Annotated in this window: 92 protein-coding genes and 1 riboswitch (1 of these 93 running past the window's edge); of the genes, 40 read left to right on the top strand and 52 right to left on the bottom strand. The window is 53.6% G+C overall.

What is annotated here, in order from left to right:
- Window positions 1–429, bottom strand: partial view of a multicopper oxidase CueO gene (cueO, locus tag QLG08_RS08765; RefSeq protein ID WP_088900708.1) — the 5' portion only. 1,173 nt of this gene lie to the left of the window's left edge; only the first 429 of its 1,602 coding nucleotides appear in the window; its start codon is at window positions 427–429; its stop codon lies off the left edge, out of view.
- A gap of 158 nt (window positions 430–587) precedes the next feature.
- Here cueO and QLG08_RS08760 point away from each other — a divergent pair, with 158 nt between their 5' ends.
- The 5 genes from QLG08_RS08760 (at window position 588) to QLG08_RS08740 (ending at window position 5,418) form a co-directional block, all read left to right on the top strand.
- Window positions 588–935 (top strand): YacC family pilotin-like protein, encoded by a 348-nt coding sequence (locus QLG08_RS08760; protein ID WP_014606565.1) that lies wholly within the window; start codon window positions 588–590, stop codon window positions 933–935.
- A gap of 108 nt (window positions 936–1,043) precedes the next feature.
- The gene (gene speE, locus QLG08_RS08755; RefSeq protein ID WP_014606566.1) at window positions 1,044–1,907 is read left to right on the top strand and encodes a polyamine aminopropyltransferase; all 864 of its coding nucleotides are present in this window, start codon (window positions 1,044–1,046) and stop codon (window positions 1,905–1,907) included.
- A 28-nt stretch (window positions 1,908–1,935) separates the two neighbouring features.
- Window positions 1,936–2,745, top strand: coding sequence for an adenosylmethionine decarboxylase (gene speD, locus QLG08_RS08750; RefSeq protein WP_013024649.1), 810 nt, complete (start codon window positions 1,936–1,938; stop codon window positions 2,743–2,745).
- 731 nt (window positions 2,746–3,476) lie between these two features.
- The gene (locus tag QLG08_RS08745; RefSeq protein ID WP_227008665.1) at window positions 3,477–4,244 is read left to right on the top strand and encodes an alpha/beta hydrolase; all 768 of its coding nucleotides are present in this window, start codon (window positions 3,477–3,479) and stop codon (window positions 4,242–4,244) included.
- Window position 4,245: 1 nt separating this feature from the next.
- Window positions 4,246–5,418, top strand: a complete 1,173-nt coding sequence (locus QLG08_RS08740) for a nucleotide disphospho-sugar-binding domain-containing protein (protein WP_014592934.1) — start codon at window positions 4,246–4,248, stop codon at window positions 5,416–5,418.
- A gap of 52 nt (window positions 5,419–5,470) precedes the next feature.
- On the opposite strand, the gene QLG08_RS08735 is transcribed toward QLG08_RS08740, so the two are convergent.
- The 6 genes from QLG08_RS08735 to QLG08_RS08710 all read right to left on the bottom strand — a co-directional run bounded on the left by QLG08_RS08735 (window position 5,471) and on the right by QLG08_RS08710 (window position 14,366).
- Window positions 5,471–7,018, bottom strand: a complete 1,548-nt coding sequence (locus QLG08_RS08735) for a methyl-accepting chemotaxis protein (protein WP_013024646.1) — start codon at window positions 7,016–7,018, stop codon at window positions 5,471–5,473.
- Window positions 7,019–7,627: 609 nt separating this feature from the next.
- The gene (locus QLG08_RS08730; RefSeq protein WP_026021065.1) at window positions 7,628–8,896 is read right to left on the bottom strand and encodes a four-carbon acid sugar kinase family protein; all 1,269 of its coding nucleotides are present in this window, start codon (window positions 8,894–8,896) and stop codon (window positions 7,628–7,630) included.
- Window positions 8,896–9,852 (bottom strand): 2-keto-3-deoxygluconate permease, encoded by a 957-nt coding sequence (locus tag QLG08_RS08725; RefSeq protein ID WP_139366895.1) that lies wholly within the window; start codon window positions 9,850–9,852, stop codon window positions 8,896–8,898. Before QLG08_RS08725 ends, QLG08_RS08730 begins: the two co-directional genes overlap by 1 nt.
- Before the next feature lie 151 nt (window positions 9,853–10,003).
- Window positions 10,004–10,366 carry a protein YacL gene (yacL, locus tag QLG08_RS08720; RefSeq protein ID WP_013024643.1) on the bottom strand — a complete coding sequence of 121 codons (363 nt, stop codon included), beginning with the start codon at window positions 10,364–10,366 and terminating at the stop codon, window positions 10,004–10,006.
- 158 nt (window positions 10,367–10,524) lie between these two features.
- On the bottom strand, window positions 10,525–13,122 hold the full coding sequence (gene acnB, locus QLG08_RS08715) for a bifunctional aconitate hydratase 2/2-methylisocitrate dehydratase (protein ID WP_085980279.1): 2,598 nt from the start codon (window positions 13,120–13,122) through the stop codon (window positions 10,525–10,527).
- A 245-nt stretch (window positions 13,123–13,367) separates the two neighbouring features.
- Entirely contained in the window at window positions 13,368–14,366 is a 999-nt protein-coding gene (locus QLG08_RS08710) for an aldo/keto reductase (RefSeq protein WP_015700947.1), read from the bottom strand.
- Between the two features lie 97 nt (window positions 14,367–14,463).
- Here QLG08_RS08710 and QLG08_RS08705 point away from each other — a divergent pair, with 97 nt between their 5' ends.
- A complete protein-coding gene (locus QLG08_RS08705; protein WP_014592931.1) occupies window positions 14,464–15,408 on the top strand; it encodes a LysR family transcriptional regulator in 945 nt (314 codons plus the stop codon).
- Between the two features lie 598 nt (window positions 15,409–16,006).
- Here QLG08_RS08705 and lpdA read toward each other — a convergent pair.
- From lpdA to pdhR, 4 genes are all read right to left on the bottom strand, one after another.
- Window positions 16,007–17,431 carry a dihydrolipoyl dehydrogenase gene (gene lpdA / locus QLG08_RS08700; protein ID WP_014606575.1) on the bottom strand — a complete coding sequence of 475 codons (1,425 nt, stop codon included), beginning with the start codon at window positions 17,429–17,431 and terminating at the stop codon, window positions 16,007–16,009.
- A gap of 283 nt (window positions 17,432–17,714) precedes the next feature.
- Window positions 17,715–19,604 carry a pyruvate dehydrogenase complex dihydrolipoyllysine-residue acetyltransferase gene (gene aceF / locus QLG08_RS08695; protein WP_282472887.1) on the bottom strand — a complete coding sequence of 630 codons (1,890 nt, stop codon included), beginning with the start codon at window positions 19,602–19,604 and terminating at the stop codon, window positions 17,715–17,717.
- 14 nt (window positions 19,605–19,618) lie between these two features.
- On the bottom strand, window positions 19,619–22,285 hold the full coding sequence (gene aceE, locus QLG08_RS08690) for a pyruvate dehydrogenase (acetyl-transferring), homodimeric type (protein WP_014592928.1): 2,667 nt from the start codon (window positions 22,283–22,285) through the stop codon (window positions 19,619–19,621).
- 102 nt (window positions 22,286–22,387) lie between these two features.
- Complete coding sequence (gene pdhR / locus QLG08_RS08685; protein WP_013024636.1) at window positions 22,388–23,152, bottom strand: pyruvate dehydrogenase complex transcriptional repressor PdhR; 765 nt, start codon at window positions 23,150–23,152, stop codon at window positions 22,388–22,390.
- A 512-nt stretch (window positions 23,153–23,664) separates the two neighbouring features.
- Here pdhR and aroP point away from each other — a divergent pair.
- The 3 genes from aroP (at window position 23,665) to QLG08_RS08670 (ending at window position 27,556) form a co-directional block, all read left to right on the top strand.
- Window positions 23,665–25,020 carry an aromatic amino acid transporter AroP gene (gene aroP, locus QLG08_RS08680; protein WP_014592927.1) on the top strand — a complete coding sequence of 452 codons (1,356 nt, stop codon included), beginning with the start codon at window positions 23,665–23,667 and terminating at the stop codon, window positions 25,018–25,020.
- Between the two features lie 176 nt (window positions 25,021–25,196).
- On the top strand, window positions 25,197–26,600 hold the full coding sequence (locus tag QLG08_RS08675) for an MFS transporter (protein ID WP_014606577.1): 1,404 nt from the start codon (window positions 25,197–25,199) through the stop codon (window positions 26,598–26,600).
- Window positions 26,597–27,556, top strand: a complete 960-nt coding sequence (locus QLG08_RS08670) for a family 43 glycosylhydrolase (protein WP_015700951.1) — start codon at window positions 26,597–26,599, stop codon at window positions 27,554–27,556. Before QLG08_RS08675 ends, QLG08_RS08670 begins: the two co-directional genes overlap by 4 nt.
- On the opposite strand, the gene ampE is transcribed toward QLG08_RS08670, so the two are convergent.
- Together ampE and ampD are read right to left on the bottom strand one after the other, a co-directional pair.
- The gene (gene ampE / locus QLG08_RS08665) at window positions 27,538–28,392 is read right to left on the bottom strand and encodes a beta-lactamase regulator AmpE (protein ID WP_014592924.1); all 855 of its coding nucleotides are present in this window, start codon (window positions 28,390–28,392) and stop codon (window positions 27,538–27,540) included. The genes QLG08_RS08670 and ampE overlap by 19 nt on opposite strands.
- Before the next feature lie 16 nt (window positions 28,393–28,408).
- Entirely contained in the window at window positions 28,409–28,960 is a 552-nt protein-coding gene (ampD, locus tag QLG08_RS08660; protein WP_014592923.1) for a 1,6-anhydro-N-acetylmuramyl-L-alanine amidase AmpD, read from the bottom strand.
- A gap of 197 nt (window positions 28,961–29,157) precedes the next feature.
- Here ampD and nadC point away from each other — a divergent pair, with 197 nt between their 5' ends.
- The 4 genes from nadC (at window position 29,158) to hofC (ending at window position 33,250) form a co-directional block, all read left to right on the top strand.
- Window positions 29,158–30,054: a carboxylating nicotinate-nucleotide diphosphorylase gene (gene nadC, locus QLG08_RS08655; protein WP_041457474.1), complete on the top strand. Its 897-nt coding sequence runs from the start codon at window positions 29,158–29,160 to the stop codon at window positions 30,052–30,054.
- 176 nt (window positions 30,055–30,230) lie between these two features.
- Window positions 30,231–30,686, top strand: coding sequence for a prepilin peptidase-dependent pilin (gene ppdD / locus QLG08_RS08650; RefSeq protein WP_014606580.1), 456 nt, complete (start codon window positions 30,231–30,233; stop codon window positions 30,684–30,686).
- Complete coding sequence (gspE, locus tag QLG08_RS08645; RefSeq protein ID WP_029571013.1) at window positions 30,673–32,058, top strand: type II secretion system protein GspE; 1,386 nt, start codon at window positions 30,673–30,675, stop codon at window positions 32,056–32,058. Before ppdD ends, gspE begins: the two co-directional genes overlap by 14 nt.
- Window positions 32,051–33,250, top strand: coding sequence for a protein transport protein HofC (gene hofC / locus QLG08_RS08640; protein WP_014606581.1), 1,200 nt, complete (start codon window positions 32,051–32,053; stop codon window positions 33,248–33,250). The genes gspE and hofC overlap by 8 nt, the downstream gene beginning before the upstream one ends.
- A gap of 40 nt (window positions 33,251–33,290) precedes the next feature.
- Here hofC and QLG08_RS08635 read toward each other — a convergent pair whose 3' ends face one another.
- A complete protein-coding gene (locus tag QLG08_RS08635; protein ID WP_013024626.1) occupies window positions 33,291–34,331 on the bottom strand; it encodes a GMP reductase in 1,041 nt (346 codons plus the stop codon).
- 225 nt (window positions 34,332–34,556) lie between these two features.
- Here QLG08_RS08635 and coaE point away from each other — a divergent pair, with 225 nt between their 5' ends.
- Genes coaE through yacG form a run of 3 tightly spaced genes read left to right on the top strand, consistent with a single transcriptional unit; the run spans window position 34,557 to window position 36,127 of the window.
- Window positions 34,557–35,174 (top strand): dephospho-CoA kinase, encoded by a 618-nt coding sequence (gene coaE / locus QLG08_RS08630; RefSeq protein WP_014606583.1) that lies wholly within the window; start codon window positions 34,557–34,559, stop codon window positions 35,172–35,174.
- A gap of 3 nt (window positions 35,175–35,177) precedes the next feature.
- Window positions 35,178–35,921, top strand: coding sequence for a cell division protein ZapD (gene zapD / locus QLG08_RS08625; protein WP_013024624.1), 744 nt, complete (start codon window positions 35,178–35,180; stop codon window positions 35,919–35,921).
- Window positions 35,922–35,929: 8 nt separating this feature from the next.
- Window positions 35,930–36,127 (top strand): DNA gyrase inhibitor YacG, encoded by a 198-nt coding sequence (yacG, locus tag QLG08_RS08620; protein WP_014606584.1) that lies wholly within the window; start codon window positions 35,930–35,932, stop codon window positions 36,125–36,127.
- A gap of 31 nt (window positions 36,128–36,158) precedes the next feature.
- Here yacG and mutT read toward each other — a convergent pair whose 3' ends face one another.
- The 22 genes from mutT to ilvI form a co-directional block, all read right to left on the bottom strand.
- Window positions 36,159–36,554: an 8-oxo-dGTP diphosphatase MutT gene (gene mutT / locus QLG08_RS08615; RefSeq protein WP_013024622.1), complete on the bottom strand. Its 396-nt coding sequence runs from the start codon at window positions 36,552–36,554 to the stop codon at window positions 36,159–36,161.
- 137 nt (window positions 36,555–36,691) lie between these two features.
- The gene (gene secA / locus QLG08_RS08610; protein ID WP_028714819.1) at window positions 36,692–39,397 is read right to left on the bottom strand and encodes a preprotein translocase subunit SecA; all 2,706 of its coding nucleotides are present in this window, start codon (window positions 39,395–39,397) and stop codon (window positions 36,692–36,694) included.
- A gap of 71 nt (window positions 39,398–39,468) precedes the next feature.
- Window positions 39,469–39,975, bottom strand: coding sequence for a secA translation cis-regulator SecM (secM, locus tag QLG08_RS08605; RefSeq protein ID WP_014606586.1), 507 nt, complete (start codon window positions 39,973–39,975; stop codon window positions 39,469–39,471).
- A 290-nt stretch (window positions 39,976–40,265) separates the two neighbouring features.
- A complete protein-coding gene (gene lpxC / locus QLG08_RS08600; RefSeq protein ID WP_013024619.1) occupies window positions 40,266–41,183 on the bottom strand; it encodes a UDP-3-O-acyl-N-acetylglucosamine deacetylase in 918 nt (305 codons plus the stop codon).
- A 101-nt stretch (window positions 41,184–41,284) separates the two neighbouring features.
- Window positions 41,285–42,439, bottom strand: coding sequence for a cell division protein FtsZ (gene ftsZ, locus QLG08_RS08595; protein ID WP_013024618.1), 1,155 nt, complete (start codon window positions 42,437–42,439; stop codon window positions 41,285–41,287).
- Between the two features lie 71 nt (window positions 42,440–42,510).
- On the bottom strand, window positions 42,511–43,767 hold the full coding sequence (gene ftsA, locus QLG08_RS08590; protein WP_006117681.1) for a cell division protein FtsA: 1,257 nt from the start codon (window positions 43,765–43,767) through the stop codon (window positions 42,511–42,513).
- Window positions 43,764–44,603, bottom strand: coding sequence for a cell division protein FtsQ (ftsQ, locus tag QLG08_RS08585; RefSeq protein ID WP_013024616.1), 840 nt, complete (start codon window positions 44,601–44,603; stop codon window positions 43,764–43,766). Before ftsQ ends, ftsA begins: the two co-directional genes overlap by 4 nt.
- Window position 44,604: 1 nt before the next feature.
- The gene (locus tag QLG08_RS08580; protein ID WP_014592915.1) at window positions 44,605–45,522 is read right to left on the bottom strand and encodes a D-alanine--D-alanine ligase; all 918 of its coding nucleotides are present in this window, start codon (window positions 45,520–45,522) and stop codon (window positions 44,605–44,607) included.
- Window positions 45,515–46,990 carry a UDP-N-acetylmuramate--L-alanine ligase gene (gene murC, locus QLG08_RS08575; protein WP_013024614.1) on the bottom strand — a complete coding sequence of 492 codons (1,476 nt, stop codon included), beginning with the start codon at window positions 46,988–46,990 and terminating at the stop codon, window positions 45,515–45,517. Before murC ends, QLG08_RS08580 begins: the two co-directional genes overlap by 8 nt.
- 74 nt (window positions 46,991–47,064) lie before the next feature.
- Window positions 47,065–48,123 (bottom strand): undecaprenyldiphospho-muramoylpentapeptide beta-N-acetylglucosaminyltransferase, encoded by a 1,059-nt coding sequence (gene murG, locus QLG08_RS08570; protein ID WP_029571009.1) that lies wholly within the window; start codon window positions 48,121–48,123, stop codon window positions 47,065–47,067.
- Window positions 48,120–49,334, bottom strand: a complete 1,215-nt coding sequence (ftsW, locus tag QLG08_RS08565) for a cell division protein FtsW (protein WP_013024612.1) — start codon at window positions 49,332–49,334, stop codon at window positions 48,120–48,122. Before ftsW ends, murG begins: the two co-directional genes overlap by 4 nt.
- Window positions 49,334–50,650 carry a UDP-N-acetylmuramoyl-L-alanine--D-glutamate ligase gene (gene murD / locus QLG08_RS08560; RefSeq protein ID WP_014592914.1) on the bottom strand — a complete coding sequence of 439 codons (1,317 nt, stop codon included), beginning with the start codon at window positions 50,648–50,650 and terminating at the stop codon, window positions 49,334–49,336. Before murD ends, ftsW begins: the two co-directional genes overlap by 1 nt.
- 2 nt (window positions 50,651–50,652) lie before the next feature.
- Window positions 50,653–51,735, bottom strand: a complete 1,083-nt coding sequence (gene mraY / locus QLG08_RS08555; protein WP_013024610.1) for a phospho-N-acetylmuramoyl-pentapeptide-transferase — start codon at window positions 51,733–51,735, stop codon at window positions 50,653–50,655.
- A complete protein-coding gene (murF, locus tag QLG08_RS08550) occupies window positions 51,729–53,087 on the bottom strand; it encodes a UDP-N-acetylmuramoyl-tripeptide--D-alanyl-D-alanine ligase (RefSeq protein ID WP_014592913.1) in 1,359 nt (452 codons plus the stop codon). Before murF ends, mraY begins: the two co-directional genes overlap by 7 nt.
- Window positions 53,084–54,571, bottom strand: coding sequence for a UDP-N-acetylmuramoyl-L-alanyl-D-glutamate--2,6-diaminopimelate ligase (gene murE, locus QLG08_RS08545; protein ID WP_019106421.1), 1,488 nt, complete (start codon window positions 54,569–54,571; stop codon window positions 53,084–53,086). Before murE ends, murF begins: the two co-directional genes overlap by 4 nt.
- A complete protein-coding gene (locus QLG08_RS08540) occupies window positions 54,558–56,324 on the bottom strand; it encodes a peptidoglycan glycosyltransferase FtsI (RefSeq protein ID WP_013024607.1) in 1,767 nt (588 codons plus the stop codon). The genes murE and QLG08_RS08540 overlap by 14 nt, the downstream gene beginning before the upstream one ends.
- Before the next feature lie 16 nt (window positions 56,325–56,340).
- A complete protein-coding gene (ftsL, locus tag QLG08_RS08535; RefSeq protein WP_013024606.1) occupies window positions 56,341–56,661 on the bottom strand; it encodes a cell division protein FtsL in 321 nt (106 codons plus the stop codon).
- On the bottom strand, window positions 56,658–57,599 hold the full coding sequence (gene rsmH / locus QLG08_RS08530; RefSeq protein ID WP_013024605.1) for a 16S rRNA (cytosine(1402)-N(4))-methyltransferase RsmH: 942 nt from the start codon (window positions 57,597–57,599) through the stop codon (window positions 56,658–56,660). Before rsmH ends, ftsL begins: the two co-directional genes overlap by 4 nt.
- 2 nt (window positions 57,600–57,601) lie before the next feature.
- Window positions 57,602–58,060, bottom strand: coding sequence for a division/cell wall cluster transcriptional repressor MraZ (gene mraZ, locus QLG08_RS08525; RefSeq protein WP_014592911.1), 459 nt, complete (start codon window positions 58,058–58,060; stop codon window positions 57,602–57,604).
- Window positions 58,061–58,553: 493 nt separating this feature from the next.
- Window positions 58,554–59,564, bottom strand: coding sequence for a catabolite repressor/activator (cra, locus tag QLG08_RS08520; RefSeq protein ID WP_019106419.1), 1,011 nt, complete (start codon window positions 59,562–59,564; stop codon window positions 58,554–58,556).
- Window positions 59,565–59,760: 196 nt separating this feature from the next.
- The gene (gene ilvN, locus QLG08_RS08515; protein ID WP_014592909.1) at window positions 59,761–60,252 is read right to left on the bottom strand and encodes an acetolactate synthase small subunit; all 492 of its coding nucleotides are present in this window, start codon (window positions 60,250–60,252) and stop codon (window positions 59,761–59,763) included.
- 2 nt (window positions 60,253–60,254) lie between these two features.
- Window positions 60,255–61,979: an acetolactate synthase 3 large subunit gene (gene ilvI, locus QLG08_RS08510; RefSeq protein WP_014606592.1), complete on the bottom strand. Its 1,725-nt coding sequence runs from the start codon at window positions 61,977–61,979 to the stop codon at window positions 60,255–60,257.
- A gap of 905 nt (window positions 61,980–62,884) precedes the next feature.
- Between ilvI and leuA the strand changes: the two genes are divergently transcribed.
- The 8 genes from leuA (at window position 62,885) to aroD (ending at window position 72,864) form a co-directional block, all read left to right on the top strand.
- Window positions 62,885–64,447: a 2-isopropylmalate synthase gene (gene leuA / locus QLG08_RS08505; RefSeq protein ID WP_014606593.1), complete on the top strand. Its 1,563-nt coding sequence runs from the start codon at window positions 62,885–62,887 to the stop codon at window positions 64,445–64,447.
- 2 nt (window positions 64,448–64,449) lie between these two features.
- Window positions 64,450–65,541: a 3-isopropylmalate dehydrogenase gene (gene leuB / locus QLG08_RS08500; protein WP_022622256.1), complete on the top strand. Its 1,092-nt coding sequence runs from the start codon at window positions 64,450–64,452 to the stop codon at window positions 65,539–65,541.
- A 4-nt stretch (window positions 65,542–65,545) separates the two neighbouring features.
- A complete protein-coding gene (gene leuC, locus QLG08_RS08495; RefSeq protein ID WP_014606594.1) occupies window positions 65,546–66,943 on the top strand; it encodes a 3-isopropylmalate dehydratase large subunit in 1,398 nt (465 codons plus the stop codon).
- Window positions 66,944–66,953: 10 nt separating this feature from the next.
- The gene (gene leuD, locus QLG08_RS08490) at window positions 66,954–67,559 is read left to right on the top strand and encodes a 3-isopropylmalate dehydratase small subunit (RefSeq protein ID WP_105077124.1); all 606 of its coding nucleotides are present in this window, start codon (window positions 66,954–66,956) and stop codon (window positions 67,557–67,559) included.
- Window positions 67,560–67,953: 394 nt separating this feature from the next.
- The gene (locus QLG08_RS08485; protein ID WP_014606595.1) at window positions 67,954–69,987 is read left to right on the top strand and encodes an FAD-dependent oxidoreductase; all 2,034 of its coding nucleotides are present in this window, start codon (window positions 67,954–67,956) and stop codon (window positions 69,985–69,987) included.
- 10 nt (window positions 69,988–69,997) lie between these two features.
- A complete protein-coding gene (locus QLG08_RS08480) occupies window positions 69,998–70,861 on the top strand; it encodes a shikimate dehydrogenase (RefSeq protein ID WP_013024595.1) in 864 nt (287 codons plus the stop codon).
- 11 nt (window positions 70,862–70,872) lie between these two features.
- Entirely contained in the window at window positions 70,873–72,087 is a 1,215-nt protein-coding gene (locus QLG08_RS08475; RefSeq protein ID WP_022622257.1) for an MFS transporter, read from the top strand.
- Between the two features lie 21 nt (window positions 72,088–72,108).
- Window positions 72,109–72,864, top strand: a complete 756-nt coding sequence (aroD, locus tag QLG08_RS08470; RefSeq protein WP_238493226.1) for a type I 3-dehydroquinate dehydratase — start codon at window positions 72,109–72,111, stop codon at window positions 72,862–72,864.
- Here the strand turns inward: aroD and QLG08_RS08465 are convergent.
- Window positions 72,827–73,795, bottom strand: a complete 969-nt coding sequence (locus QLG08_RS08465) for a LysR family transcriptional regulator (protein ID WP_282472886.1) — start codon at window positions 73,793–73,795, stop codon at window positions 72,827–72,829. The two genes, aroD and QLG08_RS08465, sit on opposite strands and share 38 nt — an antisense overlap.
- Window positions 73,796–73,987: 192 nt before the next feature.
- Here QLG08_RS08465 and QLG08_RS08460 point away from each other — a divergent pair, with 192 nt between their 5' ends.
- Window positions 73,988–75,295, top strand: coding sequence for an MFS transporter (locus QLG08_RS08460; RefSeq protein ID WP_089517599.1), 1,308 nt, complete (start codon window positions 73,988–73,990; stop codon window positions 75,293–75,295).
- Between the two features lie 43 nt (window positions 75,296–75,338).
- Here QLG08_RS08460 and QLG08_RS08455 read toward each other — a convergent pair whose 3' ends face one another.
- Window positions 75,339–76,517 carry an MFS transporter gene (locus QLG08_RS08455; RefSeq protein WP_013024590.1) on the bottom strand — a complete coding sequence of 393 codons (1,179 nt, stop codon included), beginning with the start codon at window positions 76,515–76,517 and terminating at the stop codon, window positions 75,339–75,341.
- 255 nt (window positions 76,518–76,772) lie between these two features.
- Between QLG08_RS08455 and sgrR the strand changes: the two genes are divergently transcribed.
- From sgrR to thiQ, 4 genes are all read left to right on the top strand, one after another.
- A complete protein-coding gene (sgrR, locus tag QLG08_RS08450; protein WP_238493227.1) occupies window positions 76,773–78,434 on the top strand; it encodes an HTH-type transcriptional regulator SgrR in 1,662 nt (553 codons plus the stop codon).
- Between the two features lie 35 nt (window positions 78,435–78,469).
- Window positions 78,470–78,574, top strand: a riboswitch (TPP riboswitch).
- 43 nt (window positions 78,575–78,617) lie between these two features.
- Window positions 78,618–79,604: a thiamine ABC transporter substrate binding subunit gene (gene thiB / locus QLG08_RS08445; protein ID WP_013024588.1), complete on the top strand. Its 987-nt coding sequence runs from the start codon at window positions 78,618–78,620 to the stop codon at window positions 79,602–79,604.
- On the top strand, window positions 79,580–81,190 hold the full coding sequence (thiP, locus tag QLG08_RS08440; protein ID WP_014592897.1) for a thiamine/thiamine pyrophosphate ABC transporter permease ThiP: 1,611 nt from the start codon (window positions 79,580–79,582) through the stop codon (window positions 81,188–81,190). Before thiB ends, thiP begins: the two co-directional genes overlap by 25 nt.
- A complete protein-coding gene (gene thiQ, locus QLG08_RS08435; RefSeq protein WP_013024586.1) occupies window positions 81,174–81,875 on the top strand; it encodes a thiamine ABC transporter ATP-binding protein ThiQ in 702 nt (233 codons plus the stop codon). The genes thiP and thiQ overlap by 17 nt, the downstream gene beginning before the upstream one ends.
- Here the strand turns inward: thiQ and QLG08_RS08430 are convergent.
- Window positions 81,872–82,636, bottom strand: coding sequence for a DedA family protein (locus QLG08_RS08430; protein WP_013024585.1), 765 nt, complete (start codon window positions 82,634–82,636; stop codon window positions 81,872–81,874). The genes thiQ and QLG08_RS08430 overlap by 4 nt on opposite strands.
- Window positions 82,637–82,803: 167 nt before the next feature.
- Between QLG08_RS08430 and polB the strand changes: the two genes are divergently transcribed.
- From polB to rluA, 3 genes are all read left to right on the top strand, one after another.
- Window positions 82,804–85,164 carry a DNA polymerase II gene (gene polB, locus QLG08_RS08425; protein WP_282472885.1) on the top strand — a complete coding sequence of 787 codons (2,361 nt, stop codon included), beginning with the start codon at window positions 82,804–82,806 and terminating at the stop codon, window positions 85,162–85,164.
- Window positions 85,165–85,319: 155 nt separating this feature from the next.
- Window positions 85,320–88,226 carry an RNA polymerase-associated protein RapA gene (gene rapA / locus QLG08_RS08420; RefSeq protein ID WP_029568461.1) on the top strand — a complete coding sequence of 969 codons (2,907 nt, stop codon included), beginning with the start codon at window positions 85,320–85,322 and terminating at the stop codon, window positions 88,224–88,226.
- Between the two features lie 37 nt (window positions 88,227–88,263).
- Window positions 88,264–88,917 (top strand): bifunctional tRNA pseudouridine(32) synthase/23S rRNA pseudouridine(746) synthase RluA, encoded by a 654-nt coding sequence (gene rluA / locus QLG08_RS08415; RefSeq protein WP_015700973.1) that lies wholly within the window; start codon window positions 88,264–88,266, stop codon window positions 88,915–88,917.
- 57 nt (window positions 88,918–88,974) lie between these two features.
- On the opposite strand, the gene djlA is transcribed toward rluA, so the two are convergent.
- Window positions 88,975–89,790 carry a co-chaperone DjlA gene (djlA, locus tag QLG08_RS08410; protein ID WP_013024581.1) on the bottom strand — a complete coding sequence of 272 codons (816 nt, stop codon included), beginning with the start codon at window positions 89,788–89,790 and terminating at the stop codon, window positions 88,975–88,977.
- A gap of 182 nt (window positions 89,791–89,972) precedes the next feature.
- On the opposite strand from djlA, the gene lptD reads away from it, so the two are divergent.
- From lptD to apaH, 6 genes are read left to right on the top strand one after another with little or no spacing between them, the layout of a single operon-like run.
- Complete coding sequence (gene lptD / locus QLG08_RS08405; protein ID WP_022622261.1) at window positions 89,973–92,345, top strand: LPS assembly protein LptD; 2,373 nt, start codon at window positions 89,973–89,975, stop codon at window positions 92,343–92,345.
- Window positions 92,346–92,399: 54 nt separating this feature from the next.
- Window positions 92,400–93,695: a peptidylprolyl isomerase SurA gene (surA, locus tag QLG08_RS08400; protein ID WP_013024579.1), complete on the top strand. Its 1,296-nt coding sequence runs from the start codon at window positions 92,400–92,402 to the stop codon at window positions 93,693–93,695.
- Entirely contained in the window at window positions 93,685–94,677 is a 993-nt protein-coding gene (gene pdxA / locus QLG08_RS08395; RefSeq protein WP_013024578.1) for a 4-hydroxythreonine-4-phosphate dehydrogenase PdxA, read from the top strand. Before surA ends, pdxA begins: the two co-directional genes overlap by 11 nt.
- On the top strand, window positions 94,670–95,491 hold the full coding sequence (gene rsmA, locus QLG08_RS08390) for a 16S rRNA (adenine(1518)-N(6)/adenine(1519)-N(6))-dimethyltransferase RsmA (protein WP_022622263.1): 822 nt from the start codon (window positions 94,670–94,672) through the stop codon (window positions 95,489–95,491). The genes pdxA and rsmA overlap by 8 nt, the downstream gene beginning before the upstream one ends.
- A gap of 3 nt (window positions 95,492–95,494) precedes the next feature.
- A complete protein-coding gene (apaG, locus tag QLG08_RS08385) occupies window positions 95,495–95,872 on the top strand; it encodes a Co2+/Mg2+ efflux protein ApaG (protein WP_013024576.1) in 378 nt (125 codons plus the stop codon).
- Window positions 95,873–95,926: 54 nt separating this feature from the next.
- Complete coding sequence (apaH, locus tag QLG08_RS08380) at window positions 95,927–96,784, top strand: bis(5'-nucleosyl)-tetraphosphatase (symmetrical) ApaH (RefSeq protein WP_022622264.1); 858 nt, start codon at window positions 95,927–95,929, stop codon at window positions 96,782–96,784.
- Between the two features lie 56 nt (window positions 96,785–96,840).
- Here apaH and folA read toward each other — a convergent pair whose 3' ends face one another.
- The 3 genes from folA to QLG08_RS08365 all read right to left on the bottom strand — a co-directional run bounded on the left by folA (window position 96,841) and on the right by QLG08_RS08365 (window position 99,845).
- Window positions 96,841–97,323 (bottom strand): type 3 dihydrofolate reductase, encoded by a 483-nt coding sequence (gene folA, locus QLG08_RS08375; RefSeq protein WP_024472273.1) that lies wholly within the window; start codon window positions 97,321–97,323, stop codon window positions 96,841–96,843.
- Window positions 97,324–97,555: 232 nt separating this feature from the next.
- A complete protein-coding gene (locus QLG08_RS08370; protein WP_013024573.1) occupies window positions 97,556–98,695 on the bottom strand; it encodes a porin in 1,140 nt (379 codons plus the stop codon).
- A gap of 262 nt (window positions 98,696–98,957) precedes the next feature.
- A complete protein-coding gene (locus QLG08_RS08365; protein WP_013024572.1) occupies window positions 98,958–99,845 on the bottom strand; it encodes a LysR family transcriptional regulator in 888 nt (295 codons plus the stop codon).
- Between the two features lie 95 nt (window positions 99,846–99,940).
- Between QLG08_RS08365 and QLG08_RS08360 the strand changes: the two genes are divergently transcribed.
- A complete protein-coding gene (locus tag QLG08_RS08360) occupies window positions 99,941–100,999 on the top strand; it encodes an SDR family oxidoreductase (RefSeq protein WP_013024571.1) in 1,059 nt (352 codons plus the stop codon).
- Between the two features lie 181 nt (window positions 101,000–101,180).
- Here the strand turns inward: QLG08_RS08360 and QLG08_RS08355 are convergent, their stop codons facing one another.
- From QLG08_RS08355 to ribF, 9 genes are all read right to left on the bottom strand, one after another.
- A complete protein-coding gene (locus QLG08_RS08355; RefSeq protein ID WP_015700978.1) occupies window positions 101,181–101,912 on the bottom strand; it encodes a Mig-14 family protein in 732 nt (243 codons plus the stop codon).
- Window positions 101,913–102,759: 847 nt separating this feature from the next.
- Window positions 102,760–105,990: a carbamoyl-phosphate synthase large subunit gene (gene carB / locus QLG08_RS08350; protein ID WP_014592889.1), complete on the bottom strand. Its 3,231-nt coding sequence runs from the start codon at window positions 105,988–105,990 to the stop codon at window positions 102,760–102,762.
- A gap of 13 nt (window positions 105,991–106,003) precedes the next feature.
- A complete protein-coding gene (gene carA / locus QLG08_RS08345) occupies window positions 106,004–107,152 on the bottom strand; it encodes a glutamine-hydrolyzing carbamoyl-phosphate synthase small subunit (RefSeq protein WP_014606611.1) in 1,149 nt (382 codons plus the stop codon).
- Window positions 107,153–107,621: 469 nt separating this feature from the next.
- The gene (dapB, locus tag QLG08_RS08340; protein ID WP_019106403.1) at window positions 107,622–108,437 is read right to left on the bottom strand and encodes a 4-hydroxy-tetrahydrodipicolinate reductase; all 816 of its coding nucleotides are present in this window, start codon (window positions 108,435–108,437) and stop codon (window positions 107,622–107,624) included.
- Between the two features lie 210 nt (window positions 108,438–108,647).
- Window positions 108,648–109,598 carry a 4-hydroxy-3-methylbut-2-enyl diphosphate reductase gene (gene ispH / locus QLG08_RS08335; protein ID WP_014592886.1) on the bottom strand — a complete coding sequence of 317 codons (951 nt, stop codon included), beginning with the start codon at window positions 109,596–109,598 and terminating at the stop codon, window positions 108,648–108,650.
- Window positions 109,579–110,049, bottom strand: a complete 471-nt coding sequence (gene fkpB, locus QLG08_RS08330; RefSeq protein WP_014592885.1) for an FKBP-type peptidyl-prolyl cis-trans isomerase — start codon at window positions 110,047–110,049, stop codon at window positions 109,579–109,581. The genes ispH and fkpB overlap by 20 nt, the downstream gene beginning before the upstream one ends.
- Before the next feature lie 3 nt (window positions 110,050–110,052).
- Window positions 110,053–110,556, bottom strand: a complete 504-nt coding sequence (gene lspA / locus QLG08_RS08325; RefSeq protein ID WP_013024564.1) for a signal peptidase II — start codon at window positions 110,554–110,556, stop codon at window positions 110,053–110,055.
- Complete coding sequence (gene ileS / locus QLG08_RS08320) at window positions 110,556–113,375, bottom strand: isoleucine--tRNA ligase (RefSeq protein ID WP_013024563.1); 2,820 nt, start codon at window positions 113,373–113,375, stop codon at window positions 110,556–110,558. Before ileS ends, lspA begins: the two co-directional genes overlap by 1 nt.
- A gap of 29 nt (window positions 113,376–113,404) precedes the next feature.
- A complete protein-coding gene (gene ribF / locus QLG08_RS08315; RefSeq protein ID WP_282472884.1) occupies window positions 113,405–114,331 on the bottom strand; it encodes a bifunctional riboflavin kinase/FAD synthetase in 927 nt (308 codons plus the stop codon).
- A gap of 317 nt (window positions 114,332–114,648) precedes the next feature.
- Between ribF and rpsT the strand changes: the two genes are divergently transcribed.
- The gene (gene rpsT / locus QLG08_RS08310; RefSeq protein WP_006117633.1) at window positions 114,649–114,912 is read left to right on the top strand and encodes a 30S ribosomal protein S20; all 264 of its coding nucleotides are present in this window, start codon (window positions 114,649–114,651) and stop codon (window positions 114,910–114,912) included.
- Window positions 114,913–115,343: the final 431 nt, after the last annotated feature.

The raw sequence follows: 115,343 nt of genomic DNA, 5'->3' as shown, positions 1-115,343 counted from the left end.
ATGCGGATGGTACCAGCAGGTTGCCGCAGGCTGATCCGGGGTAAAGGTCACCTGACGCATCGCCCCCGGCGCAATGACGCCCTGTGGGCCGCCGTCTACCTCACCGGGAATGTCCAGCCCGTGCCAGTGAAGCGTAGTCGCTTCTTTAAGCCGGTTATGAATGTTGATGGTGGCTGTCGTACCGCGCTTCAGGCGAATGGCCGGGCCCAGCAGGCTGCCATTGTAGCCCCAGGTGGGTACGGCTTTCCCCTGCCACTGCGTCGTGCCCTCCATCGCCGTCAGGCTGTACAGGCCATTCGCATCCGCCTCCAGCAACGCGGGGATAAGAAGCGGCGGTCGGGTGGCGGCCATGAGCGAGCGGCTCCAGAGCGGCAGCGCACCCGCCGCGCCCAGTGCCGCGCTGAGTTTCAAAAAGTGGCGACGTTGCATAATCAGCATCCTTGTAACGAAATTACCTGAAGCCTAAACCCTGCCCTTATGGCAAGGTCAAGCATAGCCGGACAGAATGCCCCGAAAAGCGTAAATTGATCGAAAATCTTTACATAACTGTGCTAACGTCTTAAGACAATTATCTGATGAGAATAACTATGAAGAAAAGCATCAAGATCCTGCTGCTGGCGGGACTCTTCGGCTTCTCCTCCACCAGCTTTGCCCTGAGCGAATCCGAAGCAGAAGATCTTGCCGATCTCACTGCCGTATTCGTTTATTTAAAAAATGATTGTGGCTACCAGGATTTGCCCGATGCGCAGATTCGTAAGGCGTTGGTGTTTTTTGCTCAGCAGAACCGCTGGGACTTAAGCAATTACAACAACTACAACATGAAAGCCCTCGGCGAAGCCAGCTATCGTGATTTAAGCGGCATCGCCATTGCTAATGACCAAAAATGTAAGTCGTTGGCCCGGGATTCTCTCAGCCTGCTTGCTTATGTAAAGTAGCGCGCCAGCCCGCTCTCCCACCAGACATTTGCCCGTGCAAGGACTATCATAGTTAGCTATGATGTCCCGCCGATTTTCGGGGTGATGTCACGAAAGGAGAGCTTCATCATGGCCCAAAATGAGATGTGGTATGAAACACTTCATGCCGGCTTTGGCCAGTATTTTACCGTCGATAAACAGCTTTATCGGGATAAAACGGCCCACCAGGATTTAATCATCTTTGAAAACGCGGCCATGGGTCGCGTCATGGCGCTGGATGGCGTGGTGCAAACAACCGAACGTGATGAGTTTATCTATCACGAGATGATGACGCACGTGCCGTTGCTGGCTCACGGCTCGGCAAAAAGCGTGCTGATCATCGGCGGCGGCGACGGTGCCATGTTGCGCGAAGTGTCCCGCCACGCTGATATCCAAAAAATCACAATGGTCGAGATTGATGCTGGCGTGGTCACCTTTTGCCGTCAGTATTTGCCCAATCACAGTGCCGGCGCTTACGACGATCCGCGTCTCAATCTGGTTATCGATGACGGCGTGAATTTCGTCAATCACACCACTGAAAAGTTTGACGTTATTATCTCAGACTGTACCGATCCCATCGGTCCGGGCGAAAGCCTGTTTACCTCTGAATTCTATGCAGGCTGTAAAAAAGCCCTGAATGAGAACGGTATTTTCGTTGCACAAAACGGCGTCTGCTTCCTGCAGCAGGATGAGGCAGTGAACAGCCATCGTAAACTCAGCCACTACTTCCAGGATGTCAGCTTTTATCAGGCGGCTATCCCGACCTACTATGGCGGGATCATGACGTTTGCCTGGGCCAGCGACAATCCTGCTTTGCGCCAGCCCGACGCGGCCCTGTTACAGGCGCGTTTCGAAGCCTCTGGCTTGCGCTGCCGTTACTATACACCGGCGATTCATACTGGCAGCTTTGCCCTGCCACAATATCTGTTGAATGCACTGGAAGACCCGCGCTGACTGGGCATTTATAAGGGGGTGAATAAAATTGCAAAAGCTAAAACTACATGGCTTCAATAACCTGACCAAAAGCCTGAGTTTTTGTATCTACGATATTTGCTATGCAAATACTGAAGCTGAACGTGATGGGTATATTGCTTATATCGATGAGCAATATAATGCCAATCGCCTGACAGAAATTCTGACCGAAACCTGTTCCATCATTGGCGCAAATGTCCTGAATATTGCCCGTCAGGATTATGAGCCACAGGGTGCCAGCGTGACCATTCTGGTCAGTGAGGAACCCATCGATCCCAAAGATATTGATACGTCAGAACATCCGGGTCCGCTGCCCAACTCCGTCGTTGCGCACCTTGATAAGAGTCATATCTGTGTACATACCTATCCAGAGAGCCACCCAGAAGGCGGCCTTTGCACCTTCCGTGCCGACATCGAAGTATCGACCTGTGGCGTGATCTCCCCTCTTAAGGCGCTTAATTATCTGATTCATCAGTTGGAGTCAGACATCGTCACGGTGGATTATCGCGTGCGCGGCTTCACGCGTGACGTGAACGGCGTGAAACATTTTATCGACCATGAAATCAATTCTATTCAGAACTTTATGTCTGAAGACATGAAGGGCATGTACGACATGGTGGATGTTAACGTTTACCAGGAAAACATCTTTCACACCAAGATGTTATTAAAAGAGTTCGATTTAAAACACTATCTTTTCAATACCCGCCCTGAAGATCTGACGCCTCAGGAGCATAAACGTATTACCGACCTGCTGTGGAAGGAAATGCGTGAGATTTACTACGGCAGAAATATTCCGTCAGTGGGATTAAAAACGTACTAGTCACCCTACCGCTGCCCTGCCCCCTGCGTTGGGGGCCATTTTCTCCTTCGTCATTATCCATGCCTCTTCCCGTTTCAACCAGAACAGGACTTATTATGCGCTGCAAACCAGGATGGCCGCCGTCCGGTTAATTTGCCTCTTCTGGTGGCTTTATCGCCTGGTGGCCGCGAGCAGTTTTCTTGTAATACGCGCAGAACCCCGCGTCTCACTTTCTCCTGCTCAGCGCTGTCATCGCTGCCCTCCTCCGGCCGCTCTTGTCTCTTTTCCGCTACAACACAGGTATTAATTCAAATATTCAGTACTAAACACTAAAAAACCAATCCAGATCCGTCAAAATCATTAATTTAGTTAACATGAATTTCTGTAATGAAAATGATGTGACATAACAAACTGCATCGCTTTACGCCACGCTAACCAATGCTTTTTCCATGAGGAAGATCACATTATATCGCAAGAAAACATAAGCTTAATTTTTGATTAAAAGTAAGCCATTTAAGGTTAGTCATCTAAAACCTCATTAAAAACCTTAACTATCATAGGCATAAAAAGAATCCCATTAAAAAAACCAATAAAACATAAAAATAACTTAATGATCACATCACCCTGTGATATACATTAAAAAAATTTACTTTTCGCGGGTAATCGTTGGTAAGGAGAGTGATATGAGTCACGCATACTCTGTTATAAACATAAACAAACTTAACGTTTATGTGGAATTAGTGAAATGCAGCGTGCCCACACGTAACAGGACCATCCTGATAAATGGCGCGCTGGCGACCTCGTCTTCCTTTCGGAACTGGAAGCGGTTTCTGGCGGATAAATCAGATGTGATTACGTTCGATCTGCCTTTTTCCGGCAAATCGAAACCCTACAATGAGCAGGACTGTAATATCGTTACGCTGGATGATGAAGTGGCGATCATTCGGGAAATTATTTCAATCTATAAGCCTAACATTATTGCCTCTGCTTCGTGGGGCGGCGCATCGACGCTGAAGCTGTTAAATAACGGCGAAGATGGCCTGGAACACGCCATTATTGCGTCTTACTCTTTCGAATTTAACGATCGAATGCGCACCTACGTTAAACAGGCAAATCTGTACTCAAAAGAGAAAAAATTTGTCGATCTTGCGCATTTGATGAACGAAGAAGTCGGCGCCTATTTGCCGAACAAAATGAAATTCTGCAATTTCAGACACCTCACCACGCTGGATGAAATTGAGTACCGCCAGGGGCGCTTCCACCTTGAGCAAATCGCTAATATTCGCAATCATGACTACAAAAGTATTATCGATAATTCGGCATGTCAGTTTCACTTTATCAATGGCGATCTGGATATTCATACGCCGCAGAAAAACATTGAAGAGATTTGCGGCGAGTCGGACAAAACCTGCTTTTATCAGATCAGAGATGCGGGACACTTTTTAGATCTGGAAGGAAAAGTTAGCCGGGAGCGTACGGCTGCCGCCTTTAACACCATTTTTAACCAGATTGGTGTCTGAAATGAAAGTGATCATTGGCGCACTCGGCTCAGCTGGCGATGTCTTTCCCTGTATTGAAATTGGATCGCTTCTGAAAGAAAAAAATCACGATGTTTATTTGCTCGCTAACGATTACTTCAGGTCAGAAGCCGTTTCTCGCGGACTTTCCTTTGTTGCGGTGGGCGATAAAGAAACGTACGTCAACGCGGTACAGGACCGTTCGCTGTGGGAAAAAAAGCACTCTCTGAAACGTATCTCACACTATATGGCGGAACAGCAGGAAGCCATGTTCAATGCCATGAGCGCCCTTGTGGATGATGACTGCATTATCATTCATTCTTTATGGTGCTTCGCTGCAAAAGCGGTAAGTGACAAATACCAGATTAAGAAATATGCAATCAGCCTGACCAATTCAAATTTAAAATTGCAGCCCGGGCGCGTGATTAACGCGCTGGAAAAAGGCCTGAGAGTGAATCTGAACTGGAAACTGGCCTTATTTCAACGCGCACTGGTGTCACCCGCACTTCAGGATACGCTGGACAAATTACGCCGCGACAATCACCTGCCCGCCTGTCGAAATATTTATGCTGACTGGGTGAGCGGTGGACAGCGTTCGATCGTGTTATATGAACCCTGGTTCTATCAGAAAAAAGCGCGTAACGGGTTTTACGCTGGTTTTATGCTTAATAAAAGCCGTGCATCAACGGATGACGAACAGATTACCGCCTTTATTGACTCCCGGACGGTAGTGTTTTTTACCAGTTGGGCACTGGCTGAGAAAAAGTCCGTTAGCCAGATATTGCAGGACTTAAAAGCTGAGGGGTTAAAATGCGTACTTGTTACGCCAACAGCAACCGCCTTGTCGGTGAACGATGACGTGATGACCGTACCTCAACTGAATATTGCCCTTGTCGAAACGTGCTTATTTGCCATTCATCATGGCGGTATTGGCACCACCGCGCAGTTACTCAAGAATGGCGTTCCCCAACTGATCTATCCCCGCGCGTTCGATCAGTTTGAAAACGCCCGTGCACTTGAGCGGCTGGCCTGTGGGCTGAAAGGAAAAGGGATAAAGGAAATCCGGAAAATGGCGGCGCTTTCACGCCATAAGAAACATAATTGCGATTACTACGCGGCGCAATTTGATAAAGCGGGCAATAAAGGTCACGAACTGGAAAACTTTCTGACCCGTTAAGCCATCCGGCACAGCCAGCCAGGCATGATTTACCCTGGCTGGCCGATGGGCATCAGATCTGAAACGCGGCCGTTAATACTCTCAGGCTCCTTGCCTGTTCCGTTAACGACTGAGATGCAGAAGCGGACTGTTCGACCAACGCCGCGTTGCTCTGCGTTACGCTGTCCATTTGGGTCACAGCCACGCTGACCTGCGAAACGCCCTGCATTTGTTCTACCGATGCCAGAGCCAGCCCATCCATATATTGTGCCAGCGAGGCGACCTCGCTCGCGGCTTTAAGAATACTGTGTGCCGTATTATCTGCCGCTTTTACGCCTTTCTCGACGCCACTGACGGCTTCTTCAATCAGGGTGCCGATTTCTCGTGACGACGAGGCGCTGCGTTGAGCCAGCGTCCGGACTTCGCTCGCCACCACGGCAAAACCGCGACCATGTTCACCTGCTCTTGCTGCTTCAACGGCGGCATTCAGCGCCAGAATGTTCGTCTGAAACGCGATGCTCTGAATGACCGCCGTAATCTCTTTGACCTTGGCCGCACTCACCGAAATGCTGTGCATGGTCTGACTCATTTCATTGACGGCTTTTTCACTGGCGCGGGTCAGCGATTCCGTCTCGCGAGCCGAAGAGGCGGTGGATTCTGCGACGGAAGTGTTGTTGCGCACGGTAGCGGTAATCTGCTCCATACTGGCTGCCGTCTGCTGCAACGCGGCAGCCTGCTCCTCCGTGCGGGAAGAGAGCTCTGTATTTCCCTGTGCGATTTCGCTGGCTGCCAGTTCAACCGACGCAGCGGAGTCTTTGATCTGAGAAACCAGTGTCCGCAGATGATTTTGCATATTGGCCAGCGCCGCAAGCAGCTTGCCGGTCTCATCCTTTCGATCCACGGTAATCACGGAGGTCAGGTCGCCCCGGGCGATGGTATCAGCCGTATTCACCGCCAGCGTCAGAGGACGGGAAATGCTACGGGAAATAAGCAGTCCCAGCACCAATGAGATGGCTGTCGAAAGCACCAGCCCGCCTGTTAACGTCATTCTGGTCTTTGTACGCTCAGTGATTAACTCGTCTGCACGGGCCTGCAGCAACGATTTTTCAGTGGCAATCATTGACTCAATGACAGAGCGCATCGCATCCATTTGAACTTTCCCTTCACCCGAGGCAAAGAGCTCAAAAAAGCGCTGCTGATCCAGCGAGCCCTGATTCAGGCGTTCGCGCGCATCGATCACCTTTTGGGCATAGGTTTCCAGCCAGGCCTTTTGTCTGTTTTCCAAATCAACTAAACGTTTCTGCTGTTCCGGATTATCCTGGGTCAGCTGATGCGTACTCTCTATATATCGACTGAATGCCTGTTTTCCTTCATTAAACGGGACCAGCATCTGCGGTTTGCCGTTGAGCGCAAAACCACGCACGCCCGTCTCCATATTAAGCAGGTTTTCGGTGGCCTTGTTTAATCCTTCAACAACCTGATAAGTATGAATATTAAGCTGGCTGGCTTGTGTTACCCGGCCAAACCCGGCATAAAACATGCCACAAACGACAATCATGACCAGCGTAATCGCGCCAAATGCAATATAGAGTCGTGTTCTGATAGATGTGTTGCTGAGCATAATTTCTCCGCGAGTGGAAAAAAATAAATAAATTCCATTAATTAACTGAGACTAATGGCAAAAACATTAATAATCAGGCATGTAAATTTAATGAAAAGCCTGTTAACGCACCCAAAAATGAGTGACGCCAATATAAACGCATTAATGTCCAGTTGATTATTAACGCAGTTGCTGAAATTTCCACTGCGTTACCTTTTTAATTTTAAGCCACTTCAAAAAATCGCAGAGATGCTTATCTATCACTATGCAGCTTCAGCGGAGCGTGAATTAACCCACCGAAATAAAAAAGATTAAAATCAAAGACTTTTAAAAGAGATGAGAATGAAAATGCTTACAACATTGCGTTGAAGGAATAAAGTGCAACGTTAATTTGACTTAGCGCCATCGCATTATTAACCAATTAAATGTTATCACTCATGTCAAAACCGCCTGTCATCTCCTCATCTTTTTGGTGAAAGGTTATATTTTAATAAAACAGAACATCGCGCGCGGCGTTAAATATTGCCCTGTGCCCCGTGCTCTTAATACAAATCAGCCCTACCTTGTGCTCTCTGAAATCGATTTTAACCTGCACATCGACTGCAACGTCGCCGATGTACAGGCCCGGGCTTAGGGTTGGAGATACAACTCTTCTATGTAGTGCAGGGCTTCGCATAGCGTACTGTCTGTGCCAAATCCCCCCGCCTTGGTAATAACCGGCAGGTCATCAATTTCACTGTTCACGAAGGTGCCGCAGGGGATACAGGGAGCGACTTCGCTCTGAATACGATAACCTTCAGCGCCCAATGCGTTAGCAACCGCAATAGCGATGTCCCCACCGGTGAGAAACAGGCCGCCGGTACGAGCACGATCGAGAATCGCCAACGTGATTTCTCCCAGCCGCTGACTCAGCTTTTCACCTAAGGCTTCTCGACTCAGTTCGTAGTGCGCGGTCAGAGCATCAATCTGATTACGATCGTCAACGCTGCTGCTGGTCTGAAGAACACAGTGCCTGTTCTGCATCAGAATCTCGCACGCCTGGGCCACGATATGTTCGCACTCATCTTTAGGCCCCAGAAGGGTTTGTACCGCTATTCTGACAACGTCAACGCGTCCTGAGCGCTGCGCCTGCTCAACCTGACGTCGGGTCATTTCACTCATTGAGCCTGCCACCACCAATACGGGCAGAGTTTGATGCATAGTCATGTAACTTTCAGCCGGAAGTGCATTCGCCAGCCCCGCCGCACCGACCAATAAAGGGGGCCGGGTCATGGCCAGGGCGGCCTGGGCAATTAGCGTCAGATCGTTATCATTTTCGGCATCCATGACCACGATGCCCCCTCCCTGCCGGGCCAGACTTTCAAGCCGGGCACGTAGCTCACCGCCTCTTACCACGTCCAGCGACATTTCACTCACCGGCAGACGAGTCTGTAAGCCGATAAGCGTACTGATTCGCGACGAAATAATCGGGGTGCGAGGATCGCTGGCAAACTCTGTCTCCAGCAACGGACGCTGGTGCACCAGGCACTCACCCTGGCGCGTGATGCGGCCTGCCGAAGGTATGGCCGCGGCAACGATCGCCAGCGTGGCACCACTTGCCGCCATAGCCGCGGCAATCTCTGCCCCGGGGTTCCCCCGCAAGGTCGAGTCGATTTTTTTATAAATCAGTACGTTATTTTGCGTCGTGCCCAGCCAGGCAGAAAGCGCCTGAGTAACGGCAATGCTCGCCTGCTCTGCGCTAAGCGCCCGGCTATCCGTGTTGATGACGAGTACGTCAGTCCGCCGCGAGGGTTTCTGCTGTGGCGTCAGCATCACTTCGGTGCGTGCGCCCTTTTTGGCCAACTGGACACCGGTATCGTTTGCGCCCGTAAAATCGTCGGCGATGACAAGCATTTTCATCATAACTTCTCCGTGGATGACAGCGATCGCTGCTGATTACTCTTTGCCACCCATGAGGTCAGCATGGGCGTTAAAATTGCGGTAACAATGACCGACGTCGCGACCAGCGGCGTGGCCGACGCAACGACGTCCGCCAGGGCGGGATCGGCGTGAGCAATAGCAACAGGCGTGGCGACAGCATTGCCCGCCGTGCTGGATGCCGCCGCGCCGGCAATTCCGCTGCCACCTAACAAGCGATCGACTTTTATATTAAAGAAGCCGCCGACGAGCGTGGTTAAGCTCCCCAGAACAATGCCAGCCAGCCCGCCTTTGAGCAGCATGGCAAAATCAATGCTGGCGCCCAACGCAAAGGCAAAGAAGGGAATCAGTATCGGGCCGCCCTGAGACAAAAAATCGCGCATTTTTGGATCGAGATTACCGAGCAACATGCCCAGCAGCATGGGGACGATCACCACCACCACCGACATGACAGGAATATTTGCCATCCCTGCCGCGCCCAGGGCAATCATGGTGAGTACCGGACCATCGTTAAGGGAGATCACGGGGGTCGCGCCGACTTCATTGTCCTGGCCAAACTCCCCCGCGAGCGCAGCATAAAGGCCGCCATTCGTATTGCTCATGGCCGAAATGACGGCGACCGACGTCAGTCCCCACAGCCCCTCCGCGCCAAAAAAGGTATCCACAGCAAAGCCCACGGCCACAGCAACAAGAAACTTGCTTGCCGTGACGCCACCGCCTATCAACAAGGCTTTGGGTGCCGCTTTGATATATATCCCTGCGCCCATACAAAACAAAAATGCCCCAATCAGAGCAGGTGCACCTTCTTTAAAAAGCGCGGTGGTAAAGCCGCCCACCTGTAAGGCTTCGGGCGCGAGCGTATTCACGATGGCCCCTAAAACCAGCGGGACAACCATCATACCGCCCGGGATTTTTTCAACTGTTGCTTTAATATCCATATTATCACCATTATGATTAATTATAATCACCATGATGATATTAAATCATTAAGAGGAAAATTGCGGCATGAATCGCAGAATAGCGCGCGGTTAGTTGAGCATAATCAATCAATACGGAGGGGAACCACAGGGCCTGCAATACTCACCGGTATTATCTGTTTTGCATGAAGCGCCGCCAGGCAGCAATGACCGCCAGAAAATCCTCCATACCGCAGAAGCACAAGCTTTCTTCGTCGTAATAATTCATGCCCTCTTCCATTTCATCGCCTTCAAAATTCAGCGTATTCGCGCGGACAATCACCTCTTCGTCATCCATCCACAGCGTGTATTCCCGCCCGATACGTTGCCACTGACGTTCACTCCCTTTTAATTTATGGGCTTCCGCTTCTACCTCATCCAGCACGCTGGCATCGTGCTCGACCTCTTCATTAAACCAGTGGCCCAGTGCTTCATGTCCCATCGACATACGAACTTTCACTTTGCCCGTGATGTCACGTAGAAATTCATACTCCATGATCTTATCTCTTTATCAGTCACTCGCGCTGTTATACCGCTATTTTCATTACCATGCACCTGCTTAGCGCACACATCCGGCTTCCTTCATGACACTTTTCAGGCATAAAAAAAGAGGAACGCCAGAGCGTCCCTCTTAAATAGACCAACGATCAGCAATCAGACGGCGGTCTGGAAAATCACGCCATCCGCTTTTTCAGTGTACTGGCTCAACTGGTCAAAGTTGAGATAGCGATAGGTATCGCTAGCCGTTTTATCCACCTGCGCCATAAACTGCTGATACTCATCTGGCGTTGGCAGCTTACCTAACAGTGATGAGACCGCCGCCAGCTCCGCAGAAGCCAGGTAGACGTTAGCCCCTGTACCCAAACGGTTCGGGAAGTTACGGGTTGAGGTCGAAACGACCGTTGCGCCATCGGCGACACGTGCCTGGTTACCCATGCACAGTGAACAACCCGGGATCTCGATACGCGCACCGCTCTTACCGAACACGCTGTAGTAGCCTTCTTCCGTCAGCTGAGCCGCATCCATTTTGGTCGGTGGTGCGACCCACAAACGGGTTGGCAGCTGGCCTTTGTGGCTGTCCAGCAACTTACCTGCCGCGCGGAAGTGACCGATGTTGGTCATGCACGAACCGATAAAGACTTCATCAATCTTCTCGCCCTGCACATCTGACAGCAGACGCGCATCGTCGGGATCGTTTGGCGCGCACAGAATCGGCTCTTTGATCTCCGCCAGATCGATGTCAATCACCGCAGCATATTCTGCATCGGCGTCGGCTTCGAGCAGCTGTGGATCCGCCAGCCATTTCTCCATGCCTTCGATACGGCGCTCAAGCGTACGACGATCGCCGTAGCCTTCTGAGATCATCCATTTCAGCAGGACAATGTTAGATGTCAGATACTCTTTGATCGGCGCCTGATCCAGCTTGATGGTACAGCCTGCAGCAGAACGCTCAGCAGAGGCATCGGTCAGTTCGAACGCCTGCTCCACTTTCAGATCGGGCAGACCTTCAATTTCAAGGATGCGACCGGAGAAGATGTTCTTCTTACCTTTCTTCTCAACGGTTAACAGGCCCTGCTTAATCGCATACAGCGGAATGGCGTGAACCAGATCGCGCAGCGTAATGCCGGGCTGCATTTTACCTTTGAAACGTACCAGTACCGATTCCGGCATATCCAGTGGCATAACGCCGGTCGCTGCCGCAAAGGCAACCAGACCCGAACCTGCCGGGAAGGAAATACCGATTGGGAAGCGGGTGTGGGAATCGCCACCGGTGCCGACGGTATCCGGCAGCAGCATACGGTTCAGCCAGGAGTGAATCACGCCATCACCCGGACGCAGGGAAACGCCGCCACGGTTCATGATGAAGTCTGGCAGCGTGTGGTGCGTGTTCACATCGACTGGCTTAGGATAAGCCGCCGTGTGACAGAATGACTGCATCACCAGATCGGCAGAGAAGCCCAGACATGCCAGGTCTTTCAGCTCGTCGCGGGTCATAGGACCGGTGGTATCCTGCGAGCCCACCGAGGTCATTTTCGGTTCGCAATAGGCACCCGGACGGACGCCGTCCACGCCACAGGCGCGGCCAACCATTTTCTGCGCCAGTGAGTAGCCACGTGAGCTTTCCGCCACGTCTTTCGCGATACGGAACACGGTGCTGACAGGCAGCCCCAGGGATTCACGCGCTTTGCTGGTCAGGCCACGACCGATGATCAGTGGAATACGGCCACCGGCACGCACTTCATCAATCAGCACGTCGGTTTTCAGTTCAAAACTGGCCAGCAGATCGCCGGTTTCGTGATTGCGCACTTCGCCTTTAAACGGATAGATATCAATGACATCACCCATATTCAGGTCGTTCACATCCACTTCGATCGGCAGCGCGCCGGCATCTTCCATGGTGTTGAAGAAGATAGGCGCAATCTTGCCGCCCAGAACAACACCACCGCCTTTTTTATTCGGCACGTTAGGGATGTCATCGCCCATAAACCACAGTACCGAGTTGGTGGCCGATTTACGGGATGAACCTGTGCCCACAACATCGCCCACATAGGCCAGCGGGAAACCTTTGGCCTGCAGTGCTTCGATCTGCTTAATCGGACCGATGTTGCCTGACTCATCCGGCTCAATGCCTTCACGGGCATTTTTCAGCATCGCCAGGGCATGCAGTGGGATATCAGGACGTGACCAGGCATCCGGTGCCGGAGACAGGTCATCGGTGTTGGTTTCACCCGTGACTTTGAAAACCGTAACGGTAATTTTTTCAGCCAGCTCAGGACGTGACAGATACCATTCGGCATCCGCCCACGACTGCATCACCTGCTTCGCGTGTGGATTGCCTGCTTTGGCTTTTTCTTCTACGTCGTAAAAGCTGTCAAACATCAGCAACGTGTGGGAAAGCGCTTTTGCCGCAATCGGTGCGAGTTTCGCATCATCTAATGCTTCAATCAGAGGATGGATGTTGTAGCCGCCCTGCATGGTACCGAGCAGTTCAACAGCTTTTTCAGGAGATACCAGAGGAGAGGTTGTTTCGCCTTTGGCGACAGCAGCCAGGAAACCTGCTTTAACATACGCCGCTTCATCGACGCCGGGTGGTACGCGGTTGACCAACAAATCGGTCAAAAATTCTTCTTCACCCGCAGGTGGATTTTTTAGCAGTTCAACCAGCGCGGCCATTTGGGAAGCATCTAATGGCTTAGGTACGATCCCTTGGGCAGCACGCTCGGCAACGTGCTTACGGTATTCTTCTAGCACGACGTTCTCCTCGCTCTCATTGTATGGGTTTCCGGTGCACCCTGATGACAACGCATTCCATGAGTAGGGTAAGGTGCCCGGTTCCGCGTGGGGCAGCATAGCAGGATTTAACCGCCTTGTTAATCTGTTTACAAAAAAGCAACATTAGGGTTTTCTGTAGCAGAATGCGCTAACTAATCCGGTGTAAACGGAAAAAAAGCAGGGCGTAAAGCCCCGCCTGCTAACACAGTCATACCCGATTACGTTTAGCGGTCGATCATACCGTATTCTGCATTGGCGTAGCGCTCACCGCGAATGTTTTCCGGGGCAAACACAGTATCCAGCATGTCGATGTCGACCTTTTTCAGGGCAACTGACGCGGCGGCACAGTTTTCTTCCAGATGGTGGACTTTGCTTGCTCCCGGAATAGGCACGATATCCTCACCCTTCGCTAAAACCCACGCCAGTGCCAGTTGAGCTGCAGAAATACCATAACCCCGCGCCATCTCCATCAGTTGATCCACTAACTTTTGGTTATGTTGCTGTGACTGCTGCTGGAAACGCGGCAAGCCACGGCGGAAATCATGCGGATCAAGGTCGGTCACCGCTGCCAGCTTACCTGTCAGAAAACCGCGGCCCAGAGGGCTGTAAGGCACAAAACCGACGTTAAGTTCGCGGCAGGTAGCAAGAATGCTCTGCTCGGGATCGCGAGTCCAAAGTGAGTACTCGCTTTGTAAGGCCGAAATCGGATGTACGGCACAGGCACGGCGCAGCGTGGCAGCAGACACTTCCGACAGGCCGAGGTAGCGCACTTTTCCCTCATTAATTAAATCTGCCATCGTGCCCACCACGTCTTCGATCGGCACCGCGGGATCGAAACGATGTTGATAAAGCAGGTCAATATGATCGGTGCCGAGACGCGTCAAAGATCCTTCTACTGCCTCGCGAATATGCTGTGGCTGACTGTTCACACCGGTCATGTTCTCCCAGCCCTGACCGGCACCGCTAATGCTAAAACCAAATTTCGTCGCAACGGTCACGCTATCACGGCGGCCTTTAAGGGCTTTTGCAATCAGCGCTTCGTTTGTGAAGGGCCCGTAAATCTCAGCGGTATCCAGAAAATTAATGCCCAGTTCAAATGCGCGGGAGAGCGTATTTAATGCCTGTGACTCATCCGTGTTGCCATAGGCGAAGGTCATGCCCATGCAGCCCAGCCCGAGTGCCGATACCTGTAAACCCTGATTACCTAATTGACGTTGTTGCATGACATCTTCCTCATTATTGCGGTGTTATTGTTATAATCCTCATCAATCGCAACAACAATTGTGCTTAATTTTCTAATTCAGTGAGAAAAACTCATCAATGACGTTATCCCGGGCAACGCTTCAGGAACTGGAAATGTTTTGTGCGATTGCGCACCATCGTAGCTTTCGCAAAGCCGCGCAGGCGCGTAACGTCACGCCCTCGGCACTCAGCCATGCTATGCGCCATTTCGAGCAGCGGCTCGGCGTGAGGCTGCTTAACCGCACCACTCGCAACGTTTCCCTGACCGAAGCGGGCGCGCATTTTCTCCAGCGTATTCAACCCGCGCTGGTCGAACTCTCTCAGGCCGTGGATGAACTTAATGACTGGCGGGCGCGTCCACACGGCAAGCTGAAACTCAATATGCCGCGTTCTGCTGAAACACTGTTCTTTGAAAGCTTGATTCTGCCGTTTATCCAGCGCTATCCGGAAATCACGCTGGAAATTGACAGTAATGATGCGCTGGTCGATATTCTGGAAGCGGGTTTTGATGCAGGCATTCGCTATGGCGATGTGCTGGCACAGGATATGATTGCCCTGCCCTTTGGCCCGGCAATGCGCACTCTGGTTGTCGCAAGCCCGGCCTTAATCGAACGTCATGGCGCACCACAAACGCCGGATGAACTGCTTGCATTTCCCTGCATCGAACGCCGCTTCCCCAGTGGCCGACGCTATCGCTGGGAATTCTGGCACGCGGGGCAAAGGCAGGAGGTTGCGGTCAGTGGCCCGCTGGTGCTGGATAACAACGAGCGGATTTTGCAGGCCGCCCTTTCAGGGGCAGGGATCGCCTTCTTACAGGAAGCCGTGGTCAGCGCCCATCTGCAGCGCGGCGCACTCGTTGAACTGCTCAGTGGCTTTACCCAACATGCAGATGGCTTCTGGCTGTATTATCCTGGCAGACGTTATGTCTCTGCGCCGTTGCGGCATTTTATTGACTGGCTACGCCTTAATAATAACGAAGCAGGCAATCATAAAAAATTGAATAACAACGTGATCTCGCGTTAAAAAAATTAAAAAGGCGCAAAAAAATAAATATAAAAACCTTTTGACCAGGATGCATTAACCTCTGACGATCTTATTAATGGTTCACTAAATAATCCAATAAAATATAAAGAGACACTGAAATATTACATGCGCAGACTGCGGTTGGGCTCATGAATCATTCTGCCTGACGTGAGAACCTGAGGTGGAAAGAGGCAGGAACCGCTCACAATAATTTTAACGCGTGCGAGCGGGGGAAACCCTGATACCTCAACACTGCAAGCGCTAACCCCTCGCACAATAAAAATCAAGAGAGGTGCCACCATCAAGTCGAAATACGGTTCGCTTGTTATCAGCGGGTCAATGCTCTTAGGATTACGTTTATCAAATTGACGTTCATTATGTGAACTTCGCCTCAGAATAATGAGTACTGAACTTTCATCTGTCTTGAATAACGAAACCAGGCAATAAAAAATGCGTTAATGGCGGGATTGACTACGCCATTTTTGCCCGTGTAAAGGTGTTAGCGCAGGTGCCCTTTCCTTTATTCCTTTCATTATCCGAATGAAACTAAGCCATAAAAAAACGGCCCCATAAGGGGCCGCTATTTCAGTTCTGAAACTTATTTCTTTTTCGCTTTCGCGTTAGGCAGATCGGTGATGCTGCCTTCAAAGATTTCAGCGGCCAGGCCTACTGACTCATGCAGGGTCGGGTGCGCATGGATGGTCAATGCGATGTCTTCTGCATCACAGCCCATCTCGATGGCCAGACCAATTTCGCCCAGCAGCTCACCGCCGTTAGTACCGACGATGGCGCCACCGATAACGCGATGGGTTTCTTTGTCGAAAATCAGTTTGGTGATACCGTCTGCGCAGTCAGAAGCAATAGCACGGCCGGATGCTGCCCACGGGAATGTGGCAGTTTCATAGCTGATGCCTTTCTCTTTCGCTTCTTTCTCGGTCAGACCAACCCAGGCAACTTCTGGTTCAGTATAGGCAATGGACGGAATCACTTTCGGATCGAAGTAGTGCTTCAGACCTGAAATGACTTCTGCCGCAACGTGGCCTTCATGCACGCCTTTATGCGCCAGCATCGGCTGCCCGACGATATCGCCGATAGCGTAGATGTGCGGCACGTTGGTGCGCATTTGTTTGTCAACGCGGATAAAGCCACGGTCGTCAACCTCAACGCCGGCTTTATCTGCATCCATGCCCTTACCGTTTGGCACGCGACCAATTGCCACCAGAACCGCATCATAACGCTGGGCTTCGCCTGGCGCTTTTTTACCTTCCATTGAAACATAGATACCGTCGTCTTTTGCTTCAACGGCGGTCACCTTAGTTTCCAGCATCAGGTTGAATTTCTTGCTGATACGTTTGGTGAAGACTTTCACCACGTCTTTATCGGCAGCCGGGATAACCTGGTCGAACATTTCAACCACGTCGATCTCTGAACCCAGCGCATGGTAAACCGTCGCCATTTCCAGACCGATAATACCGCCGCCCATGACCAGCAGACGTTTAGGCACTTCTTTCAGTTCCAGCGCATCGGTTGAATCCCACACGCGAGGATCTTCATGAGGAATGAACGGCAGCTCGATTGGGCGTGAGCCCGCAGCGATAATGGCGTTGTCGAAGTTAATGGTGGTTGCACCACCTTCACCTTCAACCACCAGCGTATTCGCACCGGTAAATTTGCCCAGGCCGTTAACAACCTTGACTTTACGACCTTTTGCCATGCCTGACAGACCGCCAGTCAGCTGGTTAATCACCTTCTCTTTCCAGCTGCGGATTTTGTTGATATCCGTTTGCGGCTGACCAAACACAATGCCGTGTTCTTCCAGCGCTTTCGCTTCTTCAATCACTTTGGCAACGTGCAGTAGCGCTTTAGACGGGATACAGCCTACGTTAAGACAGACACCGCCGAGGGTGCTGTAGCGCTCAACCAGTACGGTTTCCAGACCTAAGTCAGCGCAACGAAAAGCTGCAGAGTAACCTGCAGGACCTGCCCCAAGTACCACGACCTGAGTTTTAATCTCTGTACTCATCATGACCTCTTATTGGATTTCCGGCGGGTCAGACGCTGAGCCTATCCCATTAGGCTAGTTAACTGGCCATATTGCGTATGTTGCTACCACCCTACCGTTGACGGGTTTGCGTGGCAGGTACGCAAGCTGACTGCGCCAATTATGCCTAATGGAATAGGCTCATGATGTCCTTATTCCACCGGGACATGTTCACCGCAAGAGTTTACAGAATTGTTAATAAACTGCCAACCGCGGTGCCCTGAATGTTACAAAAAGGCCGGCATTTGCCGGCCTTTTGCGCTTTTTACATAACCAGACGACGAATGTCTGACAGCATATTGCCAATAATGGTAATGAAACGTGCGCCATCTGCACCGTCGATAACGCGGTGATCGAAGGACAGAGAGATTGGCATCATCAGACGTGGTGCAAACTCTTTACCGTTCCACACTGGCTCCATCGCTGACTTTGACACACCAAGGATGGCCACTTCTGGCGCGTTAACAATCGGCGCAAAGTGGGTGGTGCCCAGGCCGCCAAGGCTGGAGATGGTGAAACAGCCGCCCTGCATGTCGCCTGCGGTTAGTTTGCCATCGCGCGCCTTTTTAGAGATCGCCATCAGTTCACGAGACAGTTCTGTAATGCCCTTCTTGTTCACGTCTTTAAAGACCGGAACCACCAGGCCATTTGGCGTATCCACCGCCACACCGATGTTGATGTACTTTTTCAACGTCAGCTTCTGCGCATCTTCAGACAGTGAGCTGTTAAAGCGTGGCATCTGCTCAAGCGCCGCCGCCACCGCTTTCATAATGAAGACTACTGGCGTGTATTTCACGTCCAGCTTACGCTTCTCCGCTTCGGCGTTCTGTTGCTTACGGAAAGCTTCAAGCTCGGTAATATCGGTTTTGTCGAAGTGCGTAACGTGTGGGATCATGACCCAGTTACGGCTCAGGTTCGCACCCGAGATTTTCTGGATACGGCCCAGCTCCACTTCTTCAACTTCACCAAACTTACTGAAGTCAACTTTTGGCCATGGCAGCATGCCCGGCAGGCCGCCACCGCTGGCGGCGGCTGGCGCGGCTTCTGCGCGTTTCACGGCATCTTTAACGTAAGCCTGAACGTCTTCTTTCAGAATACGGCCTTTACGACCTGTGCCTTTAACTTTGGCCAGGTTAACGCCAAATTCACGCGCCAGACGACGAATGACCGGCGTGGCATGCACATACGCATCGTTTTCGGCAAATTCGCCTTTGCTCTCTGCTTTAGCAGCAGATGCAGCAGGCTTCGATTCCGACGCCGCTGGCGCAGGTGCCGCCTCTTTTTTGGCAGCCGGTGCAGCGGCAGGCGCAGCACCTTCCACTTCAAACACCATGATCAGCGAACCGGTGCTGACTTTATCGCCCGTTGCCACTTTCAGTTCTTTGACCGTGCCCGCGAAAGGTGCCGGGACTTCCATCGACGCTTTATCGCCTTCCACCACAATCAGTGACTGCTCAGCTTCGACTTTATCACCCACCTTCACCAGCACTTCGGTAACTTCGACTTCGTCACCGCCGATGTCAGGTACGTTGACCTCTTTTGAACCCGCGGCAGCGGCAGGTGCCGGCGCCGCGTCTTCTTTCACTTCTGGCTTCGCATCTGCAGCAGGCGCAGCGCCTTCTGCTTCAAAGACCATGATGTGAGAACCGGTATTCACTTTATCGCCGGTTGAGATTTTGATCGCTTTCACCACGCCCGCGAACGGCGCAGGAACTTCCATTGAGGCTTTGTCACCTTCAACGACGATCAGCGATTGCTCAGCCTCAACTTTGTCGCCCACTTTCACCAGAATCTCGGTGACTTCAACTTCATCACCGCCGATGTCCGGCACGTTAACGTCTTTGCTGGCGCTGGCAGGTGCAGCGGCTGGCGCGGCCTCTGCTTTTTTCTCATGCGCGGGCGCAGGGGCTGCTTCTGCAGCGGCTTCTGCGTCAAACATCATGATCAGCGAACCGGTTTCCACTTTGTCACCGGTTGCGATTTTGATCTCTTTCACCACGCCAGCCTGCGGCGAGGGAACTTCCATAGAGGCTTTATCGCCTTCCACGGTGATCAGCGACTGCTCTGCTTCCACCTTGTCGCCAACCTTGACCAGAATTTCGGTGACTTCAACTTCGTCTGACCCGATATCTGGTACCTTGATTTCAATAGCCATTACTCTGTTACCTCTTAAGCCAGACGCGGGTTAACTTTATCGGCATCGATCTTGAACTTCACGATCGCATCCGCCACGACTTTCTTATCGATTTCGCCACGTTTAGCCAGTTCACCCAGCGCGGCAACCACAACGTAAGATGCATCCACTTCAAAGTGGTGACGCAGATTTTCACGACTGTCAGAGCGGCCAAAGCCATCCGTACCCAGCACGCGGTAATCGCTTGAAGGCACATAGCTGCGAACCTGCTCAGCGAACAGCTTCATGTAGTCGGTGGAGGCCACGGCTGGCGCTTCGTTCATCACCTGAGCGATGTAAGGCACGCGTGGGGCTTCCGTTGGATGCAGCATGTTCCAGCGCTCACAGTCCTGACCATCGCGGGCCAGCTCGGTGAACGAGGTGACGCTGTAAACGTCTGAACCAATGCCGTAATCGGTCGCCAGAATCTGGGCAGCTTCACGCACGTGACGCAGGATAGAGCCTGAACCCAAGAGCTGAACTTTACCTTTGCTACCCTCAACGGTTTCCAGCTTGTAGATACCTTTACGGATACCTTCCTCGGCACCTTTCGGCATCGCTGGCATGTGGTAGTTTTCGTTCAGCGTGGTGATGTAGTAATAAATATTTTCCTGCGCTTCGCCGTACATACGAACCAGACCGTCATGCATGATGACTGCCACTTCGTAGGCATACGACGGATCGTAGGAGATACAGTTAGGGATCGTCAGTGACTGAATATGGCTGTGGCCATCTTCATGCTGCAAACCTTCGCCGTTCAGGGTGGTACGGCCTGATGTACCGCCGACCAGGAAGCCCCGCGCCTGTTGGTCGCCCGCCAGCCACATCAGATCGCCAATACGCTGGAATCCGAACATCGAATAATAGATGTAGAACGGAATCATCGGCAGGTTGTTGGTGCTGTAAGAGGTTGCCGCCGCCAGCCAGGATGATCCTGCGCCCAGCTCGTTAATCCCTTCCTGCAGAATCTGACCTTTCTCGTCTTCTTTATAGTAAGCCACCTGCTCACGGTCCTGCGGTGTGTACTGCTGACCGTTCGGGCTGTAGATACCAATCTGACGGAACAGGCCTTCCATACCGAAAGTACGGGCTTCATCCGCAAGGATAGGCACCAGGCGATCTTTGATCGACTTGTTCTTCAGCATCACATTCAGTGCACGCACGAACGCGATGGTGGTCGAGATCTCTTTGTTCTGCTCTTCAAGCAGCGCACTGAACTCTTCCAGCGCCGGCATTTCCAGCTTTTCAGTGAACTTCGGCTGACGTGATGGCAGGTAACCGCCTAACTTCTCACGCTGGCCGTGCAGGTAGTTGTACTCTTCAGAGCCTTTATCGAAGGTGATGTAAGGCAGAGATTCGATCTTGTCGTCTTCGACCGGCACGTTGAAGCGATCGCGGATGTAGCGAACGCCATCCATGTTCATCTTCTTCACCTGGTGCGCGATGTTCTTACCTTCGGCGGTGTCGCCCATACCATAACCTTTAATGGTATGGGCCAGGATCAGAACCGGCTTGCCTTTGGTATCCTGCGCTTTTTTCAGTGCCGCATAGATCTTCTTCGGATCGTGACCACCACGGTTCAGTGCCCAGATTTCATCATCTGACCAGTCTTTCACCAGGGCAGCGGTTTCCGGATATTTGCCGAAGAAGTGCTCACGCACATAGGCACCATCACGTGACTTAAACGTCTGGTAGTCGCCGTCAACGGTTTCGTTCATCAGCTGGATCAGTTTACCGCTGGTGTCATTACGCAGCAGTTCATCCCAACGACCGCCCCAGATAACCTTGATCACTTCCCAGCCAGCACCGGCAAAAATGCCTTCCAGCTCGTTGATGATCTTACCGTTACCGGTGACCGGTCCATCCAGACGCTGCAGGTTACAGTTGATGATGAAAACCAGGTTATCCAGTTTTTCACGGGTGGCGATGGTGATCGCACCTTTGGATTCTGGCTCATCCATCTCGCCGTCGCCCAGGAAAGCGTAAACGGTCTGACCGGAGGTATCTTTCAGACCACGGTGTTCCAGATATTTCAGGAATTTAGCCTGATAGATGGCATTGAGTGGGCCCAGACCCATGGAGACGGTCGGGAACTGCCAGAATTCCGGCATCAGTTTAGGATGCGGATAAGAGGACAGACCTTTACCGTCCACTTCCTGACGGAAGTTATTCATCTGCTCTTCAGTCAGACGACCTTCCAGGAAAGCACGGGCATAGATACCCGGAGAAATGTGGCCCTGGAAGTACACCAGATCGCCGCCGTCTTTTTCACTGCGCGCGCGGAAGAAGTGGTTAAAACACACTTCATAGATGGTGGCAGAAGACTGGAAGGAGGACATGTGGCCGCCAAGTTCCAGATCTTTCTTCGATGCGCGCAGCACCGACATGATGGCGTTCCAGCGAATGGCGGAACGGATACGACGTTCAAGTGAGGTGTTGCCCGGATAATCCGGTTCATCTTCAACGGCAATAGAGTTGATGTAGTTACTGATTGCGGCAGCACCGCCAGCAACTTTCACACCGCCTTTGCGGGCTGCACTCAGCACCTGATCAATCAGATACTGTGCACGTTCAACACCTTCTTCACGGATGACCGATTCGATCGCCTGTAGCCAGTCACGAGTTTCAATCGGATCCACGTCATTGTGTAAACGTTCTGACATGGGGGTATTCCTTATCTGTGTCTAATACGTTGAAAAATCGGGAGCCTGTTAACGTCAGGGAGACAGGCTCGTCGCACATGTTCGCACGATCTTTGCCGCACGTTATTCCTTACGTTGCTGTAAACGACGCAGGGAGCGTTCTCGACGGCTCTGCTCCCGACTTCTGTCCAGCAAGATTTCCTCAATGAACGCCAGGTGACGGTGTGAAGCCTCGCGTGCTTGTTCCGGCTCACGAGCCACAATCGCCTCGAAAATTCTGGCGCGGTGACCGCTCACTTTCGCCAGCATTTCCCGGCGCGAGTAGAGCAATTCAAAATTCTGTCGAACGTTCTGTTCCAGCATAGGTCCCATTGATCGTAGCAAATGCAAAAGCACGACATTATGGGCTGCTTCTGTGACAGCGATCTGATACTTCATTACTGCGTCTGCTTCAGCGTCGAGATCGCCGCTGTCCTGCGCCTGCTGAATATGAAGATGGCAGTCGCGAATCCGCTGTAAATCCTCTTCTGTACCGCGCAGCGCGGCATAGTAAGCGGCGATGCCTTCTAACGCGTGGCGCGTTTCCAACAGGTCAAACTGCGATTCCGGATGCTCGGCAAGAAGCCCAACGAGAGGATCGCTCACGCTCTGCCAGAGATGTTTCTGTACAAATGTTCCGCCGCCCTGACGGCGTAGTAACAATCCTTTCGCTTCTAAACGCTGGATTGCCTCACGGAGAGACGGACGTGAAACATCGAATTGTTTGGCGAGTTCGCGCTCGGGGAGCAACTTCTCTCCCGGCTGCAGCGTCCCTTCCATAATCAGGGATTCAAGTTGCTGCTCAATGGCATCGGAGAGTTTGGGTTGACGAATCTTAATGTAAGCCATCTTCCCTTCTTAGTGTGCCTGTCTGATAAAGTAAATTGGTAATACCAATTCAAAAAAGGAGCCCGTAAAGTAACAAAGTATTCACCTTGTGTCTATACGGCATCGGTGACATTAAGGTGACGTAAGGCTGTGCTTTTGCATTAACTGTTGAGTTGAAAAGTGGAAAACAGGGTGTTAACTCAATGTTAAATTTTTTCGGGTTTACCTAAAATTACACAAAGCTCCCAGTTAAACCGATTTAGCTCGCTGCGCTTTCCTTTCGCTGCGTTCAGGTTCGTTTTTTACCCACCTCGTCAACATCCCCCTTTTTCCGCTGCTTCTTTTTCAGCCAACTCGTAACAGGTAAAGCGAAAGCAGGTGCAAAGCCCTGCGCTTATCACTATTCTGGTCGGCAGGTTACAGCTGGCGGCATTACGCAAGTCAGATTCCCTAAAAATATCAGTCTTACGTGTATTTAATTCTTTACAGTCAGAGCATCCTGCGGCGAAGAATAACAACATCATGAGGTGTGTATGGAACAACAGCACGGCGAATCGCTGAAGCGCGGTTTAAAAAACCGCCATATTCAGTTGATTGCCCTGGGTGGTGCAGTGGGAACCGGCCTGTTTCTGGGCAGTGCGTCGGTTATCAAATCCGCTGGCCCGGCCGTTATTTTAGGCTATGCCATTGCCGGATTTATCGCTTTTCTCATCATGCGCCAACTCGGCGAAATGGTCGTCGAGGAGCCAGTCGCCGGCAGCTTCAGCCATTTCGCTTACAAATACTGGGGCAACTTCGCCGGTTTTGCCTCCGGCTGGAACTACTGGGTCCTGTATGTGCTGGTGGCGATGGCCGAGCTGAGCGCGGTGGGCAAGTATATCCAGTTCTGGTGGCCTGATTTTCCTACCTGGGCCTCAGCCGCCATCTTCTTTGTGCTGATCAACGCCGTTAACCTGACCAATGTAAAAGTGTTTGGTGAGATGGAGTTCTGGTTCGCCATTATTAAGGTGATTGCGGTTATTGCCATGATCCTGTTCGGCGGCTGGCTGCTGTTTAGCGGTACCGGCGGTCCACAGGCCACCGTGCGCAACCTGTGGGAGCAAGGCGGCTTTATGCCCAACGGCCTGGGCGGACTGGTGATGGTCATGGCCATTATTATGTTTTCGTTCGGCGGACTGGAGCTGGTAGGGATTACGGCTGCCGAAGCGGACAATCCTGAAACCACGATTCCTAAAGCCACTAATCAGGTGCTGTGGCGTATTCTGATCTTTTATATCGGTTCGCTGGCGGTACTGCTTTCTTTAATGCCGTGGACGCGCGTAACCGCAGAAACCAGCCCGTTTGTGTTTATTTTCCACGAGCTGGGCGATGCGATGGTGGCTAACGCGCTGAACGTCGTCATTCTGACTGCGGCGCTGTCGGTCTATAACAGCTGCGTTTACTGTAACAGCCGTATGCTGTTTGGTCTGGCGCAGCAGGGCAATGCACCTAAAGCGCTGCTGAACGTGGACCGTCGCGGTGTGCCCGTGATGAGTATTCTGGTGTCGGCCGTTGCCACGGCATTGTGTGTACTGCTCAACTTTCTTATGCCGGCTGAAGCGTTTGGCCTGTTGATGTCGCTGGTCGTTTCTGCCCTGGTCATCAACTGGGCGATGATTAGCCTGGCGCACCTGAAATTCCGTAAAAAGAAAAATCAGCAAGGCGTAACCACCCGATTCAAGGCCGTTCTCTACCCGCTGGGTAACTGGATTTGCCTGGTGTTCCTGGCCGGCATTCTGGTTCTGATGGCCATGACGCCGGGGATGGCCATCTCCGTCTGGTTGATTCCTGTCTGGCTGATCGTTCTTGCTATTGGCTATTTCGTCAAAAATAAGACGCAAAAAGCCTGATCCCCCTGCCCACCCGCCGCCATTTTTCAGCGGGTGGGCCGTCACCAGACCCGACGCGGTTCACACTTCTTCTCGCATGGCTGTTTTGTCCATCATCGCAACGATTTATTGCCGCTCATCCTGCTGATTAAACATTAATACTTCTTTTCTGTTTAATTGTTCTGCAGGAAACATTAATGACAGGTAAAACCCTCTCGTTCAGAGAAAAGCTGGGTTACGGCATGGGTGATGCCGGCTGCAACATGATTGGCGGTGCCGTCATGTTATTTCTCAGCTATTTCTATACCGACGTATTTGGCTTAGCCCCGGCGCTGGTCGGTGTGCTGTTACTCTCCGTCCGGATTCTGGATGCCATTACCGATCCGATAATGGGCGCGATTGCCGACAGAACCCAAAGCCGCTGGGGGCGCTTTCGCCCCTGGCTGCTGTGGGTATCGGTGCCCTACGTTATATTCAGTGTGCTGATGTTTACCACGCCTGACTGGAGCTATCACAGCAAAGTTATCTGGGCGTTTGTGACCTATTTTTTCATGTCCCTGACCTACACCGCGATCAATATCCCCTACTGCTCGCTGGGTGGCGTGATCACTAACGATCCTGGCGAGCGTGTATCCTGTCAGTCGTACCGTTTTGTGATGGTGGGGATTGCCACGCTGATTCTCTCGCTGTCTTTACTGCCCATGGCAGAGTGGTTTGGCGGCGACAATAAAGCGCGCGGCTACCAAATGGCGATGGGCGTACTGGCCCTGGTCGGCCTGGCGATGTTCCTGTTCTGTTTCGCAAACGTCCGTGAACGTATTCATCCTGCCGTGCCGACAAATGATGACCTGAAACACGATTTGCGCGATGTCTGGAAGAATGACCAATGGGTGCGCATTCTGCTGCTCACGCTCTGCAACGTGTGTCCGGGGTTTATTCGTATGGCGGCGACCATGTATTACGTGACCTGGGTAATGGGCCAAACGCCGCACTTTGCGACGCTGTTTATCAGCCTTGGCGTGGTGGGCATGATGCTGGGCAGTACGCTGGCCAAAGTGCTGACCGATCGCTGGTGCAAGCTGAAAGTCTTTTTCTGGACCAATATTGTCCTGGCCCTGTTCTCCTGCGGCTTCTACGGGCTTGATCCTCATGCCACCGTAGCAATCGTTATCGCTTACTTCCTGCTGAATATCCTGCATCAAATTCCTTCCCCCCTGCACTGGTCCCTGATGGCAGACGTGGATGACTACGGTGAATGGAAAACTGGCAAGCGCATCACGGGTATCAGCTTTTCAGGCAACCTGTTCTTTCTCAAGGTCGGGTTAGCGGTAGCAGGGGCGATGGTGGGGTTCCTGCTCTCCGCTTACGGTTACGATGCGGGAGCTAAGCAGCAATCCGCCCAGGCGATTAACGGCATCGTGCTGCTGTTTACCGTTATTCCTGGCATCGGCTATTTGATTACCGCGGGCGTAGTACGACTGATGAAAGTGGATCGTACCTTAATGCAAACCATCCAACGCGATCTTGCCCTGCGTCGCATCGCGGCACAGTCGGGCAGCAACCAGCCGCTGAGCGAGATCCAGACAGGAGCACTGAAATGAGTGAACACTGGCCGAACCCCTTTATCGAACGGCGTGCCGATCCTTTTATCCTGCGCCACAGAGAGCACTACTACTTTATTGCCTCTGTGCCGGAATACGATCGTCTGGAAATCCGACGCGCCAGTACGCTAATGGATTTACGCCACGCGGAGCCGGTGGTGATCTGGCACAAGCCCGATATCGGTCCCTTCAGCGAGCTGATTTGGGCGCCGGAGCTGCATCACATTGACGGTCAATGGGTCATCTATTTTGCCGCAGCGCCCTCGCGTGACATCAAAGACGGGCTGTTTCAGCACCGCATGTATGCGCTGGTTTGCGAGGGTGAGGATCCGCTCAGCGGCCGCTGGCAGCCTGTACGCCAGGTTTTGAGCCATATCGACAGCTTCTCGCTGGATGCCACTCACTTCGTTCATCAGGGTAAAAACTGGTATTTATGGGCGCAGAAAGATCCCGGCATTCCGGGCAATTCCAACCTCTATCTTGCGGAGCTGCGCAACCCATGGACGCTTAAAGGTAAACCGGTCATGCTGAGCCGTCCGGAATATGAATGGGAGTGCGCAGGCTTTAGTGTTAATGAAGGGGCGGCGGCGATAGTGCATGGCGATCGGCTTTTTATTACCTATTCCGCCAGCGCAACGGATGAGAATTATTGTATGGGCCTGCTGTCGATTCCGCGTGATGCCGATCCGCTTAATGCCCTGGCCTGGCAGAAGTCAGCGCGGCCGGTATTCTCAACCAGTTGGGAGAACCGCCAGTACGGCCCTGGGCACAGCTGTTTTACCCAGGATGAAGCGGGGCGGGATCTGCTGGTCTACCATGCGCGCAACTATACGGAAATTGAAGGGGATCCACTGTGGGATGGCAACCGCCACACGCGCCTGAAATATTTTTACTGGCGTGAAGATGGCACACCGGATTTTGGCGTGCCACCTGCGGATTACACCAGCGTCCCGTAAATGGTCAAGAGCGCCACGACCACCACTAATACCAGTGAAATGCGTTTTGCCAGCGCCACCGCAACACGTGGCGTAGCAACCTTATCAGTATGAGGATCGCGGGCCAGCGAAAACTGTGCCAGCGTCGTCAGCACATGGTATTGAGAGCGATGCCTGTCGGTTAATGATGCAAACCAGGCAGGCAACGCTTTTTCACCATGCCCCAGCAGCGCATAGGCAATGCCCGCCAGGCGGACCGGGATCCAGTCAACCAGATGCAAAAGCGTGTCTACGCCTGATTGCGCGCGCGCCATTGGCGTACCGTGTTTTGCCAACCAGCTTTGCCAGGCCCGTAAAAAGGCGTAGCCGACCAGTAAAACTGGCCCCCATGCGCCGCCCACCACAAACCAGAACATTGGCGCCAGATAGAAACGAAAGTTAATCCAGATAAGGGCGTTTTGTAACTCGCGTAAAAATTCGCGTTCGCTGCATTCAACCGGCACGCCGTGGATCAAGGTCAGTTCTGCCGCCATCGCCTGATGCGCGGCCGCCTCATCCCGACTCGCCGCCTGCAGATAGGCATGATAATGCTGACGCACCACACCGGCACCGATGCACAGTAATCCCACCACAATCCAGAACACAAGCTGCGGGATCCCAAACAGAATCCCTTTCAGGCTCCACACCACCAGCGCGGTCAATGCCATCACGACCAACAACATCAACAAAGTGCGCATGAGGGAAACCTGGCGACGGCGACGAAAAACAGGTTCAAGCCGATGATCCAGTTGCCAGTGCTCTCCCAGCTTAAACAGCCGCTCCCAACCTAAAACCAGTAACAAGGTAAATAACGTCATAGTTACTCCAGATGAATCACGATTTTTGTTGCGGTAACCGCTGCAGATAATATTGCCAGTTAAACGCCGGTCCGGGATCGGTTTTACGTCCCGGTGCAATGTCGCTGTGTCCGGTAATGCGAGCAGGCGTTATCGGATAGTGCTGTAACAAAATTTGCGTGACCTGATGCAGCGCGTGGTATTGCGCTTCGGTATAGGGCTCAACGTCCGTTCCTTCCAGCTCGATACCGATGGAAAAGTCGTTGCAGTTTTCCCGCCCTTCAAACTGCGATATGCCTGCATGCCAGGCGCGTTGATCAAAAGGAACATATTGCACAATCTCGCCATCACGACGAATTAAGCAGTGGGCTGCAACGCGCAAATGCGCGATATCAGCAAAGTAGGGATGCGCGTCTGAGGGCAGTGTGCCCGTGAACAGTTTATCGATCCACGGCCCGCCATATTCGCCAGGCGGCAGGCTGATATTATGAATGACCAGAAGAGAGGGCGCCTCGTTGTGCGGCCGTTCATTACAGTGGGGTGACGGTACCTGGCGCACACCGGTCAGCCATCCATGTTCTAATTTCATACTGATTTCTCATCGCGAAGTCGAATTGAGAATAGCATGAATTCTAAGGCATTATTGCGCCAAAATGCGCCGCGCCCTCCTCACTCTCGCCCGTTTGTTAAGTATACTAAACAAAAATCCCCTCGGGGCTGGCACCGCTTTGTTATCCAGGATATGGTAATCCCACTGTTATCTGTCTTTTGCTGGAGCTGAACGCTATGTCTGTGCGTCGCTATGATCCTGACAGTCGCCGGAGTGCGCTGCTTGAACGTATTGAAAATGATATTCCTGAAACGGTCGCACGCGCATTACAGGAAGATCTTGGCGGTGAGGTAGACAGCGAACGGGATATTACCGCCCAACTGTTGCCCGCCGAAAGTCGCGCCCACGCCCGGGTGATTACCCGCGAAGCCGGTGTTTTTTGTGGTAAACGCTGGGTAGAGGAAGTCTTCAACCAGTTGGGTGCCTATACCGCGCTGACATGGCACGTGGAAGATGGCCAAACGCTTACGCCGGATCAACTGCTGTTTGAAATCGAGGGCCCTGCCCGCCTGTTGCTCACCGCCGAACGCACCGCCCTGAACTTTGTGCAAACGCTGTCTGGCGTTGCCACCGAAGTCAGTCGCTATGTTGCGCTGCTGGAAGGCACACAGACTCAGCTTCTGGATACACGCAAAACCCTACCAGGGCTGCGCACAGCTTTGAAATATGCGGTGCTGTGCGGTGGCGGCAGCAATCACCGTCTGGGTCTGTCAGATGCCTTTTTGATTAAAGAAAATCATATCATTGCCAGTGGTTCGATTCGCCAGGCCGTGGAAAAAGCCTCCTGGCTCTATCCGGATGTACCGGTCGAAGTCGAAGTTGAGTCGTTAAAGGAGCTACAGGACGCGCTTGCGGCGTCGGCCGACATCGTCATGCTGGACAACTTCACGCTGGATGAGATGCGTGAGGCGGTGAAGATAACCGAGGGCCGTGCGCTGCTGGAAGTCTCAGGCAACGTGACCGAAACGACGATCCGGGAGATTGCTCAGACCGGTGTGGACTATGTTTCCGTCGGCGCACTGACTAAACATGTCCATGCCCTGGATCTTTCTATGCGCTTTGATGCTAAATAATGGCTTGTGCCGTGCCGCTGGCACGGCCTGTTTTGTGCTATTTCTTCCAGCGTAACCGCTGTATTGCTGTAACCCGCTGTATTTACTGCCTGCCCTTTTCCACTCTTTCCTTTTGCTGCTGTTAACGCCATCACAGGCTTTTTAAACTGCGACCTTCTTATTCAGGAGGTAATGCAATGATCTCTCAACGTGGATTCACGCTGGTCGAGTTAATGATTGTGGTCGGCATCGTGGCAATACTCAGCGCTATTGGGTTGCCCGCCTACCAAAATTATCTGCAACGCGCCGCGCTGACCGACATGCTGCAAACGATGGTGCCGTTTAAAACGGCGGTTGAGCTTTGCGCCATTGAACGCGGCGGCCCGGACGCCTGCCAGGCCGGACAGCGAGGGATTCCGCAAGGCACAACATCACGGTATGTTTCAGCGGTCACCGTCGTGAACGGCACGATCACCCTGACCGGACAGGAAAGCCTTAACGGGCTAAGCGTTGAAATGCTGCCCGTGTGGGACAGCAATGAAGGCAGCATTCAGTGGCAGCGCACCTGTACCAGCGCTAACACCACGCTACGTGATAATTGTCAGGAGCAGTTCCGCTTTGCCGATCGGGGAGGTGCCTATGCCCACGTCTGATGATGCGATTGCGCTCATCTGCCAGCGCTTTCGGGCGATTGTCCTTGAGCACAGTGCGACACACTTGCGCCTTGCCGTTCCTGAAAGCGTCCCGGCGGGCCTGATGGAGGCATTACAGTTTGCCAGCCAGTGTCAGGCAGAGGTGGAGTGCTGGCCTCGTGCCCGGATAGAACAGTTTGAATCGATGCGTAAACCTTTGGTGGCCAATGAAAAAGCTCCCGGCGAATCGACCATTGATACGGCCAGTCAGCTTTTGCGCCAGGCAACTCTGCGTCGTGCATCGGATATTCATATCGAACCTTATCAGAGCACTCTGCGTATTCGCCTGCGGATTGACGGGGTCCTGCATTCTCTCCCCCTGCAGTTTGATACACAACCGGCTGCGCTGCTGGCACGACTGAAAATTCTGGCCGGTCTGGATATTGCCGAACGGCGCCTGCCTCAGGACGGACAGTTTAGTTGTGACATTGACGGAAAATCGGCCTCTTTTCGGCTCTCTACCCTGCCCGTTCAGGGCGGCGAAAAAGCCGTCGTTCGCCTGCTTCAGAGTGAGGGCGCGGCCTTGTCGCTGGATAAGCTGGGATTACCCACCGCGCAGTTACGCCTTCTGACCGCCGCGCTCAGGCAGCCACAAGGGCTGATTTTGGTAACGGGCCCTACCGGGAGTGGCAAAACCTTCACGCTTTACAGTGGCCTGAGCGCGATCAACCAGCCTGATAAGAATGTCTGCAGCGTGGAAGATCCTGTTGAAATTCCTCTCCCCGGTATCAACCAGACCCAGATTAATCCAAAGTATGGCCTTGATTTTAATCGCGTGTTACGCGCCCTGTTACGTCAGGATCCGGACGTGATGATGGTCGGTGAAATACGTGACGGCGAGACGGCGGAGATTGCCGTTAAGGCAGCCCAGACCGGTCATCTGGTTCTCTCTACCCTGCATACTAACTCGACAGCGGAAACCCTGACGCGCTTGCGTCAAATGGGCATTCCCGGTTATCTGCTGGGTTCCGCACTTCGTCTAATCGTTGCCCAGCGGCTGGTCAGGCGTTTGTGCCCTCACTGCCGTAAGCCAGCACAGGCGGTTGCCCACTTTCCCGCCTCACTTTGGCCCGGAACGTTACAAACCTGGCGGGCGCCGGGCTGCGATCACTGCTTCTCCGGTTATTTTGGTCGGCTGGCCTTGTTTGAATTACTGCCCATAACGGCTAAGTTACAAAACGCCATTGCCGCCGAAATGCCACTTGAGGGCTTGCTGAGTCTGGCAAAACAGCAGGGCATGCGCACCCTGCTGGCATCAGGTCTTGAAGCCGTCAGCCGTGGGGATACCTCCCTGGAAGAAATGCAGCGCGTTGTCGGACTGGATAATGACTAGCCTTTATGTGTATCGCTGGCATGCGGTAGACGGCAGCGGAAGGTTGCAAACGGGCCACCATCTTGCGCCTGACGGCGAGACGTTGTTTTCTGACCTGGCACAGCGTCATTTACTGCCCGTCAGCTGGACGCGGGGAAAGGTGATGCGGCGAAGAGACTGGAAGTGGCAGCACAAAATTGACTTGATTCGCCAGCTCGCCACGCTGCTTAAGGCAGGCCTTCCTCTTTCACAAAGCCTGAGCCTGCTTGCCGAAGGACATTCGCAGGCGCCCTGGCGAGCCTTGATGCTGGCCCTACAACATCAGATATTAGCGGGCGAACCTTTTTCCAGCGCCTTACGACAGTGGCCGCAAATATTTCCCCCGCTTTACCCGGCGCTCATGGAGGTGGGTGAGCTGACGGGCCAGTTGGATGTCTGCTGCGAGCAGTTGGCACAGCAGCAAACGCGCCAGCAACATTTGCGGAGCAAGGTGATCAAGGCGCTGCGCTATCCGCTGTTTATTCTGGCCGTCGCACTGACCGTTACCTGCGGCATGCTGCTGTTCGTCTTGCCGGAGTTTGTTTCCGTGTATGCTTCCTTCAATGCTCCCTTGCCTGCGTTCACTGCGGCCGTGATCGGGCTCTCTGAGCGATTACAGGCATGGGGATTCCCGCTAAGTGGATTGATTATTCTGCTGGTCGCAGGGTGGCAACAGTGGCGGCGGCGTTCTGAAAACTGGCAGCGGCGCGAACAGCGCGTTTTGATGCACATTCCGATCGTTGGCGGGCTATGGCAGGGCAATCAGCTGACACAAATCTACAGCGTTCTCCAGTTGACGCAGCAGGCTGGCCTCACGCTGCTACAGGGACTTGAGGCAGCGAAAGTCACCCTGTCCTCGCGACTGTGGCAGGACGCCATCAGGCTGCTACAGAACCACATTGCGCAGGGTAATCCCCTGTATCTGGCGCTGAGCAATCATCCCTTATTTAGTCCGCTCTGCAGCCAGTTGATTCGCGTGGGGGAAGAGGCTGGCGCACTGGATGTGATGCTGGCGCGCCTGGCTGAATGGCATGAAGGGCAAACGCTGATGCGGGCTGATAACCTTGCCGCCTCGCTGGAGCCTGTCATGATGGTGGTGATTGGCGGCATCGTTGGCACGCTGGTGATTGCCATGTATTTGCCGGTGTTTGGGCTGGGAGAAGCGATGCAGTAAAGGCGCTGTATAGCCCTTACTGCATACGCAGCAGGCAACCTTAACGATTAAAGGTTCGGTTTTCCTGCTCGGCGACCCGAATAAAGGTGGTGCGCTTGGTTAACTCTTTCAGACGCTCAGCGCCAACATAGGTGCAGGCAGAACGAAGACCACCAAGGATATCGCGGAGGGTTTCCTCTACCGGCCCGCGTAACGGAAGCTTCACCGTTTTGCCTTCGGCCGCGCGGTATTCTGCGACGCTACCGGCATGACGCTTCATGGCCGATTCTGAACTCATGCCGTAGAACAGCATGAAACGCTCACCGTTTTCTTCTGTTATACGACCTTCGCACTCATCATGCGCCGCCAGCATGCCGCCCAACATGACGAAGTCTGCGCCACCACCAAAGGCTTTTGCGATATCGCCGGGTACGCTGCAGCCACCGTCGCTGACGATCTGACCGCTCAGACCGTGCGCTGCATCGGCACATTCAATAACCGCAGAAAGCTGGGGATAGCCGACACCCGTTTTGACTCGCGTGGTGCAAACTGAGCCAGGCCCAATGCCCACTTTGACGATATCCGCCCCAGACAGGATGAGCTCTTCCACCATCTCACCGGTTACCACGTTACCCGCGCAGATTGTCTTGCCGGGAAACGTTTCACGGGCACGCTTCAGGAAATCAACAAAGTGTTCAGAGTAGCCGTTGGCGACGTCGATGCAGATAAATTGTAGCGCATCGGAGATCGCCATGATCGCAATCAGTTTATTGAGATCGGCATCCGAGGTACCGGTTGAAACCATGACATAGTTCAGTACTGAACCCGGCACGCGCTGAACAAAGGCCCGCCACTCTTCCACGCTGTAATGCTTATGGACGGCCGTTAAAAGATGAAAACCTGCCAGCGCCTCAGCCATCATAAAGGTGCCAACGGTATCCATATTGGCGGCGATAACCGGGACGCCGCTCCAGCTCAGACCGGAATGCTTAAAGGTGAATCGGCGATCCAGCTCAACCTGTGAGCGACTTTTCAGCGTGGAGCGCTTGGGGCGAATCAGTACGTCTTTAAATCCCAGTTTCAAATCTTCTTCAATGCGCATACATCGTGTCCTGGTAAGAGGTTATACACTGCCGTACATGACGCCATCAGGGTTTTCCCTGTCTCATGATACGCGCCATTCCAGCCGCAACAAGACTGCGAATTTCACTTTATTTACGCTACAATCCATTACATTCAGATGCGGATTTTTAGTGTGATCCGGCACGCATTTTTTCCTGTAACGACGCGTTGACCTGCGTGATACTGACCGACTAAGAGAGTTCGAGTGAGAAATCCCCCCTACACCGTGGCGCTGACTGGCGGAATTGGCAGCGGTAAAAGTACGATTGCCGGGTATTTTGCTGCGTCCGGTGTCGATATCATTGATGCGGATGTCATTGCACGCGAAGTCGTTGAACCCGGCACGCCAGCGCTTCAGGCCATTATCGAACGCTATGGCGATGCGATATTGACCGAACAGGGAACCTTGCAACGTTCACGGCTTAGAGAAATCATCTTTGCGACGCCCGATGAGAAAAACTGGTTAAACGCGCTGCTTCACCCGCTTATTAATGCCCGGACGCAACAGCTTAAAGCTCAGGCGGCCTCACCTTATGTTTTGTGGGTCGTGCCCTTGCTGGTCGAAAACCGGCTGCAGCGCCAGGCCGATCGCGTGCTGGTGGTCGATACCGACGAAGAGACGCAGCTCAGACGAACGCTGCAGCGCGATAATGTTTCTCTTGAGCAGGCTAAACGTATTCTTGCAGCACAGGCCACTCGCCAACAGCGCCTTGACTGTGCTGACGATATTATTGATAACAGTGGCGCACCTGAAAAGGCGCTACCCCAGGTTGCCAAGCTTCATCAGCTTTATCTAAAGCTTGCGGCAACGAGACAGGATTAACTCATGAGTACAGTCGTTCTGTTTGAACATCCACTGAATGAAAAAATGCGTACCTGGCTGCGCGTGGAATTTTTGATCGACCAGCTGCATGACATTATGCCGCTGGAAAACACCGCCACGGCACTGACTTTTTTCCGCCTGGTTGGCGAATTACTGGATATCTTCGAGCGCGGCGACATGCGCACCGAGTTGCTGAAAGAACTTGAACGCCAGCAAACGAAACTGCGCGCCTGGGCGGATGTCCCCGGTGTCGATATGTCCGTGGTCGATGCATTGCGTGACAAACTCAAAGCGCAGTCTGTTTTGCTTAACAGCGCCCCACGAATGGGCCAGCAGCTGCGGGAAGATCGTCTGATTGCCCTGGTGCGCCAGCGACTCAGCATTCCCGGCGGATGCTGTAGCTTTGATTTACCCGGCCTGCACATCTGGCTGCACCTGCCCCAGGCGACGCGCGACGCGCAGGTGACGCGCTGGATGGAAACGCTTATCCCGCTGCACAGTACGCTGGCGATGTTGCTGGATTTGATTCGCCAGTCAGGCACCTACCGTTTACAAACCAGTTTGAATGGGTTTTACCAGGATAATGCTGAAGGCGCTGATTTACTGCGGCTGCAGCTGGAAATGGAGGATGCGCTGTATCCTCAGGTTTCAGGCCATAAAAGCCGTTTTGCGATTCGTTTTATGCCATTGGACAGTGAGCGCGGCGAAGTGCCTGCGCGCCTGAATTTCCAACTGGCCTGTTGTTAGAGGTGAACATGCAGGAAGAGATAATGACGGTGGAATGTCCACAGTGCGGTAAAACGGTGATCTGGGATGAACTCAGTCCGTGGCGGCCATTTTGCAGTAAACGCTGTCAGTTGATCGATCTGGGCGAATGGGCGGCGGAAGAGAAGCGCATTCCCAGCAGTGATGATTTAAACGACAGCGACAACTGGAGTGAGGAAGAGCGCTGAGTGAGACGTGGGGCTTTGTTGCCCCACTCTGTTAAAGTTCGCCCGCCACCAGACGTGCGATCAGCTCATGATTCGCCGCAGGAAACTCATCGGCGATCAGCGCCTGTTGATCGACCCAACGCTGTGGTTGCCCTTCTTTGCCCCAGGGTTCTCCTTTCCAGCCTTCCACCAGAAAAAAGTGCAGCGTCACGCGCAGGTCATCGTAAGTGTGATCTTTCGTGCCAATTGCCCGCGCCTGCGTCACTTCAATCCCGGTTTCTTCGGCCAGTTCGCGCACCAGCCCTTCCTCTGCGCTCTCACCGGCTTCAATTTTGCCGCCGGGAAATTCCCATTTATTGGCCATATAGGAAGAGGCCGCACGCTGGGCAAGGAAAATTTGTTTACTGGCATTACGAATGATGCCGACTGCAACCTGCAGGTGCTTCATGAAAATATCCCGAAGAGTGGGTGAATGAGGGCTGATTCTAAAACATGTTAAGCAGGTTGTTAACCGCTCAGGGGGCCGAATGGTCAGCGGAAAAGTAAAAAAAAAGGAGCCAGTGGCTCCTTTTCGTTAACCGCTTATCAGGCCAGACGACCGTGACACTGTTTGTATTTTTTACCTGAACCGCACGGACAAGGATCGTTACGCCCCACTTTGCGCTCACCACCCTGCTGCGCAAGAGATTCCGCCGCCAGAATTTCTTCGCTGGCGTGGCTCAGATGCTGCTGTTGCGCCAGACGCTCGGCCTCTTCACGACGCTGTTGCTCCATCGCTTCAACCTCTTCCGGCATGCGCACCTGGACTTTGCTCAGCGTGCTGATCACTTCGTACTTCAGCGTTTCCAGCATCGCGGCAAACATAGCAAAAGATTCACGCTTATATTCCTGCTTAGGATCTTTTTGCGCATAGCCACGCAGGTGGATGCCCTGACGCAGATAATCCATTGCGGCCAGGTGCTCTTTCCACAGCGAATCCAGCGTTTGCAGCATGACGCCTTTTTCAAAGTTGCGCATCATTTCTGCGCCGACAATCTCTTCTTTTGCCGCATAACTTTCGGCCGCGTGCGTCATGATACGTTCACGCAGTGTCTCTTCATGCAGATCCGGTTCTTTGTCCAGCCATTCGCTAATCGGCAGATCCAGATCGAAGTCGTTACGCAGGCGCTCTTCAAGGCCCGGTACATCCCACATTTCTTCCAGCGACTGAGGTGGAATGTAGCTGTCGATAATGGATTTATAGACGTCTTCGCGAATGCTGTTGATAGTGTCTGATACATCGGACACATCCAGCAGTTCATTACGCTGGCTGTAGATAGCACGACGCTGATCGTTGGCCACGTCGTCATATTCCAGCAGCTGCTTACGAATATCGAAGTTACGGCTTTCCACTTTACGCTGTGCGTTGGCAATGGCTTTGGTCACCCACGGATGCTCAATGGCCTCGCCCGGTTTCATGCCCAGCTTGCGCATCATGTTTGAAACACGATCCGAAGCAAAGATACGCATCAGCGCATCTTCCATTGACAGGTAGAAGCGTGAAGAACCGGCGTCACCCTGACGGCCTGCACGACCGCGCAGCTGGTTATCGATACGGCGAGATTCATGGCGCTCAGTACCCACGATATGCAGACCGCCAGAGGCCAGCACCGCATCATGACGAATCTGCCAGGCGGCTTTAATCTCGTTGATTTGCGCATCGGTTGGGTTTTCAAGCTCGGCAACGTCCGCATGCCAGCTACCGCCCAGCATGATATCGGTACCACGGCCCGCCATGTTTGTCGCGATGGTAACCGCGCCTGGTTGACCAGCCTGCGCCACGATATCCGCTTCGCGGGCGTGAAACTTAGCATTCAGTACGTTGTGTTTAATGCCTGCACGTGTCAGCTCGTTCGATACCACTTCTGATTTTTCGATGGAGATCGTACCCACCAGAACCGGCTGCCCGTTAGCCGTACGCTCACGAATATCTTCGATGATGGCGTCAATCTTCTCTTTCTCGGTCATATAAACCAGATCGGCAAGATCTTTACGCACCATCGGACGGTTGGTCGGGACAACAATCGTGTCGAGTTTGTAGATGGAACTGAACTCAAACGCTTCTGTATCAGCCGTACCGGTCATCCCTGCCAGCTTGTCGTAGAGGCGGAAGTAATTCTGGAAGGTGATTGACGCCAGCGTCTGGTTTTCGTTTTGAATTTCAACGCCTTCTTTGGCTTCAACGGCCTGATGCAGACCATCTGACCAACGACGGCCCTGCATCGTACGACCCGTGTGCTCATCAACAATGACAACTTCACCCTCTTTGACGATGTAATCAACGTCACGCGTGAACAGCGCATGGGCGCGAAGCGCAGCGGTAACGTGGTGCATCAGCATGATATTGGTCGGTGAATAAAGCGACTCACCTTCTACCATGATGCCCTGGCTCACCAGCAGTTCTTCAACTTTGACCAGGCCGCGCTCGCTCATATGTGCCTGGCGCGCTTTCTCATCAACCCAGTAGTCACCTTCGCCCTGGAAATTGTCTGAGTCTTCTTTTTCCTGACGAATCAGATGAGGAATGATTTTATTCACTTTGGTGTACAGGTCTGAACTGTCTTCTGCCGGACCCGAGATGATTAATGGCGTACGGGCTTCATCAATCAGGATGGAGTCAACCTCATCCACCAGTGCATAGTGCAGCTTACGCTGTACGCGCTCGTCAGGGCTGAACGCCATGTTGTCACGCAGGTAGTCGAAACCGTATTCGTTGTTGGTACCGTAAGTAATGTCTGCGGCATAAGCTTCACGTTTGGCGACGGAAGGCAGGCCTGACATGTTGATCCCGACGCTCAGGCCAAGGAACTCAAACAGGGGGCGGTTATTTTCCGCATCACGCTGGGCCAGATAATCGTTGACGGTAACGACGTGTACGCCTTTTCCGGTTAACGCGTTCAAATAGGCTGGCAGGGTTGCCGTCAGGGTTTTACCTTCACCGGTGCGCATCTCTGCAATACAGCGGTTATTCAGCACCATCCCGCCAATCAGCTGCACGTCGAAGTGGCGCATGCCAAACACACGCTTACTGGCTTCACGTACCGTCGCAAAAGCTTCAGGAATCAGGCTTTCGAGTGATTCCCCTTTTTTCAGGCGCTCACGGAACAGCTCAGTTTTGGCTTTCAGTTCTTCATCAGAGAGCGCTTCGAATTCCGGCTCCATCTTGTTGATGATATCAACGTTTTTGCGCATACGGCGCAAAGTACGATCGTTGCTGCTACCAAAAACTTTGGTCAACATTTTGATTAACATAATAAATATATTCTCAATTCAGCCGGGTCACCCGGACTGCGAAATCTAAAATGGGATTTAAAGCACAAAGATTAGCAGAACAATGGCGCGGGTCCGGCACGGATACCGTGCACTTTGCCGTGTCCGTCAGCCTGTGAGGATACCGGAGCAGCAGGAAGAGGTTGCGGGGACAAACCAACAGGGATGCCGGACTGTGCCGCCTGAGACGTTAATAACGCATGAAGGGAATCAATCAACGCCAGCTTTTGTGCGGCCAGCGGATGCACCTGCTCTTCCGCCTGCGCCTGTGGCGTTAACGTGAAAGAGAGATGGCGGATAACCGTGCGAATGGCATGCTGGTGCCAGTAGTCAACCGTAAAACTGGGGCGTCGCGAGGCTTCCTGAAGACGGATCAAATGATCAAAACGGACCGCATTGCCAATGAACAGGCTACTGGCTGAGGCTTCGGATGCCGTATTGAGCTCAGTGGTTTGCGCACACGCCGGCAAGCCAAGACTGGCCGCCACCATTCCCAGGAGGAAATGAGGCCAGAAATAGCGTCTACCTATTTGTCGCCAGCGTAGAAAAATTCCGATCACAATTGTTCCATTGCGCATAACATTTTAATTATTCACTGCTGTTTTCAGCAGCATGCAGCCTGTAAAAGCGCCAGAGATAGTAACACTAATGTGGCGCGGCGACACCTGAGTTTAGTGCGACAGTGGGAGAAATCGCGCGCGATTGTGCAGCAATTCAGCAATTGGTCGTTCTGAGCGGAGAATGCTGTCGCAGCAAGCGGAAATGAATGGCGAGGCAATAAAAAACGGCTGGTGCAACTGACCGGAGAGAGTGTCAGCGCAACCAGCCGTTTTTACGTTCTGAGCCGATATCAGGCCAGAACCAGATTAGGTGCTTTAAACGCCAGTGGCAATTCAGCTTCGTCTTCGAAGGTCGCCCATTCCCAGGCTTCCTGCTTCGCCAAAACGGCCTGCAGCAGTTTGTTGTTCAGAGCATGACCCGATTTGTACGCGGTAAACGCGCCAATAACGTTATGGCCACACATAAACAGATCGCCGATGGCATCTAACATTTTGTGACGCACAAACTCGTCTTCAAAACGCAGGCCTTCTTCATTAAGCACGCGGAAATCATCAAGGCCAATCGCACAATCTAAACTACCGCCCAGGCACAGGCCTTTAGACTGCAGATATTCGATTTCACGCATGAAGCCAAAAGTACGTGCACGGCTGATCTGACGAACAAACGCTTCGGCAGAGAATTTCATCTGGTAACGCTGAGAGCTGGAATCGATAGCCGGGTGATTGAAATCAATGGTGAAATCAAGCGAGAAACCGTTGTAAGGTTTGATCTCAGCCCATTTGTCACCGTCTTCAACACGCACGGTCTGCTTAACACGCACAAATTTCTTTGCGCTGTTCAACTGCTCGATGCCTGCGTCCATCAGCAGATAGATGAAAGGCGCTGCACTGCCGTCCATAATTGGGATTTCTGGCGCATCAACTTCGACAATAATGTTGTCAATGCCCAGACCTGCCAGTGCGGCATTTAAGTGTTCAACTGTCGAAATACGCACGCCTTCATCGTTCACCAGGCAGGTGCTCAGCATGGTGTCGCGCACGTATTTTGCATCAGCCGGAAAATCAACCGGTGGATTCAAGTCAGTGCGACGATAGATGACCCCGGTATTAGCCGGCGCAGGGCGCAGGGTCAGGCTGACTTTCTTGCCGGTATGTAAACCGACACCTGTCGCCTGAACAATACGTTTTAATGTCCTTTGTTTGATCATCGTTATTATCTCGCAATATCGCTTTCCGACCGCCAGTATACGTTACCAGCGGGCGAACACTTTAGCACAAAGAGCGGGAAATCCCAATTATAAGGTTATTCCTAGTCGGCCTGCTTGCGCAAAAACGCCGGAATATCAAGGTAATCGGGCTCTTTGTTTGACTGTGCACTCTGATCGTTTACCACTTTCGCAGCAGGTTTTTGCTCCTGCGGCAGCGGGGACATACCATGCTGCTGGTAACGATGATCCATGACAGGCTGGCTGGCAGGTTTGTTCGTTACCAGCGTGATCTCTGGACGCTTATCCATGCCGATACCGGTTGCCACCACGGTGACGCGCAGTTCGTCATTCATCTCTGGATCCAGAGAGGTACCAATTACAACGGTCGCGTTGTCTGAAGCGAAGGCGCGGATAGTGTTACCCACGGTTTCGAACTCATCCAGACGCAGGTCGAAGCCCGCAGTAATGTTGACCAGCACGCCGCGCGCACCAGAGAGGTCGATATCTTCCAGCAGTGGACTGGAGATCGCCATCTCAGCGGCTTCTTCTGCACGGTCTTCACCACAAGCCACGCCTGAACCCATCATCGCGTAACCCATTTCTGACATCACGGTACGTACGTCAGCAAAGTCCACGTTCATCAAGCCAGGACGGGTAATCAGCTCGGCGATCCCCTGTACGGCGCCTTTCAGCACGTCGTTAGCCGCACCAAACGCGTCGAGCAGGGAAATACCACGTCCGAGAACTTTTAACAGCTTGTCGTTTGGGATAGTGATCAGTGAATCCACGTGCTTGGACAGCTCAGCGATCCCCTGCTCAGCAAAGGCCATGCGCTTTTTGCCTTCAAAATTGAAGGGCTTGGTCACGACCGCAACGGTCAAAATACCTAGATCTTTGGCCACTTCAGCCACAACAGGCGCAGCGCCGGTACCGGTACCGCCACCCATACCTGCTGCGATGAACACCATGTCTGCCCCTTCCAGCGCAGAACGCAGTGCTTCGCGATCTTCCTCTGCAGAGTTACGGCCGACTTCCGGGTTCGCACCCGCTCCCAGTCCTTTGGTAATGTTATTACCAATCTGGATGGTCTGGCCGACTGCTGTTTTACGCAACGCCTGCGCGTCGGTATTCACAGCGAAGAATTCCACACCTTCGATACGCTCGCGTACCATGTGCTCTACGGCGTTGCCACCGCCACCGCCGACGCCGATGACTTTAATCACCGCGTCATTGGTTAATTCCATAGGTTCAAACATGATTTCTCTCCGTTATGTGCCTGTCGCCTGGAGATCACTAAAGAAAACAGCATGATCCCCTTTTACAAAAATTAAAACTCTTTTTTTAACCAACTATTAATACGTTTAAACCAGTTACCCACGGAAACGCGCTTTTCAGCCTCTGCGTCACCGTTCATATGTGACTCTTTACCGTAGTGCAACAGCCCGACCGCCGTGGAATAGTAAGACTCCTGGGCGTAGTCCGTCAGGCCAGTAATGTTCAGCGGCTGTCCAATGCGCACCTGCGTATGGAATACGCGCTGCGCGCAGGCTGCCAGACCTTCAATCTGCGCCGCACCGCCGGTTAACACAATCCCGGCTGCCAGATGGTGCTTAACGCCCTGCTGGCGAAGCTGTTCCTGTAACTGCAAAATCTCGTCATTGACCAGATTTAAAAGCTCGGTATAACGTGGCTCAATCACCTCTGCCAGCGTCTGACGTTGCAGGCTTCGTGGCGGACGTCCGCCTACGCTCGGCACTTCAACGTTTTCATCTTTACCTACAATCGATCCTAGCGCACAGCCGTGACGCACTTTAATGGCTTCCGCATCGGTGGGCGGCGTACCAAATGCGTAGGCGATATCGCTGGTTACCACATTCCCCGCATAGGGAATCACCTTAGTATGACGCAATGCACCGCCAGTATAGACGGCGATATCCATTGTGCCGCCACCAATATCCACGACACAAACACCCAGCTCACGTTCGTCTTCGGTCAGGACCGCAAAGCTGGACGCCAGACCGGCAAAAATCAGTTGGTCAACTTTGAGGCCACAACGTTCAACGGCTTTAACAATATTTTTTGCCATGTCGTTGTGACAGGTGATCAAATGCACCTTTGCCTGCATGCGCACACCAGACAGGCCGACCGGATTTTTGATGCCTTCCTGGTAGTCGATAGCATATTCCTGCGGAATAACGTGCAGGATACGATGCTCATCACGAACGCGCACTGACTTCGCAGTATGCACCACGTTCTCGACATCATCCTGAGTCACTTCCTCTTCGGAAATCGGAACCATCCCGATTTCGTTCTGACAGCTGATATGTTTGCCCGATAATGCAAGGTAAACAGAGGAGATCTGGCAATCCGCCATCAACTCAGCCTGATCGATGGCGCGCTGAACGCATTTCACCACCGACTCAAGATCGTTTACGCCGCCTTTATCCATACCGCGGGACGGACAACTGCCGACCCCAATAATATTGACCATACCATCGGGCAGAATTTCCCCAACCAGGGCGGCGACCTTCGCAGTGCCGATTTCGAGTCCAACTACCAGTTTTCTGTCCGTTGCCTTGATCATTGTTGTTTAGCCTGTGCCTGGTTTTGTTGCTGATTACTGTCCTGTGGATCCATCACTATCGGTGTCCAGCCAACAGAAGCGCCAGAGTCATAGCGTAAATCAACCGAGTTGATGCGCTTGTGTTCATTCTGACCTTGCTGCAGCAGCACCGGATAGAGCTCAATAAAACGATTCAGACGCTTCATGGTATCGGTCCGCCCCAGCTCAATACGGACATCATCGCTGGTCACTAACTGCCATGAACGTCGCGCCGTCATCGACGCCACCTTCAGGGTAAACTTCCTGGCCTTCAGCACGTCATCCATACTGTGATAACCCGCCAGCACCTCTTTTTCACTGCCTTCTGGACCGTATAACATCGGCAGCGTTTCTTTACCCATGTGGTTAGCCGGGACGCTGAATGACACACCGTCGCTGTCCACCATGTGTGAGTCATTCCAGCGCGCTACCGGTGTAAACTCCACCAAATGAATTTTCAGTTCGTCTGGCCACTGCTTACGCACACTAACCTGTTTAATCCATGGCAACCGTTCTATCTGCTGCTGGATCACGTTCACGTCCTGCGACATAAACGTGCCCGGTGAACCCAGTGACAAAATCGCCTGACGAATATCGTCATGGGTTGTGTAGTGCAGTTGCCCTGTGACCACCAGCTTCGACAGGGGTAAACGGGAGGCATCGTTCATCCACTTCAGAACGACCAGGCCACCCGCAATCATTACGCCCATCACCATCAGCAGAAACACGATGCCGAAGAGCCGGGCACCGTTACTGCGACCGGTGCGTGCCCGCTCCTGCGCTTCACGATTACGTACATTCATCGCCGCCTGTGACATATCAGTCGGCCAACTCCAGAATACGTACGACCAGTTGAGAAAATGTCAGCCCGGCCTGCTTTGCCGCCATCGGCACTAAGCTGTGGCTGGTCATGCCCGGTGAGGTGTTCGCTTCCAGCAGTTGGAAGTGTCCTTGATCGTCAGTCATGACATCAACGCGTCCCCAGCCGCTGCATCCGAGTGCACGCCAGGCTGACCACACCAGCTGTTGTAATTCCGCCTCGCGCTCGGCACTCAGCCCGGCTGGACAGAAGTACTGAGTATCGTCAGAAATGTATTTCGCTTCATAGTCATAGAACTCGCTGGCAGTCTTTATTTTTATCGCGGGCAGAATCTGGTCACCCAGAATGCCAACGGTATATTCCTCACCGCTCAGAAAAGCTTCGACCAGCACATTGTCGTCGTGGCGAAACGCCTCTTCCAGCGCAGCTGGCAGATCGCTTAACTGGTTTACACGGCTGATGCCGACGCTGGATCCCTCGCTGCTCGGTTTCACGAACAGGGGTAATCCCAATGCGCTAATCGCCGCCTCGGTCGTCGCATCCAGACCGCTCTGCATCTGTTCACGCGTAATCCAGACAAATTTACCCGCCGGCAGTCCCCTGCCCTGCCACAGCAGTTTGGTGCGCAACTTGTCCATGGTGACGGCGGAAGCCATCACACCGCTGCCGGTGTAAGGCAACTGCAGGAATTCCAGCACCGCCTGAAGCGTGCCGTCCTCGCCGCCGCGACCATGCAGGGCGATAAACACTTTTTCAAAACCTTGCGCGGTTAACTCCAGCACTGAGACGTCGCGGGTATCAATACCCTGTGCATCAATACCGGCTTCACGCAGGCCCGCCAGCACGGCACCGCCGGACATCAGGGACACGTCGCGCTCGGCTGACGTGCCGCCCATTAAAACGGCAACTTTAGTCATGACGGCCCTCCACTTTACGTGCTGGCTGCAGTTTGCATTCAGCCAGCTTCCGCGCCACTTTACCGACGTTTCCTGCCCCCTGAACCAGAATCAGATCGTTGCCTGACAGCAAAGGCGCCAGCATTTCAACGAGCGCATCATGTTCCGGCACCAGAATAGGATCGACCTTGCCGCGATGACGAATGGCGCGGCACAGTGCACGGCTGTCTGCGCCTGGGATGGGCGTTTCGCCTGCGGCGTAGACATCCAGCATCAGCAAAACGTCAACCTGAGACAGCACGTTGGCAAAATCATCAAACAGGTCACGCGTGCGGGTATAACGGTGCGGCTGAAACACCATCGCCAGTTTTTTATCCGGCCAGCCCGCTCGCGCGGCTTTAATGGTGGCGTCAACTTCCGTGGGATGATGACCATAATCGTCCACCAGCATGGCGGTGCCAGGCTGCCCATTAACCGGCTCCGTAGGAAACTCACCCAGTTGGTCGAAACGACGACCGGTACCCTGGAAGCTTTCCAGCGCAGCCAGAATCGCGCTGTCTTCAATCCCTTCTTCGCTGGCCACCGCCACGGCGGCGGCGGCGTTTAAAGCATTGTGTCGACCCGGCGCATTCAGAGTGATCTGTAACGGCGCTTTGTCCTGACGAATCAGGCTGAAATGAACCTGCGCGCCGCGTTGTTCAAACGCCTCGATGCGAAAGTCGGCGTCGTCGCTGAAACCATAAGTAGTAATCTGGCGGCCGACACGCGGCAGCAGATCGCGGATCACGGCATCATCAACACACATCACCGCACGACCGTAAAACGGCAAATTGTGCAGGAAATTAATGAACGTCTGCTTCAGGTTTTCAAAATCGCCCTGATAGGTGTCCATATGATCCGCTTCGATATTGGTGACAACGGCGACCATTGGCTGTAAGTGCAGGAATGACGCATCGCTCTCGTCCGCTTCGGCGATCAGGTAGCGGCTACTGCCCAGACGTGCATGCGTGCCTGCGGCTTTTACCAGCCCCCCATTCACAAAGGTGGGGTCCAGACCGCCTTCCGCGTAAATGCTCGAGACCATCGCCGTCGTGGTGGTTTTGCCGTGCGTGCCGGCAATCGCAATACCGTGGCGAAAACGCATCAGCTCTGCCAGCATCTCTGCGCGGCGGATGACCGGGATTCGCTGTTCGCGTGCAGCCACCAGCTCAGGGTTGTCCTGCGCCACCGCACTGGAGACCACGACAACGCTGGCATCCGTTACGTTTTCCGGGCGATGGTTAAAGTAAATGGTCGCGCCCAGATTGATCAGATTCTGTGTCACCGGATTTGGCGCCAGATCAGAACCGCTGATATGGTAACCTTCATTCGCTAACACTTCGGCAATACCGCCCATGCCAGCACCACCGATGCCGACAAAGTGAATGTGCCGGACGCGACGCATCTCGGGCACGATAGAACGCAGTTTCGCCAGTTGTTGTGTATTCATTACGCTTTATTACCTACCTACTCATTCAGTTTGTGCTCAATATGAGCACGGGTCAGCCAGGCTGACCTGATGCGTTAATGTGCGGCGCGAGCCACTTCCTGCGCGACCCGTTCAGTCGCATCGGGTACCGCCACCTCGTGGGCTTTTTCAGCCATCGCGAGTAATGTTGGTCGATCCCAGTGACGCAACGTTTCCGCTACCGCCTCCGCTGTAAACTGCGGCTGCTCAAAAATTTTGGCTGCACCTGCGCCCTCAAGCGGCAAGGCATTCCAGTACTGCTGACGATCTTTATGCTGAAACGGCACGAAGATCGCCGGTAATCCTGCCGCGGCGATCTCACTCACCGTCAGTGCACCTGAGCGACAAATCACGACGTCTGCCCAGGCGTAGGCCGCTGCCATATCATCAATAAACTCGGTCACCTTGTGATGGTCCTGACCCGCTTGCTGATAAGCATGTTGAACGTCCTGCAACGCGCCTTTTCCGGTCTGATGCCAGACGGTAATCTGCTCACCCAGTAGAGCCGCAATCTGGGGCACGGTCTGGTTAAGGATACGTGCGCCCTGGCTGCCACCCACCACCAGAATACGGATAGCGCCGCTGCGCCCGGCCAGACGCTGAGCCGGTGAGGGCAGTGCCAGCACGTCTGTACGTACCGGGTTTCCTACCACCTCTGCGTGAGGAAAGGCGCCGGGAAACGCCTGCATAACCTTGGTGGCGATTTTTGCCAGCCACTTGTTTGTCAGCCCGGCGATCCCGTTTTGCTCATGCAGCACCACAGGAACACCGCAGCTCCATGCAGCCAGGCCACCCGGCCCCGAAACATAGCCACCCATGCCCAGCACAACGTCAGGCTTCCAGGCTTTAATAATCTTGCGAGCCTGACGCCAGGCGTTGAAAATACGCACCGGTGCCAACAGCAGGGCTTTGATGCCCTTGCCGCGTAATCCGCTGATACGAATGAAGTCGATGTCGATACCGTGCTTCGGTACCAGATCGGCTTCCATACGATCTGCAGTGCCTAACCAGCGAACTTCCCAGCCCTGCGCTTTCAGATGATGGGCAACAGCCAGCCCCGGGAAAACGTGTCCACCGGTGCCACCTGCCATTACCATCAATCGTTTACCACTCATCGACCACCTCGGGTAAACGCCTGCGCTTTAGCCAGACGCGTTTCATAATCAATACGTAACAAAAATACGATGGCCGTCGACATAATGATCAAACTCGAGCCACCGTAACTAATCAGCGGCAACGTCAGACCTTTGGTCGGTAACATACCGGCCGCAGCGCCCACGTTGACCAGTGCCTGAAAGCTGAACCACACGCCAATTGAACAGGCTAAAAAGCCGGAAAAACGTTGATCAAGTTCAAGCGCGCGCCGGCCAATCGACATCGCACGAAAAGCCACGAAGAATACCATTAACAGCGCTAAAACCACACCGATGTAACCCAGTTCTTCTCCGATAATGGAGAAAATAAAGTCGGTATGGGCTTCGGGCAAATACTCCAGTTTCTGAACCGAATTCCCCAGCCCCTGCCCCCAGAATTCACCGCGGCCAAACGCCATCAGAGACTGCGTCAGCTGGTAGCCGCTGCCGAACGGATCTTCCCACGGATTCCAGAACGAGGTGACACGGCGCATACGGTATGGCTCGGCGATGATCAGCAGCACCACAGCAAAGATGCCGGAGCCGATAATGGCCAGGAACTGCCACAGTTTGGCCCCCGCCAGAAACAGCATCGCCAGCGTAGTGACAAACAGCACTACCACCGTCCCCAAATCGGGCTGGGCCAGCAGCAGTACGGCCAGCACCACCATCACGCCCATTGGCTTACAAAAGCCCCAGAAGTTATTTCGCACCTCTTCTACCTTGCGCACCAGGTAACTGGCGAGATAGCAGAAGAGCGTGAGTTTAGATAACTCAGCGGGCTGAATACGCAGCGGCCCCAAGGCAATCCAGCGTGACGCACCGTTTACCGAGCTGCCCACCACCAACACAATCAGCAGCATGGCGACGGAAACCATCAGCATTATGTTGCTGTAGCGCTGCCAGAAATCCATCGGAACGCGCAGCGTGACCAGCGCCATGCCGAATGCCAGCGCAATATAGAACGCATCACGCTTGGCAAAGTAGAACGGATCGTCATTCAGACGCTGACCTACTGGCATTGATGCCGACGTCACCATCACAAAACCAATCGCGGCTAATCCCAGGGTTAACCACAGCAGCGTACGATCGTAGAGCACCAGTGAGGTATCGTCGCTCTCACGCGACCCCATCACCCAGTTGCTCAGGCGACCTGACAGATAATTCACTATGCCTGCACCAGGAATCCGCATCAGCTTAACTCCCTGGCCAGCTGCGCGAAGACGTCACCGCGCTGTTCAAAATTGCGAAACTGATCGAGGCTGGCACAGGCGGGGGAAAGCAGTACCATATCGTCCGGCTGGACCTGTCTGGCGATCTGCTCCATGGCCTGCTGCAGCGTATCGGTACGCACCGCCACGTCAGGCCGCAGCGCGGCGAGCGCATCGCCATCGCGACCAAAGCAGTACAGCCGGATACGATCGCCTTGCAGATAAGTGGCCAGCGGCGAGAAATCAGCCGATTTCCCATCGCCCCCGAGCAGCAGCCAGAGCGTGCCGTTAACCTCTAAGCCTTTCAGTGCCGCTTCCGTGCTGCCAACGTTGGTCGCTTTTGAATCATTGATCCAGCGCACCCCGCGACTCTGATGAACCAGTTGAAAGCGGTGTGGCAGTCCAGAGTACGCTGCCAGCGCAGACAGGCTGGTTGAGCGGGGCAGCCCTACCGCATCTGCCAGCGCTAAAGCCGCCAGCGCATTGGTGTAATTGTGTTGGCCTACCAGCGTCATTTCGTCGGTATTCAGGACCTTCTCGCCTTTGGCGCGCAGCCAGATGCTGCCCTGCTGCTTATTAAGGTGATAATCGCCAATATCGATGCCAAAACTCACGCAGCGCGCGTCAGCGCCGCGTACCGGCATCGTCATGCCATCATCCGCGTTCACGACACAGACCTGCGCGTTTTCGTAAATCCGCAGTTTTGCTGCCCGATACTGCTGCATACCTAACGGATAGCGATCCATATGATCTTCAGTCACGTTAAGGATGGTGGCCGCTGCGGCTTTCAGGCTGTGAGTGGTCTCCAACTGAAAGCTGGACAGTTCAAGGACATAGAGCTGCGCAGGCGCTTTCAGCAGGCTGAGGGCGGGTAAGCCAATGTTGCCGCCGACACCGACCTGCCAGCCTGCGGCCTTCGCCATTTCGCCGACTAAGGTGGTGACCGTACTTTTTCCGTTCGAACCGGTAATTGCCACGATGGGTGCCTGTGCTTCACGGCAAAACAGCTCAATATCGCCCACGATTTCGATGCCCGCATCCGCGGCTTCGCACAGCGCCGGATGTGCCAGCGCAATACCGGGGCTGGCAACAATCAGGTCGGCAGCCAACAGCCAGTCGCTGTTGATCCCGCCCACATAGCGCTCCACCTGCTCAGGCAGCTTGTCCAGCCCGGGCGGTGACATACGGGTATCCATCACGCGTGGCGTTACGCCCTGCGCTACAAAGAAATCAACACAGGACAGCCCGGTCAGGCCCAGTCCGATGATGACAACTTTTCTCCCGCGATAGTCAGCCATGATTAACGTACCTTCAGCGTCGCCAGGCCAATCAGCACCAGCATGAGCGAAATAATCCAGAAGCGCACAATCACGCGCGGCTCCGGCCAGCCTTTAAGTTCATAGTGGTGGTGAATCGGCGCCATACGGAAAATGCGTTGCCCGCGGAGCTTGAACGATCCCACTTGCAGGATCACCGACAGGGTTTCAACAACAAACACGCCGCCCATGATCACGAGTAAAAATTCCTGACGCAGCAGCACGGCGATGGTGCCCAGTGCGCCGCCCAGCGCCAGCGATCCGACATCCCCCATAAACACCTGGGCCGGATAGGTGTTGAACCAGAGGAACCCTAAGCCCGCCCCCACGATAGCGGTACAGACGATCACCAGTTCGCCAGCGTGGCGCAGATAAGGAATATGCAGATATTCTGCGAATTTCACGTTACCCGTTGCCCAGGCAACCAGCGCAAAGCCCGCCGCAACAAAGACGGTCGGCATGATCGCCAGGCCGTCCAGACCATCGGTGAGGTTAACGGCATTGCCGGTGCCGACGATGACGAAGTAAGCCAGTACGATGTAAAACAAGCCCAGCTGTGGCATAACATCTTTAAAGAAAGGCACCACCAGCTCGGTCGCCGGGGTATCTTTTCCGGCCAGGTAAAGCGCAAAAGCGACGCCCAGAGAGATCACCGACATCCAGAAATATTTCCAGCGCGCAATCAGCCCTTTCGTGTCTTTACGGACCACTTTGCGGTAATCGTCGACAAAGCCGATCACGCCAAAGCCCACCAGCACCACCAGTACGCACCAGACGTACGGGTTGGAAGGGTAAGCCCACATCAATACTGACAGGGTTATCGACGTCAAAATCATGATGCCGCCCATGGTCGGCGTACCGCGCTTGCTAAAGTGCGACTCCGGACCATCGTTACGCACAACCTGGCCGATTTGCAGTTTTTGCAGCCACGCAATCAGCCGTGGGCCCATCCACAGTGAAATAAACAGTGCGGTCAGCAGGCTGACAATGGCGCGAAACGTCAGATACGAAAAGACGTTGAAGCCGGAATAAAATGCGACCAGATGCTCGGCCAGCCAAACTAACATGTTCCTTTCTCCTGTAAACTCTGTACTACCTGCTCCATGGCGGCACTACGCGAGCCCTTAATCAATACGGTCATTTCCTGGTGTTCGGACAGCAGCTGGCGTAAACGTTCAGTCAGCGCGGTTTTATCGCTGAAATGTTCGCCAACGCCACTGCTTTCACTCAGGAAGTGGCTGAACTGACCGGTGCTGAGCACCCGATCCAGCCCTGCAGCTTTAGCCGCCAGCCCGACTTCACGATGAAACTTTTCGCTTTCATCACCTAATTCAGCCATATCGCCCACGACCATCACACGGTAGCCCGGCATCTCAGACAGCACCTGTGCCGCCGCAACCATCGATCCGACGTTGGCGTTATAGCTGTCATCCAGAATGAGTTGATGCTCAGAGAGGCGAACAGGGAATAAGCGGCCGGGAACGGACTGAAGTCTTTTCAGGCCCGCCTGAACTGCGCTAAGCGGCGCATCGACCGACAGGGCGAGCGCAGCAGCGGCCAGCGCATTGGCGATATTGTGCCGCCCGGGCAACGGCAGAATGATGTCGGCTTCTCCACGGGGCGTGTGCATCACAAAATGGGTCCCATCCTGACGAATGCGGATATCATGCGCACCGAAGTCACAGTCTGCGGCCTGAGGCGAGAAACGCCAGACCGTTTTACCGTGCAGGTTCTCCTGCCAGCGCGGCCAGTCATTGCTGTCAGCATTTAAAATGGCCGTTCCCCTGGCAGGCAGGCCGTAAAAAATTTCACCCTTCGCTTTTGCTACACCTTCCAGCGACCCGAAGCCTTCGAGGTGCGCGGCGGCCAGATTATTGACCAGTGCCGCTTCCGGACGAACCAGGTCAGTGGTGTAAGCGATTTCGCCCTGATGATTGGCGCCAAGCTCAATGACGGCATACTGATGTTCTGGCGTGAGACGCAGCAAGGTCATGGGCACGCCAAAATCGTTATTCAGGTTACCGGCGGTATGCAGCGTTTCGCCGCACTGACGCAAAATGGACGCGGTCATCTCTTTCACTGACGTTTTGCCGGATGAGCCGGTCAGCGCGACAACGCGGGCAGTGGCCTGCTGGCGCACCCATGCTGCCAGCTTACCAAAGGCGATACGCGTATCTTTTACAACCACCTGAGGCACTGAGACAGGTAAATGCTTACTCACCAGCAAGGCTTTGACACCCTTGGCGATGGCATCTTCTGCAAAGTCGTGGGCATCAAAACGCTCGCCCACGATGGCCACAAACAGGCTGCCTGCGGTGACCTTACGGGTATCCGTCGTGACGTCATTTAAAACCAGGTCATCGCCGTGCAGGGTGCCGCTGGCGATCTCTGCCAATGTGCTCAATGAAACCGGAATCATGCTACGCCTCCTAGCAGTGTGGCGACCGTGGCACGATCGGAGTAATCCAGGCGTTGATTGCCAATAATTTGGTAGTCTTCGTGACCTTTTCCAGCCACCAGTACGATGTCATCGGGCTGGGCCTGCATAATGGTGCTGGTCACGGCCTGCGCCCGACCGGCGACCACGCGGGCACGGCCAGGGTCAAGCAGCCCACTCAGAATATCCTGTACGATGGCCTGCGGATCTTCGCTTCGTGGGTTATCATCTGTCACCACCACGATGTCGGCAAATTGCTCAGCGATCGCTCCCATTAGTGGGCGCTTACCTTTATCACGATCGCCGCCACATCCAAACAGGCACCATAGTTTGCCTTTGCAATGCAGCCGCGCCGCTTCGAGCGCTTTCTCTAATGCATCTGGCGTATGGGCATAATCCACTACCACGGTGGGTTTACCGGTGGCGCTAAAGACCTCCATGCGTCCGTTCACCGGCTGCAGTCTTGCCGCTGCGCGCAGCAGATCGTCCAGGGCGTAGCCCAGCGCCAGCAGCGTCGCCAGCGCCAGCAGTAAATTGCTGACGTTGAAGGCGCCCATCAGGCGACTGTTCATTTCGCCCTCGCCCCAGCTGGAGTCAAAACGAATGTGCGCACCATTGTCGTGATAATTCACGTCAGTCGCACGAAGCCAACGGCCATGACAGCCGGGCTGCAGATTATTTTCCATCGTGACGGCCACAGCGTCTGGCAGGTTTGCCAGCCAGCGGCGACCGACCTCATCGTCAGCATTGATAATGGCCACACCGACCTGATGTTCGGAAAACAGCAGCCATTTAGCGGACTCGTACTGCTGCATGTCACCGTGATAATCAAGATGGTCGCGACTGAGATTCGTAAAGACGGCAGCGGCAAACGGCAGCGCTGCGACCCGATGCTGTACCAGCCCGTGCGAGGAAATTTCCATTGCCGTCAGCGATGCGCCCTTCCTGACCAGTTCGTCCAGGTTATGTTGCACATCCACCGCTGAACCGGTGGTGTTTTCAGCCGGGACCAGTTGCCCGACCAGACCATTGCCGACTGTCCCCATCACCGCGCTGGTTTCACCCAGCAGGCTGGCCCACTGCGCCAGCAGCTGTGTGGTCGTGGTTTTGCCGTTCGTACCGGTCACGCCAATCAGTTTCTGCTTTTCGCCCGGCTGCTGGTAAAAACGGCCTGCCAGGGCAGAAAGACGCTGATGCAGTTGCGCCAGATAAATCACCGGTACGCCGTGCATCTCCCGAATTTCACCGTCGCTTGCTTCCCCTTCCGCTTCCGCGATAACGGCCGCCACGCCCTGCGCAATTGCCTGAGGAATAAACCGGCGTCCGTCAACCTGATGGCCTGCAATTGCAACAAACAGATCACCTGCAGCCGCTAAGCGACTGTCCAGAGTCATGTCACGCAACGGGCGCGCAGGTGCGTCAGGCACCCACGGTCCGAGTAAGTCGCGCAGGTTACGATCTGTCACTTGATTCCTCACTTCTGTTTGTCACCAACTCGTTTTTGTCATTGGTCGGCAGGGCATCCGGTTCGATGTTCATGGTGCGCAGCACGCCGCCCATGATGGCACCGAACACCGGTGCAGAAACCGCACCACCATAATATTTACCGGCCTGGGGATCGTTAATGACCACCACCAGCGCAAAACGAGGGCGACTGGCAGGCGCAACGCCTGCGGTATACGCAATGTATTTATTCACGTAACGACCATCCGGGCCGACCTTTTTCGCCGTACCGGTTTTGATCGCCACGCGATAGCCTTTAATGGCGGCTTTTACCCCGCCGCCGCCCGGTAGCGCCACGCTTTCCATCATGTGGACCACGGTTTTCACGAGGGCCTCAGGAAACACGCGCTCTCCGCCTACCGGCGGATCAACTTTCGTTATCGACAGCGGACGGGCAATGCCAAAGCTGCCAATGGTTGCGTAGACTCGCGCTAACTGTAACGGGGTTACCATTAGCCCGTAGCCGAAAGAGAAGGTGGCCCTCTCTATGTCAGACCACCGTTGTTTTTTAGGGTATAAGCCACTACTTTCCCCGACCAGCCCCAAATTGGTCGGTTTGCCCAGCCCAAAGCGCGCGTAAGTTTCTACCAGTGCTGAGGAGGGCATCGCTAACGCCAGTCGTGAAACACCGACGTTACTCGATTTCTGTAAAACACCTGTCAAAGTCAGTTCGTTATAACGCGCGACATCTTTGATTTCATGGCCGTTGACGCGGTAGGGAACGGTATTCAGCACGCTGTTCTCTTTCACCACGCCACGTTGCAGCGCCGTCATCACTACCATCGGCTTCACCGTTGAACCGGGTTCAAAAATGTCGGTGATGGCGCGGTTACGCATCAGGTCTTTGGCCGTGTCGCTCAGATTATTCGGGTTGTATGCCGGACTGTTGGCCATCGCCAGCACTTCACCGGTGTTAACGTCCACCAGCACCGCCGTGCCTGATTCCGCTTTGTTAAACGCCACCGCGTTATTAAGTTCGCGGTAGACCAGCGCCTGCAGGCGTTCGTCGATGCTCAGCGTCAGGTTATGCGCGGCACGGCTGTCTACAGAGGAGATATCTTCGATAACACGGCCATAGCGATCTTTACGTACGGTTCGCTCGCCCGGCTCGCCGGTCAGCCATTTATCGAAGCTCTTTTCGATGCCTTCAATGCCTTCGCCATCAATATTGGTAAAGCCGATGAGGTGTGAGGTGACCTGCCCTGCCGGATAGTAGCGACGGGACTCTTCGCGCAGGTGAATGCCCGGCAGCTTGAGTTTTTTAACATATTCCCCAATGGCGGGATTAACCTGGCGCGCCAGATAAATAAAGCGCCCTTTGGGATTGGCATTTACGCGCGCGGCCAGCTGATCGATCGGGATGGAAAGCGCATCTGACAACGCTTTCCAGCGGCTGTCGAGCGTGACGCCACCGGCATCGTGCAGCTCTTTAGGATCGGCCCAGATCGCATTAACCGGCACGCTGACCGCCAGCGGACGGCCACCGCGATCGCTGATCATCCCGCGCGCGGTCGGCACCGCCTGAACGCGTAAGGAGCGTAAATCGCCCTCTTTAACCAGCTTGTCTGGATTGATTACCTGCAGCCATGCAACCCGGGACAGCAGCCCACCTAACGCCAGCAAAATGCAACCGCATAACAACGCAAAACGCCAGCTTACAAAGCTGGCTTTATCTTCTGGTTTTTTTAACTTCAGCGTTCTTTTTACGCCGTTCATTAGCAGTAACAGATCCTTATTTTTGCACCACGATGTTTTCCTGCGAAGGATCAACGTGCTGCATCTGCAGCTTTTCGGTGGCGATCCGCTCAACGCGGCTGTGATCGCCAAGGGCGTTCTCTTCCAGAATCAAATTGCGCCATTCAATGTCCAGCGCATCGCGCTCCAGCACCAGTTGCTCTCGCTGGGCAGTTAACAGGCGCGTTTTATGCGTAGTGGTGACCACCAACACGGCAGAAACCAGTACAGCAATCAGCAACAGCAGTGGAATTTTGCCTTTGCGCAAAATATCCCCGGCGATAACGCCGGGTAGGCTGTGCCTTTCGTTGCCGATCATGCGTCGGTTCTCTCCGCGATGCGTAAAACGGAACTACGCGCACGGGGGTTCTCTTTCACCTCGGCGTCACCCGGTACCATCTTGCCCAGTAACGTTAACTGACGACCGCCCAGCGCATTGAGCTGCTGTTCGGTCATTGGCAGTCCACGCGGCACCTGCGGCCCCCGACTTTGATCGCGCATAAAGCGTTTTACTAAACGGTCTTCCAGCGAATGGAAGCTAATAACGGACAAACGCCCTTGTGGAGCCAGGACCTCGACCGCGCCTTTCAGGGCGGTATCGATCTCTTCCAGTTCGCTGTTAATCCAGATCCGAATCGCCTGGAAGCTGCGGGTGGCCGGATGTTTAAACTTGTCTTTAATCGGCGTGGCTGCGGCGATCACCTCTGCCAGCTCTTTCGTGCGCGTCATTGGCTGTTCACGGTTGCGCTCGACGATGGCGCGGGCGATGCGTTTTGCAAAACGCTCTTCCCCATACGTTTTCAGCACAAATGCGATATCGGCTTCTTCCGCCTGCTTTAACCATTCGGCGGCAGAGTGGCCCCGCGTTGGATCCATTCGCATATCCAGCGGTCCGTCGCGCATAAAAGAAAAGCCACGTTCAGCATCATCCAGCTGCGGGGACGAAACCCCCAGATCCAGCAAGATGCCGTCGATGCGCCCAACCAGTTCACGCTCTGCCACGTAGTCCGCCAGGGCGGAAAAAGGGCCGTGAACAATGGAAAAGCGCGGATCCTTTATCTCAGCCGCCGCGGCGATAGCTTGTGGGTCACGGTCAATGGCGATGAGCTTTCCACTGGCGCCAAGCTGCGCCAAAATTAAGCGTGAGTGACCGCCACGACCAAAAGTGCCGTCGATGTAGATTCCGTCTTCCTTGATGTTGAGGCCATTAACCGCCTCATCCAACAGCACGGTGGTGTGTTTGTAATTTTCCTGCATAGCTATAGCGATAAATCCTGCAACCGCTCAGATAAAGGCGCCTGAGCTGACTGTTCTGCGTCAATATCTTCCCTGACTTGTTGATACCAGGTCTGTTCATCCCACAGTTCAAACTTGTTGAACTGCCCAACCAGCATCACTTCTTTGCTTAAATTTGCATGCTGACGAAGCGTATTCGCCACCAGTAAGCGGCCCGCATTGTCCATCTGACATTCACTGGCATGCCCCAACAGCAAGCGCTGCACGCGGCGCTCCAGAGGATTCATGCTGGAAAGACTCGCCAGCTTCTTCTCAATGATTTCCCAGGCGGGCAAGGTGTAGAGCAACAGGCATGGCTGGTGGAGGTCGATGGTACACACCATCTGCCCCTGTGATTCCTCGTTCAGCAAATTGCGATAGCGGGTTGGTACCGCCAGGCGTCCTTTGCTGTCGAGATTGACTAACGTTGCTCCACGGAACATGCCAGTCTCACCCCTCAATTACCCAATAACACCACTTTATCCCACTTTTTACCACAAAACGAGTTTAAGGATCGTAGGAAATCATTGTCAAGCCGGAGCGGCAGGTGAATATGATTATTTACCGAGGCGGGAATTAACGCTGGGAAGGTTTCAAAACGCCAAAAGATGATTAATCAAAATTAAACTAATGAATAACTGAATAAAAAAACCTGCCCCGAAACAGCATGGCTAAAATTAGCGCGCTTATTCCGGCCGAACGGCGGCGCGTCGTTTTGAGACAGGGGACGCATTTTAGGGGATTTCTTAAAGGATGCACAGCGGCACGCGCGCGGACGGGGGTTTTAAACAGCGGCTAAGTTGTAAGTAAACAAGAATGGTCTGTTAAGTTAATTTGTTAGCATAAATGATTAGCGCTGACGCTTTTTTACTTTGAAAGGAAAGAGTTTAAAAACAGCAGGTAATAGTCAGGGGCAGACGCATTGCTGCCCTGATTTTATTTAGAAATTCTGCTTAATTGTCCCCGCCGTAATAAATTACGACGAATTCGGGTTAAACCGGGTTTGGGTTTTCTGGGTTCATCTAAAGAAGCCAACACTAATTCCAGCACCCGTTCGGCGACATCACGATGACGTTGACCCACAGACAGGACCGGACATTCAAGAAAGTCCAGCAGCTCATGATCGCCGAAGGTGGCAATCGCCAGGTCGGCCGGTAAGCGGCCGTTACGTTTCAGCGTAACATCCATAACGCCCTGCAGCAGGCCAAAAGAAGTGGTGAAAAGCGCATCTGGCATTGGATGATTTTCCAGATAGGTTTCGAACAGGGCTGCGGAGGCAGTGCGTTCAAAACTGTTACAGTAAATGTAATCTATCGGGCGCTCATCCCCTTTCCAGGCATCTCTGAAGCCCAGCTCGCGCAGAAAACTGACCGACAATTCAGGTAACGCGCCCATAAACAGCACATTACTGATTTTAAGCTGACGCAATTCAGCAGCCAGCGCAAAGGCATCATCCTGATCGGCACCCACCACGCTGGTAAAGTGTTCGCGATCCAGCGCCCGGTCCAGCGCAATAATCGGCAGCGGGTGATTAATCCAGCGCTGATAAAAAGGATGTTCGGGCGGAAGCGACGTTGAAACGATAATCGCATCAACCTGGCGTTGCAGCAGATGTTCAATACAGCGCATCTCGTTATCGGGCTGATCTTCAGAACAGGCGATCAACAGCTGGTAGCCGCGCTGGCGGGCCTGGCGTTCAAGGTAGTTAGCAATACGCGTGTAACTGGTATTTTCCAGATCGGGGATGACCAGCCCAATCGAGCGCGTGCGACCGGCGCGCAGACCTGCCGCTACCGCATTGGGATGGTAATTGTGCTCGCGCACCACCGCCATGACTTTCTCAACGGTTTTGTCGCTGACACGATACTGCCGTGCTTTCCCATTAATAACGTAACTGGCCGTGGTGCGCGATACACCCGCCAGACGCGCAATTTCATCCAGTTTCACTGTAACCCCACCATTAAACAGGCTTAAGCTGATCGTTAATCCGCAGATAAGCTATGGACATCCTTTCTAGCACATCTAACAGCAGAAAAGTGCGCGTAGCAACCGCTTTTCCGATGGTTGGCTGTCTTACGCATTAAAAAGAAAAAACCCGGCATTTCGCCGGGTTGCAAATTTCGCTGAGGCTACCAGTGCGTCATTAACGCATAATGCGCTCACCACGAGACACGCCCACAATCCCCGAGCGGGCTACTTCAACAATTTCCGCCACTTCCCGGACGGTGTTCAAAAAGGCATCCAGCTTGTCGCTAGTCCCTGCCAGCTGAACCGTGTAAAGCGAAGGCGTAACGTCAATGATCTGTCCACGGAAAATTTCGGCGCTGCGCTTTACTTCTTCACGGCCATAGCCCGTTGCCTGAATTTTCACCAGCATAATTTCACGTTCAACGTAAGCGCCCTGCCCCAACTCCGTGACGCGCAGTACATCGACCAGCTTGTGCAGTTGCTTCTCGATCTGCTCCAGCACTTTCTGGTCGCCCACGGTCTGAATCGTCATGCGTGACAACGTAGGATCGTCAGTGGGCGCAACGGTGAGACTCTCAATGTTATAGCCGCGTTGTGAAAACAGGCCCACTACGCGAGACAATGCGCCGGATTCGTTTTCCAGCAAAACCGATAAAATGCGACGCATAATTATGTCCTCTCCGTTTTGCTCAACCACATTTCGTCCATACTGCCACCGCGAATCTGCATCGGGTAAACATGCTCGCTGCCGTCAACGTTGACGTCAACAAAGACCAGCCGTCCTGTCGCCAGGGTTTCCAGCGCCATGGCCAGCTTCTCTTCCAGCTCAGCGGGATGATTAATGGCAATACCCACGTGGCCATAGGCTTCTGCCAGACGAACAAAATCAGGCAGCGATTCCATATAGGATTGAGAGTGGCGGCCAGAATAGATCATATCCTGCCACTGCTTCACCATGCCCAGGAAACGGTTATTCAGGTTCAGCACCAACACCGGCAAATCGTACTGCAGTGCGGTAGAGAGCTCCTGGATGTTCATCTGAATACTGCCATCGCCCGTAACGCAGATAACGGTTTCGTCAGGCAGGGCCATTTTCACCCCCAGTGCGGCAGGCAGGCCAAAGCCCATGGTGCCGAGACCACCGGAGTTGATCCAGCGACGGGGTTTATCGAAGGTGTAATAGAGGGCGGCGAACATCTGATGCTGACCCACATCCGAGGTCACATAGGCCTCCCCGTTGGTGAGACGACAAATGGTTTCGATAACCGCCTGCGGTTTGATTTTGTCGCTGGTGCGATCGTATTCGAGGCATTGACGACCACGCCAGGTTTCAATCGACTGCCACCAGTCGCGCAGACTGTCCAACTGCTGCTTCGCTTCGCTTTGGTCAAGCAGTTCGAGCATTTGCTGTAACGTCTGTTTGGCATCCCCAACGATCGGAATATCGGCCGCTACCGTTTTTGAAATGGAAGTAGGATCGATATCGATGTGCATCACGGTAGCGTTCGGGCAATACTTCGCCAGATTGTTCGTGGTGCGGTCATCAAAACGGACGCCCACCCCGAAGATCAAATCGGCATTGTGCATGGTCATATTTGCTTCGTAGGTGCCATGCATGCCAAGCATGCCTACGCACTGACGATGACTACCGGGAAACGCGCCCAGCCCCATCAATGACGTGGTAACCGGAATATTCAGGCGCTCGGCCAGCTGCAGCAGTTCGGCTTCGCACGAAGAGGTAATCGCGCCGCCTCCGGCGTAGATCACCGGCTTATGCGCTGCCAGCAACGTGTTTAACGCACGCTTGATCTGGCCCTTATGCCCCTGAATCGTCGGATTATAGGAGCGCATGCTCACTTCCTGCGGATAATGATAAGGCAGCTTATTGGCAGGATTGAGAATATCTTTTGGCAGATCGATAACTACCGGTCCAGGACGCCCCGTGGATGCCAGCCAGAAGGCTTTTTTCAGTACCGTCGGGATCTCTTCGGTATTTTTCACCAGGAAACTGTGTTTCACCACCGGACGGGAAATACCGACCATGTCACATTCCTGGAAGGCGTCGTAGCCGATCAGGGATGAAGGCACCTGACCTGACAGAATAACCAACGGAATAGAATCCATATAGGCCGTCGCAATACCGGTGATCGCATTGGTTGCGCCCGGACCCGACGTTACCAGCACCACGCCCACTTCGCCGGTTGCGCGAGCCAGGCCATCGGCCATATGCACGGCGCCCTGCTCGTGACGAACCAGAACGTGATCAATACCGCCGACGGTCTGCAGCGCATCGTAAATGTCGAGCACTGCGCCACCCGGATAACCGAATACCTGCTTAACGCCCTGATCGATTAACGACCGGACGACCATTTCGGCTCCTGACAACATCTCCATTTTCTGCCTCCCGGCTTGAGGAACTGAATCTACTGACGACTGCTTTCCCGCTAGCCACATGCATCCTGCCCTGCTATTCGCCAATTAAGATCAAAACCTTATGTTTTTGCAAAGACAGCAGAATTCATTTCTGCTGTCCCGATACAGAGAATTCTGCTGGGTTATTTTTCTAAGAGTAGGTCGATTACCATAACCGCAGAAAAACGGGCTGGCAAACGCCAAACGCCTTTTATTAAAGGGCACAGGATACAAAGGCTCTGCTCGCCAACTTTGGCTTACGATTATTAAACTAAATACGTCTGTTAATAGCAGAGGAAAATGCTGGGATTGATATTTTTTCCAGCCGTATCTAAGAAATAAAAAAAACATATGATGCAGGCCTTCAGGCAGCCGTGTTTTGGTCGGGCACTTTTATGGCGTAAGTCTCTTATAAACGCGTCATGCACATTCGATTATGCTGCCTTTAAACAAAACCGCCTGGGTAAAATAATGCCACGACAGTAAATTATCATTATATTTCATTGCATTACTCCATCACCGTAGCCCTTCAGGCCCGGATCGTCGGCACTAAACGCCGCGCGTGCAAAGGGTCTCGTTTAATACTCTGCGCAGGCGTTAAATGTCAGAACATTTTTCTTTACTGTGACAAAAAAATAACCCTTCGCTTATGGTTGACATTGATTGGCGATTCCAGTACCAATAGAGGCAGCAAAAAATTCACGAGGTTTGAAACATGTCACGTTCTTTCCGTCTATCAGGTCTACTACTAAACGCAACTTATCTGCGCGGTAGACTTGTGGGCGAAATCAAACACTGATTCGAACCTGCTAAAAGTTAAAAACCCGCGCCTGTCGCGGGTTTTTTTATGCTCGTTGCAAGGCAAGAAACGCAAAAGGATGAACACGATGAGCCAGCAAGTTATTATTTTCGATACCACTCTGCGTGATGGTGAACAGGCATTACAAGCCAGCCTGAGTGTGAAAGAAAAACTGCAAATTGCGTTAGCGCTGGAACGTATGGGCGTTGATGTTATGGAAGTCGGTTTCCCTGTGTCCTCACCGGGTGATTTTGAATCCGTGCAAACCATTGCACGCACGATTAAAAACAGCCGGGTTTGCGGCCTGGCACGCTGTGTTGAACAAGATATTGATGCCGCCTACGAGTCTTTACGCGTCGCCGAGGCCTTCCGTATCCATACTTTTATTGCCACCTCACCCATGCACATTGCCACCAAGCTGCGCAGCACCCTGCCTGAAGTGATTGAACGTGCGGTGCGCATGGTGAAACGCGCCCGTAACTACACGGACGATGTGGAGTTTTCCTGCGAAGACGGTGGCCGTACCCCGATTGACGACCTGTGCCGCATGGTCGAAGCCGCAATTAATGCCGGTGCCACCACCATAAACATTCCGGATACCGTTGGCTACACCTTGCCAAACGAGTACGCCAACATTATCAGCCAGTTAATTCACCGCGTGCCAAACATCGATAAAGCCATCCTGTCTGTTCATACCCATGATGATTTAGGTATGGCGACCGGCAACGCGATTGCTGCCGTGCAGGCTGGCGCGCGTCAGGTGGAGGGTACGCTGAACGGGTTAGGTGAGCGCGCCGGTAACTGCGCACTGGAAGAAGTGATCATGGCGATTAAAACCCGTCAGCAGATCATGAATGTTCACACCAACATTCACCATCAGGAAATTTATCGTACCAGCCAGATGATTAGTCAGATCTGCAATATGCCAATCCCGGCTAATAAAGCGGTGGTCGGTTCTAACGCCTTTGCCCACTCTTCGGGCATTCATCAGGACGGCGTCATTAAAAACCGTGAAAACTATGAAATCCTGACCCCAGAATCCATTGGCCTGCACAAAATTCAGCTTAATCTGACATCCCGTTCCGGCCGCGCAGCGGTAAAACATCGTATGGAAGAGATGGGCTACACAGAAAGCGAATACAATCTGGACTCCCTGTATGACGCTTTCCTGAAACTGGCGGACAAGAAAGGTCAGGTGTTTGATTACGACCTGGAAGCGCTGGCTTTCATTAATAAACAAAACGAAGAGCCTGAATTTTTCCAACTGAATGATTTCAATGTGCAGTCAGGCTCCAGTATCACGGCCACCGCGTCGGTGAATCTGGGCTGCGGCGAACAAACGAAATCAGAAGCGGCGACCGGTAACGGTCCGGTTGATGCGGTTTATCAGGCCATTAACCGAATTACCCAGTTCAACGCAGAGCTGGTTAATTACAAGCTGACGGCAAAAGGCCACGGCGAGAATGCGCTGGGTCAGGTTGATATCGTGGTGGGCTACAACAATCGTAAGTTCCACGGCGTCGGTCTGGCGACGGATATCGTCGAGTCTTCTGCCAAAGCGATGGTGAACGCATTAAACAACATCTGGCGAGCCAAACAGGTCGAGAAAGAGTTACAGCGCAAGTCTAAAGATCAGAAGGAAACGGTGTAATCATGTCAAACTCTTCACATATCGCAGTACTGGCGGGCGACGGAATCGGCCCGGAAGTGATGGCCCAGGCTATCAAAGTATTGGATGCGATTCGTCAGCGTTTTAACCTGCGTATTACCACCAGTGAGTACGACGTCGGTGGTATCGCCATTGACCGTCACGGCGAACCCTTGCCACCGGCTACCGTTGCAGGCTGCGAACAGGCCAACGCAATCCTGTTTGGATCGGTAGGTGGCCCTAAGTGGGAGCACCTGCCCCCGGCCTCTCAACCCGAGCGCGGGGCGCTGTTGCCGCTGCGTAAACACTTTAAGCTGTTCAGCAACCTGCGTCCTGCGGCGCTCTACAGCGGCCTGGAAGCTTTTTGTCCCTTGCGCAGCGATATCGCAGCACGCGGTTTCGATATCCTGTGCGTACGTGAACTGACCGGCGGCATTTATTTTGGTCAGCCGAAAGGACGCGAAGGCAGCGGCCCGCACGAGCGCGCTTTTGATACCGAAGTCTATCATCGTTTTGAAATCGAACGCATTGCGCGTCAGGCTTTCGAGTCCGCCCGCAAGCGCCGTAATAAAGTCACCTCTGTCGATAAAGCTAACGTGCTGCAAACATCCGTTATGTGGCGGGAAATCGTGAACGAGATCGCGAAAGATTATCCCGATGTTCAGCTGAGCCACATGTACATCGACAACGCCACCATGCAGTTGATCAAAGATCCTTCTCAGTTCGACGTGCTGCTGTGCTCTAACCTGTTTGGCGACATTTTGTCAGACGAGTGCGCGATGATCACCGGCTCAATGGGCATGTTGCCGTCCGCCAGCCTGAGCGAAGACGGTTTTGGCCTGTATGAACCGGCTGGCGGCTCGGCGCCGGATATCGCCGGGCAAAATATTGCTAATCCCATTGCCCAGATCCTGTCACTGTCGCTGCTGCTGCGCTACAGCCTGAATGCCGATGACGCCGCCGCCGCTATTGAGCGCGCCATCAGCCGGGCGTTAGCGGAAGGCTATCGCACCAAAGACCTGGCCGGTGACGGCTCTGCGATCAGCACAGATGAGATGGGCAGCATCATTGCCCGCTTTATCGCCGAGGAAAAATAATAAAATGAAAACCTTATACCAGAAGTTATTTGATGCACATGTCGTTCACGAAGCGCCGAATGAAACACCGTTGCTCTATATCGATCGTCATCTGATTCATGAGGTGACTTCGCCACAGGCCTTTGATGGCTTGCGTGCCCACGGTCGTAAAGTTCGTCAGCCTTCAAAGACGTTTGCCACCATGGATCACAACGTGTCCACCCAGACCAAAGATATTAATGCTTCGGGTGAAATGGCGCGTATTCAGATGCAGGAACTGATGAAAAACTGTGCCGAATTCGGCGTGCAGTTGTATGACCTGAATCACCCGTTCCAGGGCATCGTGCATGTGATTGGGCCAGAGCAAGGCATGACGCTGCCCGGCATGACCATTGTCTGCGGCGATTCCCACACGGCGACGCACGGTGCCTTTGGTTCACTGGCCTTTGGTATTGGTACGTCAGAGGTTGAGCATGTTTTTGCCACGCAAACCCTGAAACAGGGCCGTGCCAAAACCATGAAGATTGAAGTGACAGGTACGGTTGCGCCGGGCATTACGGCGAAAGATATCGTACTGGCGATTATTGGTAAAACCGGCAGCGCAGGCGGTACCGGCCACGTTGTTGAATTCTGTGGCTCGGCGATTGAAGCGTTGAGCATGGAAGGCCGCATGACGCTGTGCAACATGGCTATCGAGATGGGCGCAAAAGCCGGTCTGGTCGCCCCGGATGAGACCACCTTCGCTTACCTGAAAGGTCGCCAGTTTTCACCTCAAGGTGAAAAATGGGAGCAGGCCGTTGAGTACTGGGGCACGCTGAAGTCCGACCCAGGCGCTAAGTTTGACCGCGTGGTGACGCTGCATGCGGAAGAGATTGCACCGCAGGTGACCTGGGGAACCAACCCCGGCCAGGTGATCGCGGTGGATGCGCAGATTCCCGATCCGGCTTCGTTTGCCGATCCGGTCGAGCGCGCCTCTGCGGAGAAAGCGCTGGCTTACATGAATCTGCAACCCGGCATCAAACTGACCGATGTCAGCATTGATAAAGTCTTTATTGGCTCCTGCACAAACTCACGCATTGAAGATCTGCGTGCCGCCGCCGCGATTGCCAAAGGGCGTAAGGTCGCGCCTGGCGTTCAGGCACTGGTGGTGCCGGGTTCAGGCCCGGTTAAAGCACAGGCCGAAGCGGAAGGGCTGGATAAGATCTTTATTGAAGCAGGATTTGAGTGGCGCCTGCCCGGCTGCTCAATGTGTCTGGCCATGAACAACGACCGTCTGAACCCCGGCGAGCGCTGTGCCTCAACCAGTAACCGTAACTTCGAAGGCCGCCAGGGCCGTGGCGGACGGACGCATTTGGTTAGCCCGGCAATGGCCGCCGCTGCCGCCGTTAATGGCCATTTCGCCGACATTCGCAGCCTGACATAAGGACACCATCATGGCAGAAAAATTTACCCAACATACTGGTTTGGTGGTTCCACTGGACGCCGCTAACGTCGATACCGATGCCATCATTCCAAAGCAGTTTTTGCAGAAAGTCACCCGCGTAGGCTTTGGCGCCCACCTGTTCAATGACTGGCGTTTCCTGGACGATCACGGCCTGGAACCCAATCCGGACTTCGTTCTCAACTTTCCGGAGTATAAAGGTGCTTCTATCCTGCTGACGCGGGAAAACTTTGGTTGTGGTTCGTCACGTGAGCATGCGCCCTGGGCACTGACCGATTACGGCTTTAAAGTCGTGATTGCGCCCAGCTTTGCCGATATTTTCTATGGCAACAGCTTCAACAACCAGTTACTGCCGGTTACGCTGAGCGATGAGCAGGTGGAGGAGCTGTTTACGCTGGTGAATGCGCATCCGGGTATCCGCTTCGGAGTGGATCTGGAAGCGCAGGTCGTGAAAGCGGGCAACAACACCTACAGCTTTAAGATTGATGACTTTCGTCGTCACTGCATGCTGAACGGGCTGGACAGTATCGGCCTGACGCTGCAGCACGAAAGCGCGATCTCGGCTTACGAAAGTAACCAGCCTGCCTTTATGCGTTAACGCGTAAATAATGTAACCAGCCCGTTCGGCTCTGCCGTTCGGGCTTTTTTTCATCTGGCAAAACTGCGCTAAAACAATTAATCGCGATTTATTTTATTGCAGAACTCCTGTTATTTATTCAGCAACAACGTTGATATTTTGACTCGCATCATTTTCTTCTCAACTTTCCCTTCTTTTTTTTCACAAGACGTAAATGGCTTGCTGATTTAATTAATATCGTTTTCATTTTTATGTTATTTGATCGTTAACTCCATAGAGCTCACCTATAGCTTGTAGAAAAAAAAGCATTATTTCCGCTCATTCTCCCTCGCTATCATCGCCACAGATAAAGATTAACGCAAAACACATCGAGATCGTCTCAGCCTGGCTGTCGGATCTTTTGTGGAGACTCTGTATGCACGCTTATCCTCACCTGTTTACCCCGCTCACAATCAACGGAATGACGTTAAAAAACCGTGTCATCATGCCGCCAATGGGCACCAACCTGGCCAGTCTGAATGGCGAAGTGTCTCAGGAACAGCTTGATTACTATTCGCTTCGCGCCAGGGGCGGCACTGGGCTCATTACGATTGAGAATATTTGTGTGGATTTTCCCTTCGCGTCGAACGGCACCACACAACTGCGCATTGATAATGATCAGTATATTCCTGGCTTATACAAACTTACCGAAACGTTGCATAAACATGGAACCTGTGTCGCCATCCAGTTAAACCACGCCGGTGCATCAGCCTATGCCTATCGCCTCAATGGGGAAATGCCCATTTCCGCCTCCGCGGTCCCCTCCAAAAAGAATGGTAATATTCCCCGTCCGATGACGCATGAGGAAATATATCGGGCGGTTGACAAATTTGGCGACGCAGCAGAACGCGTCAGACGCGCCAATTTTGACTGCGTAGAGATTCATGCCGGTCACTCTTATTTAATCAGTCAGTTTTTATCTCCACTGTTTAATCAGCGTACTGATGAATTTGGTGGCAATATCGAGAATCGGTCGCGCTTTTTAACCCTGATTGTCGACAAAGTTCGGGCCTGCGTGGGACCGATGTTTCCCATCAGCCTGCGTATCAGCGCGGATGATTTCTTACAAGGTGGAAACACGCTGGAAGATTCGCTACACATTCTTGAACGTTGTCAGGAAAAGGTCGACATCATCAATGTGTCAGCGGCGCAGAATGACAACCTGTATTTACAGATAGACCAAATGTCTCAAGAGGATGGCTGGAAACGCTATCTGTCACGTGCCGTTCGCACCAGATTTAATAAGCCCACCGTTGTCGCAGGCAATATTCGCACCCCGCAACTTGCTGAAGACATTCTTGCTCAGGGTGACGCGGACCTGATCGCTATTGGTCGTGGGTTGATTGCTGAACCGGATTGGGTACAAAAGGTACAGAGTGGGCATGAGGAGACGATGCGTAAGTGTATCTCATGCAATATTGGATGCGCCGACCATCGCATCGCCCGCTCTCTTCCCCTTCGCTGCTCAATTAACCCCGATATCATCCATGGCGACGCTTATAAGCAGCGCCAGGTCAAGCGACCGACGCGTGTCGTCGTGATCGGGGCTGGCACGGCAGGCATCGAAGCCGCCTGCACCGCCGCAGAGGTAGGGTGCAAGACCTGGCTGTTCGAAGCCAAAAACCATATCGGTGGGCTGGCTGTCGAGATCGCACGATTACCCGAAAAAAAACGTATTGCCGATTTTCCGCAATTCCTGCGCAACCGTATGGCCCGGCTGGAGAATTTGCAACTGCATCTGGGACAACAGGTTCAGCCCGAGCAGCTTGAGGTTCTGCGTCCCGACTTAATTGTTAATGCCACGGGCTCTGTCCCCCTGCTGCCGCCCATTGCGGGATTACATGAGACGATCGACCGCCCCGGCAGCGTCGTGTTCACGATTACGGGCATGATTCAACACCTGGATACATTCAGCGCGCTGCAAGGCAAACGTATCGCCGTGGTCGGCGGCGGTGCCGTTGGACTCGATGTCATCGAGTATTTTGCCACCCGGGGCGCTGAAGCAGTACTGATTGAAATGCAGAATTCACCAGGACGCGACCTCGACATCATCACAAAGAGTGCCATGTTAGCGCTGCTTGAACAGCACCAGGTAGAACAACACATGGACACGCAGCTCATTGAGGTCAAACCCGATCGCTTCCGCGTTAAAAACGCCCACCACACCTTCGACATCGCCTTCGACTACGGCTTTATCTGTCTGGGGATGTGCCCCAACCGCAGCGGTTTCGAGGCCGTTGAGCGCTGGGCCACCGCCAGACATATCAAAATAATGAACATCGGCGACAGCCTGAAAGCCCGGCGAATTATTGATGGTGTACGCGAAGGACGCAACGTACTGGATGCCCTGGAAGAGACTGGCGCACTGGGCAGCCACGAAGCGACAAGCATTCCACTTTTAACTTACTGAGGACACTATCATGGCAGAACGTATTACCGGGCATACCGAGCTGATTGGGCTGATCGCCACCCCCATTCGCCACAGCATGTCGCCAACCATGCACAACGAAGCTTTCGCGCACCTTGGGCTGGACTATGTTTATCTGGCTTTTGAGGTCGGCACTGCGGAACTGGAGAAGGTGGTGCAGGGTTTTCGTGCGCTGAAGCTGCGCGGATGCAATGTTTCCATGCCCAATAAGACGGAGGTTTGCCGCTATCTGGATAAGTTGTCTCCCGCAGCACAGCTTGTGGGCGCGGTGAATACCGTCGTCAATGATAACGGCGTGCTGACCGGGCACATCACGGATGGGACAGGTTATATGCGCGCCCTCGCTGAAGAGGGCATCGATATTCTGGGCAAAAAGATGACGATTCTGGGCGCGGGCGGTGCGGCAACGGCCATTTGCGTTCAGGCCGCCCTGGATGGCGTTAAGGCGATCTCGGTCTTTAACCAACGCGATAAATTCTTTGCAAATGCCCAGGAAACCGTCGCGAAGATTCGCGCCCATACTGACTGTGAGATTCACCTTTTTGACCTCGACGACCACGATCGTTTGCGTGCTGAAATTAACGACAGCGTTATTCTGACCAATGCGACCGGCGTCGGCATGAAACCCTTTGAAGGACAGATGCTGCTTCCCGACGAGAGCTTCCTGCGTCCTGAGCTTATTGTCTCCGATGTGGTCTATATCCCACGTAAAACACATTTGCTTGAGACGGCCGAGAAAAAAGGCTGCCGTATTATTAACGGTCTCGGCATGATGCTGTGGCAAGGCGCAAGCGCGTTCGAAATCTGGACGGGAAAACCGATGCCGGTTGATCACATCAAAAACATCCTTTTTTGAGGATGGCTGAGATGAAAAACAAGTATATTCCCACCGCCGCCGGGCTGTATCTCAATTACCTCATTCATGGCATGGGCGTGCTGGTCATCACTCTCAACATGGCTAACCTGCAGGCACAATGGAATACCGATGCGGCGGGCGTATCGATTGTGATTTCCTCACTGGGCATTGGCAAACTGATTACCATCGTTACGGGTTTTCTGTCGGATCGTTTTGGCCGTAAGCCTTTTGTCTATTTTGGCATCATCAGTTACGTGGCCTTTTTCATCGGTATCCTGTTTACCCGGGATATTTATACGGCCTATTTCTTTGGCGTGCTGGCAGGAATGGCTAACAGTTTCCTTGATTCTGCCACCTATCCGGCGCTGATGGAGGCCTTCCCGGACTCCGCCAGCCGCGCTAACGTGCTGATAAAAGCGTTTGTCTCCGCCGGACAATTTTTATTGCCGTTTATCATTAGCCTGCTTATCTGGGCGGATTTGTGGTTTGGTTGGTCATTCGTTCTGGCAGCAGCCTTAATGACGATGAGCGGAATCTACCTGATCAAAATGCCGTTTCCCGATCACCGGGTACAGAAAGTCTCGGAAACATCAGCCAGCGTGACCGCGCCACCGCGTAGTCGTCTGTATCAGCTGGATATGGTTGTGTTCACCTTTTACGGCTATATCAGCATGGCGACGTTTTATCTGGTGAGCCAATGGCTGGCACAGTATGGGCAGTTTGTCGCGGGCATGCCCTACACCGCATCGGTGAAGTTACTCAGTATCTACACGGCAGGATCGCTGACCTGCGTATTCGTCACTGCGGTCATGGTGAAAAAAGTGTTGAGCTCAGCCATCGCGATGGTCATTTACACCTTCCTGTCGGCCCTCTCACTGCTGATCGTCTGCCTCTATCCAACACCACTGATTGTTACCGGTTTTGCGTTCGTATTTGGGTTTGCGGCCGCGGGCGGCGTTATGCAACTGGGTGCAACGATTATGGCGATGAGTTTTCCACAAGCGAAAGGCTTTGCGACAGGCGTGTTTTATACCGCCGGCAGTCTGGCCAGCTTTACCATCCCTTTATTTACAGCGCATCTTTCACGAACCAGTATCGCCAGCATCATGTGGTTTGATCTGATTATTGCGGTGACAGGTTTTATCCTTGCGCTTTATATCGCTTCCCGCCAATTTCAACGTCATTGTGCGGAAACACGCCGTCAGTCCGCTACAGCGGCTAGTTGAACAGTTAAAACAGGAATGACTATGACTCAAACGGTTAGGGTTAAAAACATCGTCTTTCAGGCAGGGCAAACGCGGCTTTGTGTGCCCTTGACAGGCCGCACTCGCGAGGAGCTTCAGGCCAGAGCACAGTTACTGACTTCCGCACAGGCAGACATTATCGAATGGCGCGTCGACCACTTCATCGAGGGTAAAGACGAGAAGCAAGTCTTGCTGGCGCTGGCCGACATTCGTCAGCAACTTGGGGAAACGCCGCTGCTCTTTACCTTCCGCAGTAAAAAAGAAGGTGGCGAAATGGACATCAGTGATGACCAATACTTCGCGCTCAACCGCGCGGCCGCCTTAAGCGGGCTGGCTGATGTGATTGATATTGAGTTGTTTAACGATGAGTCACGCATCCGTTCGCTGGTAAGCGAGGCGCATAACGCAGGTGTTAAGGTCATTATGAGTAATCATGATTTTCACCAAACGCCCGCGAAGGAAGAGATCATTTACCGGTTACGTCGCATGCAGGATTTAGGTGCAGACCTGCCCAAGATTGCCGTAATGCCTCAAACACCTCAGGATGTGCTGACGCTGCTGTCTGCGACCCTGTTAATGAAAGAGCACTACGCAACGCGGCCGCTTATCACGATGTCGATGGGAAAAATGGGCGGAGTCAGTCGGGTCACCGGACGCCTGTTCGGTTCCGCAATGACGTTTGGCACCCTGGGCCAGTCCTCGGCACCAGGGCAAATCGCCGTTACACAACTGCGGGTGATGATGGAGACGCTTTCCTAGCGGCGGACATGCCCAAAGCCGCGCTTTGGGCATGTTTCCTGGCGACATCACTGTGCGTAATAATAAAGTTTTTTAGCCTCAGCGCCGCCGGTGAAAGCATTTTTGTTTTAATTGTCGCCAGACAAATATAACGCGGTGGAAGCGAATTTTTGATCGTCAGGATATGGAGATTGTAGTGCGTGAGCGCCGCAATTCTTGGCATGATGGCAATACCATAGCCGATACTGACCAACCCGGCCATTGCTAAATCCTCTTCCACATAACAGGCAATATCCGGTGACAGCGTTTGCTGGTGAAAGATGTCGTCAATAAACGGACGTAGCCCACTACTTTCTGAAAAATAGACATAGGGATAATGGATGGTTTCCGCTAAATCAACGTCGCTTTCGTGAAGACGCGCTAACGGATGATCTTTCGCTGTCACTACCACTAATTCTTGTTCAATAACCGGGATAAATTCAATATCAGGATCGTCGCCAATCCGCGAACAGATGACCATATCAACCTTATCCGCTTTGAGTGACTGCAACAACGCAACTGACGTCCCCTGTTTAAAAGAGAATGTCACATCATTATGACGAAAGTGTTGGGAGTAATTGTTGATAATTTGCGGAATAACATATTCCCCCATTGTATAGATAAACCCAATTCGGATATTTTCCCGGCACAGAAGGTGATTGTTTTTTAGCCTCTCCCTGCCATTTTCCAGTGCCGACAGTGCTGTCTCAACATAGGGTAAAAAACATTTCCCACTTTCACTAATCCTTACATTTCTGCCCTGACGGAAAAAGAGTGAAACGCCTAACTCCTTTTCTAACTCAGCTATAGCATGGCTAAGAGAGGGCTGGATGATAAAAAGACTGGATGCCGCTTCCGTGTAATGCTCCGTTTCTGACAGGCGTTTAAAATAATAAAGTTGCTTGAGGTTCATGGCATTTGCCTTTGAATGAAAAGTAAATCTGCTATCGCTACTTTATCACCGTTAAAAGGACTAACTATGTACTCAGGTCAAAATTAATGACGCTTAAAAAATGCTATAAAGAAACAAAAAAATTAGCAATATCAGACTATTTTTCAATGTAAAAAAAACATCAAAAAATAGTTTAAACTTCAGGGATACATCATGGAAAAGTTATACAAAGAGGAACACGCTGGCAGGCGCACGCCGAAAAATAAACCCACGAAAGTCAGAATAATCATTCTGCTATTAATATCCGCTGGCACAATGATTAACTATCTTGATCGGACAATTTTAGGCATCGTTGCGCCAAAAATCACCCGCGAACTTGAAATCGATCCCGCTATGATGGGCGTGGCTTTTTCTGCCTTCGCCTGGACGTATACGCTGGCACAAATCCCCGGAGGGATGTTTTTAGATCGCTTTGGTAACAAACTGACCTACGCCCTTTCCGTGCTGTTTTGGTCGATTTTCACTCTACTGCAAACATTTACTCTTGGACTCAAGTCTTTGATCTTCCTGAGACTGGGGCTGGGATTGAGCGAAGCACCCTGTTTTCCGGTTAACAGTCGCGTAGTGGCAAAATGGTTCCCGCGTCATGAACGTGCCCGCGCCACCGCAACCTATACCGTAGGGGAATATATTGGTCTGGCGGCTTTCTCGCCCTTACTCTATCTCATTCTGGAGTATCACGGCTGGCGCAGCCTTTTTTTTATTACCGGCGGAGCCGGTATTCTGTTCACGTTTATTTGGTGGCGACTTTACCATGAGCCTGAAGCATCCCAAAAAGCCAATCAGGAAGAAATTGATTACATTATCAATAATGAACCCATTGAAACATTAAAAAACACGCCCTTTAATTGGCCGGATGCCAAACGTTTACTCTGCTGCCGGCAAATTATTGGCGCCAGTCTCGGACAATTCGCTGGAAATACGACCTTGGTGTTTTTTCTGACATGGTTTCCCACCTATTTAGCGAAAGAACGGCAACTGGAATGGCTTCAGGTGGGCTTTTTCTCTGTATGGCCATTTATGGCTGCCGCTGTAGGCGTTTTCTTTGGCGGGTGGCTCTCAGATAAACTGTTGAATGCAACAGGATCTATTAATCTGAGCCGAAAACTTCCGGTTATTAGCGGCCTGGTGCTTTCCGGCACGATTATTGCGGCTAACTGGATGAGTTCAGACAGCGCCGTTATCATCGTTATGTCCATTGCCTTTTTTGGACAAGGCATGGTCGGTCTGGGCTGGACAATAATCGCAGATATTGCCCCGGCTTCTATGGCAGGACTCACTGGTGGTATATTTAACTTTTGCGCCAATATGGCTTCGATTTTAGCGCCCCTGATTATTGGCATTATCATTTCAATGACAAGCAGCTTTTTTTATGCGCTCGTGTATATCGGTATCACTGCGGTGATTGGCTTAGTCGCCTATATCTTTATCATTGGCGATATTAAGCGGATTGTGCTCTAAAGCACCGTTCCCCCGGCACTGTTATGCCGGGGGTATGTGCTTATTAAACGTCTTTAACGTTGCGTATCATTCCCAGCGTCAGTAAAGCAATCGCGGCAATCACCCAGTACACGCTGCCGTGACCAAAATGTTCAACCAGTATGCCCTGAAATAACCCCGCCAAAATAATGCCGGTCGAAATGCTGTTGGTAAACAGGGTTGTGGCTGCGCCTGCCCGCCCCGGCATCAGATCCTGAAACCACAACATTCCAATGCCCGCGACAACGCCGATAAACAGGGCGTTGAACACCTGCAGGACCAGCAGCGCCAGGTGGCTGTGAAACAGAATCAGGCCGCTGTAAAACACAACGGCGGAGGCCACCGCGCCCACCATCATCTTTCGCTTACCCCAACGTTTGGCATAGAAACCGGCCAGGATCATGACCGGGATTTCTAACCCGGCGGCCGTGCCCATTAAGAGACCGGCAAGCTTTTCGGGCAGGCCCAGATCGTTGCTGATCCACAGCGGCATATCGATAATGTACATGGTGTTACAGGTCCACATCAGCGTTGATGCGGCAAACAAAATGCGCACGTCACGAATCCGCCAGCCGCTCAGGGGGATCCCGCCCGACTGCATCAGGGAAGCCGCACGCGGCACCGAGGGCACGGTAAACCAGATCAGCAGGAAACAGAGAAAAAACAAGCCGGCCGCCACGCTGAACAGCGTAACGAAACCAAAATTCAGCGCCAGCGCAAACGACAGCGGTGGCCCAATCACCCACGCCAGCGACACCTGAGCGCGCATAATGGAACTGAACATCACCACTTCGCGCGAGGAACTGTCGGCATATTCTCGCGCCAGCGCAAAGAGCTGCGGCATGGCGACGTTCGCCAGCGACGATAACAGCACGCCCAGCGTTATCAGCGTCAGGTAATGGCGGGTAAACGCGAACAGTATGGCGTTTGCCAGGGCAAGGATACAGCACACTAAGATGATATTCCGCCGATCGCCAACGCTGTCGGAGCGCTTTGCGATCATCATGCTGACCACAATGCCGGCGATGGCATTGATGGTAAAAAACAGCCCGACCCACAGCGGTGGCACCTGTACTTCTCGCGATAAAAACAGGCTCAGCGTCGGCGCCTGCAGCGCACCGGCCACGCCGAGGATAAAGGCTGTCACCATAAAAGCCAAAAAGACCGGATTGAAACGGCGCGAGAACGATAACAAAGATTTCATGCCTTATCCCTGACAGAACAACGGGAGAAACGGGAACAATGGAACCCCGACCCAAACCTGCAACGTAAAAAAAACCAGCAGAATAACCCTGCTGGCGAAATCGTAACACACTACTCAGAAGGGACAGACATCGCTGCCAGTCCATGTCAGAGCGCCATTCATTACTGAATGCCTCCCGCTCTTCCAATACAGGAAAGATTGCCTCTAAAATGGGGTAAGAAAAACAGAGCACCTTTATCAGGGAGTTCCTCTTTTATGTCGTCATCACGTCTGAAGCAGCAGTTCATTCGTCTGTGGCAAAATTGCCAGGGACAACCACAGGAAACAACCCTGGGCGAACTGGCTGATTTGCTGCACTGTTCGCGTCGCCATATGCGAAACCTGCTCAACAGAATGCAAGCGGCTGGCTGGCTCACCTGGCAGGCCGAAGCCGGACGGGGCAAACGTTCCCTGATGACCTTCTGCTACACCGGGCTGGCGCTCCAGCAGCAGCGTGCCGAAGATCTTCTGGAGCAGGATCGTATCGATCAGTTAGTCCAGCTGGTGGGGGATAAAGATCAGGTCAGACAGATGATCAGCGCCCACCTGGGGCGGAGCTTCCGCCAGGGCAAACATATTTTGCGCGTCCTCTATTATCGCCCTCTGCTGAATCTGTTACCCGGTTCGCCCCTGCGCCGTTCGGAAACCCATATTGCCCGCCAGATCTTTAGCGGCCTGACGCGCATAAATGAGGAAAAGGGGGAAATCGAGGCCGATATCGCCCATCACTGGCAGCAAACATCCGATCTCCACTGGCGCTTTTATTTACGTCCTGCCATTCGTTTTCATCATGGCCGGGAGCTGGACATGGCCGATGTGATCGCAAGCCTGGAACGCCTGCGTCAGTATCCCCTGTTTTCTCATATCCAACGGCTCGACTCACCGGCCCCCTGGACCCTGGATATCTATCTGGATCAGCCCGACAGCTGGCTGCCCTGGCTGCTGGGCAGCGTCAGCGCCATGATTCTGCCACGGGAATGGCCTGAAATTCGCGATTTTGCCCGTCAACCTGTGGGAACAGGTCCTTATCGGGTCGTCCGTAATCAGCACAGCCAGTTGAAGATAGAAGCGTTTGACGACTACTTTGGCTATCGCGCGCTGATCGATGATGTGTCGGTGTGGGTACTGCCAGAGATCAGTGACGAGCTGGTTTATGCAGGGGTTCGCCTGCAGGGCGAAAAAGCCGATGAGAAACAGGAAGAGAGCCGGCTTGAAGAAGGTTGCTACTATTTACTGTTCGATCAGCGTTCAGAAAAAATGGCCGATCGAGACATTCGACGCTGGCTCAGCGACCTGCTTAACCCGATAGCACTCCTCAATAATGCGGGCAGGGGTTATCAGCGCTACTGGTTCCCGGCTTACGGCCTGCTACCCCGCTGGCACCATCGCCGCGATCTGACCCCAGTGGACAAACCGGCGGGCCTCACGAGCCTGACGTTAACCTGGTATAACCAGCATATTGAGCATGTCAGTATTACGGATGCCTTACGTCCGTTGCTGGCAGAACAGGGCGTTACGTTGAACACCCGGGAAATCAGTTACGAAAGCTGGCATCAGGGCGAAGGCGAGAGTGATATCTGGCTGGGCAGCGTCAATTTTACCCTGCCCCTCGAATATTCCCTGTTTGCCCTGTTATACGAAACGCCGTTGATGCAGCACTGTCTGCCTGTTAACTGGCAGCAGGATGCCACGCGCTGGCGTGAAAAAACGCTCTCCCTCGCTGAATGGGGTAAATATCTGGTGGAAAATAGCTGGCTTCATCCGCTGTTTCATCACTGGCTGCTGCTGGAGGGCCAGCGCAGTATGCGCGGCGTGCGGATGAATACATTGGGCTGGTTTGATTTTAAATCCGCCTGGTTTGCCCCGCCTACGCTGTGAGCCTTTCCCCTTGCGCATTTAATGACTAGAATGTGGCGTTCTCAACGGGGTGCCCCTTTCCACAGTGTCAGGGCGCTGAGAAATACCCGTCGAACCTGAATCGGTTAATACCGACGTAGGGATTTGAGAGGTTGTTTTGCTCAGATCCTTTGCGACTCAACCCTGCCGCCCTAGGAGCGCAAAGTGTTAAAAAACGTCCTGCCCGTGCTGCTGTTACTTTCTGCCCCGGTCTTTGCGGCCAAACCTGTCCTGACGGTTTACACCTACGACGCCTTTTCCGCTGACTGGGGGCCGGGTCCGGCCGTCAAAAAAGCCTTTGAAGCCCAGTGCGGTTGCGAGCTGAAATTTGTCGCGCTGGAAGACGGTGTTTCGCTGCTGAACCGTGTACGTATGGAAGGCAAGAACACAAAGGCCGATGTGGTACTAGGCCTGGATAACAACCTTCTGCAGGCCGCGCAGCAAACCGGCCTGTTTGCCAAAAGCGACGTGGATACCCGTGAGCTGCAGGTGCCCGGCGGCTGGAAGGACACCACCTTTGTGCCGTTCGATTACGGTTATTTCGCATTCGTGTACAACAAAAACACGCTAAAAAATCCCCCTACAAGCCTGAAAGAACTGGTCGAAAGCCCAGAGAAATGGCGCGTGATTTATGAAGATCCTCGCACCAGCACGCCAGGCCTTGGCCTGCTGCTGTGGATGCAAAAGGTTTACGGGGACAACGCGCCTGAGGCCTGGCAAAAGCTGGCGAAGAAAACCGTCACGGTCACCAAAGGCTGGAGTGAAGCCTACGGCCTGTTTCTTAAAGGCGAGAGCGATCTGGTGCTGAGCTATACCACGTCACCGGCTTATCACATCATTGAAGAGAAAAAAGATAACTATGCTGCGGCATCCTTCGCCGAAGGCAACTATCTGCAGGTTGAGGTGGCCGCCCGACTGGCGAACAGCAAGCAGCCCAAACTGGCAGAACAGTTTATGCAATTCATGGTTACGCCAGCCTTTCAGAACACCATCCCTACCGGGAACTGGATGTATCCGGTGATCAAAACTGACCTGCCCGCCGGGTTTGCCTCGCTCAGCGTGCCGAAGACAACATTGCAGTTTTCACCGGAAGAGGTTGCCAGCCACCGTTCGCAATGGGTTAGCCAATGGCAACGCGCCGTCAGCCGTTAATCCCTTTCTGGCTGATTCCGGGTTCGCTCGCCACGCTGCTGCTCTGCAGCGTGGCGCTGCTGGCCTTCACAGCACTGTGGATGGCGGCGCCAGCGACCAACTGGCGGTCTGTCCTGCAGGATACGTACCTGCATCATGTTATTGGCTTTTCGTTTAAGCAGGCGCTGCTTTCCGCCCTGCTCTCCTTGCTGCCGGCCATTCCACTGTCCCGAGCCCTTTATCGGCGGCGCTTTCCCGGACGTCAGGTGTTGCTGCGCCTGTGCGCCATGACGCTGGTTCTGCCCGTGCTGGTGGCCGTATTCGGCCTGCTCACCGTCTATGGTCGGGTGGGCTGGCTGGCACAGCTTTGCGCCTGGCTTGGCGTGGACTATCACTTCTCGCCTTACGGGCTTCAGGGAATTTTACTGGCCCATGTGTTTTTCAACCTGCCGCTGGCCACGCGCCTGATGCTGCAGGCGCTGGAAAGCATTCCTGCCGAACAGCGTCAGCTTGCTGCCCAACTGAACATACGTGGCTGGCATCATTTCCGGCTGCTTGAATGGCCCTGGCTGCGCCGCCAGCTCCTGCCCACCGGGGCATTAATCTTTATGCTCTGTTTTGCCAGTTTTGCCACCGTGCTATCGCTGGGTGGCGGGCCGCAGGCGACCACCATCGAACTGGCCATCTTCCAGGCGTTAAGCTATGACTACGATCCGGGCCGCGCGGCGCTCCTGGCGCTGATTCAGCTCAGCTGCTGCCTGGTGCTGGTGCTCCTCAGCCAGCGCTTCAGCAACGCCATTCCGGCGGGTAGTCCGCAACTGAACGGCTGGCGCGATCCTCAGGATTCCACGCTGGCCCGCGTCAGCGACGCCGCCATCATCTTTTTCGCCCTGCTGCTGCTACTCCCACCGCTGCTGGCGGTGATCGTAAATGGTCTGGATGGCGGGCTTCGGGGCGCGTTACAGCAACCGGCGTTATGGCAGGCAACGTTGACCTCGTTACGTATCGCGCTCGGCGCCGGCGTGCTGTGTCTGGTCCTGACCACCATGCTGTTGTGGAGCAGCCGGGAGCTGCGCCTGCGGCGGCATACACTCGCCGCACAGATCATGGACACCAGCGGCATGCTGATTTTGGCAATGCCCGGTATCGTGCTGGCAACCGGCTTTTTCCTGCTACTGAACGCCACGACCGGCTTGCCGGACTCCGCGGATGGCGTGGTGATCTTTGCCAATGCGTTAATCGCGATTCCCTACGCGTTGAAAGTGCTGGAAAACCCGATGCGGGATATCGCTGAACGTTACGCCCACCTGTGCGGGGCACTGGGCATTAGCGGCTGGAACCGCCTGTGGCTGATTGAACTCCGGGCGTTGAAACGTCCGCTGGCGCAGGCGCTGGCGTTTGCCTGCGTGCTGTCGATTGGTGATTTTGGCGTCGTGGCGCTGTTTGGTAATGGCGATTTCCGCACGCTGCCGTTCTACCTTTATCAGCAGATAGGCGCCTATCGCGGTGCCGATGGTGCCGTTACTGCACTGTTATTGCTGCTACTCTGCCTGTCTCTGTTCACCTTGATGGAAAAATTACCGGGCCGCCATGCTGACACTGAATAATCTGACTTACCTGTATCAGCATTTGCCGATGCGTTTTTCCCTTCACGCCGGGCGCGGCGAACGACTGGCGATTCTCGGCCCAAGCGGGGCAGGTAAAAGTACGTTATTAAACCTGATTGCCGGTTTTCTGCCCGTCAGCCAGGGCAGCCTGACGATTAACGGTGTTGACCATACGAATAGCGTGCCCGCCCAGCGCCCGGTATCAATGCTGTTTCAGGAAAATAACCTGTTTCCGCACCTGAGCGTAGAACAGAACCTGGGGCTGGGCTTACATCCCGGTCTGAAGCTGACCTCAGATCAGCGCCAGCAGGTGACGACCATTGCGCAGCAGGTCGGACTCAGTGAGATGCTGTCACGCCTGCCGGGCCAGCTCTCGGGAGGACAACGCCAGCGCGTTGCCCTGGCACGCTGTTTACTGCGCGATCGCCCCGTGCTGCTGCTGGATGAACCTTTTTCGGCGCTCGATCCAGCCCTGCGCGGCGAGATGCTTAATCTGGTGCGCACCGTCTGCGAAACCCGTGCGATTACGTTGCTGATGGTGTCGCACAGTCTTGAAGACGCACAGCAGATAGCGCCACGTAGCGTGGTGGTTGTGGATGGACGCGTTTACTGGCAGGGATCGACGGACGCACTGTTGTCAGGGAACATACGGGAAGCCGATGTGCTCGGCATCCCGCGCCGTTAACCGATAAAGACCTGCCACAACAGGTGGCGGAAAATCGGCATCATCGGATGAAACTGGATGCCGACGAACGCCGCAACGGCCACCACAAAACTTAGCGGCGCCAGCCAGCGCAAACGTTCGGGTGGCAAATACGCCGTCGCCCAGTCGCGCGTTTTTCCACTGCGCCACCAGCGCCAGCACAGCCAGCATCCCAGCCATACCAGGATAGCAACGCCTAATAACAGCCAGATGAAATGGCCGCCTTGGGCTTCTTTCGGGACATCAATCGCGACGCCTGCCAGAATACCCGGCAATAAATAGAGCGGTGGCCATAAAATACAGCCGATCAGATTGGGGGGCAGAAATTTGCGTACCGGCAATTCCAGCATGCCCGCCACCAGCGGGATCAGCGGTCGGGTTGGCCCGACAAAGCGCCCGACCAGAATGGTAAACATGCTGTGCTGATACAGCGCGTGTTCGGTCTTATCCAGCAGCCCTTTGTACTTTTGCAGGTATTTCCAGCGATGGAGCGGCCCCTGAAACTTCCAGCCAATGCCATAGGAAACCCAGTCGCCCAGCAGGCAGCCAATGAAGCCCGCGGCCCAGGCGGGATATAAGCCGATCTGTCCACTGCCCACCAGCGCACCCAGGCTCGCCATCATGACGGTGCCAGGGAGTAACAGCCCCACGAACGCCAATGACTCCAGAAACGTCACCAGCGCGACGGCAAACAGCGCCCACTCCAGCGACTGTGTAATCAGGTGTTCAACCCAGGCTTCCATATCAATCCTCAGAAAAAGCAGAAGGCTGGATTGTCCAGAGCAGACATCACAGCGTCAAGGCAAGAATTGTAGGCCAATATTGACAAAACGCACCGGCATACACTGTATAAATATCCATGTTATACTGGTCAATGAGATGTCCGACTCGCTATCTGCCTGGAGAATACGTGAATAAGCCCCGCGCAGGGTTTCTGCTCAGCCGTCACTGGCGCGACACGCCGCAAGGCACCGAAATTACGCTGTGGCTGGCCACCGACGAGGGTGCTCAGCGCGTTGTGCTGCCTTTGCAGGAATCCGTGACGTTTATTCCCTGTGAATATCAGGCGCAGGTCGACACGCTGTTGCAGGGCGAGCGCCAGCTGCGGATGCAGCCTCTGCAATTAAAAGATTTTCGCCGCCGTCCAGTATTTGGCCTGTACTGCCGGCAGCATCGCCAGTTGCAGTGGGTTGAAAAGAAACTGCGCGAAAGCGGTATCCCCCTGTATGAATCCGACATTCGTCCACCCGAACGCTACCTGATGGAACGGTTTATTACCGCGCCCGTGTGGTTTGATGGTGACATTCAGGGCGACACATGGGTTAACGCCCGTCTGAAACCCCATCCCGATTACCGACCCCCGCTGAAGTGGGTCTCGCTGGATATTGAAACGACCCAGCATGGCGAGCTTTACTGCATTGGTCTGGAAGGCTGCGGGCAGCGCCAGGTTTTCATGCTGGGACCGCCTAACGGCGACGCCAGCGAACTGGATTTCGAACTTATCTATCTTGAGAGCCGCCCGCAGTTGCTGGAGGCGCTGAATCGCTGGTTTGCCGATAACGATCCGGATGTGATTATCGGCTGGAACGTGGTGCAGTTTGACCTGCGCGTGCTGCAGAAACACGCCGATCGCTACGGCATTCCGTTACGCCTTGGCCGCCAGCAGGCCACGCTGGAGTGTCGCGAGCATGGGTTTAAACCCGGCGTGTTTTTTGCCCAGGCGACAGGTCGCCTGATTATTGACGGCATTGATGCCCTGAAATCCGCCTTCTGGGATTTTCCCTCTTTTAGTCTGGAATCTGTTTCGCAACAGCTGCTCGGTGAAGGCAAAGCCATTGATAACCCATGGCAGCGCATGGAAGAGATCAACTGGCGTTTTGCCAACGATAAACCGGCGCTGGCGCGCTACAACCTGAAGGACTGCGAGCTGGTCACGCGCATCTTTCATAAAACCGAAATCATGCCGTTTTTACTGGAGCGCGCAGCCGTTAACGGGCTGGCAGTCGATCGCCACGGCGGCTCCGTCGCGGCATTCGGTCATCTGTACATCCCCCGCATGCACCGGGCCGGTTTTGTCGCCCCGAATCTGGGCGATGTGGCGCCGGAAGCCAGCCCCGGCGGCTACGTGATGGATTCCCGGCCCGGCCTGTATGATTCCGTGTTAGTGCTGGATTATAAGAGCCTGTATCCCTCGATTATCCGCACTTTTCTGATCGATCCCGTCGGGCTCATCGAAGGTCTGGCGCACCCAACGGATGCGGACTCGGTACCCGGTTTTCGCGAGGCGCGCTTCTCACGTGAGACGCATTGCCTGCCCGCCATCGTAGAGCAGATTTGGCAGGGGCGCGAAACCGCAAAAACACAGGGCAATAAACCCCTGTCGCAGGCCCTGAAAATCATCATGAATGCGTTTTACGGCGTGCTCGGCACCAGCGCCTGCCGCTTTTTTGACCCTCGCCTGGCCTCGTCTATCACGCTGCGCGGTCATGCCATCATGCAGCAAACCCGTGAACTCATTGAAGCCGAAGGCTACGATGTGATTTATGGCGACACCGATTCGACCTTTGTCTGGCTGAAATCCGCCCGGGATGAAGACGAGGCAGAGGCAATTGGCCGGGCACTGGCCGGGAAGGTCAACGGTTGGTGGCGTGAACATCTGCAGCAGCAATACGGCCTGACCAGCGCCCTGGAGCTGGAGTATGAAAATCACTTTTGCCGATTCCTGATGCCGACGATTCGCGGTGCTGAACAGGGCAGTAAAAAACGCTATGCGGGCTTAATTCGGGAAGGCGAAAGTGAGCGTATGGTGTTCAAAGGACTGGAATCGGTACGTACCGACTGGACGCCGCTGGCGCAGCAGTTTCAGCAGGAGCTTTACAGCCGCATATTTCATCGCCAGCCGTGGGAAGACTATGTTCGTAACACGGTGGCCCAGCTGTTGGCAGGTGAGCTGGACGACAGGCTGATTTATAAAAAGCGCCTGCGCCGCCCACTGAACGAGTATGAACGTAATGTGCCGCCGCACGTTCGCGCCGCCCGTCTGGCTGATGAGCAGAATCGTAAGCTGGGCCGGCCGTTGCAATATCAGACCGGGGGCCGCATTCGTTATGTGATTGCCACCGGCGGCCCCGAGCCGGTAGAGGCCCGAACCACGCCGCTGGACTACGATCACTACGTGACTAAACAGCTGCAGCCCGTAGCCGAAGGCATTCTGCCTTTTGTCGATGGCGACTTTGCTACACTCATTACCGGGCAGTTAGGCCTTTTTTGACAGGTGACGAATGCCCTGCCATCCAGTACCATAACGCCCTTCCTCAAAACTCACTGCTCTGACATGACGCACCAGGCCCTTTTGCCTGGATGAAATGCTATTGCCTGAGAATGGGGAACACCTTCAAAAACGTTAAAAATTCGAGCAAAAATTATATGGTTTTTACATTAGGTCAGCGTTGGATTAGTGATACAGAAAGTGAACTGGGATTAGGCACCGTGGTGGCGATTGATACGCGCATGATCACCCTGCTGTTCCCAGCCACAGGGGAAAATCGCCTCTACGCTCGCAGCGACTCGCCGGTCACCCGCGTGATTTTTAATCCGGGTGATACCGTTACCAGCCACGAAGGCTGGCAGATGCAGGTCGATGAAGTACGCAATGACAATGACCTGATAACCTATATCGGCACGCGCCTTGATACCGAAGAAACCCACGTCATGCTGCGTGAAGTGATGCTCGACAGCAAACTGGTGTTCAGCAAACCTCAGGACAGGCTGTTTGCAGGCCAGCTCGACCGTATGGATCGCTTCGCCCTGCGTTTTCGCGCACGTAAATATCAAAGTGAGCAGTATCGCCTGCCCGTCAGCGGCCTGCGCGGCATGCGTACCAATCTGATCCCCCACCAGCTGCATATCGCCCACGACGTAGGCCGCCGCCATGCGCCGCGCGTCCTGCTCGCGGATGAGGTCGGCCTGGGGAAAACCATCGAAGCCGGCATGATCATCCAGCAGCAGCTGTTGGCAGGCCGTGCTGAACGCGTACTTATCGTCGTGCCAGAAACCCTGCAACATCAGTGGCTGGTAGAAATGCTGCGCCGCTTCAACCTGCGCTTCGCCCTGTTTGACGACGATCGTTACGCTGAAGCGCAGCACGACAGCGACAATGCCTTTGACACCGAACAGTTGATTATCTGCTCGCTGGACTTTGTGCGTCGCAACAAACAGCGTCTGGATAAGCTGGCGGACGCAGACTGGGATTTAATGGTGGTGGATGAAGCGCACCATTTGGCCTGGTCCGAAGGCGAACCAAGCCGCGAGTATCAGGTGATCGAAAAACTGGCTGAAAAAACGCCGGGCGTCCTGTTACTGACCGCGACGCCAGAACAGCTGGGCATGGAGAGTCATTTTGCGCGCCTGCGCTTGCTTGACCCCGACCGTTTTCATGATTTTGCCGCCTTTGTTGAAGAGCAGCAGCACTTCCGCCCGATTGCCGATGCGGTGACATCGCTGCTGGCCGATCATGCCATCTCACAAAACGAGATGAATATGATCAATGAGCTGGTCGGCGAGCAGGATATTGAACCGCTGCTGCAGGTGGCAAACAGCGATCGTGAAGGCAAACAGGACGCGCGCAGCGAACTCATTTCCATGCTGATGGATCGCCACGGTACCAGCCGCGTGCTGTTCCGTAATACCCGCAACGGGGTGAAAGGCTTCCCGAAACGTGAGTTACACGCTATTCGTCTGCCCCTGCCGGCTCAGTATCAAACGGCCATTAAGGTGTCCGGTATTATGGGCACACGTAAAAGCGCAGAAGCGCGCGCGCGCGATCTGCTCTATCCGGAACAGATTTATCAGGAGTTCGAAGGCGATACCGGCACCTGGTGGAACTTCGATCCGCGCGTTGAATGGCTCATGGGTTACCTGACCAGCAACCGTAAAGAAAAAGTGCTGGTGATCTGTGCTCAGGCCGCTACAGCACTTCAACTGGAGCAGGTGCTGCGTGAACGTGAAGGGATTCGCGCCGCCGTGTTCCATGAAGGGCTGTCGATCATTGAACGCGATCGGGCTGCCGCCTGGTTCGCTTCTGAAGAGAACGGCGCACAAGTTCTGCTGTGTTCCGAAATTGGTTCCGAAGGCCGTAACTTCCAGTTCGCCAGCCGTCTGGTGATGTTCGATCTGCCGTTTAACCCGGACCTGCTGGAACAGCGTATTGGCCGACTGGATCGTATTGGCCAGGCGCACGATATTCAGATTCTGGTCCCCTGGCTGGAGAAAACGGCCCAGGCCGTGCTGCTGCGCTGGTATCACGAAGGGCTGGACGCGTTCGAGCACACCTGCCCGACCGGCAGAGCCATCTACGACAGCGTCAACGCAGAGCTGATTAACTACCTGGCCGCACCGGAAAACAGCGACGGGTTTGATGATTTCATTAGCGAATGCCGTAAGCAGCATGATGCGCTGAAATCCCAACTCGAACAGGGCCGCGACCGCCTGCTGGAGCTAAACTCTAACGGTGGTGAAGCCGCCCAGGCGCTGGCCAATACCATTGCCGAACAGGATAATGATACCGAACTGGTTAACTTTGCTCTTAACCTGTTTGATATCGTCGGCATTAATCAGGAAGACCGCAGTGATAACCTGATCGTGCTGACACCTTCAGATCATATGCTGGTTCCGGACTTTCCGGGCCTGCCGGAAGACGGCTGTACGATCACCTTCAATCGCGACCAGGCCCTGTCGCGTGAAGATACGCAGTTTATTACCTGGGAACATCCGTTAATCCGTAATGGCCTGGATCTGATTCTGTCAGGTGACACCGGCAGTTGTGCGCTGTCGCTGTTAAAGAACAAGGCATTGCCTGTGGGGACACTGCTGGTCGAGATGATCTACGTGGTGGAATCCCAGGCACCGAAACATCTGCAGCTAACCCGCTTCCTGCCCCCTACGCCGGTGCGCCTGCTGCTGGATCGCAACGGGACGAACCTGGCCGGTAAAGTGGAATTCGAAAGCTTCAACCGCCAGTTGAATGCCGTTAACCGCCACACCGGCAGCAAGCTGGTGAATGCCGTACAGCAGGACGTTCACGCGATCCTGACGCTGGCTGAAAAAGAAGTCGTCAGTGAAGCACGTGCCGTTATTGACGCGGCACGGCGCGAGGCGAGCGAAAAGCTGGGGGCCGAGTTATCACGTCTGGAAGCACTGAGAGCCGTTAACCCCAACATCCGTGACGATGAGGTCGAGGCGCTGGAAACGAATCGCCAGCAGGTACTGGAGAGTCTGGATGAAGCGAACTGGCGACTGGATGCACTGCGTCTGATTGTGGTTACGCATCAATAAGTTCAGGGCCGCAAGGCCCTCTTTTTTGGAATAGAGTATGGAACCCTACAATCCGCCGCTTGAGCCCTGGCTGCACATTCTGTATCAGGATGCCCATATCATGGTGGTGAATAAGCCCAGCGGCCTGCTTTCGGTACCCGGTCGGCTTGACGAGCACAAAGACAGCGTGATGACGCGGATCCAACGCGATTATCCTGAGGCGGAATCTGTGCATCGGCTGGACATGGCGACCAGCGGCGTGATTGTGGTCGCCCTGACAAAGGCCGCAGAGCGCGAGCTTAAACGCCAGTTTCGTGAACGCGAGCCTGCAAAGACCTATGTGGCCCGGGTTTGGGGCCATCCGGCGCAGGAGAAGGGCATGGTGGATTTACCGCTGATTTGCGACTGGCCTAATCGCCCGAAGCAGAAAGTGTGTTTCGACACCGGCAAGTCGGCGCAAACCGACTATCAGGTTGTGGAATACGGTGACGATAACAGCGCGCGCGTCGCGCTCAAACCGATTACCGGGCGCTCGCATCAGCTGCGCGTACATATGTTGGCGCTGGGCCATCCGATTCTGGGTGACGGTTTTTACGCACATCCGGAAGCAAAAGCCATGTCAGATCGTCTTCTGCTGCACGCCGAATCGCTGACCATCACGCACCCGGCGTTTGGTAATGCCATGACCTTCAGGCAGCCTGCCGATTTTTAATCTGCCATGATGCTAATGCTTCGCGCGCCCTCGCCATCAGCCGGGCGCGCATCTCACTTATTTAAAGCCTTTTTCTTTGCGAATCAGATCGTAAGCCGACTGAATGTCCTGCGCTTTCTGTTTCGCCATCTCCATCATTTCGGGCGGCAGACCTTTCGCCACCAGCTTATCCGGGTGATGTTCACTCATCAGTTTGCGATAGGCGCGTTTGATGGTGGTGGCATCGTCGGTGGTTTTCACACCCAAAACGTTACAGGCATCGGATAACGTCGGGCCTCGCTGCGCCTGCTGAAAACCGCCCTGCTGTGAATAGCTGCGACCGCCGCCGAACTGCTGTCCCCCCTCCATCATGCGCAGAAACTGGTCGAACTGACTCTGAGAAATCCCCAGTTCTTCACCAATCACATACAGCACCTGACGTTCATTGGGATGCAGCGACCCATCGGCAAACGCGGCCTGGATCTGAATTTCCAGAAACATCCTAATCAGATCAAAACGTCCGAAGCAGGCACTGCGCAATTCACGCAGTTTGGTACGGAGCGGATATTCCCCCTGCTTGCCTTCGCGAAAGGCGCGCTGTGCAGCCATTCGGGCATCGCCATGCAGCTGCATGCGATCCATAAACAGCGATGCAATCTGAATATCCGCTTCGGTTACGCGCCCTTTCGACTTGGTTAAGTGCCCCATGACCTGAAAAGTCGTGCTGAAAAAGAGTGACTGCCGGGTCTGATTATTTGAGAAGTAAGCTTTGCTCTGCGCGCCGCGAACCTTGTCAAATCCATGCCCAATGATCAGACCAATAACAATTCCCCAAAAGCCTGCGCCGGACAGCAATCCAAGCACTAAACCTATTACTTTTCCCCAGTAGCGCATAAACTCCTCAATTCGCCATGCTTACGGCTGAAAATTGCATTATCATACCTGTCATTTATCTCAGCGCCTAACGGCAGCGCGGACAGAAAAGGATTAACACTGGCGCAACGCCAGGCAGTGCGTTAGTCTCTGACCCGATTGTCGGCATGATGCCAGTTTTCATGGAATTCTCGATACCGCGTATGAAAAAACATATACCTACTCTGCTGGCCACCATGATCGGCGCAGCCATTAGCCAGCAAGCCTTCGCCGATGATTTAATGTCGCAGTGTATGTTAGGCGTGCCGAGCTACAATCGCCCCCTGGTTAACGGCGATCCTAATCAGCTGCCCGTTACTATTCACTCGGATTCCCTGAAAGGCAACTATCCTGACGATGCGGTCTTCACAGGCGATGTGGATGTGCAGCAGGGTAACAGCCGCATGCTGGCAGATGAAGTACAGCTTCACCAACGCCAGCCTGAAGGTCAGACCGTTCCCGTTCGTACCGTCGATGCGCTAGGTAATGTGCACTACGATGATAATCAGGTCATCCTGAAAGGTCCGAAAGCCTGGTCAAATCTGAATACCAAAGATACCAACGTCTGGAACGGCGATTATCAGATGGTAGGCCGTCAGGGCCGTGGAACGGGCGATCAGATGAAGCTGCGCGGTGAAAACCGTTACACCATCATGGAAAACGGCACCTTCACTTCCTGTCTGCCCGGCAGCAACAGCTGGAGCGTCGCGGGTTCTGAGATCATTCAGGATCGTCAGGAAGAAGTGGCTGAAATCTGGAATGCGCGCTTTAAACTGGGTTCCGTTCCGGTGTTTTACAGCCCCTATCTGCAATTGCCATTGGGCGATCGTCGCCGTTCCGGTTTTCTGATCCCCAATGCTAAATACGGCAGCAGCAACGGTTTTGAGTTCATTCTGCCCTACTACTGGAACATCGCGCCGCAGGCCGATGCGACCATTACGCCGCATTACATGAGTAATCGCGGGCTGCAATTACAGAATGAGTTCCGTTATCTGACACAGGCTGGCGCAGGCATCGTTGAGTTTGACTATCTGGCCTCAGATAAACAGTATGACAACGACAAAGCTGCACGCGGCATTGCCCAAAATGACAGTTCGGACCGTTGGTTATTTTACTGGCGTCACTCTGGTGTTTACGACCAACACTGGCGTTTCAGTGCTGACTACACCAAAGTCAGCGATCAGTATTATTTTAACGATCTGACCTCGCCTTACTATAGTTCGACAGATGGTTACGCCTCGCAAAAATTCAGCGTGGGCTATGCGGATACCAACTGGGACGCAACGCTGTCGACCAAAGATTTCCAGATTTTTGGCAACACGAGCAACAGCAACGTCTATCGCGCCTTCCCGCAACTGGATCTGAACTGGTACCAGAACGATGTGGGTCCGTTCGACACCCGCATCTATGCGCAGGCCGTCAAGTTTACCAACGTCAACAGCAACTATCCTGAAACCACGCGTTTACATGTTGAGCCCACGATTAATCTGCCGTTGTCCAACGGTTGGGCCAGTCTGGATACCGAAGCGAAGTTTCTGGCGACGCACTATCAGCAGAAAGATGTTGATTACTACAACACGAATTTTGCGCCAACCAGTACAAGCAGTGGCGTGCTGAAAGACTCTGTTAACCGGACTTTGCCACAGTTTAAAGTTGACGGTCGTATGGTGTTTGACCGCGATATGGACTGGGCGCAGGGCTACACGCAGACGCTGGAACCCCGGGTTCAGTACCTGTATATCCCGTATCGTAACCAGAGTGATATCTACCCTTACGACTCCACTCTGCTGCAAACCGACTATACCGGCCTGTTCCGCGATCGTTCATACAGCGGCCTGGATCGCATCGCTTCGGCCAACCAGGTTGCCACCGGTGTCACTACGCGAATTTATGATACCGATTTGGTTGAACGTTTTAACGTTTCTGTAGGTCAAATCTATTCGTTCACGCCTTCTCGTACGGGTGTTAACCAGGTCAATAAAGAAGACGATACCGGTAGTCTTCTGTGGGCGGGTGACAGCTACTGGAAGATAAGTGACCGTTGGGGCGTGCGCGGCGGGCTGCAGTACGATACCCGCCTGAATAACGTGGCACAGGGAAATACCGTGCTGGAATACCGCCGTGATGCTGACCGTATGGTGCAGTTGAGCTACCGTTACAGTAGCCCGGAGTATGTTGCTTCTGCGCTGAACGACAGTTCACTGGTGAATAACCCGATTTATAAAAACGGGATTTCACAGGTCGGTACGACGGCGAGCTGGCCGATTCATGATGCCTGGTCGGTGGTTGGCGCGTATTACTATGATACGCGTAATAATCGTCCTGCATCACAGTTGGTTGGCCTGCAGTACAGCTCTTGTTGCTACGCAATTCGTCTGGGATATGAGCGCAAAATCAACGGTTGGGAAAACAACGACAGTAAGTATGACAACCAAATCTCATTCAACATTGAGTTACGTGGCCTGAGCTCAAATTATGGCCTGGGAACCGGCCAGATGCTGAGTCAGGGTATCATCCCTTATCAGCGTGCATTCTGATGTTGTGATGTTTGACAGGCAATCCCGCAGTGCGGAACCAATAATGGATAAAGTATGAAGAACTGGAGAATGCTGATTCTTGGTGTGGCGCTCAGTGCCAACACCGCGTTCGCAGCACCACAAGTGGTTGATAAAGTTGCAGCTGTAGTGAATAACGGCGTGGTCCTCGAGAGTGACGTGGACAGCATGATGAGCACCGTTAAATCTCAGGCGAAGCAGGCAGGTCAACAGTTGCCTGATGATAAGACGTTGCGCCATCAGATCCTCGAACGTGAGATCATGGACGCGATCATCCTGCAGTTAGGTGATAAAGCCGGTTTACAGATTACCGATCAGCAACTGGATCAGGCTATTCAGAATATCGCCGCGCAAAACCGCATGAGCGTTGATCAGCTGAGAAGCCGCCTGGCTTACGACGGGATGAACTACAACACCTATCGTGCTCAGATCCGTAAAGAGATGCTGATCTCTGAAGTGCGTAATAATGAAGTCCGCCGTCGTGTCACTATCCTGCCGCAGGAAGTCGATACGCTGGCGCAGCAGGTTGGCGCTCAGAATACGCAGGGCACTGAAATGAATATCAGTCATATCCTGCTGCCTCTGCCGGAAAACCCTACGCAGCAGCAGGTTGACGATCAGGAGAAGCTGGCAAAACAGCTGATAACGGAACTGAAAGGTGGCGCAGACTTTGGCAAGCTGGCCGTGACCTACTCCGCCGATTCTCAGGCGCTGAAGGGCGGCAACATGGGCTGGGCAAAAATCGAAGAGCTGCCTACCCTGTTTGCTCAGGCGCTGACCACAGCGAAGAAGGGCGACATTGTTGGCCCTATCCGTTCAGGTGTGGGTTTCCATATCCTGAAGGTGAACGATCTGCGCGGCGAGAGCAAAAACGTCTCTGTTACCGAAGTGCATGCGCGCCACATTCTGCTGAAGCCGTCTCCGATCATGACTGACGATCAGGCTCGCGCTAAGCTGGAACAGATTGCTGCCGACATTCGCAGTGGCAAGACGACCTTTGCCGCGGCCGCCAAACAGTTCTCCGACGATCCGGGTTCGGCTAATCAGGGCGGCGATCTGGGCTGGACCTCACCAGAAGTGTTTGACCCGGCATTCCGCGATGCGCTGCTGCGTCTGAAAAAAGGCGAAACCAGTCAGCCGGTCCACTCCTCTTTTGGCTGGCATCTGATTCAGCTGCTGGATACGCGTCAGGTGGATAAAACCGATGCAGCCCAGAAAGAGCGCGCTTACCGTATGCTGTTTAATCGTAAGTTTGCGGAAGAAGCGCAAACCTGGATGCAGGAACAGCGCGCCGGCGCTTACGTGAAAATCCTGGATAACAATGCGCAGTGATTTTCGTGTGGTGATCACGCCCGGCGAACCCGCCGGGATTGGTCCCGATCTTGCCGTTCAACTGGCTCAGCGAGCCTGGCCTGTTGAACTGGTTGTGTGTGCTTCTCCCCAGCTGTTGCTGCAACGTGCCGCTCAGCTGGGTTTGCCGTTGACGCTGCGCGTTTACGACGCCGCAGGCGAACCCGAACCGCAACAGGCTGGCACGCTCACCGTTCTCCCCGTTGAAATACCGCAGCCGGTCACGCCCGGCACGCTATGCGTCGCCAACAGCCACTATGTGCTGGAAACCCTGGCACGCGCCTGCGACGGATGTTTATCCGGGGAGTTTTCTGCCTTAATTACTGGCCCCGTTCACAAGGGCGTGATTAACGACGCGGGCATTCCGTTTACCGGGCATACCGAATTTTTTGCCGAGCGCGCGGGCGCGCAGCGCGTGGTGATGATGCTGGCCACCGAGCAACTGCGTGTCGCGCTTGCCACTACGCATCTGCCGTTAAAAGATGTTGCTGGTGCCGTCACCCGCGATTGTCTGCATGAAGTCATCACCATTCTGCATCAGGATCTCAAGCATAAGTTTGCCATTGCTCAGCCGCATATTTTTGTCTGCGGACTGAATCCCCATGCCGGAGAAGGCGGTCACATGGGGCGGGAAGAGATAGACACGATCATCCCGGCACTCAATGCGCTGCGCGAGCAAGGCATTCAACTCACCGGTCCGCTGCCTGCGGATACACTGTTCCAGCCCAAATATCTGCAACATGCCGATGCGGTGCTGGCGATGTATCACGATCAGGGGTTACCGGTGCTTAAATTTCAGGGATTTGGTCGGGCGGTTAATATTACCCTCGGCCTGCCGTTTATCCGTACCTCAGTCGACCACGGCACCGCGCTTGAATTAGCCGGGTTGGGTCAGGCTGACGCGGGCAGCTTTATCACGGCGCTTAACCTCGCCATCACTATGATCAAGAGCAGTAATGAATAATCGCGTCCATCAGGGGCACTACGCCCGTAAACGTTTCGGGCAAAACTTCCTGAACGATCAATATATTATCGACAGCATCGTCTCCGCCATCCATCCACAGCGCGATCAGGCAATAGTGGAAATCGGTCCGGGTTTGGGTGCACTTACTGAACCCGTGGGCGAACGCCTGGACAGTTTAACCGTGGTGGAGTTAGATCGCGATCTGGCTGCACGCCTGCAAACTCATCCGTTTTTAGGGCCCAAGCTGACGATTTTCCAGCAGGACGCCATGACGTTTGACTTCGCTGCGCTGGCCAAAGAGAAAGGCCAGCCGCTGCGGGTCTTCGGTAACCTGCCATATAATATTTCGACCCCGCTGATGTTCCATCTGTTCAGCTATACTGGTTCGATTAAAGATATGCACTTCATGCTGCAGAAAGAGGTGGTTAATCGTCTGGTTGCGGGTCCCGGCAGCAAAGCCTATGGTCGTCTGAGCGTAATGGCTCAGTACTATTGTCAGGTGATTCCGGTGCTGGAAGTGCCGCCGCACTCTTTTACCCCGCCCCCGAAGGTGGACTCGGCGGTTGTGCGGTTAGTCCCTTACATGAAACCGCCTCATCCGGTCAAAGACGTGCGTATTCTGAGCCGCATTACCACTGAAGCATTCGGTCAACGCCGCAAAACGCTGCGTAACAGCCTGAGCCATATGGTCGTTGCTGGCGCACTGGATGAGCTGGAAATCGACACCAGCCTGCGTGCCGAAAATGTTTCGGTCGCGCAGTATTGCCAGTTAGCAAACTGGCTGGCAGATCATCTGGATCAACCCCAGGAGTAACCCATGAGTGAACCGGCCCGCGTATCGCTGCACGTACAAAGTCTGTATGTCGCCTCACAGTCCTCACCGGAAGATGAGCGCTATGTCTTTGCTTATACCGTCACGATTCGCAACGTAGGCCGGTCCTCAGTGCAACTGCTCCGACGCTACTGGCTCATCACTAACGGCAACGGCCGTGAGACGGAAGTTCAGGGTGAAGGCGTCATAGGCGAACAGCCGCATATTGCACCGGGAAACGAATATCAATACACCAGCGGTGCTGTTCTTGAAACCCCGATGGGCACCATGCAAGGTCACTATGTGATGGTCGATGAGCAAGGCGATGAATTCCACGTCGAGATCCCGGTATTCCGCCTCGCGATTCAAACCCACATCCATTGATACTGGCGCCCTTCGCCCGCCTGGCGGGCGACTGTCTGAGTTGGATAATCCTCTATGAATACTTACCTGATTGGCGACGTTCACGGTTGTTATGATGAATTACGTGCTCTGCTGAACCAGGTTAATTACGATCCCAGTCAGGATACCTTATGGCTGACGGGTGACCTGGTGGCGCGGGGGCCCGGCTCGCTGGAGGTTCTGCGCTACGTAAAGTCATTGGGTGACAGCGTCCGTCTGGTGCTGGGTAATCACGATCTGCATTTGCTGGCCGTTTATGCCGGAATCAGTCGTAATAAACCCAAAGATCGCCTGACACCGCTGCTGGAAGCGGAAGATGCCGATGACCTGATTAACTGGCTGCGTCGCCAGCCGTTGCTGCAGGTCGATGAAGAGAAAAAGCTGGTGATGGGCCATGCCGGCATTACGCCTCAGTGGGATCTGGATACAGCACAACAGTGCGCACGCGAAGTGGAAGCCGTGCTGTCTAGCGACAGTTACCCACTGTTTCTTGACGCGATGTACGGCGACATGCCGAATAACTGGAATGAATCCCTGACCGGCCTGGCCCGCCTGCGCTTCTCGACCAACGCACTAACCCGTATGCGTTTCTGCTTTCCTAACGGTCAGCTAGACATGATCTGTAAGGATGCGCCGGAATCCGCCCCGCCGCCGTTAAAACCCTGGTTCATGATTGAAGGCCCGGTCGCACGCGATCACACCATTGTTTTCGGTCACTGGGCGTCGCTGGAAGGGAAAGGCACGCCAGAGGGCATTATCGGTCTGGATACCGGCTGCTGCTGGGGCGGGAACCTGACGCTCCTGCACTGGGAAACCCAACGCTACTATGTTCAGCCATCGAACCGTCAGTTGTCCGTACCGGACGATCTTACTCCACCATCCTCAACCCGCTAACGCGCAGCCATAAAAAAACGCCTTGTCACAACAAGGCGTTCTTTACTACGCGTAAATTAACGGCGGCGTTCGAGGATCTCAAAGCAGTAACTGTGCGAGTTCTGCTCATCGGCATCATGAAACTCACTGAACGTGGAGTGCCACTCATCCGGCTCGTAATCCGGGAACTGTGTATCGCCTTCCACTTCCGCATCAATGTGCGTCAGATAAAGACGGTCGGCGCGCGCCAGCATCTGCTCATAGATGCGGCCGCCGCCAATGACCATGATCTCTTCAGCCTCACCCGCCGCACTGATGGCGTCGTCCAGCGAAGTTACCCAGGTTACGCCTTCGGCACTGCCCGGCTTGCTGCTGACCACAATGTTGAGCCGGCCAGGCAATGGACGACCAATAGATTCAAAGGTCAGTCTGCCCATAATAACTGGCTTTTTCAGTGTGTTGCGCTTAAACCACGCCAGGTCTGCAGGCAGGTCCCACGGCATGGCGTTTTCCATTCCAATAATGCGATCTGCTGCTAATGCCGCGATAAGACTAATCATGTTAAAAGGCTCGCTGAAAAAAACAGGCGCCATGATACGTAAAGGTTAAACCTTCGTCGATAGCAGGAAGGTGCTTATTGCATAAAGCGGCATTGCCACCATGTTTCAGACGTTGTACAGGGTTTTACTCCATAAGAAGGGCAAGTCCACCGCAAAAGTCGCCAGATAATGGCGTCACCTCGCTATAAATCATGATAATAAAAACGGCTCCCTGGGGAGCCGTTGTGCGTCATCAGAAATCGTAGCGGAAACGAACCAGGTTCATATCGCCCTGATTGTCCGTACTGGAAGTGAAGACATGTTCGTAATCCACACGGAAACCGTAGTCCAGGAATAACGTTACGCCCAGGCCATTGTCAATGCGCTGGTAGTTGCGGCCATTCACGTATTCTAAACGGTCGCCCATCACATAAGGCTGAACGGCTTTAACACCATATTGCGCCACCGGGATTTTGTATCCGGCGTAATATTCGATGCCCCAGGCATCGTCCGCAAAATAGTTATTCACGTTGCGCTGTTTGGTCGTCAGGAAGTTTTGATACCAGCCACCGCCTGCTGACAGTGTCCAGTTACCCGGCGTCCAGCTCAGTGCCGTGCCAAAAATGTTTTGGTCGTACTCTTTATTGTTGCCCGTGACCGGATCACGCATGCTGGCGCGGGTGTAGTTCCAGGCCGTGCCCCATGCCAGCGTTGGCGTAATGTTGTAATTCACACCCAGCGAACCGCCGCCCTGACGCTTATAGCGCAGTCCATTGCCCGGCAAATATTCGTTATCGCTAAACAGGTAAGAGGCATAAAGATCAACTGCACCATAACTGTTTTTGTATTTCAGCTGCTTACGAGAACGGTATGAACCGTCGTAATCACCGTTAATGCCGTTACCCGGTGCCTGGGCCAGCATGTCGTAATCCCAGATATCCGTCTTGGCACCCACAACGTCGTAATAAACGCTGTTCTGCTGACCGAAGGTCAACTGGCCCCAGGTTTTACTTTTCAGGCCGGTATAGAGCTGGCGGCGCGTGGTTTCATGCGCCCCTTCAGCGTAGTGATTATCCCAGTTGAATACGGCCGGAATGTTAACGCCCAGCTCGTAGTAGCTGGTCCAACTGATATCGTCGAACAGGTAGTAATCCGCGCTAAAGCGGAAACGTGAACCACCGTCAAAGCCATTACGCTTATAGGATTTATCATTCACGCCGGTTTGATGGTTAAACTGAGGACGAATACTGCCACCGAATTTAAAATCGAGACGGCTAAGGGGATCGCCTGCTTGTGGGTCTTGTTTGAGAAGAGTGATTTCAGCCTGGCTGGAAAAAGACGCCAGAGCCAGGAGTGCAGCCACTGCACTCAGTGAAAAAGAACGCGCTTTCATTGTTATAACTATCCTGTTTACGCTCTAATAATGAGCGAGCCGGATATTACAGCGGTCAATGTCAGCCTGGTAGTTTTTTGTATTATAGATTTGTGCGAATGAGCAGATTGGGCATGATTGGCTAAAAATTAAATCAAATTTATTTGAGATTGCTGCCGCTTACCCCAGTATGAACGGGTTGATACAGCGCCAGTGGGCCGCATCAGCAGCCTGACTGAGAATGCGTTACATCGCCGGTCTTCCCTCTGGCTGTGAGCCGTATTTAGTTTGCCCCTGGCAGATCGACCAGCACTTTTTCGATTAACGCGACGATGCCTCTAACCCTGGGAGGGATAAAGCGCGCATCCGGGAAAACGGCATACACAAAGCGATCGGGATAGCGATACGCTGGCAACACCCTCATCAGCGAGCCGGATTTCAACGCCTCAGTTGCAAGGGGTAATTGCATACCGCCTACACCGATTCCCGCCTGCAACGCCTGTAATAACCCTTCACTGCTATTGGCCCTGAAGGCTGTCTTTACGGCCAGTTCTACGGTTTCATCGCCCCTGACAAGCCGCAATGGCGCAGACTCGGCAATGCTGCTGAAACGCACGTGCGGTTGGCACATCAATGCATCCAGTGAATTGAGCGGCGGGAAATCCGGTGATGCGAAAAGCGGTGTTTCAATACGCGCGATTTTCCGTGCCGGATACACTTCCGGCGCATCCTGAGTAAGGCGGAACGCCACATCCACGCCTTCTCTGGCCAGGTCGGATATCCTGTCATCAAGCGAGAGCGTCAGATGCAAACCCGGATTCGCTTTTTGCAATCCGAGCAGATGAGGAAGAAACAAACGCCCTAATCCGCCCGGGAGTTGAACGTTTATCTTGCCCTGCCATTGCTGTGCGGCAGGGGATAGCTGGTTCTCGACCGCCTGCATTGCCTCAAGTATGGGCTGCATCTTACGCCGGTAATATTCTCCTTGCGCTGTCAGTACCCTCACCCGCGTCGTCCTGTGCAGCAGCACTACGCCGAGTTCAGCCTCAAGCGCGGCGATCTGCTGGCTGACCGCAGACTGTTTGATATTCAACTGGCGTGCTGCCTCAGAAAAAGACCCCGCCTCAGCCACGCGTAAAAACGTTCGAATGGCATTGAGCTTGTTATTCATTTACGCATTTCTCTTATAAGTGACATCAGCGTTCGGGGATACCGACAAAAAACAATTTATAGCAGGCTGTCTGCAACCAAACTGGAGGACAAAAAATGTCACAGAAGCCTCAATCTAAAGTCGCACTGGTTGCGGGTGCAAGCGGTATTGTCGGCAGCAAACTGGTTAAAACGCTGTTGCAGAATGAATGGCAGGTTATTGGATTGTCTCGCGCAGGAGGCGCTCACCGGGGCACGGTGCCGTTTGTTAACGTCGATCTGCTCAATGAAAAAGACACTGCGCGCGCCCTCAAGCCCCTTCGGCACGTTACCCACATTTTTTACAGCGCGTGGCTTAATGCCGCGAGCTGGCGGGAAATGGTTGAACCCAACGTCACTATGTTACGTAACCTGGTCACTCAGGTTGAGAACGTGGCTCCGCTGGAAACGGTGAGCCTGATGCAGGGCTACAAAATTTACGGCGCTCATCTTGGCCCGTTCAAAACCCCCGCCAGAGAAAGCGATGCCGCTATTCCCGGCGCCGAATTCAATACGGCGCAACAGGACTGGCTGTGCCGCTTTCAGCATCATAAAACCTGGCACTGGCATGCACTTCGTCCTGGCGTTGTCGGCAGCGCGTTAACCGGCAATACCATGAATCTTGCGCTGAGTATCGCGATATACGCTTCACTGTGCAAAGCGCAAAATCTGCCCCTGCGCTTTCCAGGGTCGCAGCGCACCTGGCACAGCATTATCGATCACACCGATGATAGCTTATTGTCTGCCGCCACCCTGTGGGCATCGACCGCATCCTCCGCCAGGAATCAGGCATTTAACATCAATAACGGTGATATCTGGCGATGGTGTGAGCTCTGGCCCCTCATTGCAGGCTGGTTTGAACTGGAGACGGCGCCCCCGGTTGCGTTGTCATTTCAGCAGCTTTTCGGCGATTACCGCAGGACATGGCATGCCCTGGCGGAAAAAAAACAGCTGGTTGAGGCTGATATCATGAGGCTGAGTGACGGTCAGTTCGCCGATTTTGTCTTTAGCTGGGATTACGATATGTTTGGTGATGGCAGCAAACTGAGGCGGGCAGGGTTTACCGAATTTTGCGCCACGGATGAGATGTTTATCCGCCTGTTTACTCAGTTCAGGATGGCGAACATTATTCCCTGAGGCATGCAGCGAGCCATTTTCCCCTGCCGCAGCGCTGGCAGGGGAGCATTGATCAATCGCGCTTCGCAGGCAAAAGCCGCCCACGGGAGCGGAAAAACAGGGCCATCAGGCACCTGGTCGAATCACGCTAAACTGGCTTCACGACGCAGAGGTATGTCAACGCGCCGACAGAACGGATCAATCAGATGATGACCCGGCCGTTATTAACCGAATGGCACCAGCGGTTTTTATAGTCTCCGGACATCGAACCGTAGGAGTAATGAAGAGGAAGCTGCTTTTCTGCTGCTTCCTGATACAAGGCTGTCAGGTTCTTCCACATCAGCATTGTCCCCACCGCGCCAGCATTGCTGTCTATCCGGTAGCCAATATTAATAAAATCAACGAACATCCCGGCACTGCTCGAGACAGAAAGCAGGAGCTGCAGTGCAACAGGTTCATTATGCAGGAACATCATATAGCCTTTGAAACAGGGCTGAAACTCCCGGAAAAACGCTTTATTAATGGCCCTCTCCGCGATGGCCTGATTGCGTCTCGCCTGATAGAGAATCTCAAACACCTCAAAAATATGTTCCCCGTCAAGCTGGCTGACATTGAGAAAACTCCCCCCGTCATTGAGAAACTTTCTGAGCTCTCTCTCCCGTGTCGAGACCGTTTTACGGGAAAAGTCGGCGACAGGGCTCTTGGTAAAAGCGGCATGGCTCTTACTAAACAGGCTATAGGAGGTATTGAGGAAGCGATGACGCTGCAAATGATGTAGCGACTTGCACCGGAAAGGTAAAAGCACCTTTTTCGACGCCTCGTTGCAAAACGGCACATAGACAGAGGTTGAGGGAGCCAGTAGCGCGGGAAGCGAACGCTGCCGATGTCTGCCATCGTTGGCAAGCCAGCCCTTTTCAACGCAGACGCTCCCCATCGTTTTCCCTTTCCTTTGATAAGAATAAAAGTCAAAGGACTGCCCACATCGCATTTTAAAGGCAATAAATTCCGGTGCGGACTCGCAGTTATAACCAAAATGATTACAGGCTCTTTGATAATCCTCAAAAGAGCACTGCCCCCATCTGAAAAACTTGGGAATAAACATGTCAGGCGCTAACTCTTAATCAAGCATGTAAACTTCAGAGAAGCGAATGGGTTCTCTGGATATGTAAACCATGAAAAATACAGGGTATTTTAAAGATAAGCGCTGCGGCTGAACAGGTGATTATCGAGCACTGTAAGCAGTAATGCGGGTTTGTTTAAAATCGGTTGAGCAACGATCAAATAGCGAAAATACAGTAGAACGTTAAGAAACAGATCGTAAATAATTAAAAATATTAATGCATATTTAAACATCAAGGCATCAATATTTAAAAAACCTATTTAATTAAAGTCTGTTTACTCAGAAACGTTCATGAGCCTGAAAAGAATATTAAAAAAATACCGGTTTATTCGAAATGTCGCGCTGACCTGAGAATCGCTGCCCAGAAACAGGGTTCATCCCGTTCCGTTGGGAACAGACTGCTTTCTGACCAACCCCAGACTCACCAACCATTCTAAAGGCGATGCCCTTTTTTACAGGCGGCGCTTGCCGCAGGCAGGTACAGCCTCCACGCTGCCCGCTAAGACAGAAACGCACTCAGCGGAGGGTGATCTGTACCCGTGCCTGTAGAACCGCTCAGTTCAGGCCCGATCTCTCAAAAAAAAGCCCCTGCGAGGAGCGTTAAGCCAGCACACTGGCAAATCGTCCCACCGCAGGGGCTATTACCGCCACTCAGCCAGCGCTATTTGTGCGCAAGGATCTGCGCATGCATTTCCTGTACTGAAATCACTTTTTCAGTCGGGTCGGCGTTTAGCGCCATGGCCGTTGCAAAACCCCCGTTTAGCGTAGTGTCGTAATGAACTTTGTATTGCAGCGCACTACGACGAATCAGCTTGGAGTCTTCAATAGCCTGGCGGCCTGCCGTGGTATTCACGATGTAGGCATATTCGCCGTTTTTCAGCCGGTCCTGAATATGTGGACGACCTTCGTGAACCTTGTTAACCAGGCGAGGATTAATGCCCGCTTCCCCCAACACCACGGCGGTGCCATGAGTGGCATCCAGCTCAAAGCCAAACTTCTGCAACTTCGCGGCCAGGTCAACGATACGTTTCTTATCGCCCTCACGGACCGACAGCAGCGCGCGTCCGGTTTTCTTCATGTTGCTTTGCGCACCCAGCATCGCTTTGGCAAAGGCCTCTGCAAAGGTACGGCCCACGCCCATGACTTCACCGGTTGAGCGCATTTCTGGCCCCAGAATGGGGTCAACGCCCTGGAACTTGTTAAACGGCAGCACCACTTCCTTGACAGAGTAGTAAGGCGGAATCACCTCTTCGGTGACGCCCTGCTCTGCCAGCGTTTTGCCTGCCATCACGCGTGCGGCGACTTTCGCCAGCGGTACGCCCGTCGCTTTTGACACAAAAGGAACGGTACGCGCAGCACGTGGGTTAACTTCAATCAGGTAGACTTCATTGTCTTTCACCGCGAACTGCACGTTCATTAAGCCGCGAACGTTCAACTCAAACGCCAGCTTTTCAACCTGCTGACGCATTACGTTTTGAATATCCTGGCTCAGCGTGTAGGCCGGCAGAGAACAGGCCGAGTCACCTGAGTGAACGCCTGCCTGCTCAATGTGCTCCATGATGCCGCCGATCAGTACACGCTCACCATCACAGATGGCATCCACATCGACTTCTACAGCATCGTCAAGGAAGCGATCCAGCAAAACCGGCGCATCGTTAGAAACCGACACCGCCGTCTGGAAATAACGCTTCAGGTCTATTTCGTCGTAGACGATTTCCATCGCACGTCCGCCCAGCACGTACGAGGGACGGACCACCAGCGGATAACCAATCCCGGCAGCTTTTTCTACCGCCTGCTCCAGGGTGGCAACGGTGGCGTTGGCAGGCTGCTTCAGGTTCAGGCGGTCAACGGCCTGCTGGAAGCGTTCGCGGTCTTCTGCCCGATCAATCGCATCCGGGCTGGTCCCGATGACCGGTACGCCAGCGGCTTCCAGTGCACGAGCCAGTTTCAGCGGCGTCTGACCACCGTACTGCACAATCACCCCTTTCGGTTTTTCGATGCGGACGATCTCCAGCACGTCTTCAAGCGTTACCGGCTCGAAGTAAAGGCGATCAGAGGTGTCATAATCCGTGGAGACGGTTTCCGGGTTACAGTTCACCATGATGGTTTCGAAACCGTCTTCGCGCAGCGCCAGTGCCGCATGAACACAACAGTAGTCAAACTCAATGCCCTGGCCGATACGGTTTGGTCCACCACCCAGTACCATGATCTTGTCACGATCCTGGTTAGGATTCGCTTCGCACTCTTCCTCATAGGTAGAGTACATATAGGCTGTATCGGTCGAGAATTCTGCCGCGCAGGTATCCACCCGCTTGTAAACCGGATGCAGATTGTGATGCTGACGTAGCTTACGAATTTCACCTTCTGCCACGCCCACCAGTGAGGCCAGGCGCGCATCGGCAAAACCTTTGCGCTTCAGCGTGCGCAGGAAATCGGCGTTCAGCCCGTTCACGCCTTCGCGCGCTACCTGCTCTTCAAGACGAACCAGCTCTTCAATCTGCACCAGGAACCAGCGGTCAATATTGGTGAGATTGAATACGCCGTCCACCGACATCCCCGCACGGAAGGCATCGGCGATGTACCAGATCCGATCGGAACCGGCATCTTTCAGCTCACGACGGATACGGGTTAAGGCTTCCGCATCGTCAAGGTGGACTTTCGGATCAAAACCATTCGCGCCAACCTCCAGGCCGCGCAGCGCTTTCTGCACCGACTCCTGGAAGGTGCGACCAATCGCCATGACTTCGCCCACTGACTTCATCTGCGTGGTCAGACGGTCATTCGCACCAGCAAACTTTTCAAAGTTGAAGCGAGGAATTTTTGTGACGACGTAATCGATTGAAGGCTCAAACGAGGCAGGCGTCCGTCCACCGGTAATGTCGTTCATCAGCTCATCGAGCGTAAAGCCAACCGCCAGCTTTGCCGCCACTTTCGCGATCGGGAAGCCGGTTGCTTTGGAGGCCAGCGCCGAGGAACGTGACACGCGCGGGTTCATCTCGATCACGATCAGACGACCATTTTTCGGGTTCACCGCAAACTGTACGTTGGAGCCGCCGGTTTCCACACCAATCTCACGCAGCACCGCCAGCGAGGCGTTACGCATAATCTGGTACTCTTTGTCGGTCAGCGTCTGCGCGGGCGCAACCGTGATGGAGTCGCCCGTGTGGATCCCCATGGCATCAAAGTTTTCAATTGAGCAGACAATGATGCAGTTGTCGTTTTTGTCACGCACCACTTCCATCTCATACTCTTTCCAGCCAATCAGCGATTCGTCAATTAACAGCTCGTTGGTTGGGGAAAGGTCGAGGCCGCGTTCACAGATCTCTTCAAACTCTTCGCGGTTATACGCGATACCGCCGCCGGTGCCGCCCATGGTAAAAGACGGACGGATAATGCAGGGAAAGCCCACATCGGCCGCCACTGCCAGCGCTTCATCCATGGTATGCGCGATACCGGAGCGCGCGGTATCCAGACCGATGCTTTTCATCGCCACGTCAAAACGACGACGGTCTTCTGCTTTATCAATAGCGTCTGCGGTTGCACCAATCATGGTGACGCCGAATTCTTCCAGCACGCCCTGACGCTCCAGCTCCAGCGCACAGTTCAACGCCGTCTGGCCGCCCATGGTGGGCAGCACCGCATCCGGGCGCTCTTTTTCAATGATTTTACGTACCACTTCCCAGTGAATCGGCTCAATGTAGGTTGCATCGGCCATTTCCGGGTCGGTCATAATGGTGGCCGGGTTGGAGTTCACCAGAATGACGCGGTAACCCTCTTCACGCAGGGCTTTACACGCCTGTGCACCGGAATAGTCGAATTCGCAGGCCTGACCGATCACAATCGGACCGGCACCAAGAATCAGGATGGATTTTATGTCTGTACGTTTTGGCATGATTAGCTCCTGATTACTTTGCTTTCGAACGGAATGCGTCAATCAACTCAATAAAGTGGTCAAACAGCGGTGCAGCATCACCCGGTCCCGGGCTGGCTTCCGGATGGCCCTGGAAGCTAAACGCAGGCTTATCGGTGCGGTGGATGCCCTGCACCGTCTTATCGAACAGGGAGATATGCGTCACACGCAGGTTCGCAGGCAGATTCGCCTCATCCACCGCGAAGCCGTGGTTCTGCGCCGTGATCATGACGCGGTTGTTGTCCAAATCTTTAACTGGATGGTTGCCGCCGTGGTGGCCCAGCTTCATTTTGACCGTTTTCGCGCCGCTGGCCAGGGCCAGCAGTTGGTGGCCCAGGCAAATACCAAACACCGGGATATCGGTTTTCAGGAAGGCCTGAATCGCCTCAATAGCATAATCGCAGGGCTCAGGATCGCCAGGGCCGTTAGAGAGGAAGATACCGTCCGGATTCATCGCCAGGACCGTTTCTGCTGGCGTTTTGGCCGGCACCACTGTCAGGCGGCAGCCGCGGTCCACCAGCATACGCAGGATGTTGCGTTTCGCGCCGTAATCATAAGCGACGACGTGGTAAGGCAGTGCTTCTGCCTGTTTCTGTTCTGGCAAATCCCCTTCCAGTGTCCAGCTCCCCTGCTGCCAGGCATAGGTTTCAGCCGTCGTCACTTCCTTTGCCAGATCCATGCCTTTCAGGCCAGGGAAAGCCTGCGCTTTTTGTAAGGCCAGAGCCGCATCCAGATTATCGCCTGCAATAATGCAGCCGTTCTGCGCACCCTTTTCCCGTAACAGTCGCGTCAGCTTGCGCGTATCAATATCGGCAATCGCCACGATGTTATTGCGCTGCAGATAAGCCGATAAGCTTTCTTCGCTACGGTAGTTGCTGGCAATCAGCGGCAGGTCACGAATGACCAGGCCCTGCGCATGGATTTGACTGGATTCTTCATCGGCGGCGTTAGCACCAACATTGCCGATATGGGGATAAGTGAGAGTAACAATCTGGCGGGAATAGGAGGGATCAGTGAGGATTTCTTGATAACCGGTCATTGACGTATTGAAAACGACTTCCCCCACTGCCGACCCTGTAGCCCCGATGGCCCGACCGTGGAATTGGGTTCCGTCTTCCAGAACCAAGAGCGCTGACTTAATCAAAACATCCTCCAGGGAATAAACAGTCACAATATCTGCATATTAATTCAAAATAGTGATCTGAATCAATGCAAAAACTGCCTGAGTGGTCAATTTTTGGCAAATTGCGCGCATTCTAATGATCGTCCTGATACTTGTCCACCCTGAAGCAACATTTTTAACATCTTTTCAGGCTCAGAGCGAAAATGAAGAGGATAAGCGTTAAAAACAGGGGTAAACACAGCCGAATAAACGTTTGCCTATCGCACTCGATGTTTATTCCGGGAAAACCACCTGCTAATTTTGACCAAATGGTCAAAATTAGCAGGTTTACTGAGAAGCGAAAGGAAGAAAAACCCAACTTTCATTCATCACAATGAAAAAACAGGTCAAAGTGACTATTTTTTAGATAAAATTAAGGGCAATTAAAAAATTGCCCTTCTCAATCAAGTTATTAGCGATTGAAATCACCACATCACACAGGTAAAAATCATTACAAACTTGATAAATCCAGCACGTCACGCATATCGTAAAGCCCGGTTTTATTCTCACTCACCCAAATGGCAGCCTTTACGGCGCCATTGGCAAAGGTCATGCGACTGGACGCCTTGTGCGTTATCTCTATGCGTTCCCCTTCGTCGGCAAATAACGCGGTATGCTCTCCGACAATGTCTCCTGCCCGCACAGTGGCAAAACCAATGGTATTCGCTTTGCGCTCACCGGTATGGCCCTCACGGCTGTAAACGGCATGTTCATCCAGTTTCCAGTCCATCGCCTCTGCAATCGCCTCGCCCATCGCCAGCGCCGTGCCGGAGGGCGCATCCACCTTGTGGCGATGATGCGCTTCAATAATTTCAATATCCGCATAATCGCCCATCACTTTGGCGGCTTTCTCCAGCAGCTTCAGGACCAGATTAACGCCTACGCTAAAGTTAGCGGCAAACACAATGCCAATATCCGCCGCCGCGTCGCGAATCGCTGCTTTACCGGCGTCATCAAAGCCTGTCGTACCGATGATCATGGCTTTGCGGTGCTCACGACAGATGGCAAGGTATTCCAGCGTTCCTTCCGGGCGGGTGAAATCAATCACGACGTCAAAATCATCGACGACGGCGCGTAAGTCATCTCTCAGGGTAACGCCAGCGTGGCCGATACCGGCCAGTTCACCTGCGTCACTGCCGATCAACGAGGATCCCGGTCGGGCTAACGCTGCGCCCAGCTCAACGCCTTCCAGCTGAGCAACCGCCTGAATCAGATTGCGCCCCATGCGCCCCGGCGCGCCCACGATGGCAATGCGGATATTCTTCATATTTATTCATTCCTAAAACAAATCTATGCATGCAAGCGCAATCAGGTTAACCATGAGATAACAACTGCGCCACTCTTTCTCGGGGATAATAAGAATTTTTATGCCAGGTGGGGCGGATTATCAGTAAAAGCAATTTCCGCCGCCGCCGCCCGGTCTGAAAAGCAAAAAGGCCGAACAGAGTCGGCCTTTTCATTGCTTAACGTGTGCGGATTACTGCACGTTGCGGACGTCAACCCGCAACTCTTTGGGCACTTCAAACACAATGTTTTCTTCCCGCCCTTCCAGCACTCTCGCTTCACCACCGCCCAAGGCCTGCAGGCGACTAATCACGTTCTGAACCAGAATATCGGGAGCCGAAGCGCCCGCCGTTACGCCAACACAATCGACAGAAACCACCCACTCAGGCTGAATGTCCGCCGCATCATCAATCAGATACGCCGCTTTGCCCATGCGCTGGGCCAGTTCGGCCAGGCGATTGGAGTTAGAGGAGTTTTTCGATCCGACTACCAGTACCACATCGGCCTGCTCGGCCATCGCCCGTACGGCTTCCTGACGGTTGGTGGTGGCATAACAAATATCATCTTTACGTGGGCCCACGATTTTCGGGAAGCGAGCGCGCAGCGCATCAATCACTTCCGACGTGTCATCCACCGACAGCGTCGTCTGGGTCATAAAGGACAGGCGGTTGTCATCTTTAACGTCCAGCTTCCAGACGTCCTCCGGCGACTCCACCAGATACATCCCACCTTTAGGGTTGTTGTACTGCCCCATGGTGCCTTCCACTTCCGGATGGCCCGCGTGGCCAATCAGCACCGATTCTTCACCCCGACGGCTGGCGCGGGCCACTTCCATATGCACCTTGGTCACCAGCGGGCAGGTGGCATCAAAGACGGTGAGATCACGCCCTTTTGCTTCATTGCGTACCGCCTGCGAGACGCCGTGGGCAGAGAAAATCAGGATAGCGCCATCAGGCACTTCCGCGATCTGCTCAATAAAGATCGCGCCGCGCTGGCGCAGGCTGTCCACCACGTAGCGGTTATGAACCACTTCGTGCCGGACGTACACCGGCGCACCAAACAGCGTTAGTGCGTTTTCAACAATGCTGATGGCGCGATCTACACCTGCACAAAAACCCCGTGGATTAGCCAGCAGAATTTGCATTGTTCGCCTCCAGTACCGGATCGATATCCAGCACTTCAATATCAAACTGAACGCGGTGGCCTGCCAGCGGATGGTTGAAATCCACGGTGATTGAATCACCGGAAATTTCCCGAATCACGCCCGGCATTTCACTACCGCCCATTCCGGTAAACAGCATGATGGCGCCAATCTCAGGCTCTCCCGTGTCAATAAAATCACGGCGGGAAAAGTACTGGATAAGATCGGGGCTGACGCTACCAAACGCGTCTTCTGGTGCCAGCGTGAATTGATGCTTTTCACCCGGCGTCAATCCCAACAGTGCCTGCTCCAGCGCGCCGGACAGGCTACCGTCGCCGAGACGAAACAGCGCAGGTTTACCGTTGGCACGAGTGGATTCCGCCACTGAGCCGTCTTCCAGCTTCATGACGAAATGCAACAATACCGCGCTGTCGCCCTGTACAGACTCAGTCATGGTTTACCCTTTTTTAACCTGCTTGCTGGAAGGATTGAAAAAGCCCTCCAGCACCACCAACGCGGCCCCGATACAGATGCCGCAGTCAGCGATATTAAATGTAGCAAAGTGCCAGTTACCGACGTAGAAATCGATAAAATCTACCACAAAGCCATGATACGAACGGTCAAACAGATTGCCCACTGCGCCGCCAATGATTAAGGCATAGGCGATATTGGCGATCTTCTGACTGGCGCTGTTGCGGTACATCATGACCAGTAACGACACCACGATCGCCAGGGCAATGCCGGCAAAGAACCAGCGCTGCCAGCCGCCTTTATCCGCGAGGAAGCTGAACGCCGCGCCATAGTTATGCGCATAGAACAGGTTAAGGAACGGCATCAGCGGCTGCGTTTCATGCAGCATCATGTTGTTCATGACCCACTGCTTGCTGACGAAATCAACAACGATAACAACCAGCACCAGCCACAGCCAGCGCAATCCGGTGGAGAAAACAGGTCTACTCATCAGGCAAACTTACGCTCTTCGCCGTTGCCGGCTACGTTGGTGTAACAGCGACCGCACACCGCAGCGTGCTCCGGATTCTGACCGACGTCAGTCGTGTAGTGCCAGCAGCGCGGGCATTTCTCGCCTTCTGCTTTATGCAGGCCGATTTTCAGCCCTTTTACCAGTTCGCTCTGCTGCGCTTCAGCCTCTGCCTCTGCGTAATCAGCGACCTGAGCACCGGAGGTCAACAGCACAAAACGCAGTTCGTTACCTAACGCCTGCAGTTTCGTCGCCAGGTCCGCATCGGCATACAGAGTAACGGACGCTTCCAGCGCGCCACCGATACGTTTGTCGCTACGCGCCTGCTCGATCACCTTGTTCACTTCACCACGTACTTTCAGCAGTTCTGCCCAGTACGCATCGTTCAGCGCTTCGTTTTCTGGCAGACCAAACAGGCCGGTATACCACTCTTCAGTGAAGACATACTTCGCCCGATCGCCTGGCAGATAGCCCCAGATTTCGTCGGCCGTGAAAGACATGATCGGTGCCATCCAGCGTACCAGCGCTTCAACAATGTGCCACAGCGCTGACTGGCAGCTACGGCGGGCCAGGCTGTCGCCTTTCGCGGTGTACTGACGATCTTTAATGATATCCAGGTAGAATGAGCCCATCTCGATGGAGCAGAACTGCATCAGGCGCTGAATCACTTCGTGGAAATCGTAGTGCTCGTAAGAGGCGATGATATCCGCCTGTGCCGCCTGCGCACGTCCTACCGCCCAGCGATCGACCACCACCATCTCTTCCGGTTTAACCAGATCGGTGGCCGGGTTAAAGCCGCTCAGGTTGGCTAACAGGAAGCGCGCGGTGTTACGAATACGACGATAGGCATCCGCAGAGCGTTTCAGGATTTCATCGGATACCGCCATCTCACCCGAGTAATCGGTAGAAGCAACCCACAGGCGCAGAATGTCCGCACCCAGCTTGTCCATGACATCCTGGGGTGCAACGGTATTGCCGATGGATTTGGACATCTTGCGGCCCTGACCATCGACGGTAAAGCCGTGCGTCAGTACCTGGCGATAAGGCGCTTTGCCTTTCATCGCGGTCGAGATCATCAGCGACGACATAAACCAGCCACGATGCTGATCGGAACCTTCCAGATACATATCCGGTGTATTGCCACCAAATTCCGGGCGGGCATCCACGACCGAATAGCTGGTGGAACCTGAGTCAAACCAGACGTCCAGCGTGTCCGGCACCTTCACGTAGTGGTCGGCATCGTCGCCCATCAGATCGCGCGGATCGAGATCCCACCATGCCTGGATGCCATCCTGCTCAACGCGCTGCGCCACTTTTTCCATCAGCGCCAGGGTATCCGGATGCAGGGCTTCGGTTTCTTTGTGTACGAACAGCGCCATTGGCACGCCCCAGGTACGCTGGCGGGAAATACACCAGTCAGGCCGGTTGGCAACCATGGACTCAATGCGCGCCTGACCCCAGTCCGGGATCCACTGCACGCCTTTGATCTCCTGCAATGACTGAGCACGCAGGCCTTTCTGATCCATGCTGATAAACCACTGCGGCGTGGCACGGAAGATAATCGGGGTTTTATGGCGCCAGCAGTGTGGGTAGCTGTGCAGCAGTTTTTCAACGTGCAGCAATGCGCCTTTCTCTTTCAGCAGCTCAACGATCATATCATTGGCTTTAAAGACGTTAACGCCGTCGAGTCCCGGATACGTACCCGGCAGGTAGGCACCATCAGGGCCGACCGGGTTAGCCGTTTCCAGACCATATTTCTGACCAATCACGTAGTCATCCGGGCCGTGGCCTGGCGCGGTATGAACAGCCCCCGTACCGGCATCCAGCGTGACGTGCTCACCTAATACGACTTTGGACTGGATCTGCTCAAGCAGAGGATGCTGGAACAGCTGCAATTCCAGGGCCGCGCCCTGACATTCGCCCAGCACGGTCCAGTCGCTGACGCCCGCGCGTTTCATGACGCTCTCAACCAGATCTTTTGCCAGGATCAGGCTACGTCCTGCAATCTGCACCAGCTGATAGGTGAACTCGGGATGCAGTGAAATACCGCGGTTAGCCGGAATGGTCCACGGGGTGGTCGTCCAGATCACCAGCGAAACCGGGCCTTCTGAGGCGGTCACACCGAAGGCTGCGCGCGCCCTGTCCGCATCAACGGCATTGAACATCACATCGATGGAGGGGGAGGTTTTGTCGTAGTATTCCACTTCGGCTTCCGCCAGAGCAGAACGGCAATCCATGCACCAGTGCACCGGCTTGGCGCCTTTGTGCAAATGGCCATTGCCGATGATTTTACCCAGCGCACGGATGATATTGGCTTCGGTGGTGAAGTCCATGGTGAGGTAAGGACGATCCCAGTCGCCCAGCACGCCCAGGCGAATAAAGTCGGCTTTCTGCCCTTCAACCTGTTCGGCGGCATACTGACGGCAGGCGGCGCGGAATTCGGCGGCGCTGACTTTTTCGCCCGGCTTGCCGATCATCTGCTCAACTTTATGCTCGATAGGCAAACCGTGACAGTCCCAGCCTGGCACATACGGCGAGTCGTAACCTGCCATGCCTTTAGACTTCACAATAATGTCTTTCAGAATCTTGTTAACAGAGTGACCAATATGAATGCTGCCGTTCGCATAAGGAGGGCCATCATGCAGGATAAAGGTTTTTTTCCCTTTCTTGGCTTCGCGGATGATGCCGTACAGGTTGTCATCATACCAACGTTGCAGCATTCCCGGTTCGCGCTTGGCCAGATCGCCACGCATGGGGAACCCCGTTTCCGGCAAATTCAGGGTTGATTTATAGTCACTCATCAGATTCTCGATTCCGTTTTTCGCTCAGGTTACAGACCAAAAAATTGTCGGGCCGTTACCGTATCTTTCGCAATTTGCTCTTTCAACGCATCCAGTGAAGCAAAGCGCTGCTCGTTTCGTATTTTCTGCTTCAACACCACATCAATGTGGCGACCATAGAGATCCATATTGATGTCCAACAGGTGAACTTCAAGCTGTTGGCGCAAACCTTTTACCGTCGGGCGGGTGCCGATATTGGCAACGCCAGCCAGGGGTTGTGGCCCCAGCCCATGGACTTCCACCGCATAAACGCCTTTAACCGGCGACACGCAGCGGCGTAAAGGAAGATTAGCCGTAGGGAACCCCAGCGTGCGTCCGAGTGCATCACCGTGCACGACGCGCCCAGAGATACTGAAAGGATGGCCCAGCAGTGACTGCGCCAGCGCTAAGTTGTCCTCGGCCAGTGCCTGACGTACCGCCGTGCTGCTGATGCGCTTACCGCCGTCACAAAAGGTTTCTGTGCTGACCACATCAAAGCCATACTGGGCGCCGGCTTTCTGTAATAGCAGGAAATCCCCCTGGCGACCAGCGCCAAAGCGGAAATCATCCCCGACGGCAAGATAGTTCACGCCCAGCTTGTTCACCAGCAGTTCGCTGATAAAACTCTGCGCCGACAACGCGGCAAAGCGATGGTCAAAACGCACGCACAGCACGGAGTCCACGCCGATTTCTGCCAGATATTTTAGCTTCTCTCGCAAGCGAGTGAGCCTGGCGGGTGCGCTTTCGCCCGCAAACAGTTCAAGCGGCTGGGGTTCAAACACCATCACCATCACTGGCAGGTTACGTTTCCGTCCCTCTTCCAGCAACCGCCCCATCAGCGCCTGATGACCGCGGTGCACACCATCGAAATTACCAATGGTCAAAACGCAGCCGTGATGCTGCGCGTTAAGATTATGAATACCGCGGATAAACTTCATGGCTGACTCAAACCGGTGGAAATCGGCGGATTATACCCTCGAAAGCCGCCAAGGTTAACCCGTGAACACGCCTTTCATGCGTTACAGGCCGTATTTACTGCCTTGCAAAGCCGCTGAGAGAATTTTGTTGCGAAATACTGTATTCAGGGAGCGGAAGCTGGTAGAATCTTGCGCCATCAAATACGTAACCGAGTGTCATACAGGTTATCACTTGTAAACGACGCTTATTTGCACAAATCCATTGACAACAGAAGGTCCAAAAGGCATAGTCCTCGGCCTTTGATTTGTCTCTATCGAACATATTTGGGAGTTGGACCTTGGCTAATATCAAATCAGCTAAGAAACGTGCCGTAACATCTGAGAAACGTCGCAAGCATAACGCAAGCCGTCGCTCTATGATGCGTACCTTCGTTAAGAAAGTATACGCGGCGATCGCTTCAGGCGACAAAGCTGCTGCGCAGAACGCATTTAATGAAATGCAACCAATTGTGGACCGTCAGGCTGCTAAAGGTCTGATCCACAAAAACAAAGCTGCACGTTATAAAGCAAACCTGACTGCACAGATCAACAAACTGGCTTAATCGCCATTTGTTCATCGCTTTGTTGAAAGAACCGGCGCTAAGCCGGTTTTTTTATGCCTGCTGTTTAGCGCCGCCAGGCGACTGTCTCTTCCTGACTTTATCTTCCAGCCCTGCCCTGCCAGACAACCCAACGCCTCTGCACTGCTCTCAACCAGCCGAACAATGCTGCCCCAGGTTCAGGCTCGTAGCGCTCCGGACAGCCTCTCTCACGAGCCCTCCTTCGGGTTATCAGGTCCAGGGTGAACAGAAAAGGTCAATCACGGCGTCCTTGCGAGTTCAGACCGGCCGCAGAGTAACGCGATAACAGCCAGTCAACGCGCGATGTCATCGTGGGTCACAGGCCATATTGAGATGTTGAGATGTTGAGATGTTGAGATGTTGAGATGTTGAGATGTTGAGATGTTGAGATGTTGAGATGTTGAGATGTTGAG

Origin of the sequence: Pantoea sp. V106_11 (assembly GCF_029967885.1) — a bacterium.
Taxonomy (GTDB): domain Bacteria; phylum Pseudomonadota; class Gammaproteobacteria; order Enterobacterales; family Enterobacteriaceae; genus Pantoea; species Pantoea ananatis.
Note: the sequence above shows the minus strand (reverse complement) of the source record. Positions and strands in the feature narration are given on the sequence as shown.

Coding starts and splice junctions, on each gene's coding strand:
- QLG08_RS08480 (WP_013024595.1), top strand. CDS start 69,998: ATGGCAGAACGTATTACCGGGCATACCGAGCTGATTGGGCTGATCGCC.
- thiQ (WP_013024586.1), top strand. CDS start 81,174: ATGCTGACACTGAATAATCTGACTTACCTGTATCAGCATTTGCCGATG.
- djlA (WP_013024581.1), bottom strand. CDS start 89,790: ATGCGCTACTGGGGAAAAGTAATAGGTTTAGTGCTTGGATTGCTGTCC.
- sgrR (WP_238493227.1), top strand. CDS start 76,773: ATGTCGTCATCACGTCTGAAGCAGCAGTTCATTCGTCTGTGGCAAAAT.
- surA (WP_013024579.1), top strand. CDS start 92,400: ATGAAGAACTGGAGAATGCTGATTCTTGGTGTGGCGCTCAGTGCCAAC.
- QLG08_RS08460 (WP_089517599.1), top strand. CDS start 73,988: ATGGAAAAGTTATACAAAGAGGAACACGCTGGCAGGCGCACGCCGAAA.
- QLG08_RS08760 (WP_014606565.1), top strand. CDS start 588: ATGAAGAAAAGCATCAAGATCCTGCTGCTGGCGGGACTCTTCGGCTTC.
- aceF (WP_282472887.1), bottom strand. CDS start 19,604: ATGGCTATTGAAATCAAGGTACCAGATATCGGGTCAGACGAAGTTGAA.
- mraZ (WP_014592911.1), bottom strand. CDS start 58,060: ATGTTCCGTGGAGCAACGTTAGTCAATCTCGACAGCAAAGGACGCCTG.
- ppdD (WP_014606580.1), top strand. CDS start 30,231: ATGATCTCTCAACGTGGATTCACGCTGGTCGAGTTAATGATTGTGGTC.
- gspE (WP_029571013.1), top strand. CDS start 30,673: ATGCCCACGTCTGATGATGCGATTGCGCTCATCTGCCAGCGCTTTCGG.
- speE (WP_014606566.1), top strand. CDS start 1,044: ATGGCCCAAAATGAGATGTGGTATGAAACACTTCATGCCGGCTTTGGC.
- lspA (WP_013024564.1), bottom strand. CDS start 110,556: ATGAGTAGACCTGTTTTCTCCACCGGATTGCGCTGGCTGTGGCTGGTG.
- aroD (WP_238493226.1), top strand. CDS start 72,109: ATGACTCAAACGGTTAGGGTTAAAAACATCGTCTTTCAGGCAGGGCAA.
- QLG08_RS08675 (WP_014606577.1), top strand. CDS start 25,197: ATGACAGGTAAAACCCTCTCGTTCAGAGAAAAGCTGGGTTACGGCATG.
- lptD (WP_022622261.1), top strand. CDS start 89,973: ATGAAAAAACATATACCTACTCTGCTGGCCACCATGATCGGCGCAGCC.
- leuD (WP_105077124.1), top strand. CDS start 66,954: ATGGCAGAAAAATTTACCCAACATACTGGTTTGGTGGTTCCACTGGAC.
- aceE (WP_014592928.1), bottom strand. CDS start 22,285: ATGTCAGAACGTTTACACAATGACGTGGATCCGATTGAAACTCGTGAC.
- ispH (WP_014592886.1), bottom strand. CDS start 109,598: ATGCAAATTCTGCTGGCTAATCCACGGGGTTTTTGTGCAGGTGTAGAT.
- dapB (WP_019106403.1), bottom strand. CDS start 108,437: ATGAAGAATATCCGCATTGCCATCGTGGGCGCGCCGGGGCGCATGGGG.
- hofC (WP_014606581.1), top strand. CDS start 32,051: ATGACTAGCCTTTATGTGTATCGCTGGCATGCGGTAGACGGCAGCGGA.
- lpxC (WP_013024619.1), bottom strand. CDS start 41,183: ATGATCAAACAAAGGACATTAAAACGTATTGTTCAGGCGACAGGTGTC.
- secA (WP_028714819.1), bottom strand. CDS start 39,397: ATGTTAATCAAAATGTTGACCAAAGTTTTTGGTAGCAGCAACGATCGT.
- QLG08_RS08355 (WP_015700978.1), bottom strand. CDS start 101,912: ATGGGGAGCGTCTGCGTTGAAAAGGGCTGGCTTGCCAACGATGGCAGA.
- ampD (WP_014592923.1), bottom strand. CDS start 28,960: ATGAAATTAGAACATGGATGGCTGACCGGTGTGCGCCAGGTACCGTCA.
- murG (WP_029571009.1), bottom strand. CDS start 48,123: ATGAGTGGTAAACGATTGATGGTAATGGCAGGTGGCACCGGTGGACAC.
- leuC (WP_014606594.1), top strand. CDS start 65,546: ATGAAAACCTTATACCAGAAGTTATTTGATGCACATGTCGTTCACGAA.
- ilvI (WP_014606592.1), bottom strand. CDS start 61,979: ATGGAGATGTTGTCAGGAGCCGAAATGGTCGTCCGGTCGTTAATCGAT.
- yacG (WP_014606584.1), top strand. CDS start 35,930: ATGCAGGAAGAGATAATGACGGTGGAATGTCCACAGTGCGGTAAAACG.
- rsmH (WP_013024605.1), bottom strand. CDS start 57,599: ATGCAGGAAAATTACAAACACACCACCGTGCTGTTGGATGAGGCGGTT.
- QLG08_RS08725 (WP_139366895.1), bottom strand. CDS start 9,852: ATGGATATTAAAGCAACAGTTGAAAAAATCCCGGGCGGTATGATGGTT.
- rapA (WP_029568461.1), top strand. CDS start 85,320: ATGGTTTTTACATTAGGTCAGCGTTGGATTAGTGATACAGAAAGTGAA.
- QLG08_RS08430 (WP_013024585.1), bottom strand. CDS start 82,636: ATGGAAGCCTGGGTTGAACACCTGATTACACAGTCGCTGGAGTGGGCG.
- zapD (WP_013024624.1), top strand. CDS start 35,178: ATGAGTACAGTCGTTCTGTTTGAACATCCACTGAATGAAAAAATGCGT.
- ftsQ (WP_013024616.1), bottom strand. CDS start 44,603: ATGTCACAGGCGGCGATGAATGTACGTAATCGTGAAGCGCAGGAGCGG.
- QLG08_RS08670 (WP_015700951.1), top strand. CDS start 26,597: ATGAGTGAACACTGGCCGAACCCCTTTATCGAACGGCGTGCCGATCCT.
- QLG08_RS08370 (WP_013024573.1), bottom strand. CDS start 98,695: ATGAAAGCGCGTTCTTTTTCACTGAGTGCAGTGGCTGCACTCCTGGCT.
- mraY (WP_013024610.1), bottom strand. CDS start 51,735: ATGTTAGTTTGGCTGGCCGAGCATCTGGTCGCATTTTATTCCGGCTTC.
- rluA (WP_015700973.1), top strand. CDS start 88,264: ATGGAACCCTACAATCCGCCGCTTGAGCCCTGGCTGCACATTCTGTAT.
- apaG (WP_013024576.1), top strand. CDS start 95,495: ATGAGTGAACCGGCCCGCGTATCGCTGCACGTACAAAGTCTGTATGTC.
- fkpB (WP_014592885.1), bottom strand. CDS start 110,049: ATGACTGAGTCTGTACAGGGCGACAGCGCGGTATTGTTGCATTTCGTC.
- pdxA (WP_013024578.1), top strand. CDS start 93,685: ATGCGCAGTGATTTTCGTGTGGTGATCACGCCCGGCGAACCCGCCGGG.
- mutT (WP_013024622.1), bottom strand. CDS start 36,554: ATGAAGCACCTGCAGGTTGCAGTCGGCATCATTCGTAATGCCAGTAAA.
- murD (WP_014592914.1), bottom strand. CDS start 50,650: ATGGCTGACTATCGCGGGAGAAAAGTTGTCATCATCGGACTGGGCCTG.
- QLG08_RS08455 (WP_013024590.1), bottom strand. CDS start 76,517: ATGAAATCTTTGTTATCGTTCTCGCGCCGTTTCAATCCGGTCTTTTTG.
- murC (WP_013024614.1), bottom strand. CDS start 46,990: ATGAATACACAACAACTGGCGAAACTGCGTTCTATCGTGCCCGAGATG.
- QLG08_RS08635 (WP_013024626.1), bottom strand. CDS start 34,331: ATGCGCATTGAAGAAGATTTGAAACTGGGATTTAAAGACGTACTGATT.
- aroP (WP_014592927.1), top strand. CDS start 23,665: ATGGAACAACAGCACGGCGAATCGCTGAAGCGCGGTTTAAAAAACCGC.
- ftsL (WP_013024606.1), bottom strand. CDS start 56,661: ATGATCGGCAACGAAAGGCACAGCCTACCCGGCGTTATCGCCGGGGAT.
- thiP (WP_014592897.1), top strand. CDS start 79,580: ATGGCAACGCGCCGTCAGCCGTTAATCCCTTTCTGGCTGATTCCGGGT.
- lpdA (WP_014606575.1), bottom strand. CDS start 17,431: ATGAGTACAGAGATTAAAACTCAGGTCGTGGTACTTGGGGCAGGTCCT.
- QLG08_RS08365 (WP_013024572.1), bottom strand. CDS start 99,845: ATGAATAACAAGCTCAATGCCATTCGAACGTTTTTACGCGTGGCTGAG.
- leuB (WP_022622256.1), top strand. CDS start 64,450: ATGTCAAACTCTTCACATATCGCAGTACTGGCGGGCGACGGAATCGGC.
- ftsZ (WP_013024618.1), bottom strand. CDS start 42,439: ATGTTTGAACCTATGGAATTAACCAATGACGCGGTGATTAAAGTCATC.
- QLG08_RS08730 (WP_026021065.1), bottom strand. CDS start 8,896: ATGAAAATGCTTGTCATCGCCGACGATTTTACGGGCGCAAACGATACC.
- carB (WP_014592889.1), bottom strand. CDS start 105,990: ATGCCAAAACGTACAGACATAAAATCCATCCTGATTCTTGGTGCCGGT.
- QLG08_RS08580 (WP_014592915.1), bottom strand. CDS start 45,522: ATGACTAAAGTTGCCGTTTTAATGGGCGGCACGTCAGCCGAGCGCGAC.
- murF (WP_014592913.1), bottom strand. CDS start 53,087: ATGATTCCGGTTTCATTGAGCACATTGGCAGAGATCGCCAGCGGCACC.
- apaH (WP_022622264.1), top strand. CDS start 95,927: ATGAATACTTACCTGATTGGCGACGTTCACGGTTGTTATGATGAATTA.
- nadC (WP_041457474.1), top strand. CDS start 29,158: ATGTCTGTGCGTCGCTATGATCCTGACAGTCGCCGGAGTGCGCTGCTT.
- ftsW (WP_013024612.1), bottom strand. CDS start 49,334: ATGCGGATTCCTGGTGCAGGCATAGTGAATTATCTGTCAGGTCGCCTG.
- ribF (WP_282472884.1), bottom strand. CDS start 114,331: ATGAAGTTTATCCGCGGTATTCATAATCTTAACGCGCAGCATCACGGC.
- QLG08_RS08735 (WP_013024646.1), bottom strand. CDS start 7,018: ATGCTCAGCAACACATCTATCAGAACACGACTCTATATTGCATTTGGC.
- QLG08_RS08360 (WP_013024571.1), top strand. CDS start 99,941: ATGTCACAGAAGCCTCAATCTAAAGTCGCACTGGTTGCGGGTGCAAGC.
- QLG08_RS08475 (WP_022622257.1), top strand. CDS start 70,873: ATGAAAAACAAGTATATTCCCACCGCCGCCGGGCTGTATCTCAATTAC.
- ilvN (WP_014592909.1), bottom strand. CDS start 60,252: ATGCGTCGCATTTTATCGGTTTTGCTGGAAAACGAATCCGGCGCATTG.
- folA (WP_024472273.1), bottom strand. CDS start 97,323: ATGATTAGTCTTATCGCGGCATTAGCAGCAGATCGCATTATTGGAATG.
- QLG08_RS08740 (WP_014592934.1), top strand. CDS start 4,246: ATGAAAGTGATCATTGGCGCACTCGGCTCAGCTGGCGATGTCTTTCCC.
- QLG08_RS08465 (WP_282472886.1), bottom strand. CDS start 73,795: ATGAACCTCAAGCAACTTTATTATTTTAAACGCCTGTCAGAAACGGAG.
- rsmA (WP_022622263.1), top strand. CDS start 94,670: ATGAATAATCGCGTCCATCAGGGGCACTACGCCCGTAAACGTTTCGGG.
- leuA (WP_014606593.1), top strand. CDS start 62,885: ATGAGCCAGCAAGTTATTATTTTCGATACCACTCTGCGTGATGGTGAA.
- yacL (WP_013024643.1), bottom strand. CDS start 10,366: ATGGAGTATGAATTTCTACGTGACATCACGGGCAAAGTGAAAGTTCGT.
- ampE (WP_014592924.1), bottom strand. CDS start 28,392: ATGACGTTATTTACCTTGTTACTGGTTTTAGGTTGGGAGCGGCTGTTT.
- ileS (WP_013024563.1), bottom strand. CDS start 113,375: ATGAGTGACTATAAATCAACCCTGAATTTGCCGGAAACGGGGTTCCCC.
- QLG08_RS08705 (WP_014592931.1), top strand. CDS start 14,464: ATGACGTTATCCCGGGCAACGCTTCAGGAACTGGAAATGTTTTGTGCG.
- QLG08_RS08540 (WP_013024607.1), bottom strand. CDS start 56,324: ATGAACGGCGTAAAAAGAACGCTGAAGTTAAAAAAACCAGAAGATAAA.
- QLG08_RS08485 (WP_014606595.1), top strand. CDS start 67,954: ATGCACGCTTATCCTCACCTGTTTACCCCGCTCACAATCAACGGAATG.
- QLG08_RS08710 (WP_015700947.1), bottom strand. CDS start 14,366: ATGCAACAACGTCAATTAGGTAATCAGGGTTTACAGGTATCGGCACTC.
- pdhR (WP_013024636.1), bottom strand. CDS start 23,152: ATGGCTTACATTAAGATTCGTCAACCCAAACTCTCCGATGCCATTGAG.
- ftsA (WP_006117681.1), bottom strand. CDS start 43,767: ATGATCAAGGCAACGGACAGAAAACTGGTAGTTGGACTCGAAATCGGC.